The sequence below is a fragment of the Micromonospora sp. NPDC048894 genome (assembly GCF_040649765.1).
Taxonomy (GTDB): domain Bacteria; phylum Actinomycetota; class Actinomycetes; order Mycobacteriales; family Micromonosporaceae; genus Micromonospora; species Micromonospora antibiotica.
Window position 1 is genome coordinate 128840 of sequence record NZ_JBEZFY010000011.1, and the last position, 107334, is coordinate 236173.

Genomic DNA, 107334 nt, shown 5'->3' on the forward strand with positions numbered 1-107334 from the left:
ACGACTCGGCCACCGCCCGCTCGCCCCCGCGCACCCCCGGGATCTTGCTGACCAGGCCCGGTCGCCCCCCTCGTTGAGCCCCGACGCGCCGAGCGCCGCACGCCGGGCGGGCCCGGGGGCGGGCGGGCCCGGGGCCCGGGTCGGCTCGGGGCAGGGTGGCGGTGGGTCAGCCGCCGGGGGTGATCTCGTTGCCGGGGTCGGTCGGGCGCAGCGCCCGCTGGGCCTCGTCGAACAGCTTCGCCGCGTCGGTACGACCGTTGACCTGGATCTCCACCTCGGAGTCGCCCACCTGGAGCCGGATGCTCACCTCGGTCCGCTGCTGGTCCACCCAGCTCTGCACCAGGTTGAACAGGCCGGGCAGCAACCCCTGGGCCACCACCGCGATGATCACCGCGTCGCTGAAACCGGCCCGGCCACCGGCCCCGCCCCCCGGGCCTGCGTCGCGGACCAGGGCCCGGTAGCGCGGGTCGCGGTGCAGCCAGGCCAGCAGCGGCACCCGGTGCGGCCCGGCGGCACGCGGGGCCAGCACCAGCCGGGCCGGGGCGGTGGAACGGGGGGCGGTCATCTCGATCTCCCTATCAGTCGTCGCCACGGTGCGACCCGGCACCGGACGGCACCGTCGACACCGGGTGGCTCAGTCGGCACACGCCGGCTCAGTCGTCACCGGGTTGGAAGGTCAGCTTGCCGTCGACCACCGACAGCACACCGCTGACCCCGACCGTCTGGGTGTCGCTGAACGGGGTGGTCCCGAAGTAGCCGACGGTGCTGCCGGTGGCCCGCGCCGACCCCTGCGACTCGTACGCGGTGGAGACCCGCGCGGTGGTCGGGCCGGTCAGGGTCAGCTCGATCCTCGGGTATTCGGTGATCTTCCAGGCGATCTTCTTCACCGTCGAACCGCCGCTGTAGTAGCGCAGCGGGCAGCCCGGTGGCGCGGCCACCGCCTGCGCCGCGCAGCCGTCCAGGTAGGACCGCACGCTCTGTTCCGCCGCCGCCAGCGCCTCGGGTCGCAGGGTGGGCGTCAGCTCCGCGCCGCTCACGCTCTGCTGCCCGGGTACGACGTAGACCACCCGGGGCGCCGTCTCGCTGAGCGCGTTGCTCTCCCCCGCGACCGTGTACGCCCCGGGCAGCAGCGGTACCGCGACCCCCTCCTCACCGGTGGGTGCGGGCACCCCATTGACGGTCAGCGGGGCCGGGCCGCCGGGCAGGGTCAGGGTCGCCGGGGCGGCGTCGAGGTGCCAGCGGTGGAACAGCCCGAGCACGGCGGAGTCGTCGCGGCGCAACGGCAGCTCGGCGGTCAGCTTCCGCCCGGCGAGGGTGTAGGCGACCGTCGCGACCGCCTCGTCGCCGTCGCGTTCCACCCCCGTCACGGAGACGTCGGTGGGCGGGCGGTAGTCCTTCGCCGCCACCATCCGGGCGAGCTGCCCGCTGTCGCCCAGCGCCGCCCGCACGTCGGGGGTGAGCTGGTCGAGCGCCTCGGGGGCGTCGTGGTCGTCCAGGGCCGCGAAGTAGTCGCTGACGGCCGCCTGGGGACGGAAGAACGCCCACTGGGTCGCCGTCAACCCCCCGCCGAGGCAGCTCACCAGCACCAACGCGCCGACCAGCAGTAGCGCCCGGCGGGAACCGACCGTCGCACCCGTCGTACCGCCGAACAGCTCGTCGAGGCCGCGTGCGGTGGCCGCGCGGTCGGTGGCCGGGTCGGGGACGGGGTGGTCCAGCCGGTCCAGGCGCAGCTCGGACGGCGGGTGGGTGGCGCAGACCGCCTCGTCCCAGCCGCTGCGCCCGGTCTCGAAGGAGCGCCGCCGCTCCAGCATGGCGCGCATCCCCTCCCGGTGCCCGGCGAGCACCGCGCCGGTGTCGGCCCGGTACTCGGCGGCCCGGACGTCCCGGCGGTGGCAGGGCAGGACCAGGTAGCGCATGGTGAGCAGCACCGGCCAGAAGAACAGGAACACCACGAAGTCGGTGGCCGGGTGCGGGAACCGGCGCATCAGCCAGGCCGGCAGCGCATGCACCAGCACCAGCGGCAGGCCGACACCGCGGATGAACGCGCTGGTCACCTCGTCGCCGGTGCGCCAGTGCACCAGTTCGTGGCTGAGTAGCGCGGCGATCTCCTCGTCGGTGCAGTCGAGTACGGCGGTGCTCACCACCACGTGCCGGGCGTACGCGCGGGCGTTGGTCAGCACCGGGTCGTCCTCGATCAGCAGCCGGGGTTCACCGGGCAGGCCGAGCCGGGCCGCGCAGTCGCTCAGCAGCGGACGCAGCCGTTCGGCCTCGCGACGGCTGAGCAGACGCGCGCCGGAGACCCCCAGCAGCCACGGTTCCAGCAGCACCCGCCCGACGGTATAGAGCAGCCCGACGAGGCCTGCGGCGACCACCATCCCGGCCAGGCCGGTGAAGAGGTTCGCCGGCTCGTCGAAGGCGTTGCGCCAGGGCAGCACCAGCACGGCCAGGAAACCGACCAGCGCGCCGAGCGCGAACCCGGCGAACCCGCCGACCACCCCGCCGGAACGTGCCACGAAGGCTTCCAGCAGCGGCCCGACCAGCGGGGCGTCCCGCAGCAGCGCCGGCACCGCCTCCTCGGACTGGGTGCCCCCGGCGATCAGCCCGTAGAGGCCGAGGGCGAGGCCGCCCCAGACGGCCGCCACCAGTGCCAACGGCACGTAGAACCAGGTGGCCAGGAACGAGCCGAGCACGCCCCGCCAGTCCCGCAGGATGCCGGCGCGCAACCAGACCAGGGCACTCGGGTAGCCGGGCGGGCGGTGGGCGAACCGGTCCCCGGATTCGTCGGCGGGCGACCCGGCCACCGCCCCGGCGGGCGGCGCGGTCGGCGACCCGGCGGGCGGCGCGGTCGGCGACCCGGCGGGCGGCGCGGTCGGCGACCCGGCGGGCGGCGCGGTCGGCGACCCGGCCGGTGGCACGTTCCGGGCCGGGGCGGGGTCGACTTCGGGTCCGGGCTGCGGGGCGCTGTCCATGTCGGACACGTCAGGGCTCCTCGACTACAGCGTCACCTGCCGAAACGGCGGGACGATTCCATGGGCACGGCCGAACCACCCACGAGCAGAGTGGGACGATTCCACGAACACGGCGGTTCGTACGGGCCGTGGGAGGCAGCACATTACTCGCCGCGAATGCGCTCGGCGATTCATATTCACCGGCAGAAACGTCGGGACCGTCCATTGTCGGATATCCGTCGGAGTGCGCCCGGGTTCGTCGAGCAATGGCGGCGAAACTGCGCCGGCGAACGGGTCCACACCCCCGCAGGATCCGACGCCACGACGACGCCTGACGGATCAGCAGGTGGCGAGCAGGGCGACGAGCCGACGGACGGCCGGGTCGGTGGTGCCGGTCCGCCAGGCCAGGGCCACGTCGACGGTCGGCACCGGGGCGGCGAAGCGCCGCAGGCGTACCCCCGGAACCTTCAGGGCACGGGCCCGGCCGGCCGGGACGGCCGCGACCACGTCGCCGCCGGCCACCGCGCGCAGCAACTGTTCGTCGTCGGGTTCCTGGCGGACCAGGTGGAAACCGCCGTCGGGCCACACCTGGGCGATGGTGCGGTCGAACATGCCGGGGCCGTTCGCCCGGGGCCACATCACCGCGGGCAGCCCGACCACCTCGGCCCGGCGCACCCGGGCCCGGCCGGCCGCGAGCGGATGCCCCACCGGCACCGCCAGCAGCAACTCCTCCCGGTCGACGGGGTGGCAGGTCAGCCCCGCCTCCGGTAGCGGCGGACGGACGAAGGCGACGTCGAGTCGACCGGTGAGCAGCCCGGTCACGTTGGGTGCGGTCCAGCCGGTCTCGGGGACGACCTCCACCTCGGGGTGCGCCGCCCGGAACCGGGCCACCAGCGCGTCCACCCGACCACCCCGGGCCGAGCGGGTGTACGCCAACCGCAGGCGACCGCCGCGCCCACCGACCAGGTCCCGGATGCGGGCGGTGGCGGCATCCACCTCGGCGAGCAGCCGACGGGCCTCACCTGCCACCTGCGCGCCCACCCCGGTCAGCGTGCAGCCGTGACTGTCCCGGTGCAGCAGGGTCACCCCGAGCTGCCGTTCGAGGGCGCGGATCTGCTGGCTGAGCGCCGGTTGGGCGATCCGCAGCCGGGCGGCGGCCCGGGTGAAGTGCAGCTCGTCGGCGAGCACCACGAAGTACCGCCACCGGCGCAGGTCCCACCCGTCCCGGCCTGGGTCCGGCCGGTCCCGGTCGTGGTCCGGTCGGGTCGGACCGGTGGTCGGTGGTGCCCCCATCCAGGGAGCATAAGCGGCACTTATCGCCGGCCGCCGATTCTGTCTTGGACCGGTCCGTCGGGTCGGGGAGACGATCCAGGTCCGGTCGTCCGAACTGCGGGCGGCACCGACGGGAAGGTCGACGATGGACACGGACGTGCTGGTGGTCGGGGGCGGGATCATCGGGTTGACGGCGGCGGTGCGGCTGCGGGAGCGGGGCGTACGGGTGACGCTGCTGACCGCCGACCCGCCCGCCGACACGGTGTCGGCGGTGGCCGCCGCCGTCTGGTATCCCAGCCACACCGACGCCGACCCCCGGGTGCTGCGCTGGGCCACCGACACGCATACGGAGCTGGGCCGGCAGGCCACCGCCGGGGTGCCCGGGGTGGTGGCCCGGCCGACCCGGATGCTGCTGCGCCGGCCGGGGGTGGGCCCGCCGTGGTGGGCGGCGGCGACCGGCGACCTGGTGACCGGGCCGGGCTTCGGCCCGTACGCGGCGCAGCTGCGGTTCACCGCCCCGACGGTGGAGATGTCGCCCTATCTGGACTGGCTGCGGGACCGGTTCACGGCCGCCGGTGGGGTGCTCCGGGCCGGTCGGCTCGACCGCCTCGACGACGGCTTCGCCCTCGCCCCGACCGTGGTCAACGCCACCGGCCTGGCCGCCGGCCGACTCGCCGACGACCCGGCGGTGCACCCGGTACGCGGGCACCTGGTGCTGGTGGCGAATCCGGGCCTGACCACCTCGGTCCGGGACGAGGAGAACCCGGCCGGGATCACCTACGTGCACCCGCGCCGGCACGACGTGGTGCTCGGCGGCACCTTCGAGCCGGACGAGTGGGACACCGGCCCGGACCCGGCCACCTCGGCGGCGATCCGGGCCCGGTGCGTGGCGCTGGTGCCGGAACTGGCCGACGCCCCCGTGCTGGGGGTGCGGGTCGGGTTGCGGCCGGCCCGGCACGGTGGGCCGAGGGTGGCGGTGCGGGCCGCGCCGGGGCGGCGGCTGGTGCACGCGTACGGCCACGGGGGTGCCGGGGTGACGCTGTCCTGGGGGTGCGCCGACGAGGTGGCCCGGTTGGCGCTGGACACCTGAGCGGTGCCACCCGGCCCCGCCCCACCAGGGGGACCGTGGGACGGGGCCGGGCGTCGGGGCGGAGGGGCGGGCACCCTCCCCCGCGCTAGCGGCGTTCGTAGAAGGTGATGCTCACGCCGCCCGGGGCGGAACCCGGGTCGGAGCTGAGCCAGGTGTTGGCGTTGAGGAAGGCGTACGGGCCGGCGGCGCGGGCCTCGAACGTCGGCACCAGCCGGCCGAACGCCCCGCAGTTGCGGACCAGGATCAGCTCCCGGTCGTTGGTGGACAGCACGTACCGGGCGTCGAGCGTGCTGGTCGCGCCGATGAGCTGGTAGTCCGCCCCGCCGGGCAGGACGGCCCCGGTCACCCGGCCGGTCATGGTGCCGCCGGTGATGGGGATGATGTTGCGGGTGCCGCGCTTGCTGGCCCCGACCGAGACGCTGGCCCCGAGCGTGACGGTCTCGGTGAACACCGCCGAGCCCCGGGTGCCGCTGCCGGTCAGGCAGTCCCACGACTGGTTGGCCGTCCCGGCCGGGTCGCGTAGCTGCACGCGCGGGTCGGCCGGGGACACCCCGGCGACGTCGTACACGGCCAGGGTGAGGGTGTTCGTCGCGGTGTCGACGGTCCGGGTGCCGACGTACGTCCCGGTGTTCAACCAGGCGTACGCGCTGGAGTTCGGGGCCTCGAAGTCGGGCACGATCCGCACGGTGGACTCGCCGGCCGGTGCGACACCGCAGGTGCGCAGGTAGATGGGGGTGCCGTCGCCGGTGCGCAGGATGGCGACCTGTTCCAGCTCGGTCGCGCCGGTGCCGAGGGTGAGTTCGAGGTCGAGGCCGCCGGTGAGGATGGTGCCGTTGATCCGGTCCCCGGTGATCGTGCCGCCCCTGATGTCGAGGATGCGGCGGTGGCCGTACTGGGTGACGCCGACGTCGCGGATCGCGCCGAGTTGGGCGGTGGCGCGGAAGACCAGCCGTCCACGGGTCGGGGGCACGAGGCCTGCGGACCGGCCGCAGGTCCAGGACGGGTCGGGCACGATGGTCGCCTCCGCGCCGCTCGGGGTGGTGCTGGGGGTGGGTGGCGGGGTGCTCGGCGGCGGTGTGGTGGGTGGTGGCGTGGTCGGGGTGGGCGGCGGCGTGGTGGTGGGTGGCGGGGTGCCCGGGGTGGGTGTGTTCGGCGTGGTGGGCGGGGTGGTGCTACCGGTGCAGGGGGTGCCGTTGAGCGCGAAGTCGGTCGGTGCCGGGTTGCTGGCGTTGTTCCACGAGCCGTTGAAGCCGAACGACGTGCTCGCCCCGGTGCCGAGTGCGGCGTTCCAGGTGGTGTTGCCGACGGTGACCCGGCCGCCGTTCTGGGTGACGGTGCCGTTCCAGTACTGGGTGATCTGCTGCCCGGCGGTGAACGACCAGGTGAGCTGCCAACCGTTGAGCGGGTCACCGAGGTTGGTGACGGCGACGTTGGCCCCGAACCCGCCGTTCCACTGGCTGGAGACCGTGTAGGTCACCCGGCAGCCGGTGGCGGCGGAGGCCGAGGTGGCGACCCCGACGACGCCGACCAGGGTGGCGGCGGCAAGCGCTCCCGCGAGCAGGGGCCGCCGGTGTACGAGCCTCATCTGGTCCTCCCGCATCGACGGCACGACGCCGCGCACGCACGGTTATGTTTCAACCAGTGTCTCGATCGGACAAACTTCTGTCAATCGACGTATCTCGATTAGGTTGCCGTGGTCGACTCCTCCGGACACCGGGCGGCGCGGGTCGCGGCGAAGGAACGATCCGGGAGGTGGGGACCGGCCCGGGGCGACTCTGAGCCGGGCTCGGGAGCTGGAGTTCGGCCGGCTGGACGTAGATCGAGCGGCGGGCCACCGCGTCACCCTTGGCGTCGATCTGGTAGCCGTCGAGCCAGGCCCAACCGTCGTACGTGATCCACTCGGTGCGGACCCGGATCAGGCGGAACAGGATCGGCCTGACGAACTGCGGGCTCGCCTTCCGCGTCACCTGCACCAGCACCCCGGCCCGCAGCGCGATCATCGCGGCCCCTCCTGGCCCGGCCAGTGCCGCTGGTTGATCGGGATGCGGTGCCGGTAACGGCAGGGCAGTTCGTTGCCGCACCGGCAGACGAACCGCCACCGCCGCCACGACCACGCCGGCCGGTGCCGCCGCGCCAACGTCATCGCCGTGGCGAGCAGATACTCGTGGTAGGACACTCGTCGTGACATACCGACACGGTCCCTGGTGGAGGTTTAGTCAGATGGCAATAGCCGATCGCAAAGTAGGCGACTCGCTACCGTCAGCCACATGAGTCGTGACCCGGTGCTGCTGATGGGTCCGTACGAGATCGCCCAGCGGATGGGTGTCTCGCGGCAGCGGTTCCAGCAGCTCACCCGGCATCCCACCTTCCCGCGGCCCTACCAGGAGCTACGCGGCATGAAGGTGTGGCTGGCCGAGGACGTCGAAGAGTGGATCACGAAGCACCGGCCGCCGCGCCCCACCGAGGACGACACCCCGGAGTGACCGGCCGCACCTCGGCGCACGACCGTTCGTCGCCGGCACTCACGACGTACGCGACACAGTCGGATCTTGGCGGGAGTGGGTCGGACGCCCACGGCAACGTCCCCGCCGTCGGAGGTCAACAGTGATTGTGGAGAGTTCTTGTCGCCCTGGCGACAAGAACTCTCCACGAAGAAGACCGAGGGCCGGCCTTCGCCAGCGACGAGACGAACAGCGCGCGTACGGCGGAACGGCGCGTCGCGGGGTGGCCCGTCTCGGCAGGACGGTGTCGGAGCTGGGCGTTGCGCAGCTCCTGTTTGCCGGCTCCGACTCCCCTGTTCCCCGCCGGCCCGTTCGACGTGCTCGACGCGGATGTCTTCCATCGCACGTGGCAGGTGGTCGCCCTTCGTTCCCCCAGGCATGTCCCGTACCGCCGACCCGGAACGGCGTACCCCCGGATTGTTAAATCTTGGGGCCGGCACATAGCTGATCTTGTTTGCCGGATTGGCCTCCCCTACGCTCCCTTCTGCCGGCCACGCCAACCGCGTCCATGGCCCACGCAAAGCCTGCCCGAGGAGCACAATGCTGCCCAGATCCACCTTCTTCGCAGGCAGGCGCCTTGCCGCCGTGGCCGTGACGCTGACAACCACGCTGCTTGCCGTCATGGTCGGGCAACCGGCGAGCGCAATCATCGACGGCACCACCAGTGGCAACCTGACGGGCCAGGTGAACATCTGGATCAACAACGGCGCGTCGTTCCAGTGCACGGGTTCCCTGATCGGCGAAAGATACGTGCTGACCGCAGAACACTGCCTGGTCAGTCCGATTACCAGCATGCGCATCTGGACCGGGAACCGAGCCCCGAAACAGGGTCAGCAGATCGCTGTCGACGGTTACGCGGCGGCGGAGAAGGGCTACGACATCGCCATCCTGCACCTTGCCGGGCCGGTCAAGCAGACACAGAACATCGTCAAATACAGTGCCGGCCCTGGGATCATCAAAGCCGGCGTGAACGTGGCCGTGCGCGGCTGGGGCCGCGAAAGCCGGACCGGCACCGGCCCCAGCCCGTCACTGAAGGTCTGCTCGATGAAGGTCGAGTCCTCCGTTGCCGACGTCTTCCAGATCAAGAGGATCAACGGAGTAACCGCAAAGGGCGATTCCGGCGCGGGGGTCTGGGACGGAAGTCTGATCCGAGGTGTCGTCTCCACCGGGGACGAGCAGGCCTACACGAACGCGGTGCCGACCGCGCTCGTCGCTGACTGGATCTATGCGAAGACCAACGTCCGGGGCGTCACCTCCTGAGCGGCGACTGATCAGGTCACGACCACTGCGGCGGGCCGATCCTGGGATTCCCGGGATCGGCCCGCCCGGCGTTTACGCGTCACCACCGGGAGCGCTGCGGAAGCGGCGGCCAGCCGGGCAGCCCCACGCATGTGCATGCCGATGACCGGGTCCGACCGGCTACCCGCGTGCCCGGTGGCGGATCTTGATGTCGTCGAGGTCGGTCGCCACCGACCGGAGGTCACGGTGGTCGACACCGAGTGCCGCGACGGCTGCTGCGGCAAGCGTTTCCGCCCGCCCGATCACGACCGCCTCCCCGTCCTCCTCGGTGGCCGGGATCAGGCAGCGGAAGGTGAACGCGAGCAGGGACCGCTCATAGGTCACCGTGCCCTCTTCGGTGAACTTCGCCCGGAACACCTCATGCTCATCGGCTCTCGCGAGCAGCGCGGCACGCTGCACGTCGCCGAGCGGCGCGAACTTGCCGCGCACGATGACCTGATAGGTCTTACCGGCCATGGTGGGGACCTCCGGCTCTGCTGAGCACGACGACATCGGATGGGCGGCGAGCTGGTGCGCCCGGAAGGAAGACGGACAGGCCACCGGGCAACACGCCACTGACCGGCCGGTACGGTACGCGCTGGCGACCCTACCGGGAGGGCCACCGGAACGCCCGGGCTTTTCCAGCAGGGCGCCCCACCGAGGACGCCACCCCGGAGTAACCGGCGCACCACAGCACACGTTCGATCGTGGCTGACACGAAACGATGTAGCGGAAGCCGGTCGGACCTGCCGAGCGGTACGGGCTATGCGATGGCGGCAATGTCCCCGTCGTCAAAGTAGATCGCCTGATGGAGGCGTCCGCCGAGTGCAGCGGCATAGCGGGCGAGGACGTCCTGTCCGGAGATCTTGCCCTGCTCGATCTGGGACACGCGCCCCTTGGTGACACCCATGCGGTCGGCAACCTGCTGTTGAGTCAGGCTGCGGGCACGACGTACCTCGGCGAGGCGGTGCCCGACCACCTCGGCGAGCAACTCCCGCTTGCCGGCCTCGACAGCTCCTTCACCCCCGGCCCGTTCCACATGCTCGGCACGGATGTCGTTCCATCGCACGTAGTTGCTGCTCACGGCCGGTTACCTCTCTCCTCGGCACGTTCCTTCAGGTAGATCTCGTAGCGGTGCTCGGCCAGCGGAATCGCTTCGACGTACCACTGGTGCCATTGTCCGGCCTTGTCGCCCGCGACCAGGAGGACGCTTGAGCGCCAAGGATCGAAGGCGAACAGGATTCGCACGCTGCCGGGTCGCAACTCCTTGAGGTTCGCAATCGTCGAGCCGTGGATCGTGTCGACCAGTGGCCGCCCAAGCCCCGGGCCGACTGCAGCAAGAAGGTCGATGGCCTGCACGACCCTGAAGTTGTAGTGCTGGTCGTAGTTGGTCGACTCGTCGAGCGCGAGCGTGGGTAGCTGGATCGAGGCTGTCGATCCAGTCGCGCACCTCATCGACGAGGTAGATGTCCCACTCTGCCACCACCAGCACAGTATAGCGGATGGTATACATGCGCAGGTAGCCTCGGTCAGTCGGCTTCGACCCGGGAGCCTGTCGCGCCGAGGGCTTCGGCGATGGCGGCGAACTCGCGCAGGGCCGCCTGGAGGTCCTCGACGATCTCCTGGGCGATCACCTCGGGTGGCAGCAGCGCGTCGGCGTCCTCCAGGGAGGCGTCCTTGAGCCAGGTGATGTCCAGGTTCACCTTGTCGCGCGCGATCAGCTCGTCATAGGAGAACGCGCGGAAGCGCTCGGTCGGCACCCGCTCGGAGCGGTCCTTGCCGGGCAGGTAGCAGTCGACGAAATCCTGGAGGTGTTCCCGGCGCAGCGGGTTCTGCTTGAGCGTAAAGTGCTGGTTGGTGCGGAAGTCGTACACCCAGAGGTTTTGGGTCCAGGGTTCCTCGCGGGCCCGCTTGCGCTCGAAGAACAGCACGTTGGCCTTGACGCCACCGGCATAGAAGATGCCGGTGGGCAAGCGCAGCATGGTGTGCAGGTCGTACTGCTTGAGCAGCCGGCGGCGGATGGTCTCCCCCGCGCCGCCTTCGAACAGCACGTTGTCGGGCAGGACGACCGCCGCCCGGCCGTCGATCTCCAACAGCGCGGCGATGTGCTGGACGAAGTTGAGTTGCTTGTTGGCGGTGGTGGCCCAGAAGTCGGCGCGTTCGATCTCGCGTTCCTCGCGGGAGGACCGGCCGTCCTCCCCCACCATCCGGATCGACGAGCTGCGCCCGAACGGCGGGTTGGCGAGCACCAGGCTGACCCGCTGGTCAGGCTCCCGGCCGAGGGCGTCGCGCACGGCGATCAGCGACGGGCCGTTGGGGGTGCCGATGCCGTGCAGCAGCATGTTCATCGCCGCCAGGCGGGCGGTGCCGTCGACCAGCTCGGTGCCGGTGATCGCGCCGTGGGCGAGCCGCCGCCGCTGGTCGGGGGTGAGGGTGCTGCCGTGGTGACGCTGGATGTGGTCGTAGGCGGCGAGCAGGAAGCCGCCGGTGCCGCAGGCCGGGTCGGTGATCGTGTCGTCGGGGGTGGGCAGCATGCAGTCGACCATCGCGGCGGTCAACGCACGCGGGGTGAAGTATTGCCCCGCGCCGGATTTCGCGTCCTCCGCGCCCTTGGCCAGCAACTCCTCGTAGGCGTCGCCCTTGACGTCGACCCCGGTGCCCGACCATTCCTGCTTGTCGATCAGGTCGACGATCAGCCGCTTGAGCTTCGCCGGGTCCTGGATCTTGTTCTGCGCCTTGCGGAAGATCGTCCCGAGGGTGCCACCCTCCCGGGCCAGCCCGGTGAGGATGTGCCGGTACTGCACCTCCAGGTCGTCACCCTCGGCGTCCAGCAGGGTCTGCCAGCTCAGCTCGTCGGGCACGATCTGCTCCGGCCGGAACGTCCGGTTGGCCCGCTCGTCGGCCATCTTGAGGAACAGCAGATAGGTCAACTGCTCCACATAATCGATGGTCGACACGCCGTCGTCGCGCAGCACGTCACAGTAGTTCCAGAGCTTCTGCACCAGACGGCGCGAATCCACAGTGCTCACAGTGGCAAGGTCTCCTGCTGGTAGTCGTCGCCGGTCACCCTGGTCGGCGGTGCCGCCAACTCCTTCGGGGTACGTCCGGAGCGCGTCCGCTGCTTCGGGATGGCGGCCGAGCACTCGGCCCTGATCCGGGCGAGCAGCTCGGCGGCGGGCTCGTCGTTCGGATCCTGCGGCACAAGCCGCCCCGCGAACGCCTCCGCCAGCAACGATGCCCGCAGCCGGTCCGCCTTTTCGCGGGCCGAGGTGACCGCCCGCTCCATGCCGTCGAGCAAGGAGAGGTACTTTTCGGCCGCCTGGACGAGAGCATCCTGCTCGGCACGAGGCGGAATCGGCACCGGGAACTTCTTCATCTTCCCGAGACTGATTGACGCCAGATTGACGCTCTGGAGGCCGTTCACCTCGAACCACCGACGACCAAAGCCGTTCGCGTGCCAGGCAAGCAGCTTAGGGTGCAGCACCTCATCCTTGATGCGGGCGCGAAACACGTGGTTCTGATGGATGCACCCGGGAATCTGCCCCTCCCAGACCCACCCCCTACCGAGCTTGTCGCGGTCGCCACCCTCATTGAGCAACACGTCACCCGGCTGGAGACGCAACTGTTCGGCCTTCTTCGGCGGCACCTTAATGTGAGCTACCTCCGAGAGATCGAGACGGGCGCGTTGCACGTTCGCCACCCGCAGGTAGGGCACCTCCACGAACTCGGGATCGGACTGCCGCTTGCTGTCCTTGGTGACCCCACCGACGACCTCCGCGAACTCCTCCAACCGCCTCCAACGCCAGGTGTCCGGAACGGCAGGCAACTCGCCGTCCTGCACCCCCGCAGGCTCGGGGGGCAGCGCTCGGGCTCGGGGCTCGTCACGACCCAACGCGCCCACCCCGGCGAGCATCATCACCTGGTCCCGAAAGCGACTGATCCTTCGTTGCGTGCCGCCAAGCTGGGAGGAACCCACTTCCCAGCACGAAAGGAGATTTTCGAGGGCAGCGACGATACGACGCTGCTCTGTAAGCGGTGGGAGCGGCAGGACGATTGACTTCAAACTCGCGCCCGACACACCCGCTTGTCCGGCGGTCGTGCGCGCAACAGCGCGCACAAGCGACCGCACCCGTGAAGCCTCAAAAGAATATTGAATATAGCGGGAATCAGCGAAGGCTGGATTCACCCTGACTCGGATCAGCTTGTCGGGATAAGTTAGGTTGCCAGCTCCCTCAGGAACCATCGCGCACGCGCCGACGAAGTCGATGTTTCCGTTGTAACGGGTAAAGAGTAGATCGCCAGGCAGGAGAAGCGCATCCGAGTCCCTTAGCTCGTGCACATCTCTGGCACTGTAACGAATATCGCCCAGATTCAGCACCCCTGGCCGCACAGAGCTGATACGGAGAATCGGGACCCCGTTCGGCTCAAGCCCTGGGCGAGAGACGAAGATGCCATTCTTGACGGATTCGGCGATTTCTCCAAGAGTTACTTCGGTCCAACCGGGTGGCAGGTCGGTCACGCGGTTAGCTCCTGGTTGAGTTCGGTGAGGAGGGGTTCGGCACGGTTGCCGAAGGCACCCGCGTACCCGTCGATGCCGCCGCGTTCGGTGAAGGGTGCCCCTTCCAGGTCGTCGGGGGTGATCTCCACGCTGACCGCTATCACGTCCTTGATCCTCTCCAGCCACCACACCTGATCGGCAGTGAAGGTAGCGCCCGCCTGCTGTTGCCGCAGCAGCCACCCACGGAAACGCTCCTCTGTGGCCGTACGAAATGGACGCAATTCCTGGTCGTGGCCCAGTTCGTAGCGGATCAGGGCGACCAGGTCGGTCACCCCGCGCGACCCGGACTGCTCGGCGGTGCGGCCGAGCAGCACGTACGCCTGCCACAGCGACTCCGGGGTCCACGCCTGCGGGGGCCGGGCGATCCGGGCCGCGAGCTCCTTGAGCTGTTCGTAGCTGACCCGGCCCTTGCCCTCGTAGAACACCTGCAACGCGGTGATCTCGTCGCGGTGCTGTTCCAGGTAGTCGTGCCAGCTCCGCACGGTCACCTGGGCGCGTTCGGCGGCGGGCACCCCGGCGGCCGACACCAGCTTGTCGACGTTGACCTCGTCGATGGTGATGTCGTGGGCGCGGCGGATCTCCAGGATGCGGTCGCGGAGCTGCGGGTTCGCAGCCAGCGGGCGCAGCGCCCCGGCCAGCAGGTCACGGACGGCGTCCGGCCCGGCCTGGGTCGCCGGGTTGAGCTGTTCGGGGGCGACGGCGTCGACCAGGCCCCGGACGATGCCGGTGAGCGGCTGCCCGCCCAGCTCCGCCAACTCGGCGCGTTCGTCGTCGGTGAGTTGCCGGTCGAGGCGGGACAACCGGGACGCCAGGGTGGCCACCTCGTTGGCGTCGGCGGTGAGGGTGCCGGCCTTGCGCAGCAGGTCACGCAGCGAGATCTGCTGTTCGGTGTGCCGTTGCAGCGGCACCGCCTCGTCCAGGTCGGCCTCGGTGACGCCTACCGCGTCGACGATGACGAACCGGTCCTTCACCTGGGCGTCCGGGGTGACGGACTGGAAGTCGGCCGGGTCGATGGTGCGTGCCCCACGCCCCTTCATCTGCTCGAAGTAGGTGGCGCTGCGCACCGGCCGGAGGAAGAACACACACTCCAGCGGGCGTACGTCGGTGCCGGTGGCGATCATGTCGACGGTGACCGCGACCCGCATCTCCGGGCTGTTGCGGAACGCCTGGATGAGGGTGTCGGGGTTGTCGCCGTCCCGCCGGGAGGAATAGGTGATCTTCCTGGCGAACTCGTTGCCGCGCCCGAACACCTCCCGGACCATGGCGACGATCTCCTCGGCGTGGTTGTCGTCACACGCGAAGATCAGCGTCTTGGGCACCGTGGAACGGCCGGGGAAGATCTCGGTGAACAGCCGCTCGCGGAAGGTCTCCAGCACCAGCCGCAACTGCCCCTTCGAGATCACCGACCGGCCGACCTGGCGGCCCGCGTACGTGAAGTCGTCCTCCAGCTCCTGGTAGCGCTCGGCGCGGGTGCGGCGGTCGCGCAGCGGCACGACCGTGCCGGCCTCGATCTTCTGCCCGCCCTCGGTGATCTCGGTCTTGATCCGGTAGACGTCGAAGTTGACGTTCACCCCATCGGCGACCGCCTGCTCGTAGGTGTATTCGGACACCAGGTTCTGCTGGAAGAAGCCGAGGGTCTGCTTCACCGGCGTCGCGGTCAGCCCCACCACGAAGGCGTCGAAATACTCGATCACGGCACGCCACTTGCCATAGATCGAGCGGTGACACTCGTCCACCACGATCAGGTCGAACGTCTCCGGCGGCAACTGCGGGTTGTAACCCACCTCGGCCGGGGAGTCCAGGTCGTAGCTGTCGTACGCCCGGTCGTCCAGGTCGACGTCGGGTAGTTCGACGCCGCGCAGCGCCCCGTGGAGGCGCTGGATCGTGGAGATCACCACGTTCGACGAGTCCAGCAGGCCGACCCCGGAGAGCCGGTCCACCGTGTACAGCTCGGTGAACTTCCGCCCGTCGTCGGGGGTCTGGTAGCCGGCGTACTCGCGCAGGGTCTGCTTGCCGAGGTTGTTCCGGTCGACCAGGAACAGGATGCGGCGGGCACGGGCGTGCTTGAGCAGCCGGTAGCTGCTGGTGACCGCGGTGAAGGTCTTGCCCGCCCCGGTCGCCATCTGGATCAACGCCCGGGGTCGGGCGTCGGCCAGCGAGCGTTCCAGGCCGTCGACCGCGTCGATCTGCGCCGGGCGCAGACCCAGCCGGTCCAGCGCCGGCATCCGGCGCAGCCGGGCACGCAGCGTCGGGGCCTCCGGCTCGTCGTCCGCCTCCCGCATCCACCGGGCGAGCGTCTCCGGCCGATGGAACGCGAACACCTCCCGGGTACGCGGAAACGGGTCGAGCTGGTTGACGAAAGCGGTCTCCGTGCCGGTGGCGACGTATCCGAACGGCAGTGCCGCCTCCCGCCGCCACGCGCTGAGCCGCTGCTCGGCGGTCAACCCGTTGAGGTAGCGGTCGAGCTGCGCCTCCACCCCACGCGGGGCGGTGCCCTCCCGCTTGGCCTCGATCACCCCGACCAGCCGCTGGTTGACATAGAGCAGATAGTCGGCGCGGCCCGTCGCCAGGGTCACCTCGCGCACCGCGACACCGACGCCCGCGTACAGGTTGAGCTGGTTCTCGTCCTGGACCTGCCAACCGGCGGCGGTGAGCTGACGGTCGATCTCGACCCGGGTCTGCGCCTCGTTCAGCGGCTCCTGGGAGGCGCGGCGGGCGCGGGCGATGAAATCCTCCCGCTTGGCGGCGGACACCGTCACCGGCTGCGCACTGTCGAATGCCTGCTGCGCCGCCTCGGCGGCCGGTTCGAGACTGGCGACCAACGCGGCGGCCTGCGGGCGTCGGGCGTCGGCGTCCCGCACCGCCTGCTCGGCGGCATCCGTCGCGGCGGCCTGGGCCAGCGCCAGCGACGGTTGCCCGTCCAGCAACAGCTTCGTCTGGGCAAGCTCCTGCTTGTACCGTTCGATCTCGGCGCGCAGCCCCTCGGCAATCGACACCGGGACCTGCGCCGGAGGCGGGGTCGGGGGCACGAAGCCACGCGGGGAACGGTCGTCGGTCAACGCCCGGTGGTACCAGACGCCCAGCTCGAAACAGGTCCGTAGCAGCGCCAGTGCCTCACGGACCTCGCCGAGGTGGTCGTGGACCGCCCGGTTGCCGGTGTCCCGCAGGCGGTCGAAGGCGGCGTAGACCTTCGCGGTGACGGCACCCGAGGTGTGCAACGCCTGCACCTGGTGAAAGAAGGTGTCCTTGGCCGGGGTGACCTGGGTACGCCGTACCAGGTCCCGGGCGAGGACGTCACCGAACGCGCGGGCCTTGAACATCGCCGACTGCGCGTCGACGTAGACGAGCAGTTCCGCCCCGGCGCCGTACCAGACCAGCAGCGGATGGTCCGCCAAGAACCCGAAGTTGGCAGACTGCTCCGCCAGGCGGCGTACCTCTCGATGATCCACGACTCTCCACGTCCATAGCCGACGGTGAACACGTCAGAATATGAACGGGTGTACATTTTCGGAACCTGGTGCGTTATCGGAAACCCGACAACGTCGGGGCACGGGCGACGCCGGGACACGGGCGGCGTCGGGACGCGGGGCGACGCCGGGACAGACTATGCGGGGAAGGCCTTATGCCACAGCGTCATGAATATGCCTGACAGGCATAACCCTCCCCCAGGAATCATCCCCGCCCGGGGTCAGCCGTGGGGTAGCTCCCTGATGGAGCTGGCGACCTCGATCGACGCCTCCGCATCGAACCGGTCGACATCCACCAGCACGTCGACCGCGAGCCCCGGTCGGACCAGCCAGAACGCCTCGCCCCCGCCGGTCAACCCGACGCCGTCACCGCGCCCGAACTCGGCAAGCGGCCACTCAGCGGAATCCCGCTCGTGGTACCCGGCCAGGAAATCGCGCACCTGCAACAGCGTGGTCAGCCGTTCCCCCCGCAACACGTGCACCCGCAGGTCGACCCGGTAGCCGTCCTCCACCGCACGTTCCCAGACCCGGCTGGCGAAGCTGACGTCCTCCCACTCGGAGGCGAAGTCCGACACCAGTTCCCCGGCCCCCTCCGGCACCCACCCGACGTGGAACCCGTCCAGATCGCCACCGTCACGCCCACCCAACTCCGCCATCCCCATCAACTTGCGGCCTCCAGCCCCGTACCACCGACACGAGCGGTGATCACTCCATCACAACGGAGCAGCCGTGTCACTACCGCTTGGCGACGAGCACTCCGAGCCGTGGACGCCCTGCGCCTCACCCGGCGTCCATTGCCAGTTGCTGCGTCCTGTCGTCCACATGCGACGATCACAGCATGGCCCTGGTCTCTGCCGATGCCCTCGCCGGATATCTTCTCGAGGAGGCGATCGCCTTCCTGCTCAGCTCGAACGGATACCGGCTCCTGCAGGACTCGGATGCCGACGAGCAAGCCCTGCGGCAAGCAGGGCACGGCCTGCTTGTTCGCGGCCGGGGTGCTGACCACCAGGCTGACGTGTTGGGCGATCTGCTGATGCCGACACCGTTCTCTCTGCCTGTTCGATTGTTCGTCGAGGCGAAGAACCGCAAGTCGAAGGTCGGCCTGACGGAGGTGCGGAACGCCCACGGCGTCATCGATGACGTGAACCAGCATTATTCGACCGAACTGTCGAGGTCCTACCGGCATCCGTTACGCCGGTACCAGTACCGCTACGCGCTGTTCTCAGCCGCTGGTTTCAAAAAGGAGGCGCAGAGCTACGCGCTCGCGCAGCAGATCTCGCTCGTCGACCTGTCCGGGCCGGCGTTCTCGCCCCTCATCACCTCGGTGGAACGGGCCGCGAGGCTGATCCTCGCCGAAGCGGTAAGCGCGGATCTCACGACTTTCCCAGTCCGGCAGGTACGACTGGCACTCCGGAGTGCGTTCAGCAGCGCGGGCGCCGAGGTGCCTGCGGCCGAGGCGCCCTATCAGGGTACGGACGGCGGCCTGCCCGGGAACATCCTGGCATCCTGGGCGGCCCGGATGACCGCCGAACTGCAGGATTCGGCAACCGGTGAAGGTCTCATCCTGGGCTTCCCCGCAGCGCCGTTCATTCTGGCCATGCACCCCGACAGCATGGAGGACTTCGAGGCTTTCATCGCAACGCACGGCCCGAACATCGATGTGGACATTCGTTTCGGGCGGGAAGGGGTAAGCGGGGATTGGACCATCACCCCTGTGGCAGACCCTGACGCCTTCCGGCTGTCATTCGGTCTCCCCGGCGCGCTCGAGGCCTGGTTGTTGTCCGTACCTGGGCAGGACCGTCGGCGTGCGGCCGAGTCGAGGCAACTCCTATTGCCGACGATCAGCCTGTTTCTGGAGGACCGGCTGATCCGGTTGCGGTATGAGCCGGTCCAAGCGCCTGCCTGGCCTCCCCCCGACGAGGAGCAGGTCGAGGGCGACGCGGGGACGGATGCAGCCGACACCTCGTTCCTGCGCCGTAGCCTCCCGGCACGGCCCCGGCAACGGGAACGTCCCGAGGTGCGGATCGCGGCCGACAACCAGGCCGAGCGGCTGCCACGCGGGCTCCGAGGCTGGTCGGCGCGGTCAGCGGAAGAGCTGATGACCGTGCTCGACGACTCCTACCCGCTGCACGCCAACCTGATCCGTATGGCGGCGCTCCATCAGGGTCGGTTGGAGCGGGCTCAGGTGTACGACATCGCCGAGTTCCCACCCGCTCGTACGCTGCGCGGACTGACCCGCCCCACGAACCGCATCACGGCCTCGCTCATCGAGCAGGGCCGCCTTCCCGAGGAAGTGGAGTATCCGCTCCAGACGGGCTACGACCACGGCGTCCAGGCGACTCACTTCACCGTGCCGCCCGACCTCGTGGCAGCGCTGCGAGCACTCGGACCGCTACACGGCATTTGAACGAGCGATTGTTGCTAGTACGACCAGGCATTCCCCGACCAGACCGGGATGCTGACCACGCTGGTGGGCTGTGGCTACTACCACCAGAGATCAGTTTCCCAACGCGCGTACCTTGGAGATCGTCTCCTGGAGCTGCTGGTAGGCCGGCTGACCGCCCTGCGTGGCTTGGGCGAGCGCCTGCCGGTAGCTGTCGATCACGCCGATCAGCGGGCCGGCGGCGACGCCCTGCAACGCCCCGGCGACCAGGGAACGCGCCTCGGCGGCGTCCTGTGCGGCCGCTGCCGTCTTCGCCCGCGCCTCGTCCAGCTTCTGCGAGGCCGCCGCCAGCTTCGCGATCATCTCCGCCGCGCTCACACACGCTCCCCCTGGCCTGTCGACACACCACAGTCACGCCGCCGCACCGACGATGACCACAGAGAGCCTACGAGGTGAACACCGAACGCAGCCACCCCCCACCGGGACCACCCCCACGCGGTACGGGTGACCACCGCCAATGCCCGGCCCATGCAAAGCCCCCACTGGCCGCCCCCGCCCGGCTAACCCCGCTGGGCTACCCCCGCTCGGCTAACCCCGCTCGGTTAGGCCGCCACCTGCGGCCAAGATCGTGCTCGATCCACGATGTAGTGGCCTCGTAACGCCCGCGGGGATGCCACTACAACCAGGAAGTAGCACGATCTTGGCGTCGGCGTCGGAATGGGGCGTTGGCGTCGGCGTCGACATGGGGCGTCGCCGTGGGGCGTCGGCGTGGCAGGGCACGGGGTGTGGGGCATCCCGGTCACTCCCGCTCGGCGACAAACACCCCAAGCCCGTGGACACCCTGCACCCATCCCTGCGTCTGCAAGACGAGAATGGCTTGCCGCACGACGGTCGTCGAGACGCCGTGCTCAGTCTTGAGCTGCATGGTGGAGGGCAACTGGTCCCCTGGCGCAAGCTCTCCTGATTCGATCTGCCCACGGATCTGGTCCGCGAGTTGTTGCCACTTGGGCTTGACGGGCATGTGTGTACTCCCAGGTCTGCCCCGCCATTCGATCACGTGCCACTACTCGTGACAAGTAACGTGTTGTCGTGCTTGCCTTGCGTGACTAGATGTGTAAAGCTCCCATCGATCGGCTCCCAGGTCTGCAAACCCGGAGCTGGTCGGTTCCGCACCCGCACAGAGCGCCCGGTCGGGTCATCCCCCCGACCCGACCGGGCGTGCCACCACCTGCCCACACGCCCCGACTACTTGTGCACCACCCTCACCAAGATCAGATTGCGATTTTGTACACGACACGCCGAGGGGAGTACGCAAAATCGCAATCTGATCTTGAGCGCCAGTCGCTCAAGCAACTGGACCAGCACCGTGCAGCTGACCGTCGCCCCCGACGGCGCGCTCCAGCCACCAGACCCCGCCAAGACTCACCGGATCCGGCTCAACACCCACCAGCCCTCGTCCGAGGAGACCGACCTGGAGGTACCCCGATGAACGACCGACCCGACCACCGCCCCAGCCGACGACAGCACGACAACCAGCGACCACACGACAACGAGCGAGCACAGGGCGACCAGCGAGCACAGGACAGCCAGCGAGCGCACGACAACCGCCGTCCGTACGACAGCAACGCGTCGGACGCCGACCTGCCCTCGGAGTCCGGCGGCGACCTCGGCCTGCTCGTCTCCGACCAGGACGTCGAGGACGCCGACGACATCCTGTTCGCCCATCCCCCGCGCGTGGTGACCCGCCGGGTCTGCGGCTGTGGCGCGGACTACCCCTGCGAGCAGGTGAGGTACGCCCGACTGATCAAGGCCGCCGCGCCGAGGGGACGCCGGTGAACGCCGCCGAGCTGCGCCGGTACGCCGCCGGGCGGGCCGCCGAGGCGCGGCGGACGTTGGCCGACCACGGCATCGAGACGTACACCGGGATCTGTCGGGGGTGCGGCCGGGGCTGCTCCCCGCCGAGGTGGGCGACCGGCACCAACTCGATCCCGACCCGGCGCAGGCGAAACAGGTACCGACCGTGCGGCCCGGCGGTGACCACGTCGGCAACAGCAGCCACGGAGGGCTTACCGCCCGACCTCTCCGGTGGTCGTCCCCGTACGAAAGACCACCGGGAAAGCGGAGGCACCGAATTCGGGAGATCAGAAGAGGCGGAGGTCAGCAGACGTTCGCCGTATTCCAACTCACCTTCGTCACGCCCATTGGTACATAGAAGAATCCGTCGCCGGGGGTAGCACAGTCCGTGCCGGTCATAATCGTTCCGGCAGAGTTGAAGCGCCAGCTGATCGCGGCGTTTCGGTTCGTGTAGTTGTAGTAGTTGAAACCCGTGATGTTGCCGGTCCACTCGGTGGTGGTCACCAGGGACGGAGTCTCCGTAGGGACCCCGTTCGGGTGATCCCAGTGGGGCCAGACGCAGAATGTGCCCGGCTGGCAGTTCCCGGGCGGATAGACGCCGGCCCCCAGCTGGGGTGCCGCCGAGGCAGGAGGGGCCACAGCCAGCACACCGGCGACGACCCCGGCGATGGCGAAGGATTTCAACAGCACGGCTACCTACTCCCATTGATGCTGGTGGATCGAAATCTCAAGCTACCGCCGGAAAGTTGCACGGTCAAGTACCTGACGCTCGCGGGGTGCCGGCAGGAAACTCGGGCCACCCGGCGGCAGCAATCAGTGACGAGGTTGTTGACACGGGGAATACAATCGATCCAGATCAATTCATTGCGGGGTGAACGAGCTCCGGCCCCGTTCCTGGACACCGTGAGGAAGGGAAGCTCATGCGCAGTTTCACCAGCCGAATCGCTGCGGGTCTCGCCGCCGCATTGATCACCACACTGGCCGTAACGATACCGGCGTCGCCCGCAGCCGCTGTCGAGACGCTCAAGGTCCCCGACGTCGGCCTCGTCTTCTACCAGGCCACCACGCAGATCATCGTCGGCAGACAGGCCACGCCCGACGGCATCTGCCGCCCGGTCCCGGCAGAGGCGATCTGGGCGATCGGCTGGAACGGCTTCGGTTCCGTCTCCGGCTACCGGACCTCCGACTGCACCGGTACCGCGTCCGAGCTGAACAACTTCCACAGCTGGCCGTACGAGGGCTACTACCTCTCCTACCGGGCCGGCTGACCAGCGTTCCCGGTGGTCGTTCGCACACGAGCACCGGGACGAGGTCCCTTCTTCACCGCCGCCGCAACGACCACCACCGCCGCAGCAACCGCCACCGGCCCCGCCAGGCACCTCACCGCACGACGCGGAACAGCAGCAGGGTCACGCAGTACGCCAGCGGCACCAGCAGGACGCAGACGACGAAGCCGAGCGGGGCGTACCGGGGCGGATCGGTGCTGGCCAGTGCCGGCCGTCCCCACCGCCCGAGGATCAACCAGCCGGCGACGAAGGAGATCAGCGGCAGCCCGGCGCAGGTCAGCGCGCCCAGGGTGAAGCCGTCGACCACGCCGATGCCGTTGGCGACCACCAGCACCAGCATGACCAGTGCCCCGACGGCGGCACAGCCGGCGTAGACGGCGACCGCACGGGCGGTCGGTGACCAGGTGGGCAGCAGAGCGGGTCGCCGGGCCAACGCCTCGGCCTGCTGCCCCAGCCGGTCCGCCTCGTCGACCAGCCGCCCGGTCTCCGCCAGCACCACCGCCGGATCGCCGTCCACCCCGGACCCGCCGGGAGCCGTGCCCGCCCCGGGGGCGGGCCCCGGGGCCGAACCGGAGCCGACGGCGGGACCCGCGCCGGCCCCGGGGACCGGCCCCGGACCGGGGGTCGGGTCGGCCACGGCAGGTAGGCCGGCGGCGGTGGCGAGCTGGGTGAGGCGCTGTTCCTGGGCGGCCAGCCGCTGACCGAGCTGGGTCACCCCGGCGTGCAGGCTGCGGCGGCGTTCCGCCTCGGCGGCGGCACCCCGCTCACCCTCGCGGATCCGGGCGGAGAGCTGCCGGACGGCCGCCGCGTAGTCGTCGTAGCCGGCCACTCAGCGTTCCTCCTCGTCGGGCTGGTGTCCGGGGCGGACGAACGGCACGATCACCGTGCGCCGCTGGGCGTGCCGGTCGACCAGCAGGGCCCGGTTGGGGCGAGGGGTCCACACCAGATCGGTCACCCCGAGATACAGCCCGAGATCGTCGGCGGGCACGTTCAACGCCACCAGGCAGGCCACGTCGTCGCGGTTCTGGCTACCACCGAGGTCGTCGGCGAGCCGACGCAGCCCCCGCCACCAGCCGAGCAGGTGCACCCCACGCCCCGGCCCCTCCCCCAGCAGCGCCCGCAGGTCGTCGTGGCCGGTGCGGTAGGTGTCGGGGTCGGCGGCGGCGAGCACCGCGCCGGCCGCGTCCACCCCGAAGACCACCAGGTACGTCCGGCCGCGCTCGCCGGGGCCGGCGGTCAGCGCACCGATGCGGGCCCGCAGGCCGGCCGCGTCGACCTGGGTCACCTGGTGTCCGGCGGCCTTCAACCCGGCAGCCGTGTCGTCGGCGAGTTCGTCGGCGGCCGACACCAGCGGGACCAGCACGAACTCGGCCTCGCCGGGGCGGTGCTGGCCGGCCAGACTCAACGCGGCGGCCCGCAGCACGTGCCCGCCGGTCGCCGAGGTGCCCACCACGGCCAGGTGCCGGCCGGGGGAGGCGTCCAGGTCGAACCGGGCGGTGCTGCCGGCCACGTCGACCGTCCGGCCCACCAGCACCGCCGGGCGGCGGGTCACGGCGGCGGCCGGCATCGGCTCGTCCTCCAGGTGGGCGGTGGCGTAGCCCCGGAAGACCGCAGGCGGGCCGGTGTCGTCGGGACGGGCGTCCCACAGTTCGTAGCGCAGCCGGGCGAGCTGGCGGGCGTCGGCGTGCGCGTCGGGGAACCGCAGCAGGGTGTCCGCGCCGGCCGCCCCGGCGGCGGTGTTGACCAGCGCCGTGCCGATCCGGGTCGGGCCGGTCACGGTGGCCCGGGGGCCGAGCACCGGCTCACCGCCGGGCAGCGCCACCCGCAGCGCGAACTGCCCGAACAGCGACTCGGCCCGGCCGTACAGGGCCTCCACGCCGCTGGTGCTCTGACTGGCCAGCACCAGGTGCACCCCGTACGAGCGGCCCTTGCGGGCCAGCTCCTCCAGCAGGTCGACGGCTTCCCGGGCCAGCCGGTCGTTGCCGGCGAACAGCACGTGGAACTCGTCGATCACGGCCACCGTGCGGGGCACCGGTTCGGTGTCCGGCAGGTCGGCGAGCTTGGTCACCCCGTGCCGCTTGAACAGCCCGGCCCGCCGGCCCAGCTCCCGGCGCAGCTCCCGCAGCACGGCCAGGCCGTACTCCCGGTCGGATTCGACGCCGACGGCCCGCGCGTGCGGCAGGAACGACGGGTCCCGTTCGGTGGGGACGAACTCGGTGAAGCTGACCCCCTCCTTGAAGTCGAGCAGCCACAGCTGAAGCTCGGCCGGGGAGTAGCGGGCCGCCAGGCCGTAGAGCACGTCGAGCAGGAAGACCGTCTTGCCCGCGCCGGTGCGGCCACCGACCAGCCAGTGCGGCGTCGCGTCGTCGAAGGCCAGCACCACCGGGGTACGACCCGAGCGGCCGACCACGGTCCGCAGGCCGGCGCGGGCGGACTCGGTCCAGCGCCGCTCGGGCAGCAGGTCGGCCAGGTGCAGGGCGGTGTCCCGGCGCACCTGCGCGCCCAACTGGTCGGCCAACGCCTGGACCGCCCCGGCGGGCGGATCGCCGTCGAGCAGCACCGGCACGGGCAGGCCGGTGCCGTCGGCGCTGAACGGTTGCCCCGGCGGGTCGCCGATGCGGGCGTAGCGTTCGTCGAGGCGTACCTCGGTGGTGCCGCCCAGCGCGGGTGGGACCTGCCCGGGCGTGGTCACCGCGCGCCCGGCGAACAGCACGCACACCCCGGCGGTCGGGCCGGCGTGGGTCAGCGCGGCGAGCCGGGCCAGCTCCCGCGGACCGGGCGCGGACGCGGCCACCACCAGCAGCAGTTCCGGTTCTCCCGCACCGGCCTGGGCGGCGCGGGCGTGCGCCTCGGCGGTGTCCAGCAACGCGCCGATCTCCGCCTCGGTGGTGGCGACCCCACCGAGCACCCCGGCGTCGCGCAGCGGGCGCAGCGGAATGAAGGTGGCACCCCACGCGGCCGGGTCGATACCGACCACCCGCACGCTGCCCGGCGTGGCCGTGCTGAGCAGCCGCAGCACCAGCACCCGCAGCAGCACCGCCACCCGGGGATCGCGGGCGTCCCGGTCGACCGCCAGGTGCCGGCCGGCACCCAACGGCAGCAGCAGCGGGAACCGTCCGTCCGCCGTGGACGCCTCCCCGATGCGCACCGGGGCGGGGCCGCCGTCCGCCGGTGGGGCGGCCAGCGTGTCGGCGAGCCGGGCCAGTCGGGCGACCAGGTCGGCGGTGCGTTCCGGGACGGGCTCCCCGGTCAGCCGGTCCAGCAGCGCACGGGCCGCCGTCCACCGCTGCCGGGCCTGCCGGTGCGCGGCGACCGCCTGCCCGTACGCCGATGCGAGCCTGCCCACCCACTGCTCCCCACCGCCGCGCTGACGAATCGAGGGAACCCTAGCGCCCCGGCCGGTCGGCACGCACGACCCGCCCACCGATCAACTCGTCGGCGTCCCGACTGCGGCCCGCCGTCGGCGCCCCGGCTGCGGCCCGCTGTCGGCGGTGTCGCCCGGCGCTCCGGTGGGGCGCCGGAGACGACCGACGCCCGACGCCGACGGTCGGCGACCCGGGGGCCGCCGACCGTCGGCGTGGGTCAGCGCAGCGCGGCGGTGAGCGCCGGCAGGTAGCCGGACCGGTAACCGTCGGCGTTCGGGTGGTATGCCTCGATGACGCCGCTGACGTCGCGGATCCACGGGGCGGCGGCGCAGACACCGTGCCCGGTGAAGAACGGCCGGGTGTCGGCGAAGGTGGCCCCGACCGCCCCGGCCCGCGCGGCGGTGACCGTGGCGAGCACGTCGGCGGCCTCGTTGAGGATGGTCCGCTTGTAGCTGCTCATCGCCAGCACTCCACAGGAGCCGGTTTCGAAGAGCCGGGGGTAGCCGAGCACCACCAGTCGGGCGTTCGGGGCCCGGTCACGGATCGCGGCGTAGGTGGCGTCGAGCCGGCCGGGCAGCGTCGAGGTGGCGAAGCTCTTGGCCTTGTCGACCGCCGCGGTGCAGGTCGCCGTGCTGCCGAACCGGCAACTGGTGATCACGTCGGCGAAGCCTGCGTCGTTGCCACCGATGGTGATGGTGACCAACGTGGTGGTGGCGCTCAGCGATCCGACCTGCTTGCTGATCACGTCGGAGGTGACCGCGCCACCGCAGGCGGGGAAGGCGAAGCTGGTCACCGCGTTGGCGGCGGCCCAGAGCGGGGCGTACGACTTCTGGCTGCGCAGGCAGGTGGACAGGTCGTACGGGCCGGCGCCGACGCCGGAGGAGTACGAGTCGCCGAGCGCCACGTAGTGGACGGTGGCGGCCTGGGCGGGGGTGGGGACGAGTACGACACCGACGGCGGTGGCGAGCAGGGCGGCGAGTGCGGTGGCCGCACGGGCCAGGGCACGACGGGGTAGGGCGCGGTGGGGCATGACGGTCCTCCGGGGGCAGGAAGGGTGGAGCCTCTGGACCGCGCGCGTGGCCAAGGGGGGTGAGGCGTTGTTACTAGTCGGTAATGCTAGCGAAACATCGACACAAAGAGAACAGCCGATCCCCATCGATCCGACGCACACGTTTCCACCGCCGTCGATTAGGTTGTCGGTGCGAACACCCCGATGGAGGGAGTCCACCCCGTGCGACGTGTTTTCACGGCGGCCATCGCCGCCCTGACCGTCACCACCGCCGGCACCCTGGTGACCGGCACCCCCGGCCAGGCCGACGCCCGACCGGGCAAGAGCCGGTCGGTCGCGGTCTCGGCCGCCCCGAAACCCGGCAGCCCCGGCCTCGGCGACCCCTACTTCCCCGACTACGGCAACGGTGGCTACGACGTCGACCACTACGACGTGCGGCTGCGCTACGAGCCGGCCACCGACCGGCTCAGCGGCACCACCACCATCCTGGCCACCGCCACCCAGGACCTCTCCCGGTTCAACCTCGACTTCCTGCTCGACGTGGAGTCGGTGCGGGTCAACGGGTGGACCGCCCGATTCGCCCGGGAGGGCGACCACGAGCTGGTGGTGACCGCGCCGCGCGGCCTCACCACCGGCCAGGCGATGACCGTCGTGGTCACCTACTCCGGCGTGCCGTCCGAGACCCTGGTGAACGGCTACTCCGGCTGGACCCGCACCGTCGACGGCGCGCTCGCCGTCAACGAGCCCGAGTCGGCCTGGTGGTGGTTCCCGTCCAACGACCACCCGCTGGACAAGGCCACCTGGGACGTCTCGGTGTCGGTGCCCGACGGCGTCGAGGTGATCAGCAACGGCGTGCAGCCCCGGCCCCCGCTGGCCGAGGCCGGCAACCGGATGCGGTGGGGCTGGCGCAGCACCAAACCCGGCGCCACCTACCTGGCGTTCCTCGCGATCGGCCAGTACGACATCGTCACCGACACCGCCCCGAACGGGCAGCCGGTGATCAACGCCTACAGCACCACGCTGGGCGACCGGGGTCCCGCCGCCCGGGCCAGCATCGAACGCACCGCCGAGGTCGTCGACTGGGCCAGTGGCGTCTTCGGGCCGTACCCGTTCGAGGCGCAGGGGGGCGTGGCCGCGCCGATCGACAGCCTCGGCTTCGCCCTGGAGACGCAGACCCGCCCGGTGTACGGGCCCGGCTTCTGGCGACGCGGCAGCAACCCGTACGTGGTGGTGCACGAGAACGCCCACCAGTGGTTCGGCGACTCGGTCTCGGTGGCGAACTGGAGCAACATCTGGCTCAACGAGGGCTTCGCCTCGTACGCCGAGTGGCTCTGGTCGGAGGCGCAGGGTGAGGGCACCGCGCAGGAGCTGTTCGACTTCACCTACGCCAACTACCCCGCCGGCGACGGCTTCTGGCAGGTGCTGCCGGGCAACCCGGGTGCCGGCGCGGTCTTCGACGACGCGGTCTACGACCGGGGCGCGATGGCCCTGCACCAGCTCCGGCTGACCGTCGGCGACGACGCGTTCTTCCGGATCCTGCCCGCCTGGACCGCCGAGCACCGGTACGGCAACGGCACCATCGCCCAGTTCCAGGCCCTCGCCGAGCGGATCTCCGGCCTCGACCTGGACCCGGTCTTCACGACCTGGCTGTTCACCCCCGGCCGGCCCACCCCGGCCACCGCCACCCGCAGCACGACCGCCCCGGCGCAGCCGAAGTCGTGGACCCAGATCCGGGCGGCGCACCAACTGCTGGCGCGCTGACCGACCCCGGTTCGGGCTGCCCGCCCCCGGCACCGGCGCGGGCAGCCCGAACCGGCCCGCAACCGTGACCTTCCGGCACCCGGGCCGGTCCCGGCGGAACTCGGTCCCGGCTCGGCACGGTTTCGGCCCGAGGTCGGGTCTGGTCTGGTCTGGGGCTGGTCGGGGCCGGGGTCGGCCCCGGGCTGGTCGGGGCCGGGGTCGGCCCCGGGCTGGTCGGGGCCGGGGTCGGCCCCGGGCGACGCCGATCGGGGCAGCGTCGGACCAAGCCGGAACGATGGTTCCGGAGAGCGATATGCCTGACGGGCATAATTATGACTGTCAGGCATATCGCTCTCCGTGGTGATACGTGCTCTCGGGAGGGCTGGCTCCGACACCCCCGTGACACCACAACGGCAGGGCCGGGACAGGTGGTGCCGCAGAAGCGGCTGTGAGCCGGCAGGGCGCGGCGGGCGAAACGGTGGCCGTGCCACAAGGTCGGGCCGTCAGCCGACCCGGAGACCAGGTCGGCTGACGGCCACCGTTCGACGGGCGGGGGTCAGCGGGCGGCGAGGGGCTGGCGGGCCGGGTCGACCGGGGCCGGCAGGTCACCCACCCCACCCAGGTAGGAGTGGATCGCCGCGGCGGCGGCCCGCCCCTCGGCGATCGCCCAGACGATCAGCGACGCCCCCCGGTGCATGTCCCCGGCGACGAACACCCCGTCGGCGTCGGTCTGCCAGTCGGGGCGGGCGTCGACCGCACCCCGGGCGTTGCGGACCACCCCGAACTGGGCCAGCAGCGGCTGCTCCTCGGTGCCTTCGAAGCCGATGGCCAGCAGCACCAGGTCCGCCGGGAGTTCCCGCTCGGAGCCGGGCAGCGCGGTGACCACCCGTCGGCCGTCGCGCCGCTCCACCGTCACCTCGGCGATCCGGACGCCCTTGACCTGACCGGTGCCGTCGTCCACGAACTCCTGTACGGCCACCGCGAAGACCCGCTCCCCGCCCTCCTCGTGCGCCGGGTAGTTGCGCAGCACCCACGGCCAGGTCGGCCACGGGTCCCGTTCGGCGTCGCGGCCGTGCGGCGGCTCCGGGTAGAGGTCGAGCTGGTGGACGCCGGCCGCGCCCTGCCGGTGGGCCACGCCCAGGCAGTCGGCGGCGGTGTCGCCACCACCGATGATCACCACGTGCTTGCCGGCCGCGTCGATCGGCGTGCCGTCGGGCAGCACCGCCGGCGCGGGTCGACCGTCCCCGGCCGCCGCGACCACCCGGTTGGCGGCGACCAGGTGGGTCATCGCCTGGTGTACGCCGCGCAGCGGCCGACCGGGCGTCTCCGGGGTGTCCCGGCCCTGGAGCGCGCCACAGGCCAGCAGCACCGCGTCGTGCCGGGCCCGCAGCTCCTCGGCGGTCACGTCGACCCCGACGTTCACCCCGGTGCGGAACTGCACGCCCTCGGCGGCGAGCTGGGCCAGCCGCCGGTCGATGTGCTGCTTCTCCAGCTTGAAATCGGGGATGCCGTAACGCAGCAGACCGCCGATCGCGTCGTCCCGCTCGTACACCGTGACGGCGTGACCGGCGCGGGCCAGTTGCTGGGCGGCGGCGAGCCCGGCGGGCCCGGAACCGACCACGGCGACCGACCGCCCGGTCGACGCCGGCACCGGGCGGGGGTTCAGCCCGCCCTGGGCCACCGCCGCGTCGGCGATCTCCACCTCCACCTGCTTGATGGTGACCGGCTGCTGGCCGCCCAGACCCAGCACGCAGGCCGCCTCGCAGGGCGCCGGGCAGAGCCGGCCGGTGAACTCGGGGAAGTTGTTGGTGGCGTGCAGCGACTCGACCGCGGCGTCCCAGGTGCCGGTGCGGACCAGGTCGTTCCAGTCCGGGATGCGGTTGCCCAGCGGGCAGCCATCGTGGCAGAACGGGATGCCGCAGTCCATGCACCGGGTGGCCTGCTCCCGGATCAGCTCGGCCCCGGCGGGCGGGTACACCTCGCGCCAGTCGGTGATCCGCACCGCCACCGGGCGACGGGCCGGCAACTGCCGCTCGTAACGCAGGAAACCATTCGGGTCAGGCACGAGCCACCTCCTGGGCGACCACCCGCGCGGCGGGCGGCACCGACGCGGTCAGCGCAGACATGACCGCGTCGTCGACGTCGCGGCCGGCGGCTTCGGCGGCCTTCATGATCTCCATAACCCGGCGGTAGTCCCGGGGGACCACGGCGGTGAACTCCTCCACCGCCTCCGGCCAGTTCTTGAGCAACTCCGCGCCGACCGCCGAGTCGGTCTCCGCGACGTGCCGCTGCACCAGGTCGTGCAGCAACTCCCGCTCGGCGTCGCGCAGTGGGGACAGGTCGACCAGTTCCGCGTTGACCCGGCCGGTGTCCAACCGGTGCACGTACGCCGTCCCACCGGACATGCCGGCGGCGAAGTTACGGCCCGTCTCGCCGAGCACCACCACCGTGCCACCGGTCATGTACTCGCAACCGTGGTCGCCGACGCCCTCGACGACGGCCACCGCACCGGAGTTACGCACCGCGAAGCGCTCCCCCACCCGGCCGCGCAGGAACAGCTCACCGCCGGTGGCCCCGTACAGGATGGTGTTGCCGGCGATGATCTGGTCCTCGGCGCGCTGCCCGGCGGTGGCCTCGGGGTCGACGAACGGCGCGGCGGCGTCCGGGCGGATCACGATCCGGCCCCCGGAGAGCCCCTTGCCGACGTAGTCGTTGGCGTCGCCGTGCAGCCGCAGGGTCACCCCGCGCGGCAGGAACGCGCCGAAGGACTGCCCGGCGGTGCCGCGCAGCACGAACTCGACGGTGTCGTCCGGCAGGCCGGCGCCGCCGTGCCGGCGGGTCACCTCGCCGCCGAGCATCGCGCCGACGCTGCGGTGCTCGTTGCGCACCGCCACCTCCACCCGGACCGGGCTGCCGTCGCGCAGCGCCGGTTGGGCCAGCGCGATCAGCTCGTTGTCCAGGGCCAGCTCCAGGCCGTGGTCCTGGGCGCGGACACCGCGCCGGGCGGCACCCTCGGGCAGCTGCGGGGTGTGCAGCACCCGGGCCAGGTCGAGGCCGTGGCCCTTCCAGTGGTCGATCGCCGGTACGATGTCGAGCACCTCGGTCTGCCCGATCGCCTCTTCGATGCTGCGGAAGCCCAGCTCGGCCAGGTAGCCGCGGACCTCCTCGGCGAGGAAGAGGAAGAAGTTCTCCACGAACTCCGGCCGGCCGGTGAAGCGTTCCCGCAGCACCGGGTTCTGGGTGGCGATGCCGACCGGGCAGGTGTCGAGGTGGCAGACCCGCATCATCACGCAGCCCTCGACGATCAGCGGGGCGGTGGCGAAACCGAACTCCTCCGCGCCGAGCAGCATCGCCACCACCACGTCCCGGCCGGTCTTGAGCTGGCCGTCGACCTGCACGGTGACCCGGTCACGCAGCTTGTTGAGCAGCAGCGTCTGCTGCGCCTCGGCCAGGCCCAACTCCCAGGGGGTGCCGGCGTGCTTGAGCGAGTTGAGCGGGGACGCGCCGGTGCCGCCGTCGTGCCCGGAGATCAGGATGACGTCGGCCTTGAGCTTGGCGACCCCGGCCGCGACGGTGCCCACACCGACCTCGCTGACCAGCTTGACGTGCACCCGGGCGGCCGGGTTGACGCACTTGAGGTCGTGCACGAGCTGGGCGAGGTCCTCGATGGAGTAGATGTCGTGGTGCGGCGGCGGGGAGATCAGGCCGACGCCGGGGGTGGCGTGCCGGGTGCGGGCGATCCACGGCCACACCTTGTTGCCGGGCAGCTGCCCACCCTCGCCGGGCTTCGCGCCCTGCGCCATCTTGATCTGGAGATCGTCGGCGTTGACCAGGTATTCGCTGGTCACCCCGAAGCGTCCGCTGGCGATCTGCTTGACCGCCGAGCGGCGTGCCGGGTCGTGCAGCCGGTCGACGTCCTCGCCGCCCTCGCCGGTGTTGGACTTGCCGCCGAGCCGGTTCATCGCGATGGCCAGCGTCTCGTGCGCCTCCGCCGAGATCGACCCGTACGACATGGCGCCGGTGGCGAACCGCTTGACGATCTCGGTGGCCGGCTCGACCTCCTCGATCGGCACCGCCGGACGCAGCCCGGTCCGCAGGGTGAACAGCCCGCGCAGCGAACCGGCCTGGGCGGCCAGCTCGTCGACCTTGGCGGTGTACTGGCGGAACACGTCGTACTGGCGGCTGCGGGTGGCGTGCTGGAGCAGGAAGACCGTCTCCGGGTTGAACAGGTGCAGTTCACCCTCGCGCCGCCACTGGTACTCGCCGCCCACCTCCAGCCGGGTGGAGCCGACGGTGCCGGGCGTCGGCCAGGCCTGCCCGTGCCGGGCGGCGACCTCGGTGTGGATCCCGGCCAGCCCGATCCCGCCGATGGTGCTGGGGGTGCCCCGGAAATAGCGGTCGACCAGCCGGGTGTCCAGGCCGACGGCCTCGAAGACCTGCGCGCCGCAGTACGACGACACCGTCGAGATGCCCATCTTGGACATGATCTTGAGGACGCCCTTGCCGAGCGCCTTGACGTAGTTGCGGACCGCCTTCGCCGGCTCCACCCCGACCAGGGCCCCGGTGGCGATCATGTCCTCCACCGACTCGAAGGCCAGGTAGGGGTTGACCGCCGCCGCGCCGTACCCGATGAGCACCGCCGCGTGGTGCACCTCGCGGCAGTCACCGGACTCCACGATCAGCGCCACCTGGGTCCGGGTCTGCTCCCGCACCAGGTGCTGGTGCACCGCCGCGGTCAGCAGCAGCGACGGGATCGGCGCCAGGTCGGCGTTGGAGTCCCGGTCGGACAGCACCAGGATGCGCACGCCGTCCTCGATCGCCTCGGACACGTGCCGGCAGATCTCGGTCAGCCGGGCCTTGATGCCGGCCCCGCCGTCGCGGATGCGGTAGAGCCCGGACACCCGGACCGCCTTGAAGCCGGGCAGGTCACCGTCCTCGTCGACGTCGAGTAGCTTCGCCAGCTCGTCGTTGTCGATCACCGGGTAGGGCAGCACGATCTGCCGGCAGCTCGCCGCACCCGGGTCCAGCAGGTTGCCCTCCGGGCCGATGGTCGACGCCAGGCTGGTCACCAACTCCTCCCGGATCGCGTCCAACGGCGGGTTGGTGACCTGCGCGAAGAGCTGGTGGAAGTAGTCGTAGAGCAGCCGGGGCCGGGTCGACAGCGGCGCGATCGGGGTGTCGGTGCCCATCGAGCCCAGCGGCTCCGCCCCGGTACGGGCCATCGGGGCGAGCAGGATCTTCAGCTCCTCCTCGGTGTAACCGAAGGTCTGCTGCCGCCGGCGCACCGAGTCGTGGGTGTAGACCACGTGCTCCCGGGCTGGCAGGTCACCGAGGTCGATCAGGCCGGCGTGCAGCCACTCGTCGTACGGCTGGGCGGCGGCCAACTCGGTCTTGATCTCGTCGTCCGAGACGATCCGGCCGTTGACCGTGTCCACCAGGAACATCCGGCCCGGCTGGAGGCGGCCCTTGGCGACCACCGAGGCCGGGTCGAGGTCGAGCACGCCCGCCTCGCTGCCCAGCACCACCAGCCCGTCGGCGGTCCGCCACCAGCGCCCCGGCCGCAGGCCGTTGCGGTCCAGCACCGCCCCGACGATCTCACCGTCGGTGAAGGCGACCGAGGCCGGCCCGTCCCACGGCTCCATCAGGCTGGCGTGGAACCGGTAGAACGCGCGCTTGTCCGGGCGCATCGCCGGGTCGTTCTCCCACGCCTCCGGGATCATCATCAGCACCGCGTGCGGCAGGCTCCGGCCGGCCAGGTGCAGCAACTCCAGCACCTCGTCGAAGTTGGCCGAGTCGGAAGCGGCCGGAGTGCAGACCGGGAACACCCGACGGATGTTGCCGGGCAGGTGCGGGCTACGCAGCAGCGCCTCGCGGGCCTGCATCCAGTTCCGGTTGCCGCGGATCGTGTTGATCTCGCCGTTGTGCGCGATGAACCGGTACGGGTGGGCCAGCGGCCAGGACGGAAAGGTGTTGGTGGAGAACCGGGAGTGCACCAGCGCGATCGCGCTGTCGACCCGCTCGTCGGTCAGCTCCGGGAAATACTCCGGCAGCTGGTCGGGGGTGAGCATGCCCTTCCAGGTCATCGTCCGCGCCGACAGCGACGGGAAGTAGGCGGTCACCCCCCGCTCGGCGGTCTCCCGCTCGGCCTGCTTACGCACGCAGAACGCCACCCGGTCCAGGTCGATGCCGGACAGCGGGGAACCGGCCGGACCCGCCGGGGTGTCGGTGAGCCGGTGCGCGGCCAGGAAGAGCTGCCGGATCCGGGGCATCGCCGCCAACGCCGTCTCACCGAGCCCGCTCGGGTCGGTCGGCACGTCGCGCCAGCCGAGCACCTCGGCCCCCTCGACGAGGGCGTACTTCTCCACCACCTGACGGGCGCGGGCCTCACCGCCGTCGTCGTCGGGGAGAAAGACCAGACCGGTGGCGTACTGGCCGGCGGGGGGCAGGGGGAAGTCCACCACCGCACGCAGGAACGCGTCCGGCACCTGGATCATGATGCCCGCGCCGTCGCCGGTGTTCTGCTCGGCGCCCCGGGCGCCACGATGGTCGAGCCGGCAGAGCGCACCGAGGCCGTTCGCCACCACCGCATGGGAGCGCCGCCCGTGGAGGTCGGCCACGAAGGCCACCCCGCACGCGTCGTGCTCGTGCGCCGGGTCGTACAGACCGGTCGCGGAAGGGACCGGCTGCGGGCTGTGCGGGTACGGAAGGGCCACCGGGTCTCCTGTCGTCACTCAGGTTGTTTCATGGTCGGGACGACGTCGGCCCTGGGCGGTCTGTTGAGTCTACGTTAGGGCGACCCGGGCAGGGCCAGTGCGGATTGATCACACCTTCCAGACTCTGGGACGTGTAGTCTCGCGCGGTGGATCCTGCGCACCGCGACCTGTTCGACCGGTTGGAACGCTTCTATGACGCGGTGCCCCGGGACGCCGCCCGCGCCGAGGAACACGGCGGCCTGGTGCTGTTCGCCCGGGACGGGGTCGGTTGGCCGTTCTATGCCCGCCCCCGCCTGGACGCCACCGCGCCACCGTCGCTGGCCGACCTGCACACCGTCCGGGAACGGCAGCGTGAGCTGGGCCTGCCCGAGGCGTTCGAGTGGGTGCACGAGACCACCCCGGACCTGCTCGCCACCGCCCGGGCCGCCGGCCTGAGCGTGCTGGAGGCCCCGCTGATGGTGCTCGACCCGCAGGTGATCCCGGCCGACCCGGCGACGCTCACCGACGTACCGGTGCGGGTGCTGGACCCGGACGCGCCCGGCTTCGCGCTCGACGTGGCGGCCCGCCGCGCGGTCGCCGCGGTCGGTTTCTCCGCCGCCGGCACCGCCCCCGGCGCCGCCGGCCCGGCCGAACGGGACGCCGCGATGACCGAGCTGGACGTGGCCGCCCTCGACGAGGAGCGGGCCGCGATCGCCGCCGGCCGGCGACTGTCGGCGGTCGCCTGGACGCCTGACGACGGCGCGTTGGCCAGCGGGATGGCGATGCGGGTCGACGACGTCGCCGAGGTCGCCGGGGTCGCCACCCTGCCGGCCGCCCGCCGCCGGGGCCTCGCCGCCGCGGTCACCGCCACTCTGGCCCGCACCCTGCGCGCCGCCGGCACCGACCTGGTCTTCCTCTCCGCCGGCAGCGAGGACGTCGCCCGCATCTACCTGCGCGTCGGCTTCCGCCGCATCGGCACCGCCTGCATAGCCGAACCCACCGCCCTCCTCTAACAGCCCCTGTCCCTCCCCCGCCCCGCCCCAGCTCGTCCCGGCTCGGCTCGGCTCGGCTCGCCCCGCCCCGGCTCGGTGATCAAGAAGTTTGCGTCAGGAAATGGGCCGCGCATGACGTAAACCTCTTGATCACCGGCCCGGGGACGGCCGCGCAGGCGGGGCGGGGCGGGCGAGCCGGGGGCAGCGGGTCAGGGGGTGGGTGGGGGGCGCCAGGCGGCGGCTGCGGCGGCGGCACCGGAGAGCAGGCGGGGGCTGATCGTGCCGAGCGCCGCGTCGCGGGCGCGCAGGGCCAGCCGGCCCCGGGTCTGGAGCACCGCCGACATCCGGCGGGTCTGCCGGACCACGGTGGCCGCCCGGGGACGGCGCAACCGGTCGTACGCCAGCACGGCGTCGGGCAACCGGGACTCGCGCAGCAGCGACGACAGGGTGGCCGCGTCCTCGAAGGCCAGGCAGGCGCCCTGTCCCAGGTGCGGTGGCATGGCGTGGGCGGCGTCGCCGAGCAGCACCACCCCGCCCGGCCCGGCGGGAAAGCCGTACGCCCGGGGCAGCGGACGCAACTCACGCACCTCCTGCTGCACCAGGTCGGCGGGTTCGGTGGCCGCCAGGAGGTCACCGATCGGGGCGGGCCAGCCCGCGTACCACCGCTTGAGCAGGGCGAGCTGGGTCTGCGGGGACTCCGGGCGGGGCGCACCGGCGGCGGTGGCCACCCAGTAGACGCCACCTCGACGGGACGCGCCGGAGGACCCCCGCTCGCCGAGCGAGGCCGCCACGAACCGGTAACCGGCGCCCAGCACCTCACCACCGACCGGCTGGTCGGCCGGCACCGGCACCCGGTACCAGGGGATCACCGCCCGCCAGGCGGCGCAGCCGGAACTGACCACGCTGGCCTCGGGGGCGAGCTGACGGCGCAGCACGCTGTCCGTGCCGTCGGCGGCGACCACCAGGTCCGCCTCGACGAACTGCCCGTTCAGCCCGACCCCGGGCCGCTCGTCGGGGTTCGCCCGGACGCTGTCCACCACGACCCCGGTCCGCAGCTCGACCCGGTCCCCGAGGCCGGCGATCAGGGCGTCGTGCAGATCCTCCCGGTGCACCACCACCGGCATCCGGTCGGCCGGGGTGGGCCGGGGCTGCGCCAGCCAGTGACCGTCGGGGCGGCGGATACCGCCGTCGGGCAGCGGGGTGGCGATGGCGTCCAGGCCGGCGCCGAGGCCGAGTACCCGCAGCGCGCGTACCCCGTTGGGCCAGAGCACCACGGCGGTGGGTTCCGGGCGGACCCGGTCGGCCCGTTCCAGCAGGGTGACCTGCCAGCCGGAGCGGGCCAGCGCGCCGGCCACCGACAGTCCGCCGAGCCCGGCGCCGACCACCACCGCGCTGCGCATGCCGGGCCCGCTCAGTTGTCCCGGTCGGCGGGCCGGCCACCCGCGCCGCCGGCCCCCGCTGACGCGTCGACGTCGTCACCCGCGCCGGTCCCGGCGGCCCGGTCGCCGCCGGCCCCCGCCTCCGCACCGCCGCTGAGCCGGTCGGGCTCCGCCGGCTGGTCGTCGTGGCCCGCCGGCTGGTCGTCGTGGCCTTCAGGCTGGTCGTCGTGGCCCGCAGGCTGGTCGTCGGTCGCCGCCGCGTCGTCGGCGGCGGGTCCGTCGGGCCGTACCCCGGTCTCCCGGTACGCGGTGAACTGTTCCTCGTCGACCACCTGGTAGCCCACCGGCGCGACCGTCGCGGCGGACCCCTTGCCGGTCTGGGACAGGTCGACCTGGGAGACGTCGCCGCCGGTCACCGGAGCCGGCGCGGGGGCGTCGATCGGGATCAGGTAACCCCGGGGGCCCCGCACCCGCAGGAAGTAGATCAGCGCGCCGAGGAAGACCAGCCCGGCGGTCCACACGTTGAGCCGGACCCCGAGGATCCGGTTCGCCTCGTCGCTGCGCATCAGCTCGATCCAGAACCGGCCGGCGGTGTAACCCATCACGTAGAGCGCGAAGGCCCGGCCGCGCCCCAGCTTGAACCGCCGGTCCAGGGCGAACACCAGGCCGGCGACGCCGAGGTTCCACAGCGCCTCGTAGGCGAACGTCGGATGGTAGAGGCCGGGCTCCAGGATGGGCTGGTTGGCGTCGTCGCGCAGCGCGTGCCCGGGATTGTCCGGGTCCATCCGGTGGATCTCCAGGCCCCACGGCAGGCTGGTCCGCCCGCCGTACAGCTCGTTGTTGAACCAGTTGCCGAGCCGGCCCACCGCCTGGGCCAGCGGCAGGCCCGGGGCGAGGGCGTCGGCCACCACCGTCAGCGGGATGCCGAGCTGCCGGGCGGCGATCCAGGCACCGACCGCGCCACCGGCGACGGCACCCCAGATGCCGAGACCGCCCTCCCAGATGGCGAACGCCTTCCAGGGGTCACCGCCGGTGCCGAAGTATTTCTCGGGTGAGGTGATCACGTGGTAGATCCGGGCGCCGATGATGCCGGTCGGGACCGCCCAGACCGCGATGTCGAGCACCGCGCCGGGGGCGACGCCACGCTGGCGCAGCCGATGCTCGGTCACCAGACAGGCGATCACGATGCCGGCGACGATGCAGAGGGCGTACGCCCGCAGCGGGACCGGCCCGAGCTGCCAGACGGCGGTCGTCGGGCTGGGCAGCGCCGCCAGGGGCGTCATCGAGACGTGGGTCACGGGTGCACAGGCTACCGCTGCGGAGCCCCACCGTGGCACCCGGTCCGGTCAGACCTGCCACCCGACCATGCAACCCCGTCGTCCGGTCGCCCGACGGACGCCACCCGTGGGGCGAAATGGCAGCATTCCGCCGCAGCGGACACCGCCGTCGCGCCCCCACTGAGTTGATCAATCCGAGCCGTACCGCACCTCGGCGACGGACGGCAGGGTGGGACGGGCCGGCCGGGTGCGGGCTCAGCGGGTCGGGTTGCGGACGCCCTCGGCCAGCTCGGCGGAGAGGGTACGCAGGGCGGCCAACCCCGCGTCGAGGTCCGGGGCGTCCAGCAGCCGGCGGATCAGCGCGCTACCCACGATCACCCCGTCGGCGTACCCGGCGACGGTGGCCGCCTGCGCGCCGGTGCCGACGCCGAGACCCACCCCGACGGGCAGCTCGGTGACCTCCCGCAGCCGGGAGACCAGCACCGGGGCGGCGTCCGAGGTCTGGGAGCGGGCCCCGGTCACCCCCATGATGGCGGTGGCGTAGACGAAGCCCCGGCAGTGCTCGACGGTCATCCGCAGCCGGGCGTCCGTGGACGACGGGGAGACCAGGAACGTCCGGTCCAGCCCGTACGCGTCCGAGGCGGCCAGCCACTCGCCGGCCTCGTCGGGAATGAGGTCGGGGGTGATCAGGCCGGTGCCCCCGGCGGCGGCCAGGTCCCGGGCGAACGCGTCCACCCCGTACTGCTCGATCGGGTTCCAGTAGGTCATGGTGACCACGGGTGCCCCGGTGGCCGCGACCGCCTCGATGATGCGCAGCGTGTCGGCGGTACGGACGCCACCGGCCAGGGCGATGTCGCTGGCCTTCTGGATCACCGGGCCGTCCATCACCGGGTCGGAGTAGGGGATCTCCACCTCGATGACGTCCACCCCGGCCTCGACCATCGCGGTCATCGCGGCGATGCTGCCCTCGACGGTGGGGAACCCGGCCGGCATGCAGCCGACCAGGACGGCCCGCCCGTCGGCCCGGGCCTTGTCGAAGGCCACCCCGATCCGGCTCACGGTCTCACTGCTCCTTGTCGAGGATGCCGAAGTATTCACCGGCGGTGTGCACGTCCTTGTCGCCCCGGCCGGAGAGGTTGACCACGAGGAGCGGTTCCCGGCCCAGCTCGGCGGCGAGCTGCGGGGCGATCTGCACCGCGCCGGCGAGGGCGTGCGCGCTCTCGATCGCCGGGATGATCCCCTCGGTGCGGCAGAGCAGCTCGAACGCGGCCATCGCCTCCCGGTCGGTCACCGGCTGGTAGCGGGCCCGGCCGCTGTCGTGCAGCCACGCGTGCTCCGGGCCGACGCCGGGATAGTCCAGGCCGGCGGAGATCGAGTGCGACTCGACGGTCTGGCCGTCGGCGTTCTGCAGCACGTACGTGCGGGCGCCGTGCAGCACCCCGGGGGTGCCGCCGGTGATGCTGGCGGCGTGCCGGTCGGTGTCCACGCCGTCGCCGCCGGCCTCGAAGCCGTACAGCCGCACGTCGGTGTCGGGCACGAAGGCGTGGAAGATGCCCAGCGCGTTGGAGCCGCCGCCGACGCAGGCGAGCACCGCGTCGGGCAGCCCACCGGTCAGGTCGAGGCACTGCTGGCGGGCCTCGTCGCCGATGCCGCGCACGAAGTCGCGGACCATCTCCGGGAACGGGTGCGGGCCGGCGGCGGTGCCGATCAGGTAGTGGGTGTCGTCGACGTTGGCGACCCAGTCCCGCATCGCCTCGTTCATCGCGTCCTTGAGGGTGCGCGAGCCGGTGGTCACCGGGATCACGGTGGCCCCCAGCATCCGCATCCGGGCCACGTTGAGCGCCTGCCGCTCGGTGTCCACCTCGCCCATGTAGACCACACAGTCGAGGTCGAACAGGGCGGCGGCGGTGGCGGTGGCCACCCCGTGCTGACCGGCGCCGGTCTCGGCGATCACCCGCCGCTTGCCCATCCGCCGGGTGAGCAGCGCCTGGCCCAGCACGTTGCGCACCTTGTGCGCGCCGGTGTGGTTGAGGTCCTCCCGCTTGAGCAGGACCCGGGCACCGATCTTGGCGGAGAACCGCTCGGCGGAGTAGAGCAGGGAGGGGGTGCCGGCGTAGTCGCGCAGCAGGGCCGCGAACTCGGCGAGGAACTCCTCGTCGGTCATCGCCTTGCGGTACGCGGCGTCCAGCTCGTCGAGCGCAGCGACCAGCGCCTCGGGGACGAACCGGCCGCCGAACCGGCCGAAGTGACCGGCGGAGTCGGGAAATTGGCCGGCCGGGGTCGTCACGTCGGCGCTCATGCCGTCGCTCCCCGGCCGTCCGCGCGCCGACGCCCCGTCGCGTCGCCGGTGACGAATCGCTCGCGCTCGCTCATCGCGATGTCCTCTCGCTGCGCAGATCTGCCCGTCGGGTCAGCGCGCCGGGCGGGGCGTGGCCGGGTGGTTCCCGGCGTTGACCAGCTCGGCGACCGCCTCACGGGGGCTCTTCTGGGTGACCAGCCCCTCGCCCACCAGGACGGCGTCGGCGCCGGCCGAGGCGTACCGGATTAGGTCGTGCGGACCGCGCACGCCGGACTCGGCGATCTTGACGACGCTGCTCGGCAGGCCGGGGGCGATCCGTTCGAACACCGACCGGTCGACCTCCAGGGTACGCAGGTCACGGGCGTTGACCCCGATCACCTGCGCGCCGGCCTCCAGGGCCCGGTCGGCCTCCTCCTCGGTGTGCACCTCGACCAGCGCGCACATGCCGAGCGACTCGATCCGCTCCAGCAACCCGACCAGGGCGTTCTGCTCCAGCGCGGCGACGATCAGCAGCACCAGGTCGGCACCGTGCGCCCGGGCCTCGTGCACCTGGTAGCTGGAGACCACGAAGTCCTTACGCAGGACCGGCACCTGCACCGCAGCCCGCACCGCCGCCAGGTCGTCGAGTGAGCCACCGAACCAGCGCCCCTCGGTCAGCACACTGATCGCCCGGGCACCACCCGAGGCGTACTCGCCGGCCAGCTCGGCCGGGTCGGCGATCTCGGCCAGTCGGCCCCGGCTCGGTGAGGAACGCTTCACCTCGGCGATCACGGCCACGCCGGGCTTGCGCAGGGCCGCGTACGCGTCCAGCGGCGGCGGCGCGGCGGCGGCCAGTTCGCGCAACCGCTCCAGCGGAAGCTGCTCCTGCCGTCGCGCCACATCCTCGCGGACGCCGGCCAGGATCTCGTCGAGCACGCTTGCGGACGCCGCCGAACCGGCCCCGTCCCCCTCTGCGTGCGCATGCTCAGCAGTCACCAACGGACTCCCCTCTCCGGGTGTCATGGGCCGATGCTAGGGGGCGCCACCTGGCGACAAGTGCCGGGGGTATGGCGCTCCTCACGAGATGGGCTGTGGCATGATGCCGGACCTCCGGTGAACGGAATGTCACACAGCGCCACCGTACCCGTCGGCGGGTGTCATCGACATCCGTCGTCCGGAGCCGCCCGGACCATCGATAGACGCCCATATGCGTTATGAGATCACGTTCCGGCGCACCGCGCAGCTCGGCCCGGTCGAGGCGGCTGTGACGAAACTCAAGGATCTCCGCCCGGTGCAGGTGGGGGCCGTTGACCGGCCCGTCACCAGGGCGAAACGTGAACCGGGCAGCATCGGTTTCGGGCAGACTCGACCATGCGCCTGCCCACCATCGGATCTCATCGTGCGGGGTGACCTATGAGCACTGCGGGGCCGAACGCCGGCATCGGACTCACCACCATCTCCCGAACCGTCGCCTCGCTGGCCGTCGAGGTGGTGCACACCCTGGAACGGGTCGTCGCGGGCGAGGGGCGGGTACGCACCGCCCGGGGCAACGCCTGGGAGGCGGTCTGCGCCGACCGGGCGCGCGCCGACCAGCGCGCCGAGCTGGACCGCCTGGTCGCCGAGCTGGCCGCCACCCGGGCCGCGGCCCGGGACCGGCACCCGGGTCAGGACCGGCGGGCCGTTCGGGACCAGCGCGCCACCTGCGCGCCGCAGCCGGTCAGCTGACCGTCGGGTCCTCACCCCGGTCGAGCGCGTCCCACGCCGCCCGGTTGCCCCCCTCGGCGATCGGCCGACCGTCGGGCCGGTCCGGCCCGGTGGCGCGCGCCGTCCGCTCGTAGCGGGCACCCATCGTCGGCCAACCCGCGCCGCGCAGCGCGGTGAGCAACCCGCCTCCGGCCGCCACCAGGCCGCCGAGCAGGCAGAGCGCCGGCCACTGCCGGTGCGCCTCAGCCCCCGGGTCGACGGCCAGCCCGTAACCGCCACCGGCCGCCACCGCCAGGCCGAGCAGGGCGACGAAACCACCCAGCAGCCGCCGCAGCCGCCCCCGGGTGGCCAGCACCGCACCGCCACCGGCCAACGCGACCAGCGCCAACGCGGACAGCCAGGGCAGCAGGTCCGCCCCGGAGCGGTCCTGCCGGGCCGGCGGCAACGCCCCCCGGGCGAGCACCTCCACCGACCAGGTGCGGGTCGCCGTCCAGGTGGCCAGGCCCGCCCCCGCCAGGCAGAGCAGCACGGCGTACGTCAGCTCACGCCGCCCGGAGGTGGCCGAACCGCCGGATTCCGCCGAACCGTCGGGGACAGCCGGACCGTCGGAGGCGGTGCCGCTCACCGGGCCGGTCGCAGGGTCTCGGCGGCGGCGATGGCAGCCAGCACGGCGGCGGCCTTGTTCCGGGTCTCCTGGTCCTCGGCGGCCGGATCAGAATCGGCCACCACCCCCGCCCCGGCCTGCACGTACGCCCGGCCGTCGCGGATCAGCGCGGTCCGGATCGCGATCGCCATGTCGAGGTCGCCGCCGAACCCGAAGTAGCCCACGGTGCCGCCGTAGAGCCCTCGGCGCACCGGCTCCAGCCCTTCGATGATCTCCATGGCGCGGACCTTCGGGGCCCCGGACAGGGTGCCGGCCGGGAAGGTCGCGGCCAGCGCGTCGAAGGCCGTCCGGTCCTCGCGCAGGGTGCCCACCACCGTGGAGACGATGTGCATCACGTGGCTGTACCGCTCGATGGTGGCGAACTCCGGCACCTGCACGGTGCCCGGCTGGCAGACTCGGCCCAGGTCGTTGCGGCCCAGGTCGACAAGCATCACGTGCTCGGCGCGTTCCTTCGGGTCGGCCAGCAGCTCGGTGGCGAGCCGGGCGTCGGCGACCGGGGTGGACCCGCGCGGCCGGGTGCCGGCGATCGGGTGCAACATCGCCCGCCGCTGCCCGTCGGTGTCGGCGTTGACCTTGAGGTGCGCCTCCGGGGACGAGCCGACGATGTCGAACCCGTCGAAGCGCAGCAGGTACATGTACGGGCTCGGGTTGGTCGTCCGCAGCACCCGGTAGACGTCCAGCGGGTCGGCGTCGGTGGCCCGCTCGAAGCGTTGGGCCAGCACGATCTGGAAGCACTCGCCGGCCCGGATCGCCTCCTTCGCCGCCTCGACCGCCTTCGGGTAGCCGCCGTCCGGGGTGCGGCTGACCACGTCGCCGGCCGGTGGCCGACCCACCGTCGAGATCATGGGCGGAATCGGTCGGGACAACGCGGTGGTCATCGCGTCGAGCCGCCCCACCGCGTGGTGGTAGGCGGCGGTGACCCGGTCGGCCCGGTCCGGGTCGGTAAGCGGTGGCAGCACCGCGTTGGCGACCAGGATCGCCGACCCGTCGTAGTGGTCCAGCACCACCAGGTCGGTGGCGAGCATCATGCCCAACTCCGGCACCCCGAGGTCGTCCTCGGTCAGCTCGGGCAACCGCTCGAACCGGCGGATCAGGTCGTACCCCAGGTAGCCGACCATGCCACCGGTCAGCGGCGGCAGGCCCGCCGCCGGGTCCGGGGTGCCACCGGCGAGCGCCTCGACGGTCTCCCGCAGCACGTGCACCGGGTCGCCGGAGACCGGAACGCCGGCCGGCGGGGTGCCGGTCCACTGCGCGACGCCGTCCCGTTCGACCAGGGTGGCGCTGCTGCGCACCCCGATGAACGAGTACCGCGACCAGGCCATGCCGGCCGAACCGACACCCTGCTCGGCGGACTCCAGCAGGAACGTTCCCGGCCCGCCGGCCAGCTTGCGGTAGACCCCCACCGGGGTCTCCGCGTCGGCCAGCAGCCGGCGGGTCACCGGCACCACCCGCCACCGGGCCGCCGCCGCCACGAACCCCGCGAGATCCGGGCTGAGCGCACCGTCGGTCATCGCTGGACCCCCTGACCGGTGACCGGGAGTTCGGTGAAGAAGCAGGTGTGTTCGCCGGTGTGGCAGGCAGCGCCGACCTGGTCCACGCCGACCAGCAGCGCGTCGCCGTCGCAGTCCAACGCCACCGAACGGACGTACTGGTGGTGGCCGGAGGTGGCGCCCTTGACCCAGTACTCCTGCCGGCTGCGCGACCAGTAGGTGGCCCGGCCGGTGGTGAGGGTGCGGTGCAGCGCCTCGTCGTCCATCCAGGCGACCATCAGCACCTCGCCGGTGTCGTGCTGGCGCACGACTGCGGCCACCAGGCCGTCCGGGGTGCGGCGCAGCCGGGCGGCGATGGCCGGGTCGAGACGGGACGGGCGGGCCGCGTCGGCGGGTCCGCCGTCGCTGGGGGCAGAGTCAGGTACGGGCACAGTTCCCGATTGTCCCGCACGCGGTGCGGGCACCTGCGCCCCGTCCCCGACCGCCCGGGACAACTGGGCGACGTAGCGGTCCAGCCGGCCATCGTGCAGCGCCAGGGCGAGGTCCGGGCCGGCCGTCTCGGCGATCCGATCGGCGTACGGGCGGACCAGCGGGAGCACCCCGGCCACCAGGCGGGCCGCGGCGACGCCGACCTCGGCGGCGGCAGCGGGGCGTACCCCCAGGCAGCGCAGCATGTCGTCGCGGTAGCCCGGCGGCGCGACCGGCAGGTCCAGGGCGGCGGCGAAGGCGGCCCGGCGGGACACCACCCGCACCCCCGGGTTGGCCGGGCGAAGCACGCACGGGCAGAGCCGGGCCAGGTCGGCGGCGGCCAGCCGGACGCCGAGCGGGTCGTCGGCGGCCAGCGCCCCGGCCACCTTGCCGAGGGTGGCGACCAGCTCCTCCAGCCGGGGCTGGTCGGCGGGCTGGCAGAGCACGGGCAGGTCGATCCGGCGACGCCAGGTCGGGTCGGCCCAGAGCAGCCGGGTGGGGGTGGTCACCGGCAGCCCGAACGCCCAGTCGGCGGGTTCGCCCAGCCGGTCGACCCAGGTGCGGACGTCCCGCGCGGCCACCGAGACGTGCACGATCCGCCCGTCGACCTCGGTCAGGTAGGCGCGACGGGTGTCGTACGGCGTCTCGGCCGGCCGGCCCGTGCCACCCGGACCGGCGCGGTCGGCGTCGACCGGGGTCGTCTGCCGGGCCGGACCGGTCGGGCCCGGTGCGGACGGCGGACCGGCCCGGCGCGGGCCCGGCGCGGGACCGACCCGCTCGGGCGGCCCCGGCGCAGCGGCCCGGCGCGACAGGGCCGACGGCCCCGCACCGGGCGGGGACGCCGGGTCCGAGGGCGGTGACGGGTCCGACAGCGGTGACAGGTGCCACGGATCCGCCGGGACGGGCCGGCCGGTCGCGGTGACCAGGACGTCGAGGTCGACGTCACTGTAGGCGGTGGCGGCTGACCGGGCGTGGCTGCCGCGCAGCAGAATCCCGACCACCGGACGCTCGGCGGAGGCCCGTAACCGGTCGGTCCAGTCGGCCAGGAAGGCGGCCTCCGGCAACGGAGCGTGATCCACCGCGCCATCGTGCCGTACGTCCGATCAGGTCCGCAATGCCCGAAGGCGGACATCCTGTCCGGTCAGAAGGCTAGCGCCCGGTCCGAAGGCTGAAGCCCGGGTCGGGGCTAAAGACCGGTAAGAAGGCTAGCGCCCGATCCGAGGGTAGGGCCGCAGGTGCTGACGGTCGCCTGAGCACGCGGCCCGATCCGGACACCGGCCGAGGTGACCGGATCGGGCCGTTCGTGGCGAGAGAGGCGACCGGCGCAGGTCAGTGGCCGACCGTCCGCATCCCGGCTGCCGCGTACCGCTCGCCGGCCACCGCGTCGGCGGGGACCGCCTCCCGCAACCGGGCCTGTTGGGCGGCGGTGAGCCGCAGATCGGCGGCGGCGGTGTTCTCCTCCAGGTAGCGGACCCGCTTGGTGCCCGGGATCGGGAGCACGTCCGGGCCCTGGGCGAGCAGCCAGGCCAGGGCGGCCTGGGCCGGCGTGCAGCCGATCTCGTCGGCCACCGCCCGGACGGCGGCCACCAGGCGCAGGTTGGCGTCGAGGCTCTCCGCCGCGAAGCGGGGAGCCGCCGCCCGCCAGTCACCCTCGGCGAGCTGGTCCCGCCCGGTGATCGCCCCGGTGAGCAGCCCCCGCCCGACCGGTGAGTACGCCACCAGGGCCACCCCCAACTCCCGGCAGGTGTCCAGCATCTCCCCCTCGACGTCCCGGGTGAACAGGGAGTACTCCATCTGCACGGCCGAGATCGGGTGCACCGCGTGGGCCGTACGCAGGGTCGCCGGGCTGACCTCGGACAGGCCGAGCCGGCGCACCTTGCCCGCCTCGACCAGCTCGGCCATCGCCGTGACGGTCTCCTCGATCGGGGTGCCCGGGTCACGGCGGTGCAGGTAGTACAGGTCGATGGTGTCGACCCCGAGCCGCCCGAGGGAGGCGTCACAGGCCTCCCGGGCCCAGGCCGCGCTGCTGTCGACGCGGACCCCGGTGCCGTCGGGGGTGCGTCGGTTGCCGAACTTGGTGGCCAGGAAGACCTCGTCGCGGCGGGCCCGCACCACCGGGGCGAGCAGCCGCTCGTTGGCGCCGAAGCCGTACATGTCGGCGGTGTCGAGGTGGTTCACCCCCAGGTCGAGGGCGCGGTGCAGGGTGCGCGTCGACTCCGCGTCGTCCGGCCCGCCGTAGGCGAAGCTCATCCCCATGCAGCCCAGGCCGATCGCGGAGACCTCCGGACCGTCGGCCCCCAGCTGTCGACGGATCATCGCCCCTCCTCCGCGCAACGGTAGATTTCGATCTTGTAGTTGAGCACCTTGAGGTCCTCCTCCAGTTCGGCCATCCGGGTCAGTACCCGGACCCGGTGGGCTTCGAACAGCGCCCGTCGGGCGGCCCGCGTCCGGTCGCCCTGGCGGGCCAGCTCGGCGTACCGGCGCATGTCACGCACGGGCATGCCGGTGCGGCGCAGCCGGGTGAGCAGCATCAGCCAGTTCAGGTCGGCCTCGGTGTAGCGGCGGCGGCCGGCCGAGTCGCGGCCGACCGGGGCGACCAGCCCTTCCTGTTCGTACCAGCGCAGTGTGTAGGTGGTCAGGCCGACCCGGGCCGCCGCCTCGCCGACCGACAGGACTCTCTCCCGCGTGCTGATGTCCACGTGCCCCAGGTTCTCAGTTCGAGCGTGCTCGAAGTCAACCGTTGCGCGACACCGGGTAATTCATCTAGCGTTGATTTCAACACACGATGAGTTTTGAGGAGGCGCGATGGACGACGCCATCGCCGTCCGCGACCTGGTCGTCGACCGGGGTCGACGACGGGTGCTGGACGGCATCGGCTGCACGGTGCCGCGCGGCGCGGTCACCGGGCTGCTCGGCCCGAGCGGCAGCGGCAAGACCACCCTGATGCGGGCCGTGGTCGGGGTGCAGACGATCAACTCGGGCACGGTCACCGTGCTGGGTCGACCGGCCGGCGCGGCCGAGCTACGCCGCCGGGTCGGCTACCTGACCCAGGCACCCAGCGTCTACGTCGACCTGACGGTCCGGGAGAACGCCCGCTACTTCGCCGCCCTCCAGGGGCGTACCGCCGCCGACGCCGACGCGGCGGTCACCGACGTCGGCCTGGCCGCCGCCGCCGGCCAACTGGTCGGCACCCTCTCCGGCGGGCAACGCAGCCGGGCCTCACTGGCCTGCGCGCTGGTCGGCGAACCGGAACTGGTCGTCCTCGACGAGCCCACCGTCGGGCAGGACCCGGTGCTACGGGCCGACCTGTGGGCCCGGTTCCACGCCCTGGCCGCCGCCGGGACCACCCTGCTGGTGTCCAGCCACGTGATGGACGAGGCGGCCCGCTGCGACCGGCTGCTGCTGATCCGCCACGGCCGGCTGATCGCCGACGACACCCCCGACGCGGTCCGCGCCGCGACCGGGGTGGACGACCTGGAAGAGGCGTTCCTGCGCCTCATCCGGGCCGGCGAGGCCGGCCCGGCGGACATCGGGGAGGCGGCGTGAACCCGACGATCCTGGCCGCCACCACCGGGCGCATCCTGCGTCAACTGCGACACGACCGGCGTACGGTGGCGCTGCTGGTGGTGGTGCCGACGGTGCTGCTCACCCTGGTCTACTACATGTACGCCGACCAGCCCGCCCCACCCGGGCGACCGTCCCCCTTCGACCGGGTGGCCCTGGTGATGCTGGGCTTCTTCCCGTTCATCATCATGTTCCTGGTGACCAGCATCGCGATGCTCCGGGAACGCACCAGCGGGACGCTGGAACGGCTGCTCACCACCCCGCTGGGCAAGCTCGACCTGCTCTTCGGCTACGGCATCGCGTTCGGGCTGGCCGGGGTGGTCCAGTCGACCGTCGCCGCCGCCGCGGCGTACCGGCTGCTCGGGCTGACCACCGCCGGGTCCGCCGCGCTGGTCGTGCTGATCGCCGCGGTCAACGCGGTGCTGGCCGTCGCGCTGGGGCTGCTGTGCAGCGCCTTCGCCCGCACCGAGTTCCAGGCGGTGCAGTTCATGCCGGTCGTGGTCGCCCCGCAACTGCTCCTGTGCGGGCTGTTCGTGCCGCGCGACCAGATGGCCGGCTGGCTCCAGGCCGTCAGCGACGCGCTGCCCCTGTCGTACGCGGTGGAGGCGCTCCAGGAGGTCGGCGCGCACCCCACACCGACCGGCCTGATGTGGCGCGACGTGTCGATCGTGGCCGGCGCGGCGGTGGTGGCCCTGGTGCTGGCGGCGGCGACCCTGCGCCGGCGCAGCGGGTGAGCCCGGTGACCCGACGCACCGGCCGCCGCCCCGGCAACCAGGACACCCGGGAGGCGATCCTCGCCGCCGCCCGGTCGGCGTTCGCCGAACGCGGTTTCGACGCGACCTCGATCCGGCAGGTCGCCACCGCCGCCGGGGTCGATCCGGCCCTGGTCCACCACTACTTCGGCAGCAAGGAGGAGCTGTTCCGGGCCACCGTCGACATCCCGGTCGACCCGGCCGCGCTGCTGCCCGCCGTGCTGGCCGGCGACCCGGACGGGATCGGGGAACGGCTGGTCCGCACGTTCCTCGGGGTGTGGGACTCGCCGGCCGGCGGGGCGGCGGTGGCGCTGCTCCGCTCGGCGAGCAACAACGAGTGGACGGCCCGGCTGATGCGCGAGTTCCTGACCACCCAGGTGCTGCGCCGGGTGCTCGACCAGCTCGACCTCGACCCGGCGGAACGGCCGCTGCGCGGCGCCCTGGTCGCCACCCAGATGATCGGCCTGGCCATGATGCGCTACGTCATCCGCCTCGAACCGGTCGCCTCCGCCACCCCCGACACCCTGGCCACAACCCTCGGCCCCACCATCCACCGCTACCTCACCGCCCCCCTCCCCTAACCCCGCCCCGGCGACGCCCTGCCCCGGCGACGCCCCGCCCCGGTGATGCCCTGCCCCGGTGATGCCCCGTCCCGGTGATCAAGAGGTTTACGTCACGAAAGCCGCCCGGCATGACGCAAACCTCTTGATCACCGGGGCAGGGGGCGGGGGTGGGAGCGGGGGTGGGGGTCAGGGGTGGGGGTGGGCGGGGGTGGGGAGGTGGAGCAGGGGGTGCAGGAGGTGGGGCAGGTCCGCCGGGTCGGTGACCGGGTGGGGGAACGGCAGGCGGGTGCGGCGGCGGTCGCCGGGTCGGCCGTACGCCACGACCAGGCCGTAGCGGTCCAGGCGTACCACCCGGGGCTCGTCGCCGGTCAGCCGGAGCCGACCGCGCAGGTACGCGACCGTCTCCGGCCCGTGGCGGTTGGCGAGATCGGCCAGCAGCGCGGCCTCGTCGGCGTGCAGCGGGTCCGGCTCGGCGGCGGCGTACTCGCCGGGATCGACCCGGTGCACCACACCGGCGGTCTCCAGCCTGGCCTCGACCACCTCGAAGCGGTGCAGCCGGAAGCGGCTCCCGACGTCGAGCAGGTCGCCGGTCGGGTCCACGGCGGCGAAGTCGACGGCGGCGCGACGGGCCGACTCTCCGTCCAGTGGCACCGCCCAGCCGGAGACCCAGGCCCGGCCGGCCGAGGGCGCCCCGGCGGCCGGAGGCAGATCGAGCACGTCGAGCACCACGGCGACGTCCCGGGCGACCCCCGGGTCGAGCTCGGCGGCCAGGTCGCTGAAGACCGGGACGAGCAGCAGCACCCGCCCCTCCACGTCGGTGGCGTGCCGGACGTGGAACGGCCCGGGTCGGTGGGCGAGATGCACCAGGCCGGGCAGCCGACCGGCCACCAGGGTACGGATCAGCTCAGCAGGGGTCGGGGCCACCGGGCACCTCCGATAAAGGTTAGCCTTACCTAACCCGCAGCGTAGAGCACCCGGGCGACCACGTCCACCGACCGCCGATTCCGCAGGGACACGCTGCTCGGCGGCACGGACCCGGCGGCCGGTCGCCCGTCACCGGCACCGCGCCGGACGTCAGCGGGCCTGCGCCAACCAGCCAGCCGAAGCGTCCACAGCAGGTGGCAGGGCGGTGTCCGGTGCCGGCCGGTCAGCGGGTCTGTTCCAACCAGGAGGCGTGGAGCAGGCCGTAGACCGAGTCGGGGTCACGGAGGAGTTCCTCGTGCGGGCCGCGCTGCACGATCCGACCCCGGTCCACCACCACCACCTCGTCGGCGGCCTGCGCGGTGGAGAGGCGATGCGCGATGGCCAGCGTGGTACGACCCCGGGTCACCGCGTCCAGGGTGCGTTGCAGGCGTACCTCGGTGGCCGGGTCGACGGCGCTCGTCGCCTCGTCCAGCACCAGCAGATCCGGATCCGCCACGTACGCCCGGGCCAGCGCCACCAGCTGCCGCTCCCCGACGCTCAACGCCTCCCCCCGCTCCCCCACCGCAGTGGCCAGACCCGCCGGCAGACCGTCCAACCAGTCGGCCAGCCCCAGCTCGGTGAACGCGGCGGTGAGCTGCGCGTCGGTCAGCTCGGGGCGGGCGAAGCGGACGTTCTCCCCGACCGTGGCGTCGAACAGGAACCCGTCCTGCGGCACCATCACCACCCGGGACCGCAACGAGTCGAACCGCACCTCGTCCAGCGGCACCCCGGACAGCAGCACCCGCCCCTGCGTCGGGTCCATCAGCCGGGTGAGCAGCTTGGCGAAGGTGGTCTTGCCGCTGCCGGTCTCGCCGACCACCGCCACCCGGCTCTTCGCCGCGATGTCCAGGGTGACGCCGTGCAGCACCGGCGGCCCACCCGGATAGGCGAACGTCACCCCGGCGAAGCGGATGTCCAACGGCCCGGCCGGCAGCTCCCGACCCTGCTCGCCCGGGTCGGCCACGTCCGGCGCGATGTCGAGCACGTCGAGCACCCGCCGCCAGCCGGCAATGGCGTTCTGCGCCTCGTTGAGCACCTCGGTGGCGATCTGCACCGGCTGGATGAAGAGGGTGACCAGGAAGAGGAAGGCGGTGAGCTGGCCGACGGACAGCGTCCGGTCCACCCCGAGCGACACCCCGACCACCACCACCCCGGCCAGTGCCACCCCGGCCGCCAACTCCCCCACCGAGCTGCCCATGATGCTGATCCGGATCGCCCGCTGCTGGGCCACCCGCTGCCCGTCGATCGCCTCGTCCAGCCGGCGGGCCGTCCGCCCGGACACCCCGTACGCCCGGATCACCGGCGCACCCACCACGCTCTCGGCGATCGTGCCGAGCAGGGTGCCCATCCGCTGCCGGACCACCCCGTACGCCCCGGCCAACCGGCGCTGCAGCAGCCGGATCATCAGCACCGCCGGGGTGAACGCGACGAGCACCACCAGCGTCAACTGCCAGGAGTACGCCAGCATCACCGCCGTGGTGACCACGAGCTGGCCCAGGTTGACCAGGAGGATGACCCCGCCCCACTGGAGGAAATGGGTGATCTGGTCGACGTCGCTGGTCACCCGGGAGACCAGCGAACCGCGCCGCTCGGACTGCTGGTGCAGCATCGACAGGTCGTGCACGTGCCGGAACGCCCTGGTCCGGACGTTGGCCAGTGCGGTCTCGCTGACCGTGAACAGCCGCCGCATCATCAGGTACCCACAGGCGGTGGTGACCACCAGCACCGCCGTGGTGGCGGTGACCACCGTGACGATCACCCCGAGGTCCGGACCACCGGGTACGGCGATCCCCTGGTCGATGCCGCGTTGCACGGCGACCGGGACCGCCACCCGGCCGACCATGTAGACCAGCGCCAGGGCGATCGTGCCGGCCAGTCCGGTACGCAGCTCGGGCGAGAGCGCCAGCCCCCGGCGCAACGTCTGCCAGGTCCCCTCGACCCGTTCGTCCCCGCCACCCACATTCGCGCTCACCGGCGTCGACCCTTCGTTCGCGACTGCGGGGCTCCGCTGCGCTGCACTCCTCGCGCTCACCGAACCAACCCTTCGTTCGCGACTGCGGGGCTCCGCTGCGCTGCACTCCTCGCGCTCACCGGTCCACCTCGATTTCCAGGCCCGACGGCAGCGGGGCGACCTCGTCGTACGTCCGGTTCTGTTCGCGTTCCTGCTCGGCCTGCTCGTAGGCGGTGACCAGGTCGACGTAGCCGGGCACGCTGGCCAGCAGCTCGGTGTGGGTGCCCCGGGCCAGCACCCGGCCCTGCTCCAGGTAGATCACCTCGTCGGCGAGCGCGATGGTGGCCCGCCGGTAGGCCACCACCAGGATCGACGCGGCTGCCGGCTGGCCGGGTGCCGGGGCGCGCAGCCCGGCCAGGATGGCCGCCTCGACCCGCGGGTCGACCGCACTGGTGGCGTCGTCGAGCACCAGCAGCCGGGGCCGGCCGGCCAGCGCGCGGGCCAGGGTGAGACGTTGTCGTTGGCCGCCGGAGAGCGAGGTGCCCCGCTCCCCGACCATGGTGTCCAGCCCGTCGGGGAGGGCGGCGACGAAACCGTCGGCCTCGGCCAGCCGCAGCGCCGCCCAGACGTCCTCGTCGTCGATGCCCGGCCGGTCCAGGCTGATGTTGGCCCGGACGGTGTCGTCGAAGACGAACGGCACCTGGGCGACCAGGGCGACGGTCGAGGCGAGTGACGCGGCGGTGAGCCGGCGCACGTCCACCCCGTCGAGGGTGACCGTGCCGGCGTCCGGGTCGACCAGTCGGACCGCCAGCGAGGCGATGGTGGACTTGCCGGCGCCGGTCGGCCCGACCAGCGCCACCGTCCGCCCGGCGGGCACGGTGAAGGCGACCTCGCCGAGCACAGACGTCCCGGGCAGGTGCGCCTCGGCGGGCTCGTAGCCGAAGTGGACGCCGTCGAAGGCGAGGGTGGCGGGCGTGGCGTCGTCGGCGAGGGTGACGTCCCCGTAGGGCATCTCGCCGGTGGCGTCGAGTACCCGGCTGACCCGGTCCCACCCGGCCACGCTGCGGGGCAGCTCGGCCAGCACCCAGCCGATGGCCCGCACCGGGAAGGCCAGCACGGTGAAGAGGAAGGCGACGCTGACCAGTTCGGTGACGGTGATCGCACCCTGCCGCAGCCGGATCGTGCCGACCACGAGCACGGCCAGGGTGCCGAGGCTGGGCAGCGTCTCCAGCAGCGGATCGAAGACCCCCCGCAGCCGGCCGACGGAGATCAGCGAGTCGCGTAGCTCGTGGGCCCGGCCGGCGAACCGGGCGGTCTCCTGAGCCTCCCGGCCCATGGTCTTGACCACCAGCGCGCCGTCGAAGCTCTCGTGGGCGATCCCGCTGACCTCGGCCCGCAGCCGTTGCGCCCGGGCCTGGCGGGGGGCCATCCGGCGGGAGTAGACCACGTTGAGCGCGAACAGGGCGGGGAACACGGCCAGCCCGACCAGGGCGAGCGCCCAGTCGGTGACGAAGAGTGAGCCGACCGCGCCGACCAGCATCACCAGCGTGCCCACCGCGAACGGCAGCGGCGCGATCGGATACCAGGCGGCCTCGACGTCGGAGTTGGCGTTGGACAGCAACGTGCCGGTGGAGTTGCGGTGGTGCCAGGACAGCGGCAGCTCCAGGTAACGGCGCGTCACCCGGCGGCGGTAGGCGGCCTGGAGGCGGAACTGCATGTAACCGGCGCCGAGCCGACGGCCGAAGATGCCCACCACCCGCAGCACGCTGATCCCGAACAACGCCACGGCGGCCAGGGCCAGCGTGCTCGTGCCGACCTCACCGGACTCGATCGCCGGCACCACCACGTCGCCGACGACCGCGCCGACCACGTACGCGCTGACGATCACCAGCCCGCCGAAGAGCACGCTACCGGCGACCGCCACCGCGAAGATCCGCGGTTGTTCCCGGATCGCCCGGCCGAGGACCCACAACCCCCGGTGGATCACGTCCCGACTCGTCCCGCTCGCCACGCTCTCCCCCGCCGTAAGCCGCAATTATCTCCCTTATCCTTACCGCTCGCCGCCACCTACGCCGCCCGGCGCGGTATGTCCACCATCACGTCGAAGACCGCGCCACCACACCGCGCCCGGGCCGCCGGCCCGCCGGACGGCGCTGCCGGACCGCGCGGGGCAGGTGGGAAGGGTCGCTCGCCGCGCCGACTGCGGCCGACCGTCCTACGATCGCTGCATGCCGCGGTACGCCCGAGCGGAGCGCGAGGCGCTCGCCGACCTGATGCTGGAAGTGGGCCCGGACGCCCCGACGATCAACGAGGGGTGGACCGCCCGGGACCTCGCCGCCCACCTGGTGGTGCGGGAGCGCCGCCCCGACGCCGCCGGTGGCATCCTGCTGCCACCCCTGCACGGGTACGCCGAGCGGGTGCGGCTGCGCACGGCCGCCCGGCCCTGGCCGGAGCTGGTCGACCAGGTGCGCCGGCCGCCGGTGTGGAGCCCGGTCAGCAACCCGCTCACCGACGAGTTGGCCAACACGATGGAGTTCTTCATCCACCACGAGGACGTCCGGCGGGCCCGGTCGGGGTGGCACCCCCGGGACCTCCCGGCGGGGCTGGCCGCCCGGTTGTGGAAGCCGGTCGCCCTGCTCGCCCGGACCCGGGCCCGCCGGTTCCCGGCCAGTCTGCTGGTGCAGGCGCCGGGGCACGGCGAGGTGGCCACCGGCCGGGGTGGTGACCGGGTACGCCTGGTCGGCTCCCCCGGTGAGCTGGTGCTGTTCCTCTCCGGCCGGCAACGGGTGGCCCGGGTCCAGCTCGACGGCCCGCCCGCGTTGACCGAACGGCTGCGTACCGCCCAGCTGGGGATGTAGGCGCCCCGGCCCGCACCCGCGTGCCGTCCGGGCACCGGACCGCACGGCCGGCGAGCACCCGCGCGCCGGCAGGTCACCCGTTGTGCCGTTCCCGTCACCTTCTGCCGTGGCGGTCGACTCGACCGCCCCGACCGCCACCGGCAATGATCTGTGTCGATTCCCCAGGCGTACTCTCCGGCAACGCCACCGGTGGGGTGGCCGACTGGGGAAACCATGCGAAGCTTCGACGTCTCGGCGCTGCTCGAACCACCCTTCGTCAGCCGACGGCACGCCGCCACCGACGCGGTGGCGGCGGCGAGCCTGGAGTGGGCCCACCGGCAGGGCCTGGTCGGGGCGGGTCGTTCGGCGGGCCGGCTGCACCGGGCCGGGGCCGCCGAGCTGGCCGGCCGCGCCTGCCCGCAGGCGTCGGTGGCGCACCTGCGGCTGCTCACCGACCTGTTCTCCTGGCTGTTCGTGGTGGACGACGTCTGCGACGACGACGGGCTGGGCAGCACGCCGGCCACCCTCGCGCCGACCGTCGCCGCGCTGCTGGACGTCCTCGACCGGCACGGGGCCCCGACCGGCCGGGGCGCACCGGGCGGGGCGCTCGGTGCCGCCCTGGCCGACCTGTGCCGCCGGGTCGGCCACCAGCGCCGCCCCGCGCTGCTGCTGCGGCTGGTCAGCCAGTTGCGGGCGTACCTGCTCGCGCTGCTGTGGGAGGCGGCGAACCGGGAGCACCGGCGGGTGCCGGGGGTGGCGGAGTACCGCCAGATGCGCCGGCACACCGGTGGGGTACGCCCCAGCCTGGCCCTCACCGATCTGGCGTACGGTCGACTGCCCGGCGCCCGGAGGCGGGTCGACCCCGCGGTGGTCGCGCTGGACGACCTCGCCGTCGACCTGGTCTGCTGGTGCAACGACCTGTTCTCCTACCGCAAGGAGCAGGGTCCGGTGGCCGACCCGCACAACCTGGTGACCGTCCTCGCCGCGCAGACCGGACGGGGTGAGGCGGCCGCCTTCCGCCTGGCTGCCGGGTGGTTCAACGACGGGCTGGCCGACTACCTGGTCCGCGAGGCGGCGCTGGTCGCGCACGGCGGGCCCGCGTTGACGCCCTACCTGGCGGCCCGCCGCTCGTGGCTGCGCGCCACCTACGACTGGTCGGCACGGGCGGACCGGTACGCCTGACCCGGCCGCCGCACCCGCGGGGCCCGGGGAGCGGTCACCGGCCACCTCTGCGGGGATTCAGCCGCCTCACAGGTACGGGGGCTAGCCGATGCCCCGGCGCAGGCAATACCCTTCGGTAACCGCAGCGCGACGTGACCCCCGTCACGTCACCCACCCCTGAAGGCGGCTTCCACGATGGCTCTCGATATCCCGTACCGCTCCATTCCCGACATGTTCCGTAAGCGGGTGGCCGCGACCCCCGACCAGCACGCCTTCGCCCATCCGGCACCCGACGACTCCGGCCCGGTCTGGTTGACCTGGGCCCAGGTAGGCCGGCGGGCCGACGCGGTCGCTGCGGGCCTGCACGGGCTCGGGGTCGGGCTGGAGGATCCGGTGGCGATCCTGGCGAACACCCGACTGGAGTGGATCATCGCCGATTTCGGCATCATGTGCGCGGGCGGGGCGACCACCACCGTCTACCCCACCACCGAGCCGCAGGACGCGGCGTACATCATCGCCGACTCCGGTTCCCGGGTGCTGTTCGCGGAGAACCCGGCCCAGGCGGCGAAGGTCGCGGGCACGCAACTGCCCGCGCTGACCCACGTGGTGCTCTTCGACGGCACCCCCGACCCGGCCGCCGCCGTGCCCCAGTTGACCCTGGCCGAGCTGGAGGAGCAGGGCGCGCAGGCGCTCGCCGCCGACCCGGGCCTGGTCGACCGGCTGATCGCCCCGGTCGGCCCCGATCACCTGGCGACGCTGATCTACACCTCGGGCACCACCGGCCGGCCCAAGGGCGTCGAGCTGCTGCACGGCGGCTGGTGCTGGGAGGGGGTGGTGCAGGCCGAGACGGGTCTGCTGCGCGACGACGACGTGCAGTACCTCTGGCTGCCGCTGTCGCACTCGTTCGGCAAGACGCTGCTCTGCGGCTCGACACACGTCGGACTGCCGACCTACGTCGATGGGCGGGTGGACAAGCTGGTCGAGTTGCTGTCGGTGATCCGGCCGACGCTGATGTGCGGGGCGCCCCGGGTCTACGAGAAGGTCTACAACAAGGCGGTCACCACCGCGCAGGACGCCGGCGGCGCGAAGGCGAAGATCTTCGCCTGGGCCGTCGCGGTCGGCAAGGAGAAGATCGCCCTGGAGCAGGCCGGCCGGCCGGTGCCGGGTGGCCTGAAGCTCAGGTACGCGGTGGCCGAGAAGCTGGTGTTCAGTAAGCTCCAGGCCCGGCTCGGCGGCCGGATCCGGGTGCTCGTCTCCGGGGCGGCCCCGCTGAGCGCGGAGATCGCCACCTTCTTCGCCGCGGCGAACCTGCCCATCTCCGAGGGGTACGGCCTGACCGAGACCAGCGCCGGCAACTTCGTCAACCCGCCCGACGGGTTGCGGATCGGCACGGTCGGCCGGGCGATGGGCGACCTGGAGTGCCGGATCGACACCGACGGGGAGATCCTGGTCCGGGGCCGGCCGGTGATGCGCGGCTACCACAACCTGCCCGAGGAGACGGCCGCCGCGTTCACCGAGGACGGCTTCTTCCGTACCGGGGACATCGGCAGCCTCGACGACGACGGTTACCTGCGCATCACCGACCGCAAGAAGGACCTGGTCAAGACCTCCGGCGGCAAGTACGTCGCGCCGTCGCACATCGAGGGGATGTTCAAGGCGATCTGCCCGTACACCTCGCAGGCGATCGTGATCGGTCAGGCCCGCAACTACTGCACCATGCTGGTCAGCCTGGACCCGGATGCGATCCGGGGTTGGGCGGCGGGCGGCCCGCTCGACGGGCGCGACTACGCCGAGATCGTCGCCTCGCCCGAGGCCCGGGCGATGGTCGAGGAGCACGTCGCCCAGCTCAACACCAAGCTCAACCGCTGGGAGACGATCAAGAAGGTGACCGTCCTGCCCCGCGACCTGACCATCGAGGACGGCGAGATGACCCCGTCGTTGAAGATCAAACGACGCGGGGTGGAGAGCAACTTCGCCGCCGAGATCGACCGGATGTACGCGGGCAGCCTGGCCGAGATCTGAGCGGTCCGGGCCGGTCGACGTCCGTGTCCCCCCGTCCCGGGACACGGCCGTCGACCGGTCACAGGTGCTCGCGACGCCACCGGCTCTGCTCGGCCTCGGCGGCTTCCTGTTCCGCCAGGGCCAGCTGGCGTACCCGGTGCCGACGCCGGCCCTGCCCCCGGGTCTCCACCACCACCAGGGCGACGCAGACCAGCGCCAGCAGGGCCAACGCGCCCACCTCGGACACCCGGGCCCCCACCGGGGCGAGCGCGGCCAGCGCCAGCACCGCCAGCACCGGCGGCCAGCGCAGCACCCGCAGCGCCCGCAGCCCGCAGGCGACGAGGCTGAGCAGGTAGAGACTCACCCCGCCGTAGAGCACCAGCACCCAGTAACCACCCAGCGGCACCCCCCAGTCCGGGTTGTCCGGGTCGGCCACCTCGGTCAGCAGGTCCTTGAGCCCGAGGGCGAAGAAGATGACCCCGGCGACGATCGGCAGGTGCAGGTAGGTGTAGGCGTCCCGGGCCAACCGGGCCCGGTGTGCCGGGTCCCGGCTGCGGTGCAGGGCCTGTTCCAGGGCGAGCGCCAGGGTGTCGAAGTAGGCCCACCAGAGCACCGACGCCACGGCGATGCCGAGCACCGCGGCGATCACCACCGGCCAGGTCAGCGGCAGGCCGGTGACGAACTTCGGGCCGACCCCCAGCGCGATGATCGACTCGCCGAGCGCGATCAGCACCATCAGGGCGTGCCGTTCCGCCCAGTGCCCGGCGGAGACCACCACCCAGTACGTCCCGCCCAGCCGCACCCCGGCCGCGTACTCCAGCAGCAGCGCGGCCGTCCACAGGGTGAGTTGCAGGGCGGTGGCGGCCCCGTCCCCGGAGATCCGGCGCGGCAGCAGCGCGGAGGCGACCAGCAGGGCGGCGGCGACCACCGGCAGCACCGCGAGCCGCCGCCACTGCCGCCACCGGGCCGCCTCGCCCCGGGCGAGCAGCCCGAAGACGGCCAACTGGCAGGCCCGGACCAGGAGGTAGCAGCCGACGAAGACCAACGGGCCGTTCAGCCCACCGGGCCGGTCGTTGAACGCCCCCGGCATGCTCAACGCCAGCAGGAAGGTGGCGGCGATGGTGACGAAGCCGACCACCGGCAACAGCCCCTGGTCGGCGCGGACCACGTTGCCGACGCCCGCGAACCCGGTCCAGCACCACCAGAGCAGCCCCAGCACCAGCAGGCAGCGCAGCAGGTTGGTGCCGGTGGGCTGCTGGGAGGTCAGCGCGGTGACGTTGAAGAAGGCGAAGACGAAGACCAGGTCGTAGAAGAGTTCCAGCCGGGTGGTCCGGGAGCCGGGCGCACCGAGCCGGACCCCGCGCGACCACTGCGGGCTGCCCACTCCGGCAGTCTCCCAGCCGACGCCCGCCGATCAGGCCGGTTCGTCCCGACCGGGACCGCCGTCAGTCCCCGGGGCGGGCCGTCAGGCGATCACTGCCGGTTCCCGCCAGCGCGCCCGGCCGGCACCCCGGTCGAGGTCGTAGCGGATCGCGGCCAGCCGCCCGACCGCCTCCACCAGGTCGGCGGCGGGCAGGGTGAAGGGCAGTCGCAGGAAGCGCTCCAGGGTGCCGTCGAGGCCGAACCGGGGACCGGGGGCCAGCCGTACGCCGACCTCCTCGGCTGCCCGGGCCAGGGCGCTGGAGATCGGGCCGTCCAGCTCCACCCAGAGCGTGACGCCCCCACGGGGCACCCCGACCCGCCAGTCCGGGAGCCGCTCGGCGAGCACGTCGAGCAGGGCGTCCCGCTGGGTGACGAGCTGCGCACGGCGGGCCGCGACGATCGCCGGTGCCTGGGCGAGCAGGTGCACCGCCACCAACTGGTCGAGCACCGGGCTGGCCATGTCCACCCCGACCCGGGCGGCGGCCAGCCGCTGCACCTGCGGCGCGGAGGCGCGTACCCAGCCGATCCGCAGACCGCCCCAGTAGGGCTTGCTCATCCCCCCGATGGAGATCACCCGGGAGTGCCGGTCGAAGACGGCGACCGGCGGGGGCAGCGGTGTGCCGTCCAACGGCAAATCCACGAACGACTCGTCGACGACCAGGTCGGTGCCGGCGGCGTGGGCGGTGGCGACCAGCCGCTCCCGCAGCTCGGCGGGCATCAGGTGGCCGGTGGGGTTCTGGAACTCGGGGATCAGGTAGGCCAGTTTGGGCCGGGTCTGCCGCACGCTGCCCAGCAGCAGGTCGGCGTCCCAGCCGGCGTCGACGGCGAGGCCGTGGGTGCTGATCCGGGCCCGCCGGGCCGCCAACGCGGCGAGCGCGTTCGGGTAGGTGGGCGATTCGACCAGCACGTTCCCACCGGGCGCGAGGGCCAGCCGCAGCACCAGATCCAGCGCGTGCTGGGTGCCGCTGGTCACCATGATCTGCTCGGCGCTGGTCGGCAACCCCCGCTCGGTGTACGCCCGGGCGACCGCCTCGCGCAGCTCGATGATGCCGGTCGGGTGGTAGCCCGCGCCGGACAGGTAACGCGGCAGGTCCTCCACGGCGGCTCGGGCGGCCGGCACCAGCTCGGGTGGGGCGGCCAACGCGGCCACCCCGAGATCGATCATGTCGCGGTCGTCCAGCGGGGTCCACAGGCCGGTGCTGGCGACCCGGTGGGTGCCGGGCAGCATGGTCCAGCTCCCCGCGCCGCGCCGGCTGGCCAGGTGGCCGCTCTCCCGCAACTGCCGGTACGCGGCGGTGACCGTGGTACGGCTGATCCGCAGCGCCTCGGCCAGCTCCCGCTCGGCCGGCAGGCGTACCCCCAGGGGGAGCCGGCCGTCGGCGAGCAGGCCCCGGACGGCGGCGGCGAGCGCGGCGTAGTCGGGGCTGCGGCGACGGCCCGGCAGCGCGTGCCACTGTCCGAGCAACCGGGCCAATTGGACCCCTCGCACCTGGCTGGTCACGGCCACCCCTTCGGAATTGGCTCTTCTGTGGGTGATATTGGACTCTAGAGTGGCATGCATGGCTCTGATTGACAATCTCCGGCACCGCCCCGCCCGGCGGCTCACCCAGCTCTATGCCGGGCTGGTCCTCTACGGGGTCAGCATGGCCATGATGATCCGCTCCGGGCTCGGGCTGGACCCGTGGGACGTCTTCCACCAGGGGCTGGCCCGGCAGACCGGCCTGTCGTTCGGCACCGTGACCATCGCCGTCGGCGCGGTGGTGCTGCTGCTCTGGATCCCGCTGCGGCAACGGCCGGGCCTCGGCACGATCAGCAACGTACTGGTGATCGGACTGGTGGTGGACGCCACGGTGGCCCTGCTGCCGGCCGGGTGGCCGCTGCCCGCCCGGATCGGCCTGCTGCTCGGCGGCATCGTCGCCAACGGCGCCGCCACCGGCCTCTACCTCGGCGCGCGGCTCGGCCCCGGCCCCCGCGACGGCCTGATGACCGGGTACGTCGCCCGCCGGCCGGGCCGCTCGGTCCGGCTGGTCCGCACCGTCATCGAGATCACCGTGCTGGCCCTGGGCTGGCTGCTCGGCGGCACGGTCGGCGTCGGCACCGTCGCGTACGCGCTGGGCATCGGCCCGTTGGCCCAGTTCTTCATCCCCCGCTTCGCCGTCCCCGCCAAACCGGTCCACCCGGAACCGGACCCCGGGCCGCAGGTCCCCGGACCGCAGCTCTCCGGGCCGCAGGTCCCCGGACCGCAGGTCCCCAGGCCGCAGGTCTCCGGGCCGCCGCCTGCGGAGCCCGGCCGACGGGACCATCCGGAACCGACCCTCGGGCCACCCGTCGCCGGGCCACCCGTGTCGGCTTCCCCGCCGCCCCCGAGCCCAGCCACCGGGTCACCGGTGTCCGCCGTTCCGGCGTCCCCGGGGGCACCGGTTTTCCGGCCCCGGACAACGGTTCCCGGCGAAACCGCCTGCCGAGGGTCCGGGGGTGACCACGCTGAGCTGCGCTGACAGAACAGGGGGGAAGTAGGTGTTTCCTCAACGGACACCTACAGGCATCATTCGTGCATGGGGGAGAATGCGTGGCGCTGGACGGACGCCTGGATCTTCGTGTCACTGGTGATCGCCAGCGGCGCCGGACGGCACCGCCGCGCGGCTGATTCGCGCCGCCCGGAAGGGGTCCGGCTCACTGACGTGCTGTCCACCGCCGACCACCTCAACCAGGCGATACCCGAACGGCACGACGTGGAGACAGCGGTCCAGCGGCTGGTCGGCGCGGGGCTGGTCACCGTCTCCGACGGCTGGTTCCGGATCACCCCCGACGGCGAGCAGCTCTGGCGTACCCGGCCCCGGGCCGGAGTGGGCGGCACGGTCGACAGCATGCAGGGGGTGCTCACCCGGCGACACGCCCCGGGCAGCGCGCAGTGGCACCTGCCCGAGGAGGACCACGCCGCCGCCGTGCAGGAGTACGTGGTCCGGTCGATCCCGGCCCCGCGCCGCTCCCCGGAGGGCCAGACCGGCCGCTGAGCCACCCGACCCGCAGGAGCAGTGCGCCGACCGGATGCACGGGGCGACCCGGCGGCGGTGCGCTCAGCGGACAGGGTGCCCGGCGGCGGTGCGCTCAGCGCACGGGGTGCCCGGCGGCGGTGCGCTCAGCCGACACAGTGCCCGGCGCTGCGTTCAGCGGACGGGGTGCCCGGCGGTGCGCAGGGCGTCCTTGACCTCGCCGACGGTCAGCTCGCCGAAGTGGAAGACGCTGGCGGCGAGCACCGCGTCGGCCCCCGCGCCGATCGCGGGCGGGAAGTGCGCCACCCGGCCGGCGCCGCCGCTGGCGATCACCGGCACGTCGACCACCGCGCGGACCGCCTCGATCAGGGTGAGGTCGAAGCCGGCCTTGGTGCCGTCGGCATCCATCGAGTTGAGCAGGATCTCCCCCGCGCCCAGCTCGGCCCCGCGCGCCGCCCACTCGACCGCGTCGAGCCCGGTGCCGCGGCGGCCACCGTGGGTGGTCACCTCGAAACCGCTGGGGGTGGTGCCGGCTGGTGCCCGCCGGACGTCCAACGAGAGCACCAGCACCTGCCGGCCGAAGCGGTCGGCGATCTCGGCGATCAGCTCGGGTCGGGCGATGGCGGCGGTGTTCACCCCGACCTTGTCGGCCCCGGCGCGCAGCAGGGTGTCCACGTCGGCGACCTGCCGGACCCCACCGCCGACGGTGAGCGGGATGAAGACCGACTCGGCGGTCCGGCGCACCACGTCGAGCATGGTGCCCCGGTCGCTCGAGGACGCGGTGACGTCCAGGAAGGTCAACTCGTCCGCACCGGCCCGGTCGTACGCCGCCGCCAGCTCCACCGGGTCACCGGCGTCGCGCAGGTCGAGGAAGTTGACCCCCTTGACCACCCGACCGGCGTCCACGTCCAGACACGGAATCACCCGTACCGCCACCGTCATGCGCCGAGCCTATCCAACGCCCCCGCCCCACCCCCCTGCCCCGCCCACCCAACCCCACCTCCCCACCAACCCCGCCACCTCCCCGGTGATCAAGAGGTTTACGTCAGTTCGATCTCCAAAGGTGACGCAAACCTCTTGATCACCGATGCCGGGGCGGGGGGCGGGGGGCGGGGAGGAGGGGGCGGAGAGGAGGGGGAGGGAGGGTTAGAGGCGGACGAGCATTTTGCCGAGGTTTTCGCCGCGGAGGAGGCCGAGGAACGCTTCAGGGGCGTTGTCGAGGCCGTCGACGATCGTCTCGTCGTAGGAGAGGCGGCCCTCGCGCAGCCAGCCGGCGACCTCGGTGACGAACTGCTCGCGCAGGTCGCCGTGGTCGCCGACCAGGAAGCCGCGCAGGGTGAGCCGCTTGCCGATGACCAGCGCCAGGTTGCGGGGCGCGGCCGGTGGCTCGGCCGAGTTGTACTGCGCGATCATGCCGCAGATCGCGGCCCGACCGTGCAGGTTCATCGCCCCGATGGCGGCCTCCAGGTGCTCGCCGCCGACGTTGTCGAAGTAGACGTCGACCCCGTCCGGAGCGGCGGCCTTCAGCGCGTCGCGGACCGGACCGTCGTGGTAGTCGAACGCGGCGTCGAAGCCGAGCTCCGTCAACCGGGCCACCTTGGCCGGCGAGCCGGCGCTGCCGACCACCCGGCCGGCGCCCCGCAGCTTGGCGATCTGGCCGACCATGCTGCCCACCGCGCCGGCCGCGCCGGAGACGAACACGGTCTCCCCGGGCCGCATCGCCGCCACGTCGAGCAGCCCGGCGTACGCGGTCAGCCCGGTCATCCCGAGCACGCTCAGGTAGGCGCTGACCGGGCCGACGTCCGGATCGACCCGGCGGGCGGACCGGCCGTCGAGCACGGCGTACTCCCGCCAGCCCAGCCCGTGCAGCACGGTGTCGCCGACGCTGATCCCGTCGGCCCCGCCGGCCACCACCTCGCCGACCGCCCCACCGTCGAGGGGCGCGTCCAGGGCGAACGGCGGCACGTAGGACTTGACGTCGTTCATCCGGCCACGCATGTACGGGTCGACCGACATGAACTGGTTACGGACCACGATCTGCCCCGGGCCCGGGGTGGGCACCTCGGTCTCGACGAGGCGGAAGTTGTCGGCCGTCGGCCACCCCTGGGGGCGGGAGGCCAGGTGGATCTCACGGTTGCTGGTCATCCGGTGTCGTCCTCTCGTACGCGATGGTGGTGGTCTGCTGCGGCGCTCAGGCCGCAGCGGCCTCGCGCACGGTGAGCGCCACCTCGATGTTGCCCCGGGTGGCGTTCGAGTAGGGGCAGACCTGGTGGGCGGCCTCGACCAGCTGCTGGGCGGCGGCGCGCTCGACGGCCGGCAGGTCCACCACCAGGGTGACGGCAAGACCGAAGCCGCCGCTGCCGTTCGCTCCGATGCCGACCTCGGCCTCGACGACCGAGCCGGTCACGTCGGCCTTGGCCCGGCGGGCCACCACGCGCAGCGCGGAGTGGAAGCAGGCCGCGTAGCCGGCGGCGAAGAGCTGCTCAGGGTTGGCCGCGCCACCTGCGCCGCCCATCTCCTTCGGAATCGCCAGGTCCAGGTCGAGGGTGGAGTCGGAGGTCCGGACGTGGCCGTCCCGGCCGTCGCCGGTGGCGGTCGCGGACGCGGTGTAGAGAACCTGCATGGGAATCACTGCTCCTTCTGTCGGTGGATCGTCTCGGTGACCCGGGTGAGGGTGTCGCGCAACGCGACCAGCTCGGCCTCGTCGAGCCCGGTGGAACAGGCCACCCGCAACGGCACGTCGGTCATCCGTTGGCGCAGGGCCGCGCCGTCGGCGGTCAGCCCCACCTCCACCCGTCGCTCGTCGAGCGCGGAGCGGGTGCGGACCACCAGGCCCGCCGCCGCCAGCCGTTTGAGCAGCGGGGAGAGGGTGCCGGAGTCGAGCCGCAGCGCGGTCCCCAGCTCGGAGACCGTGGGCGGGTCGTCGCGCTCCCACAGCACCAGCAGCACCAGGTACTGCGGGTAGGTGAGCCCGAACTCGTCGAGGATGGGGCGGTAGACGTCGGTGAGCGCGCGGGAGGCCGCATAGAGCGCGAAGCAGACCTGATCACGCAACACCAGATGGTCACTCACCGGGAAAACGTAGCTCGCAATTCAATTGCGTACAACTTATCTGGCCGGAAGTGACCCGGGTCTCCCCCCGGCGGCGGGCCGGCACGGGGAGCGCCACGGGCCGGGACGGGTCAGCGCCACGGCCCGGGACGGCGGGTCAGGGCGACAGGCCGGGACGGCGGGTCAGGACGGCGGCAGGTAGGCCTCCAGCTCGACCTCCACCAGATGGTCCGGATCGACCAGCCCGGCGACGACGACAAGCGTCGCAGCCGGCCGGACCGGGCCGAAAACGGCATTATGGGCCCGGCCGACCTCGTCGAGGAAGAGCCGGTCGGTCACGTACAGCCGGGTCCGCACCACGTCGGCGGCCCCCGCACCCACCTCGGCCAGGGCGGCCAGGGCGATCCGCAGCGCCTGGGCGGTCTGCGCGGCGGCGTCGCCGACGTGCGTCACCACCCCGTCGACGGTCGACGTGCAGCCGGCCGTCCAAGCCGACCGACCGGCCCGGACCACCCGGGAGTAGCCGTACACCGTCTCCCACGGGCCGCCCGAGCCGAGCCGGGTGACGGTCGCGTCGTCCGGCCCGGCCACGTCGGTCACCCGGCCACCCGCAACGTGGCAAGCGCCTCGGCCACCGTGAACGCACCGGCGTAGAGCGCCTTGCCGGCGATCACGCCCTCCACACCCGCCGGCTCCAGGGTCGCCAGGGCACGCAGGTCGTCCAGGGTCGACACGCCGCCCGAGGCGATCACCGGGGCGTCGGTACGGGCGCAGACCTCACGCAACAGGTCCAGGTTCGGCCCGCGCATCGTGCCGTCCTTGGTGATGTCGGTCACCACGTACCGGGACGCACCTGCCGCGTCCAGCCGGGCCAGCACCTCCCACAGGTCACCGCCGTCGCGGGTCCAGCCCCGCGCCGAGAGGGTACGACCCCGCACGTCCAGACCGATCGCCACCCGGTCGCCGTACTCGGCGCAGATCCGGTCACACCACTGCGGGTCCTCCAGCGCGGCGGTGCCGATGTTCACCCGGGCCGCCCCGGTGCCGAGCGCCGCGCGCAGCGACGCGTCGTCGCGGATGCCCCCGGACAACTCCACCCGCACGTCCAGCTTGCCGACCACCTCGGCCAGCAGGGCGGCGTTGGAGCCTCGGCCGAAGGCCGCGTCCAGATCGACCAGGTGGATCCACTCCGCCCCGTCGTTCTGCCAGGCCAGCGCCGCGTCGAGCGGGTCGCCGTAGGCGGTCTCGCTGCCGGCGGCGCCCTGCACGAGCCGGACGGCTTGGCCGTCGGCGACGTCCACAGCGGGCAACAGGGTCAGGCTCACGTTTCCTACTCCTCGGTCAGATCCGACGGTCCAGGGCGATCACCACGATCGCCGGCAGGACCAGCAGCAACAGCACGACCAGCGCCACCCGCAGCGCGAGATCGTCGACGAACACCCAGATCAGCACCAGCGCCGCGCCGGTCAACCCGACGATGGCGGCCCGTTCCCCCCGGCTGCGCCGGGCCAACCGGCCCGTCCGGCCCCGCCGCCACTGCGGGGTGACCCGACGGACCAGGGCGCGGCGACGCTGCCGACGGGCCAACTTGCGCTGGCGTACGACACGGTCGCGGGCCGCCTCCGCCTCCCGGACGGCCCGCCGACGGGCCCGCTCCTTACTCACCGCACACCCGACCCGGTGCCGCCGCGCGTCTCAGTCAACCGTGGCCAGCCAGTTGCGCAGCAGTACGGCACCCGTCTCGGCCGACTTCTCCGGGTGGAACTGGGCCGCCGACAGCGGGCCCCACTCCACCGCGGCGACGAACTCCGTGCCGTGGTGGGCGGTGGTGACCCGGGCGCCCGCCTCGCGCAACGACGCCTGGTCGAGCACCCCGTAGGAGTGCACGAAATAGAACCGGCTGTCGGCGGGCAACCCGGCGAAGAGCACCGACCCGTCCGGCGGGGTCACCGTGTTCCAGCCCATGTGGGGCAACCGGTCGGCGGGCAGCCGGGTCACCCCACCGGGCAGCAGCCCCAGCCCCTTGGTCACCACCCCGTGCTCGTCACCGTGCGCGAAGAGCACCTGCATGCCGACGCAGATGCCGAGCACCGGGCGGCCGGCGGCGACCCGTTCGGCGATCACCGGGCCGGCACCCGACGCCTCGATCCCGGCCATGCAGGCCGCGTACGCGCCGACACCCGGCACGACCAGGCCGTCGGCATCGGCGGCGGCGGTCAGGTCGGCGGTGACGGTCACGTCCGCCCCGGCGTGGGCCAGCGCCCGCTCGGCCGACCGCAGGTTGCCCGAGCCGTAGTCGAGCACCACGATCCGCTTGCCGGTGCCGTGCGCGCCCATCAGCCCTCCCCGGGTAGCAGCCAGAGCACCCCGCCGACGGTGGCCAGCACGGCGAGCAGCCCGGTGACCACGATCGCACCGCGTGGCGCGTCCTGCCGGTACAACGACCAGGCCCCACCGACGAGGATGCCGGCGAGGATCAGCAGCAGGGTCGGCAGCACCGGGCCCATCAGCGCCACCCCCCTGGTCGGCCGACCCGCGACGGGCAGTGCCGGGCGGAACCGGAGGCGACCGCGCCGGTCACAGCGCGCCCTTGGTGCTGGGCACCACACCGGCGTTGCGCGGGTCGAGCGCGGTGGCCTCCCGCAGCGCCCGGGAAACCGCCTTGAACTGGGCCTCCACCACGTGGTGGGCGTCCGGGTGGCCGCCCGGCCGGGCCGCCCGCAGCACGTCGACGTGCAGGGTGACCCGGGCCGACTGGCCGAAGGACTCCCAGATGTGCCGGGTCATGCTGGTCGGATAGACCGGCCCGATGTACGGCGACAGCGCCGGCTCGTCGTGCACCACGTACGGGCGGCCGGACAGGTCGACGGCGGCCCGGACGAGCACCTCGTCCATCGGGACGGTCGCCGAGCCGTACCGCCGGATGCCGGCCTTGTCGCCCAGCGCCTGGTCGAACGCGGCGCCCAGGGCCAGCGCGGTGTCCTCCATCGTGTGGTGGGCGTCGATCTCCAGGTCACCGACGGTGCGGACGGTCAGGTCGAAGCCGCCGTGCCGGGCGATCTGGTGGAGCATGTGGTCGTAGAAGCCGACCCCGGTGCTGATCTCGGCCTGGCCGGTGCCGTCGAGGTCGATCTCGACGAGGACCTTGGTCTCCTTGGTGATCCGCTCCACCCGGGCGGTGCGACTCATGACAGTTTCTCCATCGCGGTGAGGAAGGCGTCGGTCTCGGCGGGGGTGCCGGCGGTGACCCGCAACCAGCCGGGCAGGCCCACGTCCCGGACGAGCACCCCGGCGTCGAGCAGGGTCCGCCACGCGGTGGCCTGGTCGCCGCCGACGGCGAAGAGCACGAAGTTGGCGTCGCTGTCGGCCACCCGGAAACCCCGGCCCCGCAGCGTGTCGACGATCCGGTCCCGTTGCACCTTGATCGCGTCGACGGTGCCGAGCAGGGCGTCACGGTGGGCCAGCGCCGCGCGGGCGGCGGCCTGGGTGAGCGACGAGAGGTGGTACGGCAGCCGGACCAGCTGCACCGCCGACACCACCGCCGGGTCGGCGACCAGGTAGCCCAACCGGCCACCGGCGAAGCCGAACGCCTTGCTCATGGTCCGGGTCACCACCAGCCTCGGGTGGCCGGGCAGCAGCGCCAGGGCGTCGCTCGTGCCCGGTCGGGCGAACTCGGCGTACGCCTCGTCGACGACCACCATGCCGGGCGCGGCGTCGAGCACGGCGGTGACCACCGCCGGGTCCAGCGCGGTGCCGGTCGGGTTGTTCGGCGAGCAGAGGAAGACCACGTCGGGGCGGTGCTCCCGGACCTCGGCGACCGCCTCGTCGGCGGTCAGCCCGAAGTCGACCCCCCGCTGGGCCGGGACCCACCGGGTGCCGGTGCCCAGGGCCAGCAACGGGTGCATCGAGTACGCCGGCACGAAGCCCAACGCGCTGCGCCCCGGCCCGCCGAACGCCTGCAGCAGCTGCTGCTGGATCTCGTTGGAGCCGTTGGCCGCCCAGACCTGCTCGGCGGTGATCCCGTGCCCGAGGTAGCCGGCCAGGTCGGCGCGCAGCGCCACCGCCTCGCGGTCCGGGTAGCGGTTGAGGTCACGCAGCTCGGCGGCGAGGGCCTTGCCGATCGCCTCCACCACCGGCTCGGGCACCGCGTAGGAGTTCTCGTTGGTGTTCAGCCGGACCGCCACGTCGAGCTGCGGCGCCCCGTACGGCGAGCGGCCCCGCAGGTCGTCGCGGATCGGCAGGTCGTCGAGGGTGGTCACGACGCCTCCCCGGCGAACCGCACCGCGACCGCCTGCCCGTGCGCCGGCAGGTCCTCCACGGTGGCCAGGGTCACCACGTGCGGTGCGACGTCACGCAGCGCCTCCCGGGTGTATTCCACCAGGTGCACCCCGCGCAGGAAGGACTGCACGGACAGCCCCGACGAGTGCCGGGCGCAGCCGCCGGTGGGCAGCACGTGGTTGGAGCCGGCGCAGTAGTCGCCGAGCGACACCGGCGCCCAGGGGCCCACGAAGATCGCCCCGGCGTTGCGTACCCGCAGCGCCCAGTCGCGGGCGTCGCGGGTCTGGATCTCCAGGTGCTCGGCGGCGTACGCGTCGACCACCCGCAACCCGTCGGCCAGGTCGTCGACCAGCACGATGCCGCTCTGCTGCCCGCCCAGCGCGGTGCCGACCCGCTCGGCGTGCTTGGTGGCCGGCACCTGCCGGGCCAGCTCCCGGTCGACCGCGTCGGCCAGCTCGACCGACGGGGTGACCAGCACGCTGGCCGCCAACGGGTCGTGCTCGGCCTGGCTGATCAGGTCGGCGGCGACGTGCGCCGGGTCGGCCGTGTCGTCGGCCAGCACGGCGATCTCGGTCGGGCCGGCCTCGGCGTCGATGCCGACCACCCCGCGCAGCAACCGCTTGGCGGCGGTGACCCAGATGTTGCCCGGCCCGGTGATCATGTCGACCGGCGCGCAGTGCAGGGTGCCCCCCGCGTCGACCGCCGACCCGTACGCCAGCATGGCGACCGCCTGGGCACCGCCGACGGCGTACACCTCGTCGACGCCGAGCAGCGCGCAGGCGGCGAGGACCCGGGCGTCCGGGAGCCCCCCGTTGTCCAGCTGCGGCGGGCTGACCACCACCAGCGAGCGGACCCCGGCCACCTGGGCCGGCACCACGTTCATCACCACGGTCGACGGGTACATCGCCAGCCCGCCGGGGACGTAGAGGCCGACCCGGTCGACCGGCACCCAGCGCTCGGTGACCGTGCCGCCCGGCACCACCTGGGTGGTGTGGTCGGTGCGCCGCTGGTCGGCGTGCACCCGACGGGCCCGGCTGATCGACTCCAGCAGCGCGGCCCGTACGTCGGGGTCGAGCGTCCCCTCCGCCTCGGTGATCGCCTCGGCCGGGACCCGCAGCACCGGCGGGCAGACACCGTCGAACCGCTCGCTGGCCTCCCGGATCGCCGGGTACCCATGGTCACGGACGGCCTCGACGAGCGGGCGGATCCGCTCGACGGCCACGGACACGTCGAGCTGGGCACGGGGCAGCAGTCGGCGCGGGTCACGGACCCCGCCGCGCAGGTCGATCCGATTCAACACGCTCCCGAGTCTAGGCGGCGGCCCGGAGGGCGACCCGCGCCGCCCGTACCGCGAGACGGTGAGCCGGGACACGCCGACGTCGCGGGATCGGGCTACGCTCGGACGCGTGACCGCACGGCTGCCGGTGTTCCCCCTCGCCACGGTGCTCTTTCCAGGTCTGGTGCTGCCGTTGCACATCTTCGAGGAGCGTTACCGCCACCTGGTGCGGGACCTGGTCGGGCAGCCCGAGGGGGCGCCCCGCGAGTTCGGTGTGCTGGCGATCCGCTCCGGCTGGGAGGTCGCCCCGGGCGCGGGTCGGGCCACCCCGGGCGGCGGCGACGTGACCCTGCACGAGGTGGGCTGCACCGCCGAGCTACGCCAGGTCAACGAGCTGGACGACGGCGGCTTCGACATCGTCACGGTGGGCCGGCGACGGTTCCGGGTCACCGGGATCGACCGGGAGTCCGCCCCCTACCTGACCGCCGACGTCGAGTGGCTGCCCGAGCCGACCGGCCCGGACGAGGCCGCCGAGGTGCTGGCGGCCCGGGTGATCGCGGTCTTCCGGCAGTACCTGGGCCTGATCCGGGCCGACCCGCAGGAGCTGTCCGAGCAGCTCCCGGAGGACCCGACGGTGCTGTCGCACCTGGTGGCGGCCACCGCCGTGCTGACCGTGGCCGACCGGCAGCGGCTGCTCGCCATCGACGACACCACCGCCCGGCTCCGCGCCGAGCTGCGGCTGCTCAATCGCGAGTCGGCCCTGCTGCGTCAGGTGCGGGCGGTTCCGGTGCCGCTGTCGGAGCTGGCGTCCCCGCCGGCCCCCAACTGACCCCGGCCACCCCGTCGTCCCCCGGCTGGTCGGGGGCGGCGGGCATCCCGGGTCCGGGCGGCGGGCCGGTGACGCCGGCGCCCGACCACCCGGTGGCACCGGGGTCGACCGGCCATCCGGGCCCGCCGGGCTCCGGCTCCGGGCGCAGCGAGGGCCAGCGGGACCAGCCGGCCAGCAGGGTGTACGTGACGGCGGCGGCGAACGCCGGCAGCAGCAGGTTGCCGTACGGCAGCGGCAGCACACCGAGGACCCGTTCGATGCCCCCGGCCCGCAGGTCGGCCGGTTTGTCGAACGGCGTACCGGCGGGGGCGGTGGCGAGCAGCCGCTGGTAGCCGTCCAGCCCGATCCGGCGGCCCAGCTGCCAGGCGACCAGGGCGGTGCCGAGCGCCCCCACGGTCAGCGCGACCAGGTTCACCGGCCCGCGTCGGCGGCGCAGCAGCGTCCACACCGCGATCGCGGCGAGCACCCCGAACCCGAGGCCGAGCAGGCTGAACCAGCCGTCGGCGGCGATCGGCTGCTCCGGTTGGGGTTGGGCGTAGACGGCACCCTCGGCGGTCTTGAGCACCGGGGTGTCCGGGGCCAGCGCCGCCCAGAGCAGCCCCAGCGGCGCCCCGAGCAGGGTCAGGCCCAGCACGAGGCCGGCCGCCACCGCGCGGGTGTGCCGGGGGCGTTGCTCCCCCGGCTGCGTCGGCCCGCCCGACGGCGGCGGCCACGGCAGGTACGACCCGCCCGGGTCGTTTCCGGCCACGGTCGGTGGCCCGTCGGCCGGTGCCCCGGTGGGGACGGTGTGCGGGGTGGGCGCGACACCCGCCGGGGCGTCGGCGGGGCGGTACGGATCGGGGGTGTCCGGGCTCACCCGATGATCCTCTCAGGCGGGGCGGTACGGCGGGGCGGCGGAGCCCGTACCGCCCCTCAGCGGGCGAACGGCTCCACCATCACCGAGGCGGCCCGCAGCCACGCGGCCCGGGTCTCGGCCTGGAGCTGGTGGTACTCGATCGACGACCCGGTCTCCAGCACCGGGTCGTACGGCACCACCGCGACGGCCCGGGTCCGGGTGGCGAAGTGCCGCTCCAGGTCGTCCTGGAGCGTCGACCGGCCCGGGGTGGGGCAGGAGATCAGGGTGACCGCGTTGTCGGCCAGCTCACCCATGCCCTCCTCGTGCAGCAGGTCGAGCATCCAGTCGGCGCTGAACGCGGCGTCCTCCCGGGGCACGGTGGTCACCACGAGCTGGTCGGCGGCGTGCATGACGGTGCGCCAGTTGGGGCTCTCCACGTTGTTGCCGGTGTCCACGCAGACCACGTCGTGGGTGCGCCGCAGCAGTTCCAGCACCCGTTTGACGGTGAACTGGTCGAGGCGCTGGGCGAACCGGGGGCTCTCCTCCCCGGCCAGCACGTCGTACGAGCCGTCGGAGGCGTGCCGCAGGTAGTCGTCGAGGGACTCCAGCAGCTCGGCGCCGTCGCGGATCTCGATGTGCGCCAGGTCGCTGATCAGGTGCCGGATCGTGCGGGCGTGCCGGGCGCTGCCGGCGCGCAGGCCGAGGGTGCCGCGCAGCTCGTTGTCGTCCCAGGCGAGCACGCCCCGGCCCCGGACGCTGCCGACGGTGGCGGCGGCGAGCACCGTGGCGGTGGTCTTGTGCACCCCGCCCTTGGGGTTGGCGAACGCGAGCACCCGGGGGGTGCCCAGGTCACGGCGGAGGATGCCGGCGGCGCGTTCCTGCTCGTCCTGGGGGCCCTGCTGACGCCACTCGATGCGGGCCGGCTCGATCCGGGCCGGGTAGCTCCGGTCGGCGGTCACCGCCGGCGGGTAGGTCGGCGGCTCCGGCTGGTAGGTGGGCGCGGCCGGGTAGCCGGGCTCCGGGTAGGCCGGCTCCGGGTAGGCGGGTTGCGGCGGCTGGTACGTCGGCTCCGGCGGCGCGTAGCCGGGCGCGCGGTATCCGTTGTCCAACAGGGCGTACCGGGACTCGGGGGGTGGCGGTTCGGACCGGTAGCCGTTGTCCAGCAGGGCGTAGCGGGACGGGACGACAGGCGGCTCCGGCGGCCGGGCCGGCTCCGGTGGGTAGCCGGGGTCGGCCGGGTAGCCGGGAGCGGCTGCGTAGCCGGGGTCGGCCGGGTAACCGGGGGCGGAGCCGGCCGGATAACCGGGATCGGCCGGGTAGGCCGGGTCGGCGCGGTAGCCCGGGTCGGCGCGGTAGCCGGGAGCGGGCTCGACCGGATAGTCCGGCGCGGCGCGGCGCGGCGGGTCGACCCGGTAGCCGGCCCCGGCGCGGTAGCCCGGGTCCGGTTCGTAGCCGGGCTGCGCACCGTAGCCCGGGTCGGCGGGTGGTGGCACGGAAGCCGATCCCCGCCCGGACCAGCCGCCGGCGGGCCCCCGGCCGGGCAACGGGTCCCGGACCGGCTGCTCGTCGCGGCGGTCCGGCTCCGCCTGGTCGGCGGCGCGTCCGCCGAGGCGGGCACGCTCGAAGAGCGCCCGCCATCGCGGTGCCGGTTCGGCCGACCGACCCCAGCCGGTCTCGCTGCCGTCCAAGGCTCGCCCTCCCGCGCCGTCGATCTCCGCCTGACAGGCTACGAACGAAACCCTATTCGGACCACACCGGTCTGCACACATCCCCCGGGAACAATACTTACGGCGACCGGTCGGACGACCCACCGCTACGGGAGTCCGGGGAGGTGGGGGCGGGGGTCGGGGCGGACCCCGGCCCGACCCCGCTCGACGACGGTGCCGGGGCGATCACAGCGGGTGCCCCTTCCGACGAATCGCCCATCGCCCCACCCGGCGTCGGGACCGGGCCGGTGGACGTCGGGTGCGCCGGTGTTGCGGCGGTGTCGGCGGGTGGCCGGGCCACGTCCCGCTGTTCCGGCAGCGGCGGCAGGAACACCGTCCGGTCCAGCCGGGCCACTTCGGGGGCGGGATCGAGCGCCCGGACCCCGTCGCGTCCGGCCACGGCACGCAGCGCGGTCGGGTCGGCCCGGATCACCGCCGCGTAGACGCAGGCGCAGGCCGCCCGGTAGCCGGCCGCCTCCCGCCCGGCGACCTGCGCCCCGGTCTCGTACCCCTGACGGGCCGTGGGGTCGGTGGTGTCGGCGGCCCGCCGCCGCTGGTCGGCGGCCTCCCGGTCCTTGCGGTCCGCGAGGCCGGCCATGCCGGCGGTGACGTCCTGCGGCAGCAGTTGCGCCGGCAGCCGGACCACCTCGGTCTGCCGACCGGGCAGCGGCACCCGCACCACCACCGCAGCGACCTCGACGTCGGCGAGCAGCGCCGGCAACCGGTCCGGTACGAGGTAGCGGTCGAAGCTGACCAGCGCGTACGCCCCGGCGGTCAGCCCGGCGAGTTCGGCCCGGGCCGCGGCGGCGTACCCGGGCAGCGAGTCACCCGGCAGCACCCCGACCCGGGTCACCTGCCCGACCGTGCGGTCACCCACCGGCGCGGGTCGGCGGGCCACCCAGCCGACGGTGAGCAGCACCGCGCCGACGGCCAGCACCGCTGCGGTGACCAGCCCCCGGCGCGGCCGGGACGCGACGGCGGGCGGCCCGACGCCCGGGCGACTACCCGGCACCGGTCAGTCGCGCAGGATCGTCAGCGCGCGGGCCAGATCGTCCGGGTACTCGCTGACGAAGGTGACGTCGTCACCGGTACGCGGATGGGCGAAGGTCAACGACCGGGCGTGCAGCCACTGCCGGCGCAGTTCGAGCCGCGCCGACAGGGTCGGGTCGGCCCCGTAGGTGAGGTCGCCGACGCACGGGTGCCGCAGGGACGAGAAGTGCACCCGGATCTGGTGGGTACGCCCCGTCTCCAGCCGGACGTCGAGCAGGCTCGCCGCCGGGAACGCCTCGATGGTGTCGTAGTGGGTGATGCTCGGCTTGCCGTCGGAGACCACCGCCCAGCGGTAGTCGTGGTGCGGGTGCCTGTCGATCGGGGCGTCGATGGTGCCGCGCGACGGGTCGGGGTGACCCTGGACGACCGCGTGGTAGCGCTTCTCCACCTCGCGGTACTTGAACGCCCGCTTGAGCGCGGTGTACGCCTGCTCGCTCTTGGCCACCGCCATGATCCCGGTGGTGCCCACGTCGAGGCGGTGCACCACACCCTGCCGTTCGGCGGCCCCGCTGGTGGAGATCCGGTGGCCGATCGCGGCGAGGCCACCGATGACGGTCGGGCCGGTCCAGCCGGGGCTGGGGTGCGCGGCCACCCCGACCGGCTTGTCCACCACCACGATGTCGTCGTCGGCGTAGACCACGGTCAACCCGGGGACCGCCTGCGGCACCACGGTCGGCGGCGCGACCGGCGCGGGCAGCGTCACCTCCAGCCAGGAACCGGCCTTGACCTTGTGCGAGTTCTGCCGGATCACGCCGTCGACAAGCGCGTCCCCGGCGTCGACGAGCGCGGCGGCGGCGGTGCGGGAGAGCCCGAAGAGGCGTGCCACCGCCTGGTCCAGCCGCATGCCGTCGAGGCCGTCCGGCACGGGCAGGGAACGGTGGTCGCCACCGGCGGCGGTCACGCCCGCTCCCGCGGCTCGGCGTCGGTCGCCGTCGGCGCGGCGGCGGCCGGTCCGGTGGGGGCGGCGGCGGTCCGGGTCGCGTCGGTGGGGGCGGTGTCGGTGTCGCCCTTGGCACCGACCCGTCGCCCGTCGCGCTGGCGGCCGGTCAACTCCAGCAGCACGGCCAGCAGCACCCCGGAGACCAGGCAGCTGTCGGCCAGGTTGAACACCGGCCACACCTGGCCGTACGGGTCGAAGAGGCTGACCATGTCGACCACGTGACCGACGAAGTGACCGGGGGCCCGGAAGATCCGGTCGGCGAGGTTGCCCAGCGCCCCGCCCAGCACCAGCCCCAGGGAGACCGCCCACGGCAACGACCGCAGCCGGACCGCCATCCAGCTGATCCAGCCGACCACCCCGATGGTGATCAGCGGGAACACCCAGGTGTGGTCGGCGCCGATGCTCCACGCCGCACCGCTGTTGCGGGTCAGGGTGAGATAGACGGCCCCGCCGAGCAGGCGCACCGGCGCCCGGTCGTCGAGCAGTTGCAGGGCGAGATGCTTGGTGAGCAGATCCGTCAGCAACGCGAGCGTCGCGATGCCGACGAGGACCACGACCGCCCTGCGTCGGGGGGTGCGGCCGGCCGGCCCGGTGGTGCCGGGTCCGGCGGTCGGTGCTGTGGTCATCGACTCCCCATCGACTGTCCCGACGACGCGGGTCCGCCGTCTCTCGAGGTCACCGGGGAGTGGACGTCAGCGCCGCTCCTCCAGCTGCTTGCAGGTCACGCAGAGGGTCGCCGACGGGAAGGCGGCGAGCCGCTCCACCGGGATCGGGTTCCCGCACCGCTCGCACCATCCGTAGCCACCCTCGTCGAGCCGCTCCAGCGCGCGCTCGACCTGGGTGATCCGTTCCCGGATGCTGTTGGCGAGGGAGATCTCCTGCTCGCGCTCGAACGTCTTGGTGCCGGTGTCGGCCTGGTCGTCCCCGGCCGAATCGGTCAACCGGTCGCGCTGCAGCTCGGTGATCTCGCTCAGGGTCTGATCGTACTCGGCGCGCAGCTCGTCCCGTCGGGCCGCCAGGGCCGCCCGGATCTTCTCGGTCTCCGCCGCGCTGCGGGTGGCCTGCGCGGTGGCCTTCGCCGCCGGTTTGCGACCGGCCGTCCTGGTGTCGGCTGGCTTCGCCATCGTCAGCTCCCTCAGCCGCGGGACGCGGCGGTCGGCGGTGCCCGGACAGGGTGCGCCGACATGGCGTCCCCAGGTAACAAAACGGGCGCACGGCAACGGTGGCCGCGCACTCCGGAGGTTGGCAAGAATACGGAACGTACAGGTTTCCGACAACGTGCCGGACCGTTGCGCCGCTATTCAGCCACTAATAACCCCTAATTGGGGCAAAAAGAAGACTAGCAGATCATCCGTCCCGATCCTCGCCGTACTCGCCGAACCACCTCGCCAGGCGACCCCGCCGGCTGACCGCCCGCAGCCGGCGCTCCGCCTCGTCCCGCACCCCGGCGGTCGCCACGATCAACAGGCTGTCCCCGGTCTTGAGCCGGGTGTCCGCCCCCGGCACGAAGCCCACCCCGTCGCGCAGCACCAGGGTCACCGACGCGCCCACCGGCAGCCGCAACTCGTCGACGTGCACCCCGGCCAGCCGGGACCCCGCCGGCACCTCCAACTGGAGCAGGTCCGCCCGCATCCGCTCCAACGGCGCGGTCTCCACCCGGATCTCCGCCGGCTCGGCCGGGGCGGTCACCCGCAGCCGGCGGGCCGCCGGCGCGAGCGTGCCCGCCTGGAGCACCGTGAAGATCACCACCAGCACGAAGACCGCGTCGAACAACCGGTCCGCCCCGGGCACCCGGGCCGACAGCGGAATGGTGGCCAGCACGATCGGCACCGCACCCCGCAGCCCCGCCCAGGACAGGAAGAGCTGCTCACGCAGGCTCACCCGGAACGGCAGCGCCGACACCAGCACCGACAGCGGCCGGGCCAGCAGCAGCAGAGCCAGCCCGGTGACCACCGCCGGCAGCAGCGCGGTGTGCAGCCGCTGCGGCGTGGCCAGCAGCCCGAGCAGCACGAACAACCCGATCTGGGCCAGCCAGGCCAGCCCGTCGGCGAATCCCAGGATGGCCTGCCGGTGCGGCAGCCGGGCGTTGCCGAGCAGCACCCCGGCGACGTAGACGGCGAGGAAGCCGGAGGCGTGCAGCACCGCCCCGGCGGCGTACGCCAGCACGGTGAAACCGACGGCGGCGATGGGGTACAACCCGGAGGAGGGCAGCGCCGCCCGCCGCAACGCGAACCGGCCGGCCAGCCCGGCGGCCAACCCGACCGCCGCGCCCACCCCCAGCTCGTAGCCGACCAGGAGGACCTCGAACCACCACGGGTGCTCCACCGGCCCGGTGCGCGACAGCAGCACCACCAGGATCACCACCGGGGCGTCGTTCATGCCCGACTCGGCCTCCAGCGCGGCCACCAGCCGGGGCGGCAGCCGCAACCGGCGTAGCGTGGCGAAGACCGCCGCCGCGTCGGTGGAGGAGAGCACCGCGCCGTAGAGCAGGGCCAACCGCCAGTCCAGCCCGAGCAGCAGGTGCACCACCAGGCCCACGACGACGATGCTGACCAGCACCCCGACGGTGGACAACGCGCCGGCCAGCCCGAGCACCGGGCGCAGGGTGCTCCACCGGGCGGTGAGCCCGCCCTCCGCGATGATCACGATCAGCGCGCAGAAACCCAGCATCCGGGTCAGCTCGGCGTCGTCGAACCGGATGCCCAGCCCGGCCTCACCGATCGCCACCCCGAGCGCCAGATAGACGAGCAGACTCGGCACGCCCAACCGGGTGGAGAACCGCACCGCACCGATCGCCACCAGCAACACGGCCGCGCCGAGGAGCAGGGCCAGATCCAGTCCCGGCGTCACGGGCGCCCCACCCGGGGCGCCGTCACCCGGCCGATCCGTCGCGCAGCCGCCGCAGCAGCCCGCTCAGACCGGGCACCGGTCGGTCGACCAGGAAGAGCTTGTCCCGGCTGGCCGCACCGGTGCGCAGCGCCACCGCCGACGGGCGGACGCCCAGGGCACCGGCCAGCGCCCGCCGGGCCGCCTCGGTGGCCCGGCCGTCCACCGCCGGGGCGGTCACGGCGATCACCAGGGCGGGTCCGTGCGGGCCGGCGAAGCAGCCGCCGACGCGGGCCCGGGACGCGCCGGGCTTCACCCGCACCGCGACGGTCAGCGTGTCGTCCGTGGGCATCGACGCCGGCCTCAGCGGGGGTAGGTGTCGGCGAGCAGGGCGGTGTCCGGGTTGCAGAGACCGCACGGGGTGAACCCGAGGGAGATCGCCTCGTCCACCGGCAGCGGCTCGTGTTCCCGTTCGATCAGGTGGGCGCAGGAGGGCAGGTGGTAGCGGGGATGCCCGTCGACCACCAGCACCTCGGCGTCGAGTCGGGCCACCCGGGCGGCGTCGGCGGGTGGGACCCGCTGGGCCGGTGGATCCCACGGCGACGCGTCGTCCTCCGGCGGATCCCAGGGTGGCCCGGGGTCGTCCCCGGCCGCCCAGGCCGGGTCGTCCGCCGGGTCCCAGCGGGGGTCGTCCGGGTCGGGTCGGGCGGGGTCGGTCGGGGCACGGTCGGCCGGCGGGGCGGCGTGGTCCGGCCCCGACGCGGAGGGCACGACGACGGGGTCCCACGGGGCCTCCGCGTCGGGCTCCCAGGCACCGGCGTCGGGGCGGGTGGCCGCGCCGACGGGGTCGCCGGCCACCGGCTGGCCGGGTGGTTGCCGCCACCCGGCGCCACCGGTGCCGAACGTCGTCGGGGGGTACGTCGTCGGTTCGTCCGACGGCGCGGTCGTGGGCGGCGGGGCGGTCGGACGGGACTCCGTCGCGCTCCGACCGCGTGCCTCGGCCCGTTCCGCCGCCCTCGCCCTGGTCACGGCTGCCTGGCGGGCACCGGCCACCAGGGCGACGGCGGCCAGCAGACTGGCCGCGATGGAGCTGGTCAACAGGGTGCTGGAGCCGCCGACGAGACCGAACACCAGCAGGACCACGGCGACGAGGATGAGCAGGAGACTGGCGACTAGCACGGGCTCACCCCCGCAGCGTCGTGGGTCGTGGTGGGTCGGCGACCGTCGGGGGACGGTCGCCGACCGTGGATCAGCGGCCCGCTTCGAGGGCGCCGGAGCGACCGCCACCGTACGAGCCGGCGAGGCCCGCTGCGGCCAGACCGTTGCCACCGACGGCACGGGTGCCCTCGGCGCGGGTCATCTCGGCTTCGAGGCCCTGGCCCCGACCGTCGAGGTCCCGCAGCTGGCTCTCCAGGTAGGCCTTGAGCCGGGTGCGGTACTCGCGCTCGAACTGCTTGAGCTCCTCGATGTGCTTCTGCAACGCGGTCCGCTTGGCGTCCAGGCCCCCCATGGCCTCCTGGTGCCGCTGACGGGCGTCGCGCTCCAGCGCGTCGGCCTTGGCCCGCGCCTCGCGGGTGACCTCCTCGGCCTTGGAGCGGGCCTCGGAGAGCAGCTGGTCGGCCTCCCGACGGGCGTCGGAGACGTGGTCGTCGGCGGTGCGCTGGGCCATCATCAGCACCCGCAGCGCCTGCTGCTCGCCGTCGCCGCCGACGGCCGGACCGCCGGTCGTGCGGACCTGCTCCAGCTCCGCCTGCATCGCGCGGGCGGCCTGCTCGGCGGCGGCCTTGTCGCGCTGCACCCGGTCGAGCTGGGCCTTGACGTCGTTGAGCTCCGCCGCGAGCCGGGCGTCGCCACCGGGGCCGGCAGGGGCCCCGCCCCGACCGCCGCGCTCCACCTGCGCGCGCAGCTCGTTGTTCTCCTCGATCAGACGGGCCAGCTCACGCTCGACCTCGTCCAGGAAGGCGTCGACCTCCTCCTCGTCGTACCCCCGCTTGCCGATCGGCGGCTTTTTGAAGGCGACGTTGTGCACGTCGGCCGGTGTCAGCGGCATCGAAACTCCTCGGGTCAGTTGCGGCCGCGAAAGCGCGCGCTGGTCAGGAGAAGTTCCTGATCAGCGGATCTAACACAAACCTCATCAGCACGAACAGGATAACCAGGAGCACAAGGGAGGCCAGGTCGATGCTCACGGTACCAATTCGCAGTGGGGGGATCACCCGCCTCAACGCCTTGAGAGGCGGATCAGTGACGCTCCACACGGACTCAAGTCCGGCGGACGCGCCACGCCCCGGTTGCCACCGACGACCGTACTGGAGGACTGCACCGAGAACGAATCGGGCCAACAGCACAATAAGAAAGAGGTACACAATCAGGTACAAGAGTTGGAACATGATCGACAACACAGCAGACGACGTCCCTCGGTCGGGTGGACTTAGCTCAGGGAGAAGAAGCCACCCTCAGCGATCTTGGCCTTGTCCTCCGCGGTGACCTGGACGTTGGCCGGTGAGAGCAGGAACACCCGGTTGGTCACGCGCTCGATCGTACCGCGCAGCCCGAACGCCAGCCCGGCGGCGAAGTCCACCAGCCGGCGGGCGTCGGCCTCGTCCATCTCGGTGAGGTTGATGATCACCGGAACGCCGTCGCGGAAGTGCTCGCCGATGGTCCGCGCCTCGCGGTAGGTCGTCGGGTGCAGGGTGGTGATCTGGTAACGCTGCTCCTCCTCGGCCACCACCGGCCGCTCCCGCGGCGACGCCTGCGGCGCCAGGGCGAGATTGTCCCGGGTGTGATAGCTCAGCGCGCCCGAGGACTCCGACCCACCGGACCTGGTGATCGACCGGACGCTCGCCCGCTCCGACCGTTCGGCCCGCTCCGAGCGCTCGGCCCGCTCCGACCGTTCGGCCCGCTCGTCGTCGGCGCGGTCGGCCTCGGCCAGCCGGCTGGACCGGTCCGTCAGCCGACCCCGGTCACCGAGGCGCGGACGCGGTGCCGGCGGCTCCTCCGCGTCGTCCTCGTCGTCGTCGGCGAACTCCTCGGCGTACCGGCTCGACCGGTACCGCGACTCGCGGTAGCCGGGCTTGTCGTAGCCCTCGTCGTAGCCCCGCTCGTCATCCTCCTCGACGAGACCGAGCCAGACCCCCGCCTTGCGCAGTGCACCCATCCCGCGCCCTTCCGTCCGCCGTGCGGCACGCACCCCCGTGCCGTGTCGCCATGATCGCGAATGGGCTTCCATGCCCACCGGATCGAAGTGGCAATCCCTCGACGCGCGATTCGCGGCTCGCCCGTCGTGGCCCCCGACCTGGGGACGCCGCTCCTGAACAACACTGATGTAATTTGCTTCTATCGCGGTCAGGCTACCGCAGCGTGGAACGCATTCCGAGCAACGCGCTGCCGACGCGGACATGTGTCGCGCCGTGTCCGATGGCCACCTCCAGGTCACCGCTCATCCCGGCGGAGAGCGCCGTCGCCCCCGGATGGTCGGCCCGGAACCCCGCCGCCACCTCGGCCAACCGGGCGAACGCCCGCTCCGGTTCCCAGCCCAGCGGCGCCACCGCCATCAGCCCGGCCAGTCGCAGCGCCCCCGCCCCGGCCAACGCCCCGGCCACCGCACCGAGCCCCCGGTCGGCGTCCGCGGCACCCGGCAGGGCACCCCCTCGGGCCGGGTCGCCGTCGATGCTGACCTGGACCAACGTCTCCAACGGACGGTCCCGGCCGGACTCCGCGGCGGTGGCCAGTGCGCGGGCCAACCGGACACTGTCCACGGAGTGGACCACATCGGCGTACCGGACCACCGAACGGGCCTTGTTGCGTTGCAGTTGGCCGATGAAGTGCCACCGGGCGGCCACCCCCGCCGCCGCCACCTCGGCCGCCTTCGGTGCCGCCTCCTGGTCCCGGTTCTCCCCCAGGTCGGTGACCCCGAGCCCGGCCAGCGCGACCGCGTCGCCGGCCGGGTACGTCTTGGTCACGGCGATCATGGTCACCCCGGCCGGATCCCGGCCGGCGGCGGCGCAGGCGTCGGCGATCCGGGCCCGCACCACGGCCAGGCCGGCCGCGAGCGCGGCCCGGCGGTCCGCACCCACCGGATCGGGCGCGGCGGTCATCTGCCGGACCGCCCGGTCACCGACGGGGCGGCCCGGCCGCCCCGGGACCCGTCCGGCGTCGTCGGGGTGGCGTGCCCGTCTGCGGGACTGCCCGTCATCAACGGGCTCAGGAACCGTTCTTGAGGAAGTCGGGCACGTCGACGTCGTCGAAGAGCACCCGGCGCGGCGACTGCTGCGGCGGCATGGTGGCCGGCGCGGTGACCGCCGGAGCCTGCGGCGTCGGCTGGTTCTGGTTGCTCTTGCGCGGCGACTCGGACGCCTTGTACGCGGGCGTGCCACCGTCGAAACCGGCGGCGATCACGGTGACCCGCACCTCGTCGCCGAGCGCGTCGTCGATGACCGCACCGAAGATGATGTTGGCGTCCGGGTGGGCCGCGTCGGTGACCAGCTGCGCGGCGTCGTTGATCTCGAACAGGCCCAGGTCGGAGCCACCGGCGATGGACAGCAGCACGCCCCGCGCACCGTCCATGCTCTGCTCCAGCAGCGGGCTGGAGATGGCCGCCTCGGCCGCCTCCACCGCCCGGTTCTCCCCCCGGGCGCTGCCGATGCCCATCAGCGCGCTGCCCGCCCCGCTCATCACACTCTTGACGTCGGCGAAGTCCAGGTTGATCAGACCCGGGGTGGTGATCAGGTCGGTGATGCCCTGGACACCGGAGAGCAGCACCTGGTCGGCGGTGCGGAAGGCGTCCATCATGCTGATGCCCCGGTCACCCAGGGCCAGCAGCCGGTCGTTGGGGATGACGATCAGCGTGTCGCACTGGTTGCGCAGTTCGTCTATTCCCGCCTCGGCCTGCACCTGGCGCCGCTTGCCCTCGAAGGAGAACGGCCGGGTCACCACGCCGATCGTCAACGCGCCGAGCTTGCGGGCGATGTTGGCCACCACCGGCGCCCCGCCGGTGCCGGTGCCGCCGCCCTCGCCGCAGGTGACGAAGACCATGTCGGCGCCCTTGAGCACCTCCTCGATCTCGTCGCGGTGATCCTCGGCGGCGTTCTTGCCGACGTCCGGGTTGGCGCCCGCGCCGAGTCCCCGGGTCAGCTCCCGGCCGACGTCGAGCTTGACGTCGGCGTCACTCATCAGCAGCGCCTGCGCGTCGGTGTTGATCGCGATGAACTCGACGCCCTTGAGCCCAACCTCGATCATCCGGTTGACGGCGTTGACGCCGCCGCCGCCGATGCCGACGACCTTGATGACCGCCAGGTAGTTGTGCGGAGGTGTCATCTCCGGTCCTTTCCGTTCGAGATTGGCTCGCACCGCCCCGGTACGGCGTGGCTCAGACCGGTGGTCGGCGAGCTGTCACCAGCGAGGATCAGAGGCGAACTCTAACCCTCTACTAGAGGGTTAGAGTTATGTCAACCACTGATCCTCTTCGGGGCAACGTAAGCGCCCCCACGCCGAGAGCCAAGGACCCCACCGGCGTGTCGCCGTCGCGAGAGTAACGACTCACGTTCGACACGGGCCTCACCGGAAGGTCACCACGTCAGGAGCGCTCACGTCGATCGTGTCGGCCTTACGACCCAGCAACGCCGTCGCCACCCGCGCCTTCTCCTCGCCCCGGGTCGCGTCGCCCCAGACCACCGTCCGCTCGTCACGCAGGGTCAGCCCGATCCGGGCCAGCCCCTCGACGGTCACCTCGACCAGAGCGGCCCGCAACGCCGGGGTGAGCACGGTCAGCACCTGCAACGCCGCCCGGGTGCCCGGATCGTCCGGGCCCGGGTCGGCCAGCCGCACCAGCGGCAACCCCGCCGGGGGCCGGGGCACCGTCCGGAACACCACCCCGCTGCGGTCCAGCACCACGAATTGGTCGTCCCGGGGCACCACCGCCACCCCGGTCCGCTCCACCACCGTCACCACCAGGGTGTCCGGCCAGTCCCGGCGTACGGTGGCCCGCTCGACGGGGGCCAACCCGCCGATCCGCCGGGCCGTCGCGGCCAGGTCCACCCGGGCCAGCGGCGCCCCGTCCGGCACCGCCGCCGCGTCGCGCACCTCGACCGGGGTGACCAGCCGGGCCCCCTCCACCCGGACCTCGCGCACCCCGAACAGGCCGGAGCCGAGCATCGCCCAGGCCACCAGGCCGGCCAGCACCAGCACCCCGGCGACCACCGCCCAGGGCAGGGCGGCCCGCATCCGCCGCTGCCGGGCCCGCGCCATGAACCGCCGGGTGGACGGCGGGACCGCATCGCTACCGGCCCGCACGAGCTGCCAACGCCGTGCCGGACCACGCCGGGAACCACCACCGTCCGCGCCCGCGGGACGGCCCCGCGCCGGCCCCGGACTCATCCGGTGGTGGAGACCGTGCCGTCCGGGCCGACGACCGGGCCCGGGGCGACCGGTTCGGCGACCCCGCCGGCCCGGACGGTCAACGCGTCGAGCAGCTGGTCGCCCAGCAGGGAGATCGGCGGGGCACCCATCGTCACCACCACGTCACCGGGACGGGCCCGCCGGGCCACCTCCACCGGCGCGTCGTCGAACGAGTCCACGAAGACCTTGTGCGCGGCGTCCAACGGCACCGCCGCCAGCAACGCCACCGACCCCTCGCCCGGTTGCCGCAGCTCACCGGGGCCGAAGACCTCCAGCAGCACCAGCTCGTCGGCGATGCCCAGGGCGGCGGCGATCTCCGCCTGGAGGTCCCGGGTGCGGTAGAGCCGGTACGGCTGGAACACCACGATCAGCCGGCCGTCACCGGCGACCTCGCGCAGCGTCTGCAGGGCCAGGGTCATCGAGGTCGGGTGGTAGGCGTACTCGTCGTAGACCAGCACACCGTCGGCGACGCCCTTGCGTTCGAAACGGCGGCGTACCCCCGGGAACGCGGCCAGCGCCGCCTCCGCCGCCACCACCGGCAGGCCGAGCAGGTGGGCGGCGAGCACCGCCGCGGCGCTGTTGAGCCCCATGTGCCGCCCCGGCACCGGCAGCCGGATCTCGCCCAACGACCGGCCGTCGAGCGCGGCCAGGTACCGCACCCCCTGGGCGGACGAGGCCATCTCGGACAACCGCAGGTCGGCGTCGGCCGCCTCGCCGTACGTCCAGACCCGCCGCCCCTCGGCGCGCAGCGTCTCGGCCAACCGCCGGCCGCCCGGGTCGTCGGCGCAGGTGATGACGAACCCGGCCGGGTCGGTGAGCCGGGCGAACTCGGCGAACGCCGCCTCCAGGGTGGCCAGGTCGCCGTAGGTGTTCAGGTGGTCGGCCTCGACGTTGGTGATGATCGACACGTACGGGCGGTAGATCAGGAACGACCTGTCGCTCTCGTCCGCCTCGACCACGAAGTGCTCGCCGGTGCCGTGGTGCGCGCCCGAGCCGACCTCGGAGATCTCCCCGCCGATCACGAAGGACGGGTCGACGCCGGCCTGCTGGAGCACCATGGTCACCATCGAGGTGGTGGTGGTCTTGCCGTGGGTGCCGGCCACCGCGACGGTACGCCGGCCGGTCATCGCCGCCGCCAGCGCCTCGGAGCGGTGCAGCACCCGCAGCCCGCGCCGCCGCGCCTCGACCATCTCCAGGTGGTCCTGCGGAATCGCCGAGGAGTAGACCACGGTGTCCACCCCGTCGAGGTTGGCCGCCTCGTGGCTCATGTGGATGGTGCCGCCCAGCGCCCGCATCCCGGCCAGCGACGGCCACTCGCGCAGTTCGCTGCCGGAGACCGGCAGGCCCCGGGTGAGGAAGAGCCGGGCCAGGCCGCTCATGCCGACCCCACCCACCCCGATCAGGTGGATCCGGCCCAGGTCCTCCGCGGTGAGCGTGCCGGCCGGGGTGAACTGCGCGGTGTTCATGCCAGGTACCTTTCCGTCGCGCTGGACCGGCTCACCGGGCCACCGCCTCGTAGACGAAGTTGAGCAGGGCCACGTCGCCGTCGCGGCGGCCGTACGCGGCGGCGGCGTGGCTCATCGCGGACAGCCGCTGCGGGTCGCGCAGCAGGGGCAGCACGGTGCGCTCCAGCCAGTCCGGGGTCAGCTCGGCGTCGTCGACGAGCAGCCCGCCGCCGGCCTCCACCACGGGCAGCGCGTTGCGCTTCTGCTCCTGGTTGGAGTGCGGGTACGGCACGTAGATGGTGGGCAGCCCGATGGCGGCCACCTCGGCGCAGGTCATCGCCCCGCCCCGGGCCAGCATCAGGTCGGCGGCGGCGTAACCCAGCTCCATCTCGGACAGGTAGGGCAGCGCCACGTACGGCACCGGCAGGTCGGTGGGGACCGGCACCGGTTCGTTGCGGGCACCCATCACGTGCAGCACCTGCACGCCGTTGCGGGACAGTTCCTTGGCCGCGCCGGAGACCGCCAGGTTGATCGACCGGGCACCCTGGGAGCCACCGGCGACGAAGAGCACCGGCAGGTCGGGGCGGAGTCCGAAGTGGGCGCGGGCGGCGGCCCGCATGGCGAAGCGGTCCAGCCCGGCGATGCCCCGGCGCAGCGGCACCCCGACCACCCGGGCGTCGCGCAGCGCCTCCGCCTGGGCCGGTTGGTGCGGGAATCCGACGGCGATGTTCTTGGTGAACTTCATGCCGAGCCGGTTGGCCACCCCCGGCGGGACGTTCACCTCGTGGATGACGATCGGCATCTCGCGCCGCCACGCGGCCAGGTAGCCGGGGACGGAGACGTACCCGCCGAAGCCGACGACCACGTCGGCGGCGACCTCGTCGATCACCTTGCCGGCGGCGCGGGCCGCCTTCCACATCCGGTCCGGGGTGCGCACCAGCCCCATGTTGACCGAGCGGGGCAGCTGGTAGGCGGGGATCTGCCGCAGGTCGTAGCCGGCCGGCGGGATCAGCTCGTTCTCCAGGCCCTTGGGGGTGCCGAGGCAGGTGATCCGGACGCCCGGGTCGTGTCGGCGCAGGCAGTCGGCGAAGGCGAGCAGCGGGTAGATGTGCCCACCGGTGCCCCCTCCACAGAGCACCACCGAACGCAGCGGACCCATCAGCGTCTCCTCTCGCTCGCCGGCCCGCCCCGGGTCCGGTCCTGCCGGACGCCGCGCGGTACGGCCTGATCGTCGGGTCGCCGCCCGCGCGCCCGGGGTACGGACCCCGGGGCAGCCGGTGGCGACGCCGGTCGGCTCCGCGCACCGGGAAGCGGCGGCAACGGGGCCCAGACTAGTCGGACCCATCGGGCGGGCGGACGGGCGTGCAGGGCTCGGGCGGCGTCGGGTTCGGCGCGGGCGAAGGAGGCGAGCATGCCGACCGCGGCCAGGGTGACGACCAGGGCGCTGCCGCCGTCGGAGATGAACGGCAGCGGCACCCCGGTCAGCGGCAGCAGCTTGGTCACCCCACCGATGTTGATCACGGCCTGGCCGGTCAGCCAGGCGGTGACGGCGGTGGCGGCGAGCCGGCGGAACGGGTCGGCGACCCGGCGGGCGATCCGCAGCCCGGTGTAGGCCAGCACGGCGAAGAGCACCAGGATGACGGTGCAGCCGACCACGCCCAGCTCCTCGGCGATGACGGCGAAGATGAAGTCGTTGTGGGCGGCCGGCAGCCAACCGAACTTGAGGCTGCTCTTGCCCAGCCCGACGCCGAACCAGCCGCCGTGTTCGATGGCGTTGCGGGCCTGGACCATCTGCCAGCAGGCGTCCTCGACGCACTTGGCCGGGTCGGGCGTGTCGAGGAACGAGGTGAGCCGGGCCAGCCGGTAGTTCTCCTGGCCGCGTGCCCCGGAGCCGGCGCCGAGGGAGGCCACCGCGACCAGCAGGCCGACGCCGGCCAGGCCGACGGCGGAGAGGGCGGCGAAGACCCGCAGCCGCACCCCGGCCGCCCAGAGCAGCCCGACCACGATGGCCAGCAGGCAGAGCATGCTGCCCAGGTCGTTGTAGCCGACCAGCACGAAGAGCAGGCCGACCACCGGGAACAGCGGGGTGGCCAACTCCTTCCACCAGCCCAGCGCGGCGCCCTTGCGGGCCACCACGTGCGCGCCCCACAGCACCAGCGCCAGCTTGGCCAGCTCGGCGGGCTGCACCTGGATCGGCCCGAGATAGAGCCAGAGCAGGTTGGCCTGCAGCGGCCCCAGCGACTTCAGCCCGAACAGCGCGTTGAGCGCCACCAGCAGGTTGAGCACCAGCAGCAGCACCACGGCCCCGCCGAGCAGCGGCCGGCCCAGCGAGCGGAAGGTGCTGGCCGGCAGCCGTTGGCAGGCCCAGAACGCGACGATGCCGATCACCGCGAAGATGGCCTGCTTGGTCACCGAGGCGGCGGCGTCGCCGGCCTCGGCGTAGTCGCGCACGCTGGTCGCCGAGAAGACCATGGTCAGGCCGATCAGCAGCAGCAGGCCGGCGCTGGACAGCAGCAGGTAGTAGGAGGCCAGCGGGCGGGCCAGCAGGCCGCGCAGCGCCGCCAGGCCGCCGGCCGGCCCCAGCCCGGACAGCACCGGGGGCGGATCGGCGGTACGCCCCGCGCCCGCGACCCGCCGTGGCTGGGTCTGCGCCGTCGTGCCGGTGCTGGTGCCTCGGTCCTCCCCCACCCGCCCATCATCGCCGCTGCGGGCGGCCGGTTCCGGCCGTTCCCCCCGGTCGGCGTGTCGAAATGCGCGAAGGGGGCCCCTCCGGTAGGAGGAACCCCCGTCCGCCGGTGGTCCGGTGGCGTCCCGGCGCGGACGGAACCGGCGCGCGGGGCAGGTACCGGCCCGGAACGCGATCAGCCCATGCTGGCGAGGAAGTCGCTGTAGAACAGGCCCAGCGCGATGGCCACCCCGATGCCCGCGATGATCCAGAACCGGACCACGATGTTGACCTCGCTCCAGCCGGCCAACTCGAAGTGGTGCTGCAGCGGGGACATCCGGAACACCCGCTTGCCGGTGGTCCGGAACGAGATGATCTGGATCACCACGGACATCGTGATGATCACGAACAGCCCGCCGAGGATCGGCAGCAGCAGCACGGTACGGGTGGACATCGCCATCCCGGCGATCAGCCCGCCCAGGCCCAGCGCGCCGGTGTCGCCCATGAAGATCCGGGCCGGCGAGGTGTTCCACCACAGGAAGCCCACGCACGCCCCGGCCGCCGCCCCGGCGATCAGCGCGATCTCCAACGGGTCCCGGACGGCGTAGCAGTAGTTGTCCGGGTTGGCGGTGTACGTCGGGTCGGCGCACCAGTGCCGGTACTGCCAGAACGCGATCAGCGCGTACGCGGCCAGCACCATCACCGAGGCGCCGGTGGCCAGCCCGTCCAGCCCGTCGGTGAGGTTGACCCCGTTGGTCGCCGCCATCACCACCATGATGATCACGATCACCGAGGCGACCTTGCCGATCTCCAGGGCCGGGATGTCCCGGATGAAGCTCAGCGTGGTGCTGCCCACGGTCTCGGTGTTGGTCGTCGCGCCACTGGCGTCGGTCATGCTGCTCGGGAAGTAGAGCGCGACCACCCCGAAGACCGCGCCGACCAGGATCTGCCCGAACAGCTTGCCGCGCTTGTTGAGCCCGCCGCTGTGCCGCTTGCGCACCTTGAGGAAGTCGTCGATGAAGCCGACCGCGCCGGAGAAGACCATCAGCCCCAGCAGCACCAGGGCGGTGATGGTCGGCTCGACCTGGGCGATCTGCGCGTCCGGCAGGGTGGTCAGGGCGAGGTGGCCGGCGACGTAGGCGATGACCGTGGCCAGGATGAACACCACGCCGCCCATCGTCGGCGTGCCCTTCTTGCCCTCGTTGCTGGCCAGCCCGAGGTTCGATCGGATCGGCTGGCCGGCCTTGAGCCGGGCGAACACCTTGATCGCCAGCGGGGTGGCCAGCAGCGACACCAGGAACGCCACGCCGATGGCGACGATGACCGCCCTCACGCGGCACCCCCCGCGCCGGCCCCGTCAGCCTGGGCGTCGGCCCGCAGGGCGTCGACGACCTCCCAGGTGCGGTACCGGGAGCCCTTCACCAGGACGACGTCGCCCGGTCGTAGCTCGCTGCGCAGCACCTCGACGGCCGCCGCCTGATCGGTGAGCAGCACCGACTCTCCTCCCCAGTCACTTACCGCTGTCGCGCCCTCGTGGATCGGCGCGGCCGGCTCACCCACCACGAGCAGCCGGTCGACACCGAGTTCGGCCGCGAGCCGGCCGACCTCCCGGTGCCCCTCGTCCTCGTACGCGCCCAGCTCGGCCATGTAGCCCAGCGCGGCGAACGTCCGCCCGCCCCGGTGCATCCCGGCCAGCGCCCGCAGCGCCACCGCCATCGAGGCCGGGTTGGCGTTGTACGAGTCGTCGATCACGGTCACCCCGTCGGGACGGGTGAAGACGTCCATCCGGCGGCTGGAGACCAGCCCCAGGTCGCCCAGGGCCGCCGCCAGCTCGGCCAGCGGCATGCCCAGCTCGCGGGCCACCGCCGCCGCGGCGAGCGAGTTGGAGACCTGGTGCCGGCCGGTCAGGCCGAGCCGCACCGGGGCCGTCCCCTCCGGGGTGACCAGGGTGTACGCCGGCCGGCCCCGCTCGTCCAGGGTGACGTCGACCGCGCGGACGTCGGCGTCGGCGGACTCGCCGTAGCGGACCACCCGGGCGGCGGTGCGGGACGCCATCGCGGCGACCAGCGGGTCGTCGGCGTTGAGCACGGCCAGCCCGTCGGCCGGCAGCGCCTCCACCAGCTCCCCCTTGGCCAGGGCGATGTTCTCCACCGAACCGAACTCGCCCAGGTGCGCCACCCCGACGTTGAGCACCACCGAGACCTGCGGCGGCACCACGTCACAGAGGTAGCGGACGTGTCCGACGCCCCGGGCGCCCTTCTCCATCACCAGGTACCGGGTCTGCGCGGTGGCCTGCAACGCGGTGTACGGGTGCCCCAGCTCGTTGTTGAACGACCCGGGCGGGGCGACCGTCGGGCCGAGCCGCACGGCGAGCTGCGCGATCAGGTCCTTGGTGGTGGTCTTGCCCGAGGAACCGGTCAGCCCGATCACGGTGAGCCCGGGCAGCCGGTCCACCACCGTGCGGGCCAGCCGGCCCAGCGCGGCCAGCGCGTCGTCCACCAGCACCATCGGCACCCCGGGCAGCTCCCGGGTGCCGAGCACCGCCACCGCACCGGCGGCGACCGCACCGGCGGCGTAGTCGTGCCCGTCGACCCGCTCGCCGGGGAAGGCGACGAAGAGCGCCCCGGCGGCGACCTTGCGGGAGTCGAACTCGACCGGACCGGTGACCACGGTGGCCGGGTCGGCGGCGTGCAGCCGGCCACCGACCGCCGTGGCGACCTCGGCCAGGCTCAGCGGGATCACCGGCGACCCGCCAGGTCGCCGAAGCGGACGCGCAGCGCCTGCGCCAGCTCGGTGCGGTCGTCGAACGGGTGCACCTCGCCGGCGATCTCCTGACCGCGTTCGTGTCCCTTGCCGAGCAGCGCCACCACGTCGCCCGGTGCGGCCAGCCGCACCGCCTCGGCGATCGCCTCCCGTCGGCCCGGCACCTCGACGATCCGGGCGGCGGCGTCGGCGGCGTACGCCCCGGCCAGCACCTCGGCCCGGATCGTCGCCGGGTCCTCGGTGCGCGGGTTGTCGTCGGTCACCAGCACCACGTCGGCACCCCGGGCGGCGGCGGCACCCATCACCGGCCGCTTGCCCCGGTCCCGGTCACCACCGGCGCCGATGACGCAGATCAACCGGCCGGTGCCGGTGTCGCGCAACGCGGCCAGGGCCGCCACCACGGCGTCGGTCTTGTGCGCGTAGTCGACCACGCCGCGCACCGGCGCGTCCCCGCTGACCAGTTCCAGCCGGCCGGGCACCCCGCCGCAGGCGGCCACCCCGGCGACGGCGGTCGCCGGGTCGACCCCGGCGGCGACCAGGCAGGCGACGGCGAGCAGCGCGTTGGCCACGTTGTGCCGGCCGGGCAGCGCCACCCCGGCGGGCAGGGCCAGGTCGTCCGGGCCGTGGGCGGTGAACCGCTGGGCGTAGCCCTCGCCGCCGACCCGGTCGGCCCACCAGGTGGCGGTCGGGTCGCCGGCCGCCGAGTAGCTGACCGTGGCCGGGCGGAACAGCGGACGCAGGGCCGGGTCGTCGTGGTTGAGCACCTCGACCCGGCAGCGCCCGTCGAACAGTTTCGCCTTGGCGGCGAAGTAGTCGGCCGAGTCGGCGTGGAAGTCGAGGTGGTCGGAGCCGAAGTTGGTGTAGCCGCCGACGGTGAACCGGACCCCGCCGACCCGGCCCATCGCCAGCGCGTGACTGGACACCTCCATGACCACCGCGGTCACCCCGCGCTCCCGCGCGGCGGCGAGCAGCGCGTGCAGGTCGGTGGCTTCCGGGGTGGTCCGGACGCTGTCGATCACCAGGTCACCCAACCGGGTCTCCACCGTGCCGATCAGGCCGGTGACGTGACCGGCGGCGCGCAGCCCCGACTCGATCAGGTAGGCGGTGGAGGTCTTGCCGGCGGTGCCGGTCACCCCGATCACGGTCAGCCCGTCGGTCGGGTCGCCGTAGACCGCGGCGGCCAGCTCACCCAGCACCGCCCGGGGGTCGGGCGTCACCAGCACGGGCAGCCCGGTCGCGCCGGCCGCCGCCGCACCGGACGGGTCGGTCAGCACGGCCACCGCGCCGGCCGTGGCGGCGGCGGCGGCGAACTCCGCGCCGTGCCGACGGGCACCGGGCAGCGCGGCGTACAGGTCGCCGGGGCGGACCTCCTGGCTGGCGTGGGTCACCCCGGTCACGACCAGCGCGGCGGCGTCGGCCGGCGGCGTCACGGCGAGCCGGTCGGCGAGGTCGCCGAGCCGGACTCCGGGCACGGTACGGGGGCGTGGATTGCCGGGCACGGCGTCAGACCCTACCCGGTCGTCCGGTTCCGGCCGCACAGCCGCCCCGGTGGTTCGTCGGCACTCACCGATGATGTCCCGCCGTTCCCGGTCAGCGCGGAAAGACCTCGAAGTTGGGAGACTTCCCGCGCGACGGCGGGACCCGGTAGTGACGCAGCGTGAAGCCCATCATCTCGCGGAACGCCGGGGCGACGACCGCGCCGCCACCGCCCTCGGGGTTCCACACGAAGACCGCCACCACGTACCGGGGTGCTTCGGCGGGGGCCATCCCGATGAACGAGCCGACCTCGCCGGGTTGCTGCTTGCCGTTGACGTAGCGCAGCCCGGTGCCGGTCTTGCCGGCGATCCGGTAGCCGGGCACCGCGGCGGCCAGGCCGGTCGCGCCGTCGACGGTGGTGACCGCCTCCAGCAGGGTACGCAGCGCGGCGGCGTTGCTCGGGCTCAGCACCGAACGGGTGACCGGGGCGGCGGCCGGGGTGCGTTTGCCGTCCGCCCCGACCACCTCCTTGATCAGGTGCGGCTGGACGTAGGTGCCGTCGTTGGCGATCGTGGCGTACGCGGCGGCCATCTGCAGCGGGGTCGCGTCGACGCTGTGCCCGATCGGCACCGAGCCGTAGGACGAGCCGCTCCACTGGTCGGCCGGGAGCAGCCGCCCGGACGCCTCGCCGGGCATCCCCTCGCCGGTGGGCTGCCCCAACCCGAACCGCTTCTGGTAGTCGATCAGCCGGTCCGGGCCGAGCCGGTCGCCGATCTCGATGGTGCCGACGTTGGACGAGTAGGCGAGCATCCCGGCCACGCTCAACTTCTTACCCTCGGCCGGGTGGGTGTCGCGGAAGGTCACCCCGCCCCGGGTGATGGTGTTGGCGACCGGCCAGGCGCTGTCGGGGGTGATGACGCCCTCCTGCAACGCCGCGCCGTAGGTGATCGCCTTGTGCACCGAACCCGGGTCGACCACGAAACTGGTGGCCGCGTCCTCCCGGTCGGTGGGCCGGCTCTGATCCGGTGACGCCGCGTTGTAGGTCGGGTTGCTCGCCTGGGCCAGCACCTCACCGGTCTTGACGTCGAGCACCACGGCCGCGCCGATCGCGCCCCGGGTCTGCGCCATCTGCCGGCTGAGGATCTGCTGCACCTGGAACTGGAGGTCCCGGTCGGTGGTGAGCACCAGCGAGCTGCCCGGCCTGGGGGCGGTGGTCTGGCTGTAGCCGCCGGGGATGGGCGCGTCCAGGTCGCCCGCGCCGGCCTCGTAGACCCACCGGCCGTCCTGCCCGCGCAGCACGTCGTCGTAGCGGGCCTCCAGCCCCTCCAGACCGTCCATGTCCGGGCTGGTGAAGCCGACCAGGTTGGCGGCCAGGTCACCGCCGGGCACCTCGCGGCGCTCGTCACGGTGGGTGCCGATGCCGGCCAGTTCGAGCGCCTCGATCTGCTTGGCCTGGGCGATGTCGACGCCCCGGGCCAGATAACGGAACTGGAGCCCGCCCTGGCGCTTCATCTTCTCGGCCAGCTCGGAGACGGGAATGCCGAGCAGCGGGGAGAGCAGCTTCGCGGTCTCCGTCCGGTCCTTGACCAGGGTGGGGTCGACGAAGACGTACCGCGCCTCGACGCTGCGGGCCAGCGGAGCGCCGTTGCGGTCCTCGATCGACCCGCGCGGGGCCGGCAGTTCGACCCGGCTGAGCCGGTTGCCGACGCCACCGCCGGCGTACGCCGGGGTGTCCACGGCCTGCAGGACGACCAGCCGGATACCGATCACGGCGAAGACCGCCAGCACGAGCGCGGTGCCCAGCCGCAGCCGGCGTCGCGGTTCGGCCAGCTTCGGCGGGCGACGCGGCTTGCGGACCGGTCGCCGGCCGGCGGGCCGGTCGGTGCGCCGGGGTGCCTCGGTCCGGCGGGGGGCACCCCGGCCGGGTGCGTCGGTGCGGCGCGGGGTGGTGCGGCCGGGGCGGCGGCGCGGCGCGGGCGGATCGGCGAACTCGTCGTCGTCGGGGGCGGCCGTGGCCGGCACGGTCCGGATGACGCCGGTGCGCCCGGTCGGGGCGGCCTCCCGGCGGCCGGCCCGGTTGGCGGCGGCCCGGCCGCCGTCGAGCACCTGGAGGGCGGGCCGGAACGGGTCGCCGGAGCGTCCGGCCCGGGGGGTACGCCGTTGCCCGCCCCGTTCGTCGCTGCTCTCCCGGATGGTCCGCCCCCGGGGGGTGTACGCCCGCGCGTCGGAGATCCCCCCGCCGTCCCCGGCGCGGGGCTGCCCGGTGCGGGCGTCCCCGGCCCGGCCCTGTCCCCGGGGCTCACCGGCCCGGGGTCCGGCGGCCGGGGGTTCGCCGGTGCGCGACTGCGGGGTCCGTGGTTCTGGTGTACGGGGCTCCGGCGGGCGTGGCTCGCCGCCCCGGGCGGTCCCACCACGAACCGATCCGCGCCGGGAGCCCGTGGCGTCCCGGCGCGGTTCGTCGGATCTGGGTGGCACGGGTGTTACCCCCCGTTGCCCTGCTGGCTGGTGATCGCCGGCTGTCCGTCGGCCGGCTGCGGCACGCCGATCAGCCGACCGTCCGGCAGCCGGATGTACGCCGGTTCGCCGGCCTCCACCAGGCCCAGCTTGCGGGCCTCGGCGGTCAGGTTGCCCGGCTCCTTGGCCTCCTCGATCTGCTTCTCCAGCTGCTGCTGGTCGACGTCGAGGCGGGCCTGCTGCTGCTGGAGCTGCTGGAGCCGGAACGCGTTCTCGTTGATCTTGGTGTTGACGGCGAGGATGCCCAGCACCCCACCGACCACCAGCACCACGATCAGTGCCGCGAACGGCGCCCGGGGCACCCGGACCGGCGGCGGCGGCGCCACCCGCAGCCGGGGTGAACCGGTGCCGGTGGTCCGGGTGGCCGGCTGCTCGGCCGGCCGCAGCGCGGCGCTGCCCTGGGTGGGGAACTCGCGCGCCCCCCGGCGAGCCTCCCCCGCTCGACCGGCGAGGTCCGCCGGCATCGTGGTACGGGTCGTGCGCTGCGCCGTGGTCCGGCCCCCCGACCGCGGTGCGCGCTGCCCGACGACCGCGTCGCGGTCGTCACGCTTGTTGACGTTCATGTCCCCTCCCCCTGTTCGTCCGTCCTGCCGTCCCCCGACGTCGCCCCGTCGTCCACTGTGGAACCCGGCGTCGACCCCGTGCCCGGTTGGTGCATCGCCCTGACCCGTCGGCGGGACCGTTCGCGGTCGGTCCGCCCCTGCTGCCCGGTGGTCGGGTCGAGTCGCTCCGCCGCCCGCAACCGCACGGATGCGGCCCGCGGGTTCGCGGTGACCTCGGCCTCCCCGGCGAGTTCGGCACCCCGGCTGAGCAGCCGGAACGTCGGACCCGACCCGGGTAGTTCCACCGGGAGGTCGACCGGGCCCTTACTGCGGACCCGGTCGGCGAGCGCCTGCTTGGTGAGCCGGTCCTCCAACGAGTGGTAGGACAGGACCACCATGCGACCGCCCACGTTGAGCGTGTCGAGGGCAGCCGGCAGCGCCGTCTCCAGCACCACCAGTTCCCTGTTTACCTCGATCCGTAAAGCCTGAAACGTTCTCTTGGCCGGGTGTCCCCCGGTTCGTCGCGCTGGTGCCGGAATGCTCTCCCTGACCAGCTCGGCCAACCGGGCCGACGAGGTGATCCGGCCCCGCTCCCGCTCCCGCAGGATCGCCGAGGCGATCCGGCCGGCGAACTTCTCCTCGCCGTAGACCCGCAACACCCGGGCCAAGTCCGGGTGGGAGTAGCTGTTGACCACCTCCTCGGCGGTCACCCCCCCGGTCTGGTCCATCCGCATGTCCAGGGGCGCGTCCTGGGCGTAGGCGAACCCGCGGTCGGGCGCGTCGAGTTGCAGTGAGGAGACGCCCAGGTCGAACAGCACCGAGTCGATGCCCGGATAGCCCAACCGCGCCACCACCTCGGGCAGCTCGTCGTAGACGGCGTGCTCCAGGTGGATCCGGTCGGCGAACCGGGCCAGCCGGACCCGGGCGTGCGCCAGGGCCTCGGTGTCCCGGTCCAGACCGATCAGCACCGTGTGCGGGTGCCGTTGCAGCACCGCCTCGGCGTGCCCGGCCAGACCCAGCGTGGCATCGACGTGGACCGTACGGCCGCCCCGGTCCAGCGCGGGGGCCAGCAGCTCGAGGCACCGCTCGAGCAGCACCGGCACGTGCGTGCCGCGCAGCTCCCCCATGTCGACCCCCACTGTGGAATAAGTCTCGTCGTGTCGCGCTCTGCTCGTCGGACGACGCCGTACCGTCGTACCGCCAGATCCCCATCCGCTCCCGCTCCGGCTCCGGGTCACCGACCCGGGGTGGAGATCGTGCCCCTGGCACCGGGGAAGGGGCGCCAGGAACTCGAAAGCGGCTGGAGATCTCGCAGTACGTCGGGCGTCGCCACGCCCTACAGACCGCCGGGCAGCACCCCCTCCTCGATGTCGGCGAAGTCGTCTTCGCTGTCGGCGAGGTAGCTCTCCCAGGCCGCCCGGTCCCAGATCTCCACCCGGGTGGACGCCCCGATCACCACCAGATCCCGGTCGAGCGCGGCATAGGACCGTAGGTGGGCCGGGATGGTGACCCGGCCCTGCTTGTCGGGGACCTCGTCGTGCGCGCTGGCGAAGAAGACCCGGCTGTAGGCCCGGGCCGCCTTGTTCGTCATCGGCTGCGCGCGCAACTGCTCGGCGATCCGCTGGAACTCGGGCGTGGGGAAGACGTAGAGACAGCGATCCTGTCCTTTGGTGATCACGACACCCCCCGCCAGTTCGTCCCGGAACTTGGCCGGAAGGATCAACCGACCCTTTTCGTCCAGGCGCGGAGTGTGGGTGCCGAGGAACATCGGCCCAACCCCCTCGCCCTGAGCGGCGTTCGCGGCGCCGCTGACCCCCTGGGCCGGTGGGCCCTCCCGGCCTCACCAATGCGCCCCACTCTACTCCACTTCCCTCCACCTGCAACCAGAATCGCCCGCCCGGCGCGTCGCCGACGGGGATAAAACCGCACGTCAGAGCCGGTGGAGCGAAGTGGAGGGCCGAGCCGCCCCCGCGCCGCGTCCGCTACCCGACATTGATCGACTCCGTCCGGTGGAGCGCTCACCGACCGGACGCCCGGCCCACCCCGACCGAACGGTTCGCCGTCGGCGGCGATCTGGCGGGCGCGGAGGTCCGGTAACCTCGCTCGCGTGACAGACGCGAAGATGCCCCTGCGGGCGAAGGTGGCCAGCTCCGTGTCGAGGACCGCCGCGGCGCTGTCGCGCGCCGCCGGCCGGGGCGACGGCTCGGTGATCGGCGGGTGGATCGGGCTGAAGATCGACCCGGACCTGCTGGCCCACCTCTCGGCCGGTCGCGCCATCGCGCTGATCTCCGGCACCAACGGCAAGACCACCACCACCCGGCTCAGCGCCGCCGCCGTCGGCGTGCTCGGCCGGGTCGCCACCAACTCCTTCGGCGCCAACATGCCCACCGGGCACACCTCGGCGCTGGCCAAGGCCGGCAGCACCCCGTACGCGGTGCTGGAGGTCGACGAGCACTACCTCGCGCAGGTGCTGGAGGCCACCGAACCGCACGTGGTGGCCCTGCTCAACCTCTCCCGCGACCAGCTCGACCGGGCCAAGGAGGTGGCCATGATGGCGCAGCTCTGGCGGGCCGCCCTGATCCGGCACACCGACGTGCGGGTGGTGGCCAACGCCGACGACCCGATGGTGGTCTGGGCGGCGACCCCGCCGGCCGACCCCGCCCGGGGCGTCCGCCCGCCGCACGTCACCTGGTTCAGCGCCGGCCAGCGCTGGCACGACGACTCCTGGGTCTGCCCGGAGTGCGGCTCCACCATCCAGCGCTCCGGCGAGCAGTGGTGGTGCACCGGCTGCCCGCTGCGCCGCCCGGACGCCCAGTGGACGGTGGAGGACGACGGTGTGCTCGACCCCACCGGGGCCTGGCACAAGGTGACCCTCCAGCTCCCCGGCAAGGTCAACCTCGGCAACGCGGCCACCGCCCTCGCCGTCGCCGCCGAGTTCGGGGTACGCCCCGTCGACGCGGTCTCCCGGCTGCACACGGTCAGCTCGGTCGCCGGCCGGTACGCCCAGGTCGACCGGGACGGCCGCAACATCCGGCTGCTGCTGGCGAAGAACCCGGCCAGCTGGCTGGAGGCGTTCGACATGGCCGACGAGGCGCCGACCCTGCTGTCCATCAACGCCCGCGACCCCGACGGGCTGGACACCTCCTGGCTGTTCGACGTCGACTTCGCCCCGCTGCGCGGCCGGCAGGTGCTCATCACCGGCGACCGGGCGTACGACCTGGCGGTCCGGCTCGACGTCAACGGGGTGCCGTTCCAGCACGTCCGGGCGTTCGGCGAGGCGGTCCGGGCGGTGCCGCCGGGCCGGCTGGAGGTCATCGCGAACTACACCGCCTTCCAGGACATCCGAGCGGAGTTGGACCGTGTCAACTGAGAGCCTGCGTATCGTCTGGATCTACCCCGACCTGCTCTCCACCTACGGCGACCGGGGCAACCTGCTGATCCTGGCCCGCCGGGCGCAGCAGCGCGGGATGCCGGTCGAGGTGCTGGAGGTCCGCTCCGACCAGCGGCTGCCCGCCACCGCCGACATCTACCTGATCGGCGGCGGCGAGGACGGCCCGCAGGCACTCGGCGCGCAGCGCCTGCTCGCCGACGGTGGCCTGCACCGGGCCGTCGCCCAGGGGTCGGTGGTCTTCGGCGTCTGCGCCGGCTACCAACTGCTCGGCACCTCCTTCTTCGCCAAGGGCACCAAGTGCGCCGGGCTGGAGCTGCTCGACCTCTCCTCCGACCGGGGTCCCACCCGGGCGGTCGGCGAGCTGGCCGGCGAGATCGACCCGAGGCTGGGGGTGCCGGCGCTGTCCGGGTTCGAGAACCACGGCGGCCGGACCCACCTCGGCCCCGGTGTGTCGCCACTGGCCCGGGTCAGCGCCGGGGTCGGCAACGACGGCGTCACCGAGGGGGCCTGGCGGGGCAGCCTGCTGGGCACCTACTCGCACGGGCCGGCACTGGCCCGTAACCCGGCCCTGGCCGACCTGCTGCTGCGCTGGGCCACCGGCGCGCACCAACTCCCCCCGCTGGACGACACCTGGGCCGACCGGCTCCGCTCCGAACGCCGCACCGCGGTGGCCTCCGCCGCCCGGACATGACCCACCGTCGGGCGGCCGCGGTCGCCGCCGCCCGGCGGTCGCTCGGTCAGCCGTCCGCCCGGCGGTTCGCCCTGCTGCTGGTCATGCTCGTCGGGTTCGCGGCGGTGCTGCTGGTGGCACCCCGGCCGGACGTCGGCGAGCTGCCCCGGCTGGCCGACACCCTCGGCGGGTACGCCCCGGTCGTCGGGATCGTCGTCGGGGCGTTGCTGCTGGTGGCGCTCGTCCCCCGGACCTTCGTCACGCTCGTGGCGGGGGCCGTCTTCGGTGCCTTGGAGGGGGCGGCGTACGCGCTCGGCGCGGCGCTGCTGGCCGCCGCGCTCGGCTTCGCCGTCGGCCGGGTGCTGGGGCGGGAGTTCGTCGCCGAACGGGTACGCGGCCGGCTGGCCCGGCTCGACGGCTGGTTCGCCCGGCAGAGCGTGCTGGGCGTGATCACCGTACGGATGCTGCCGATCGCCGGGTTCGGCCTGGTCAGCTACGGCTACGGCACCACCGGGGCGCGGGTGTTGCCGTTCCTGGTCGGCAGCGTGCTGGCCTCCGCCCCGACCGCCTTCGGCTACGCCGCCGTCGGCGCGGCGGCCAGCTCCCCCGGCAGCATCAACTGGTACGCCGCCGCCCCGGCCGGCCTCGGGCTGATCGCCAGCGCGGTGCTGGCGTACCAGTGGTGGCGGGCGGAGCGCCGACGCCGGCTCGACCCGGGCTGACCCCGACCGGCGTCGGGGACCGGCGCCGACGCCGGACGGGCCGGCCGGTGGCGTGCCGTCGCCCCGGCGGGTCAGGGGCCGCGATCCGCGTCACGGTCGTCACGGTGCGCGGGGTGGACCAGCCCGGCCTCGTAGGCGGCGATGACCAGGTGTACCCGGTCCCGTGCGCCGAGCTTGGTGAACAGCCGGGCCACGTGGGCCTTGGCGGTGGCCGCGCTGATGAACAGGTGGGCGGCGATCTCCGCGTTGGACAGTCCCCGACCGACCAGGGTCAGCACCTCGCGTTCCCGCTCGGTCACCCCGGGCAGGGGGCGCGGGTGGGCAGCCCGGTCGGGGCGGCGGGCGAATTCGGCGATCAGCCGGCGGGTCACCGCCGGAGCGATGAGGGCGTCACCGGCGGCGACCACCCGGACCGCGCCGAGGATGTCGTCCAGGGCCATGTCCTTGACCAGGAATCCGCTCGCCCCGGCACGCAGTGCGCCGTGCACGTGCGCGTCGTCGTCGAACGTGGTCAGCACCAGCACCCGGGTCGGGCCGCCGGCGGCGGTGATCGCCCGGGTGGCGGTGATGCCGTCGGTCCCGGGCATCCGCAGGTCCATCAGCACCACGTCGGGCACCACGTCCCGGGCCAGCCGGACCGCCTCCGTGCCGGTGCCGGCCTCACCGACCACCTCGATGTCGGGCGCGTCGGCGATCAGCACCCGCAGACCCGCGCGGACCAGCGGCTGGTCGTCGACGAGCAGCACCCGGATGCTCACCCCTCGGCCTCGGCGGGCACCTGGACGCCCACCCGTCCGCCGTCGGCCGGCAGGCGGACCGCAACCCGGAAGCCGCCCTCCGGGCGCGGCCCGGCGGCGAACCGGCCCCCGAGCAGAGTCGCCCGTTCCCGCATGCCGAGGATCCCGTGCCCGACGCCCGCACCGCCGGGCGGAGTGCCCCGGCCCGCGTCGACCACCTCGACACGGAGCCCGTCCGGCAGATAGTCGAGGGTGACCCGGCACTGGTCGACGCCCGCGTGCCGCACGACGTTCGTCAGGGCCTCCTGCACGATCCGGTAGGCCGCGAGGTCGACCTCCCCGGGCAGGGGTCGGGGCGGGCCCTCCCGGCGTACCGCCACCCGCACCCCCGCGTCGGCGGCCACGTCGACCAGCCGGTCCAGGTCCGCCAGACCGGGCGGCGGGTCCAGCGACGCCTCCGCCTGCTGCGGGTGACGCAGCGCGCCGACGGTACGCCGCAGCCCGGCCAGCGTGTCCCGGCTGGTCTGCTCGATGGCGGCGAGCGCAGCCCGGGCCTCCCCCGGCTGGGTCTCGATGACCCGGGCGCCGACACCCGCCTGGATGGCGATGACACCGATGCTGTGCGCCACCATGTCGTGCACTTCCCGGGCGATCCGCAGCCGCTCCGCGGTGACCGCCTCGACGGCGGCGTGCGCGCGTGACTCCTCGGCCTGCCGACCGCGGGCCCGCGCCGCGCCGCCGGCCACCACGGCGGCGACCACCAGCAGCACCGAGCTGGCGGCCCGGTCGACCGGGCCGGTGGCTGAGTTGACGAAACCCGCCGTGACCTGCAGCACGAGCACCACGGCGGCGGCGGGGACCGCGATCCGGCCCGGGAAGCGTGCCGCGACCAGCCCCACCATCGCATCGATGACGAGGAACTGCAGGTACCAGACGGCGGACAGGTAGCCGTTCTCCCAGGCGTTCGTCGCCACGGTCACCGTGCAGGCCCCGACGAGGGCCAGCCCCAACGCGAGCAGCGGACGACGTCCCAGCAGCGCGGCGGGCAGCAGCACCACCAGCGCCGGCGCGAGGTAGCGCAGCGGAATCCCCGGCACGCTCCCGTCGGGGGTGGGGACCGGCAGGAGTGGACCACCCGTGCCGACGGTCGACGCGAACAGCACCACGACCGGGAACAGGCCCACCCCGGCCCAGATGAGGACCGTCCGCACCCGGTGGGCGACAGGGTACGGACGGGCGGCGACGGCACGCATGGGCACACCGTAGCCAGCGGGCGGCCGGGTGGTCATCAGCCGGCGGGCGTACGCCCCCGGGCCCGTCCCACAGTGCCCGAAGTGGCCGGCGGTACGACGCCCGCTCGGCCACCGTCCGGCAACGTCGAAGCCGTGATCGAGATACGTGACCTCACCAAGCGGTACGGCCGGACCACGGCCGTCGACCGGCTCACCCTCACCGTCCGACCCGGACACGTGACCGGATTCCTCGGGCCCAACGGCGCCGGCAAGTCCACCACCCTCCGGTTGCTGCTCGGCCTGCACCGCCCGACCAGCGGCAGTGCCCTGGTGGACGGGCAGCCGTTCGCCGCGCGTCGGCGCGGGTTACGGCACGTCGGCGCGCTGCTCGACGCGGGCGACGTGCACGGCGGGCGGAGTGCCCGGTCGCACCTGCGGGCGCTCGCCGCCAGCAACGCCATCGGCCGGTCGCGGGTCGACGAGGTGCTGGGCGAGGTGGGCCTGAGCGGCGTCGCCGGACGCCGGATCGGTGGCTTCTCGCTCGGCATGAAGCAACGACTCGGTATCGCCGCCGCGCTGCTCGGCGATCCGCCGACGCTGCTGTTCGACGAGCCGTTCAACGGGCTCGACCCGGCAGGGGTGCGGTGGGTGCGCGAACTGTTCCGGCGGCTCGCCGCCGAGGGCCGGACCGTCCTCGTCTCCAGCCATCTGATGAGCGAGATGGAACAGACCGCCCAGCACCTGGTGGTGATCGGCCGGGGCGAGTTGATCGCCGACGAGAGCCTGGCCGAGTTCGCCGCCCGCAGCGTCCGGGCGCAGGTCGTGGTCCGTACGCCGGACCCGACGGCGCTGACCGTCGCGGTGCGCGAGGCGGGCGCGGACGTCGGGACGGCCCCGGACGGGGCGCTCACGGTGACCGGCCTGAGCCCGACGGCGCTCGGCGACCTGGCCTTCAGCCGGGGCATCCCGGTGCACGAGTTGATCACCCGGTCCACCTCGTTGGAGGAAGCGTTCATGAACCTCACCGCCGACCGCGTCGACTACCGGGCGGGAGAACACCGGTGACCGCCCCGACCGAGGCCACCCGGGGCGCCGGGCGCCGGGCCGTCGAGCCCGCCGCCCGCTTCCGTGACCTGCTCGCCGCCGAGTGGCTCAAGCTGTTCTCGCTGCGGTCCACCTACGGGTCGCTGGCGCTGATCGCGGTGTCGGCCGTGCTGTTCAGCGTGCGGGCGGCGCTGGCCGACCACCACAACTGGCCGGGCTACTCGGCGGAGCGGCAGGCCGCGTTCGACCCGATCCACGACGCCTTCCCCGAGGAGGGTTGGCTGTTCGTCATCCTCGCCGCCGGGGCGGTCGGCGCGGTGGCGATCGCCGGTGAGTACGCCAGCGGCCAGATCCGTACGACGTTCGCCGCCGTACCGGCCCGATCCGCCGTGGCCGCCGCCAAGGTGCTGGTGTTGGCGACGGTCATGCTGGCCGTCGGGGTGCTGACCGCAGCTGTGTCGTTCGGGCTGTCGCAGGCCATCCTCGCCGACCGGGGGGCCGGCGCGTCGCTCGGCGACCCCGGGGCGTTGCGGGCGGTCGTCGCCTCGGCGCTGCTGCTGCCGGTCTGCGCGCTCATCGGCCTGGGCTTCGGCGCGCTGCTGCGGCACACCGCCCCGGCGATCGTCGCGACCACGGGACTGCTGCTGCTGTTGCCGCTGGCCTTCGACCTGGAGAACCGGTGGACGGCCGCGCTCCACAACGCCCTGCCGGTGCCGGCCTGGGAGCGGCTCGTCGCGAACCCGTACATCCAGTTCAACGAGCATCTCGCCACGATCCCGGGTTCCTGGGTGGCCCTCGCCGTCTGGCCGGTCGTCGCCACCCTGGTGGCCGCGCTGGTCGTGCACCGCCGCGAACCCTGACCCGCCCCACGGTCCGCAGCGGCACGCCGGGCGGGCCGGCGGGAAGGGCCCCTCGCGCCGCATGAAGCGTCGACGAGGGGCACTTCCCGACAGGACGCTCCTATGGCGTGTCAAGTGGGTGGGGTGGGTTTTCGAGGCGTCGGTAGAGGTCTCGGGCGATGTAGCGCTTGAGGCAGCGTTTGATCTC

The 107334-nt window shown here is 73.2% G+C and carries 97 protein-coding genes and 4 pseudogenes; 24 read left to right on the forward strand and 77 right to left on the reverse strand.

Features of this window, described 5'->3' with window-relative positions; translation table 11 throughout:
• Positions 1 to 166 precede the first annotated feature (166 nt).
• The 3 genes from AB0C22_RS23080 to AB0C22_RS23090 all read right to left on the reverse strand — a co-directional run bounded on the left by AB0C22_RS23080 (position 167) and on the right by AB0C22_RS23090 (position 4241).
• Entirely contained in the window at positions 167 to 565 is a 399-nt protein-coding gene (locus AB0C22_RS23080) for a hypothetical protein (protein ID WP_357536914.1), read from the reverse strand.
• Positions 566 to 653: 88 nt separating this feature from the next.
• The gene (locus tag AB0C22_RS23085) at positions 654 to 2969 is read right to left on the reverse strand and encodes a M48 family metalloprotease (protein ID WP_357536987.1); all 2316 of its coding nucleotides are present in this window, start codon (positions 2967 to 2969) and stop codon (positions 654 to 656) included.
• A 318-nt stretch (positions 2970 to 3287) separates the two neighbouring features.
• Positions 3288 to 4241: a LysR substrate-binding domain-containing protein gene (locus AB0C22_RS23090; protein WP_255597665.1), complete on the reverse strand. Its 954-nt coding sequence runs from the start codon at positions 4239 to 4241 to the stop codon at positions 3288 to 3290.
• A gap of 124 nt (positions 4242 to 4365) precedes the next feature.
• Between AB0C22_RS23090 and AB0C22_RS23095 the strand changes: the two genes are divergently transcribed.
• Positions 4366 to 5310, forward strand: a complete 945-nt coding sequence (locus AB0C22_RS23095) for an FAD-dependent oxidoreductase (RefSeq protein WP_357536917.1) — start codon at positions 4366 to 4368, stop codon at positions 5308 to 5310.
• 85 nt (positions 5311 to 5395) lie between these two features.
• On the opposite strand, the gene AB0C22_RS23100 is transcribed toward AB0C22_RS23095, so the two are convergent.
• The 3 genes from AB0C22_RS23100 to AB0C22_RS23110 are packed head-to-tail and all read right to left on the reverse strand — an operon-like array spanning position 5396 to position 7498.
• Positions 5396 to 6895: a DUF3237 family protein gene (locus AB0C22_RS23100; protein ID WP_357536918.1), complete on the reverse strand. Its 1500-nt coding sequence runs from the start codon at positions 6893 to 6895 to the stop codon at positions 5396 to 5398.
• Between the two features lie 49 nt (positions 6896 to 6944).
• Positions 6945 to 7307 carry a hypothetical protein gene (locus AB0C22_RS23105; protein WP_357536989.1) on the reverse strand — a complete coding sequence of 121 codons (363 nt, stop codon included), beginning with the start codon at positions 7305 to 7307 and terminating at the stop codon, positions 6945 to 6947.
• Positions 7307 to 7498: a hypothetical protein gene (locus tag AB0C22_RS23110; protein WP_219463829.1), complete on the reverse strand. Its 192-nt coding sequence runs from the start codon at positions 7496 to 7498 to the stop codon at positions 7307 to 7309. The genes AB0C22_RS23105 and AB0C22_RS23110 overlap by 1 nt, the downstream gene beginning before the upstream one ends.
• Before the next feature lie 79 nt (positions 7499 to 7577).
• Between AB0C22_RS23110 and AB0C22_RS23115 the strand changes: the two genes are divergently transcribed.
• Positions 7578 to 7793 (forward strand): DNA-binding protein, encoded by a 216-nt coding sequence (locus AB0C22_RS23115; RefSeq protein WP_219463832.1) that lies wholly within the window; start codon positions 7578 to 7580, stop codon positions 7791 to 7793.
• Between the two features lie 558 nt (positions 7794 to 8351).
• Complete coding sequence (locus AB0C22_RS23120) at positions 8352 to 9071, forward strand: trypsin-like serine protease (RefSeq protein WP_357536921.1); 720 nt, start codon at positions 8352 to 8354, stop codon at positions 9069 to 9071.
• Between the two features lie 159 nt (positions 9072 to 9230).
• Here the strand turns inward: AB0C22_RS23120 and AB0C22_RS23125 are convergent, their stop codons facing one another.
• From AB0C22_RS23125 to AB0C22_RS23155, 7 genes and pseudogenes are all read right to left on the reverse strand, one after another.
• A complete protein-coding gene (locus AB0C22_RS23125; RefSeq protein WP_219463836.1) occupies positions 9231 to 9566 on the reverse strand; it encodes a DUF6204 family protein in 336 nt (111 codons plus the stop codon).
• Positions 9567 to 9852: 286 nt separating this feature from the next.
• The gene (locus AB0C22_RS23130; protein ID WP_219463838.1) at positions 9853 to 10173 is read right to left on the reverse strand and encodes a helix-turn-helix transcriptional regulator; all 321 of its coding nucleotides are present in this window, start codon (positions 10171 to 10173) and stop codon (positions 9853 to 9855) included.
• Positions 10170 to 10578: pseudogene (locus tag AB0C22_RS23135) on the reverse strand (type II toxin-antitoxin system RelE/ParE family toxin). Before AB0C22_RS23135 ends, AB0C22_RS23130 begins: the two are co-directional and overlap by 4 nt.
• A gap of 40 nt (positions 10579 to 10618) precedes the next feature.
• Positions 10619 to 12109 (reverse strand): class I SAM-dependent DNA methyltransferase, encoded by a 1491-nt coding sequence (locus AB0C22_RS23140; RefSeq protein WP_357536924.1) that lies wholly within the window; start codon positions 12107 to 12109, stop codon positions 10619 to 10621.
• A gap of 5 nt (positions 12110 to 12114) precedes the next feature.
• Positions 12115 to 13608, reverse strand: coding sequence for a restriction endonuclease subunit S (locus tag AB0C22_RS23145; protein WP_357536926.1), 1494 nt, complete (start codon positions 13606 to 13608; stop codon positions 12115 to 12117).
• Entirely contained in the window at positions 13605 to 17096 is a 3492-nt protein-coding gene (locus AB0C22_RS23150; protein ID WP_308290854.1) for a DEAD/DEAH box helicase family protein, read from the reverse strand. Before AB0C22_RS23150 ends, AB0C22_RS23145 begins: the two co-directional genes overlap by 4 nt.
• Positions 17097 to 17335: 239 nt before the next feature.
• The gene (locus AB0C22_RS23155) at positions 17336 to 17770 is read right to left on the reverse strand and encodes a hypothetical protein (RefSeq protein ID WP_357536928.1); all 435 of its coding nucleotides are present in this window, start codon (positions 17768 to 17770) and stop codon (positions 17336 to 17338) included.
• 182 nt (positions 17771 to 17952) lie between these two features.
• Between AB0C22_RS23155 and AB0C22_RS23160 the strand changes: the two genes are divergently transcribed.
• Positions 17953 to 19521, forward strand: coding sequence for a restriction endonuclease (locus AB0C22_RS23160; protein WP_219463848.1), 1569 nt, complete (start codon positions 17953 to 17955; stop codon positions 19519 to 19521).
• Between the two features lie 90 nt (positions 19522 to 19611).
• Here the strand turns inward: AB0C22_RS23160 and AB0C22_RS23165 are convergent, their stop codons facing one another.
• Entirely contained in the window at positions 19612 to 19875 is a 264-nt protein-coding gene (locus tag AB0C22_RS23165) for a DUF6244 family protein (RefSeq protein WP_357013967.1), read from the reverse strand.
• Between the two features lie 421 nt (positions 19876 to 20296).
• Positions 20297 to 20518, reverse strand: a complete 222-nt coding sequence (locus tag AB0C22_RS23170) for a winged helix-turn-helix domain-containing protein (protein WP_208570915.1) — start codon at positions 20516 to 20518, stop codon at positions 20297 to 20299.
• 309 nt (positions 20519 to 20827) lie between these two features.
• Here AB0C22_RS23170 and AB0C22_RS23175 point away from each other — a divergent pair, with 309 nt between their 5' ends.
• Complete coding sequence (locus AB0C22_RS23175) at positions 20828 to 20986, forward strand: hypothetical protein (protein WP_357536931.1); 159 nt, start codon at positions 20828 to 20830, stop codon at positions 20984 to 20986.
• Entirely contained in the window at positions 20983 to 21333 is a 351-nt protein-coding gene (locus tag AB0C22_RS23180) for a hypothetical protein (RefSeq protein WP_357536933.1), read from the forward strand. The genes AB0C22_RS23175 and AB0C22_RS23180 overlap by 4 nt, the downstream gene beginning before the upstream one ends.
• Here AB0C22_RS23180 and AB0C22_RS23185 read toward each other — a convergent pair.
• Together AB0C22_RS23185 and AB0C22_RS23190 are read right to left on the reverse strand one after the other, a co-directional pair.
• Positions 21302 to 21556: a hypothetical protein gene (locus tag AB0C22_RS23185; RefSeq protein ID WP_357536935.1), complete on the reverse strand. Its 255-nt coding sequence runs from the start codon at positions 21554 to 21556 to the stop codon at positions 21302 to 21304. The two genes, AB0C22_RS23180 and AB0C22_RS23185, sit on opposite strands and share 32 nt — an antisense overlap.
• Positions 21557 to 21654: 98 nt before the next feature.
• Positions 21655 to 21855 (reverse strand): hypothetical protein, encoded by a 201-nt coding sequence (locus tag AB0C22_RS23190; protein ID WP_255597670.1) that lies wholly within the window; start codon positions 21853 to 21855, stop codon positions 21655 to 21657.
• Between the two features lie 416 nt (positions 21856 to 22271).
• Between AB0C22_RS23190 and AB0C22_RS23195 the strand changes: the two genes are divergently transcribed.
• Positions 22272 to 22619, forward strand: coding sequence for a hypothetical protein (locus AB0C22_RS23195; protein WP_208570917.1), 348 nt, complete (start codon positions 22272 to 22274; stop codon positions 22617 to 22619).
• Between the two features lie 112 nt (positions 22620 to 22731).
• Here the strand turns inward: AB0C22_RS23195 and AB0C22_RS23200 are convergent, their stop codons facing one another.
• The 3 genes from AB0C22_RS23200 to AB0C22_RS23210 all read right to left on the reverse strand — a co-directional run bounded on the left by AB0C22_RS23200 (position 22732) and on the right by AB0C22_RS23210 (position 27032).
• Positions 22732 to 23466 carry a hypothetical protein gene (locus AB0C22_RS23200; RefSeq protein WP_357536937.1) on the reverse strand — a complete coding sequence of 245 codons (735 nt, stop codon included), beginning with the start codon at positions 23464 to 23466 and terminating at the stop codon, positions 22732 to 22734.
• Positions 23467 to 25983 (reverse strand): FtsK/SpoIIIE domain-containing protein, encoded by a 2517-nt coding sequence (locus tag AB0C22_RS23205; RefSeq protein WP_357536939.1) that lies wholly within the window; start codon positions 25981 to 25983, stop codon positions 23467 to 23469.
• 236 nt (positions 25984 to 26219) lie between these two features.
• Positions 26220 to 27032: an SGNH/GDSL hydrolase family protein gene (locus AB0C22_RS23210; RefSeq protein WP_219463856.1), complete on the reverse strand. Its 813-nt coding sequence runs from the start codon at positions 27030 to 27032 to the stop codon at positions 26220 to 26222.
• A 201-nt stretch (positions 27033 to 27233) separates the two neighbouring features.
• Between AB0C22_RS23210 and AB0C22_RS23215 the strand changes: the two genes are divergently transcribed.
• Positions 27234 to 28772, forward strand: a complete 1539-nt coding sequence (locus AB0C22_RS23215; protein WP_357536941.1) for a M1 family metallopeptidase — start codon at positions 27234 to 27236, stop codon at positions 28770 to 28772.
• A gap of 535 nt (positions 28773 to 29307) precedes the next feature.
• On the opposite strand, the gene AB0C22_RS23220 is transcribed toward AB0C22_RS23215, so the two are convergent.
• Together AB0C22_RS23220 and gltB are read right to left on the reverse strand one after the other, a co-directional pair.
• Positions 29308 to 30816, reverse strand: a complete 1509-nt coding sequence (locus AB0C22_RS23220) for a glutamate synthase subunit beta (RefSeq protein WP_219463860.1) — start codon at positions 30814 to 30816, stop codon at positions 29308 to 29310.
• On the reverse strand, positions 30809 to 35464 hold the full coding sequence (gene gltB / locus AB0C22_RS23225) for a glutamate synthase large subunit (RefSeq protein WP_357536943.1): 4656 nt from the start codon (positions 35462 to 35464) through the stop codon (positions 30809 to 30811). Before gltB ends, AB0C22_RS23220 begins: the two co-directional genes overlap by 8 nt.
• A gap of 146 nt (positions 35465 to 35610) precedes the next feature.
• Between gltB and AB0C22_RS23230 the strand changes: the two genes are divergently transcribed.
• Positions 35611 to 36456 carry a GNAT family N-acetyltransferase gene (locus tag AB0C22_RS23230; protein ID WP_219463864.1) on the forward strand — a complete coding sequence of 282 codons (846 nt, stop codon included), beginning with the start codon at positions 35611 to 35613 and terminating at the stop codon, positions 36454 to 36456.
• 188 nt (positions 36457 to 36644) lie between these two features.
• Here the strand turns inward: AB0C22_RS23230 and AB0C22_RS23235 are convergent, their stop codons facing one another.
• The 5 genes from AB0C22_RS23235 to trpC all read right to left on the reverse strand — a co-directional run bounded on the left by AB0C22_RS23235 (position 36645) and on the right by trpC (position 42305).
• Positions 36645 to 37835, reverse strand: coding sequence for an NAD(P)/FAD-dependent oxidoreductase (locus tag AB0C22_RS23235; protein ID WP_357536945.1), 1191 nt, complete (start codon positions 37833 to 37835; stop codon positions 36645 to 36647).
• 11 nt (positions 37836 to 37846) lie between these two features.
• The gene (gene lgt, locus AB0C22_RS23240; protein ID WP_357536991.1) at positions 37847 to 39097 is read right to left on the reverse strand and encodes a prolipoprotein diacylglyceryl transferase; all 1251 of its coding nucleotides are present in this window, start codon (positions 39095 to 39097) and stop codon (positions 37847 to 37849) included.
• 249 nt (positions 39098 to 39346) lie between these two features.
• Positions 39347 to 40150, reverse strand: coding sequence for a tryptophan synthase subunit alpha (gene trpA, locus AB0C22_RS23245; RefSeq protein ID WP_208569690.1), 804 nt, complete (start codon positions 40148 to 40150; stop codon positions 39347 to 39349).
• Positions 40151 to 40154: 4 nt separating this feature from the next.
• Entirely contained in the window at positions 40155 to 41390 is a 1236-nt protein-coding gene (gene trpB / locus AB0C22_RS23250; protein ID WP_357536947.1) for a tryptophan synthase subunit beta, read from the reverse strand.
• Positions 41391 to 41501: 111 nt separating this feature from the next.
• Positions 41502 to 42305: an indole-3-glycerol phosphate synthase TrpC gene (gene trpC, locus AB0C22_RS23255; RefSeq protein WP_176738808.1), complete on the reverse strand. Its 804-nt coding sequence runs from the start codon at positions 42303 to 42305 to the stop codon at positions 41502 to 41504.
• Positions 42306 to 42782: 477 nt separating this feature from the next.
• On the opposite strand from trpC, the gene AB0C22_RS23260 reads away from it, so the two are divergent.
• On the forward strand, positions 42783 to 43094 hold the full coding sequence (locus AB0C22_RS23260) for a hypothetical protein (RefSeq protein ID WP_357536949.1): 312 nt from the start codon (positions 42783 to 42785) through the stop codon (positions 43092 to 43094).
• Here the strand turns inward: AB0C22_RS23260 and AB0C22_RS23265 are convergent.
• The 6 genes and pseudogenes from AB0C22_RS23265 to AB0C22_RS23290 all read right to left on the reverse strand — a co-directional run bounded on the left by AB0C22_RS23265 (position 43087) and on the right by AB0C22_RS23290 (position 48394).
• A complete protein-coding gene (locus tag AB0C22_RS23265; RefSeq protein WP_357536993.1) occupies positions 43087 to 43614 on the reverse strand; it encodes a Trp biosynthesis-associated membrane protein in 528 nt (175 codons plus the stop codon). The two genes, AB0C22_RS23260 and AB0C22_RS23265, sit on opposite strands and share 8 nt — an antisense overlap.
• A gap of 80 nt (positions 43615 to 43694) precedes the next feature.
• A complete protein-coding gene (locus AB0C22_RS23270; protein ID WP_357014006.1) occupies positions 43695 to 45248 on the reverse strand; it encodes an anthranilate synthase component I in 1554 nt (517 codons plus the stop codon).
• Complete coding sequence (gene hisI, locus AB0C22_RS23275) at positions 45245 to 45658, reverse strand: phosphoribosyl-AMP cyclohydrolase (RefSeq protein ID WP_308291109.1); 414 nt, start codon at positions 45656 to 45658, stop codon at positions 45245 to 45247. The genes AB0C22_RS23270 and hisI overlap by 4 nt, the downstream gene beginning before the upstream one ends.
• Positions 45659 to 45817: 159 nt before the next feature.
• Positions 45818 to 46774, reverse strand: a pseudogene (locus tag AB0C22_RS23280) (hypothetical protein); the annotation flags it as partial.
• Between the two features lie 250 nt (positions 46775 to 47024).
• Positions 47025 to 48011, reverse strand: a complete 987-nt coding sequence (locus AB0C22_RS23285; protein WP_219463872.1) for an aldo/keto reductase — start codon at positions 48009 to 48011, stop codon at positions 47025 to 47027.
• Entirely contained in the window at positions 48008 to 48394 is a 387-nt protein-coding gene (locus AB0C22_RS23290; RefSeq protein WP_208569696.1) for a MerR family transcriptional regulator, read from the reverse strand. The genes AB0C22_RS23285 and AB0C22_RS23290 overlap by 4 nt, the downstream gene beginning before the upstream one ends.
• Positions 48395 to 48500: 106 nt before the next feature.
• Here AB0C22_RS23290 and AB0C22_RS23295 point away from each other — a divergent pair, with 106 nt between their 5' ends.
• Genes AB0C22_RS23295 through AB0C22_RS23305 form a run of 3 tightly spaced genes read left to right on the forward strand, consistent with a single transcriptional unit; the run spans position 48501 to position 50592 of the window.
• Positions 48501 to 49241: an ABC transporter ATP-binding protein gene (locus tag AB0C22_RS23295; RefSeq protein WP_219463875.1), complete on the forward strand. Its 741-nt coding sequence runs from the start codon at positions 48501 to 48503 to the stop codon at positions 49239 to 49241.
• Positions 49238 to 49993, forward strand: a complete 756-nt coding sequence (locus AB0C22_RS23300) for an ABC transporter permease (RefSeq protein WP_219463877.1) — start codon at positions 49238 to 49240, stop codon at positions 49991 to 49993. The genes AB0C22_RS23295 and AB0C22_RS23300 overlap by 4 nt, the downstream gene beginning before the upstream one ends.
• Positions 49994 to 49998: 5 nt before the next feature.
• Positions 49999 to 50592: a TetR family transcriptional regulator gene (locus AB0C22_RS23305; protein ID WP_219463879.1), complete on the forward strand. Its 594-nt coding sequence runs from the start codon at positions 49999 to 50001 to the stop codon at positions 50590 to 50592.
• A 168-nt stretch (positions 50593 to 50760) separates the two neighbouring features.
• Here AB0C22_RS23305 and AB0C22_RS23310 read toward each other — a convergent pair whose 3' ends face one another.
• From AB0C22_RS23310 to AB0C22_RS23320, 3 genes are all read right to left on the reverse strand, one after another.
• Positions 50761 to 51498 (reverse strand): DUF2470 domain-containing protein, encoded by a 738-nt coding sequence (locus AB0C22_RS23310; RefSeq protein WP_357536952.1) that lies wholly within the window; start codon positions 51496 to 51498, stop codon positions 50761 to 50763.
• Positions 51499 to 51721: 223 nt separating this feature from the next.
• Positions 51722 to 53509, reverse strand: coding sequence for an ABC transporter ATP-binding protein (locus tag AB0C22_RS23315; RefSeq protein ID WP_357536954.1), 1788 nt, complete (start codon positions 53507 to 53509; stop codon positions 51722 to 51724).
• Positions 53510 to 53624: 115 nt separating this feature from the next.
• Entirely contained in the window at positions 53625 to 55499 is a 1875-nt protein-coding gene (locus tag AB0C22_RS23320) for an ABC transporter ATP-binding protein (protein ID WP_219463881.1), read from the reverse strand.
• Positions 55500 to 55716: 217 nt separating this feature from the next.
• Here AB0C22_RS23320 and AB0C22_RS23325 point away from each other — a divergent pair, with 217 nt between their 5' ends.
• From AB0C22_RS23325 to AB0C22_RS23335, 3 genes are all read left to right on the forward strand, one after another.
• Positions 55717 to 56346, forward strand: coding sequence for a TIGR03085 family metal-binding protein (locus AB0C22_RS23325; protein WP_357536956.1), 630 nt, complete (start codon positions 55717 to 55719; stop codon positions 56344 to 56346).
• Between the two features lie 213 nt (positions 56347 to 56559).
• On the forward strand, positions 56560 to 57507 hold the full coding sequence (locus AB0C22_RS23330) for a terpene synthase (protein WP_219463886.1): 948 nt from the start codon (positions 56560 to 56562) through the stop codon (positions 57505 to 57507).
• 174 nt (positions 57508 to 57681) lie between these two features.
• Positions 57682 to 59508, forward strand: a complete 1827-nt coding sequence (locus AB0C22_RS23335; RefSeq protein WP_208569704.1) for a long-chain fatty acid--CoA ligase — start codon at positions 57682 to 57684, stop codon at positions 59506 to 59508.
• Positions 59509 to 59566: 58 nt separating this feature from the next.
• On the opposite strand, the gene AB0C22_RS23340 is transcribed toward AB0C22_RS23335, so the two are convergent.
• On the reverse strand, positions 59567 to 60871 hold the full coding sequence (locus tag AB0C22_RS23340; RefSeq protein WP_219463887.1) for a low temperature requirement protein A: 1305 nt from the start codon (positions 60869 to 60871) through the stop codon (positions 59567 to 59569).
• An 81-nt stretch (positions 60872 to 60952) separates the two neighbouring features.
• Positions 60953 to 62410 (reverse strand): PLP-dependent aminotransferase family protein, encoded by a 1458-nt coding sequence (locus AB0C22_RS23345; RefSeq protein ID WP_219463889.1) that lies wholly within the window; start codon positions 62408 to 62410, stop codon positions 60953 to 60955.
• Between the two features lie 58 nt (positions 62411 to 62468).
• Here AB0C22_RS23345 and AB0C22_RS23350 point away from each other — a divergent pair.
• Together AB0C22_RS23350 and AB0C22_RS23355 are read left to right on the forward strand one after the other, a co-directional pair.
• Positions 62469 to 63095 (forward strand): annotated as a pseudogene (locus tag AB0C22_RS23350) (hypothetical protein); the annotation flags it as partial.
• Between the two features lie 369 nt (positions 63096 to 63464).
• A complete protein-coding gene (locus AB0C22_RS23355; RefSeq protein WP_208569707.1) occupies positions 63465 to 63923 on the forward strand; it encodes a hypothetical protein in 459 nt (152 codons plus the stop codon).
• Positions 63924 to 64076: 153 nt separating this feature from the next.
• Here AB0C22_RS23355 and hisF read toward each other — a convergent pair whose 3' ends face one another.
• From hisF to hisD, 12 genes are all read right to left on the reverse strand, one after another.
• Positions 64077 to 64844 carry an imidazole glycerol phosphate synthase subunit HisF gene (gene hisF / locus AB0C22_RS23360; protein ID WP_208569708.1) on the reverse strand — a complete coding sequence of 256 codons (768 nt, stop codon included), beginning with the start codon at positions 64842 to 64844 and terminating at the stop codon, positions 64077 to 64079.
• 204 nt (positions 64845 to 65048) lie between these two features.
• Positions 65049 to 66047: an NADP-dependent oxidoreductase gene (locus AB0C22_RS23365; RefSeq protein ID WP_357536959.1), complete on the reverse strand. Its 999-nt coding sequence runs from the start codon at positions 66045 to 66047 to the stop codon at positions 65049 to 65051.
• 46 nt (positions 66048 to 66093) lie between these two features.
• Entirely contained in the window at positions 66094 to 66525 is a 432-nt protein-coding gene (locus AB0C22_RS23370; protein WP_244253193.1) for an organic hydroperoxide resistance protein, read from the reverse strand.
• 5 nt (positions 66526 to 66530) lie between these two features.
• A complete protein-coding gene (locus tag AB0C22_RS23375; RefSeq protein WP_219463894.1) occupies positions 66531 to 66974 on the reverse strand; it encodes a MarR family transcriptional regulator in 444 nt (147 codons plus the stop codon).
• A gap of 162 nt (positions 66975 to 67136) precedes the next feature.
• Positions 67137 to 67553: a Rid family hydrolase gene (locus tag AB0C22_RS23380; RefSeq protein WP_208569712.1), complete on the reverse strand. Its 417-nt coding sequence runs from the start codon at positions 67551 to 67553 to the stop codon at positions 67137 to 67139.
• The gene (priA, locus tag AB0C22_RS23385) at positions 67550 to 68278 is read right to left on the reverse strand and encodes a bifunctional 1-(5-phosphoribosyl)-5-((5-phosphoribosylamino)methylideneamino)imidazole-4-carboxamide isomerase/phosphoribosylanthranilate isomerase PriA (RefSeq protein ID WP_219463896.1); all 729 of its coding nucleotides are present in this window, start codon (positions 68276 to 68278) and stop codon (positions 67550 to 67552) included. The genes AB0C22_RS23380 and priA overlap by 4 nt, the downstream gene beginning before the upstream one ends.
• 16 nt (positions 68279 to 68294) lie before the next feature.
• Positions 68295 to 68618, reverse strand: coding sequence for a hypothetical protein (locus AB0C22_RS23390; RefSeq protein WP_091237477.1), 324 nt, complete (start codon positions 68616 to 68618; stop codon positions 68295 to 68297).
• 30 nt (positions 68619 to 68648) lie between these two features.
• Positions 68649 to 69290, reverse strand: coding sequence for an imidazole glycerol phosphate synthase subunit HisH (hisH, locus tag AB0C22_RS23395; RefSeq protein ID WP_357536962.1), 642 nt, complete (start codon positions 69288 to 69290; stop codon positions 68649 to 68651).
• Complete coding sequence (locus AB0C22_RS23400) at positions 69290 to 69460, reverse strand: hypothetical protein (RefSeq protein ID WP_168222542.1); 171 nt, start codon at positions 69458 to 69460, stop codon at positions 69290 to 69292. Before AB0C22_RS23400 ends, hisH begins: the two co-directional genes overlap by 1 nt.
• Before the next feature lie 70 nt (positions 69461 to 69530).
• Positions 69531 to 70142, reverse strand: a complete 612-nt coding sequence (gene hisB, locus AB0C22_RS23405; protein ID WP_219463902.1) for an imidazoleglycerol-phosphate dehydratase HisB — start codon at positions 70140 to 70142, stop codon at positions 69531 to 69533.
• The gene (locus AB0C22_RS23410) at positions 70139 to 71212 is read right to left on the reverse strand and encodes a histidinol-phosphate transaminase (protein ID WP_219463904.1); all 1074 of its coding nucleotides are present in this window, start codon (positions 71210 to 71212) and stop codon (positions 70139 to 70141) included. The genes hisB and AB0C22_RS23410 overlap by 4 nt, the downstream gene beginning before the upstream one ends.
• Positions 71209 to 72531: a histidinol dehydrogenase gene (gene hisD / locus AB0C22_RS23415; RefSeq protein ID WP_208569717.1), complete on the reverse strand. Its 1323-nt coding sequence runs from the start codon at positions 72529 to 72531 to the stop codon at positions 71209 to 71211. Before hisD ends, AB0C22_RS23410 begins: the two co-directional genes overlap by 4 nt.
• A gap of 106 nt (positions 72532 to 72637) precedes the next feature.
• On the opposite strand from hisD, the gene AB0C22_RS23420 reads away from it, so the two are divergent.
• Complete coding sequence (locus tag AB0C22_RS23420; protein WP_219463906.1) at positions 72638 to 73336, forward strand: LON peptidase substrate-binding domain-containing protein; 699 nt, start codon at positions 72638 to 72640, stop codon at positions 73334 to 73336.
• Here AB0C22_RS23420 and AB0C22_RS23425 read toward each other — a convergent pair.
• The 25 genes and pseudogenes from AB0C22_RS23425 to mraZ all read right to left on the reverse strand — a co-directional run bounded on the left by AB0C22_RS23425 (position 73251) and on the right by mraZ (position 100259).
• On the reverse strand, positions 73251 to 74192 hold the full coding sequence (locus AB0C22_RS23425; RefSeq protein WP_357536965.1) for a DUF2567 domain-containing protein: 942 nt from the start codon (positions 74190 to 74192) through the stop codon (positions 73251 to 73253). The two genes, AB0C22_RS23420 and AB0C22_RS23425, sit on opposite strands and share 86 nt — an antisense overlap.
• 56 nt (positions 74193 to 74248) lie before the next feature.
• Positions 74249 to 75859: an AAA family ATPase gene (locus AB0C22_RS23430; RefSeq protein WP_219463909.1), complete on the reverse strand. Its 1611-nt coding sequence runs from the start codon at positions 75857 to 75859 to the stop codon at positions 74249 to 74251.
• Between the two features lie 97 nt (positions 75860 to 75956).
• Positions 75957 to 76889, reverse strand: coding sequence for a hypothetical protein (locus AB0C22_RS23435; RefSeq protein WP_357536967.1), 933 nt, complete (start codon positions 76887 to 76889; stop codon positions 75957 to 75959).
• 3 nt (positions 76890 to 76892) lie between these two features.
• Positions 76893 to 77771, reverse strand: a complete 879-nt coding sequence (locus AB0C22_RS23440; protein ID WP_255598443.1) for an RluA family pseudouridine synthase — start codon at positions 77769 to 77771, stop codon at positions 76893 to 76895.
• A gap of 53 nt (positions 77772 to 77824) precedes the next feature.
• Positions 77825 to 78493 carry a signal peptidase II gene (gene lspA, locus AB0C22_RS23445; protein ID WP_219463913.1) on the reverse strand — a complete coding sequence of 223 codons (669 nt, stop codon included), beginning with the start codon at positions 78491 to 78493 and terminating at the stop codon, positions 77825 to 77827.
• A gap of 66 nt (positions 78494 to 78559) precedes the next feature.
• Positions 78560 to 78991: a TraR/DksA C4-type zinc finger protein gene (locus tag AB0C22_RS23450; protein WP_204959263.1), complete on the reverse strand. Its 432-nt coding sequence runs from the start codon at positions 78989 to 78991 to the stop codon at positions 78560 to 78562.
• Between the two features lie 223 nt (positions 78992 to 79214).
• A complete protein-coding gene (locus AB0C22_RS23455) occupies positions 79215 to 80717 on the reverse strand; it encodes a potassium/proton antiporter (RefSeq protein WP_208569723.1) in 1503 nt (500 codons plus the stop codon).
• 22 nt (positions 80718 to 80739) lie between these two features.
• Positions 80740 to 81045: a DUF167 domain-containing protein gene (locus AB0C22_RS23460; protein WP_208569724.1), complete on the reverse strand. Its 306-nt coding sequence runs from the start codon at positions 81043 to 81045 to the stop codon at positions 80740 to 80742.
• Positions 81046 to 81056: 11 nt separating this feature from the next.
• Positions 81057 to 81287 (reverse strand): annotated as a pseudogene (locus AB0C22_RS23465) (hypothetical protein); the annotation flags it as partial.
• Positions 81288 to 81942: 655 nt separating this feature from the next.
• Entirely contained in the window at positions 81943 to 82743 is an 801-nt protein-coding gene (locus AB0C22_RS23470) for a DivIVA domain-containing protein (RefSeq protein ID WP_088643047.1), read from the reverse strand.
• A gap of 43 nt (positions 82744 to 82786) precedes the next feature.
• Positions 82787 to 83092, reverse strand: coding sequence for a YggT family protein (locus tag AB0C22_RS23475; protein ID WP_091237509.1), 306 nt, complete (start codon positions 83090 to 83092; stop codon positions 82787 to 82789).
• 29 nt (positions 83093 to 83121) lie between these two features.
• Positions 83122 to 83847: a cell division protein SepF gene (locus AB0C22_RS23480; RefSeq protein WP_219463919.1), complete on the reverse strand. Its 726-nt coding sequence runs from the start codon at positions 83845 to 83847 to the stop codon at positions 83122 to 83124.
• A 193-nt stretch (positions 83848 to 84040) separates the two neighbouring features.
• On the reverse strand, positions 84041 to 84787 hold the full coding sequence (locus AB0C22_RS23485; RefSeq protein WP_357536970.1) for a YggS family pyridoxal phosphate-dependent enzyme: 747 nt from the start codon (positions 84785 to 84787) through the stop codon (positions 84041 to 84043).
• 106 nt (positions 84788 to 84893) lie between these two features.
• Positions 84894 to 86006 carry a cell division protein FtsZ gene (ftsZ, locus tag AB0C22_RS23490; protein WP_219463928.1) on the reverse strand — a complete coding sequence of 371 codons (1113 nt, stop codon included), beginning with the start codon at positions 86004 to 86006 and terminating at the stop codon, positions 84894 to 84896.
• 240 nt (positions 86007 to 86246) lie between these two features.
• A complete protein-coding gene (locus AB0C22_RS23495) occupies positions 86247 to 87065 on the reverse strand; it encodes an FtsQ-type POTRA domain-containing protein (protein ID WP_208569729.1) in 819 nt (272 codons plus the stop codon).
• A complete protein-coding gene (gene murC, locus AB0C22_RS23500; protein WP_357536973.1) occupies positions 87062 to 88552 on the reverse strand; it encodes a UDP-N-acetylmuramate--L-alanine ligase in 1491 nt (496 codons plus the stop codon). Before murC ends, AB0C22_RS23495 begins: the two co-directional genes overlap by 4 nt.
• A gap of 31 nt (positions 88553 to 88583) precedes the next feature.
• Complete coding sequence (gene murG, locus AB0C22_RS23505; protein ID WP_208569730.1) at positions 88584 to 89690, reverse strand: undecaprenyldiphospho-muramoylpentapeptide beta-N-acetylglucosaminyltransferase; 1107 nt, start codon at positions 89688 to 89690, stop codon at positions 88584 to 88586.
• Positions 89690 to 91096 (reverse strand): putative peptidoglycan glycosyltransferase FtsW, encoded by a 1407-nt coding sequence (locus AB0C22_RS23510; RefSeq protein WP_208569766.1) that lies wholly within the window; start codon positions 91094 to 91096, stop codon positions 89690 to 89692. The genes murG and AB0C22_RS23510 overlap by 1 nt, the downstream gene beginning before the upstream one ends.
• Before the next feature lie 296 nt (positions 91097 to 91392).
• Complete coding sequence (gene mraY / locus AB0C22_RS23515; protein WP_208569731.1) at positions 91393 to 92529, reverse strand: phospho-N-acetylmuramoyl-pentapeptide-transferase; 1137 nt, start codon at positions 92527 to 92529, stop codon at positions 91393 to 91395.
• Positions 92526 to 93938 (reverse strand): UDP-N-acetylmuramoyl-tripeptide--D-alanyl-D-alanine ligase, encoded by a 1413-nt coding sequence (gene murF / locus AB0C22_RS23520; RefSeq protein ID WP_357536975.1) that lies wholly within the window; start codon positions 93936 to 93938, stop codon positions 92526 to 92528. The genes mraY and murF overlap by 4 nt, the downstream gene beginning before the upstream one ends.
• On the reverse strand, positions 93935 to 95497 hold the full coding sequence (locus tag AB0C22_RS23525) for a UDP-N-acetylmuramoyl-L-alanyl-D-glutamate--2,6-diaminopimelate ligase (protein ID WP_219463937.1): 1563 nt from the start codon (positions 95495 to 95497) through the stop codon (positions 93935 to 93937). Before AB0C22_RS23525 ends, murF begins: the two co-directional genes overlap by 4 nt.
• Positions 95498 to 95549: 52 nt before the next feature.
• The gene (locus AB0C22_RS23530; RefSeq protein ID WP_357536977.1) at positions 95550 to 97910 is read right to left on the reverse strand and encodes a penicillin-binding transpeptidase domain-containing protein; all 2361 of its coding nucleotides are present in this window, start codon (positions 97908 to 97910) and stop codon (positions 95550 to 95552) included.
• 5 nt (positions 97911 to 97915) lie between these two features.
• Positions 97916 to 98512: a hypothetical protein gene (locus AB0C22_RS23535; RefSeq protein ID WP_219463939.1), complete on the reverse strand. Its 597-nt coding sequence runs from the start codon at positions 98510 to 98512 to the stop codon at positions 97916 to 97918.
• The gene (gene rsmH / locus AB0C22_RS23540; RefSeq protein WP_219470227.1) at positions 98509 to 99618 is read right to left on the reverse strand and encodes a 16S rRNA (cytosine(1402)-N(4))-methyltransferase RsmH; all 1110 of its coding nucleotides are present in this window, start codon (positions 99616 to 99618) and stop codon (positions 98509 to 98511) included. The genes AB0C22_RS23535 and rsmH overlap by 4 nt, the downstream gene beginning before the upstream one ends.
• A gap of 209 nt (positions 99619 to 99827) precedes the next feature.
• Entirely contained in the window at positions 99828 to 100259 is a 432-nt protein-coding gene (mraZ, locus tag AB0C22_RS23545) for a division/cell wall cluster transcriptional repressor MraZ (RefSeq protein ID WP_208569736.1), read from the reverse strand.
• 354 nt (positions 100260 to 100613) lie between these two features.
• On the opposite strand from mraZ, the gene AB0C22_RS23550 reads away from it, so the two are divergent.
• The 3 genes from AB0C22_RS23550 to AB0C22_RS23560 are packed head-to-tail and all read left to right on the forward strand — an operon-like array spanning position 100614 to position 103274.
• Positions 100614 to 101861 carry a MurT ligase domain-containing protein gene (locus AB0C22_RS23550; RefSeq protein ID WP_208569768.1) on the forward strand — a complete coding sequence of 416 codons (1248 nt, stop codon included), beginning with the start codon at positions 100614 to 100616 and terminating at the stop codon, positions 101859 to 101861.
• A complete protein-coding gene (locus tag AB0C22_RS23555; protein WP_219463941.1) occupies positions 101851 to 102573 on the forward strand; it encodes a glutamine amidotransferase in 723 nt (240 codons plus the stop codon). The genes AB0C22_RS23550 and AB0C22_RS23555 overlap by 11 nt, the downstream gene beginning before the upstream one ends.
• Positions 102570 to 103274 carry a VTT domain-containing protein gene (locus AB0C22_RS23560; RefSeq protein WP_219463943.1) on the forward strand — a complete coding sequence of 235 codons (705 nt, stop codon included), beginning with the start codon at positions 102570 to 102572 and terminating at the stop codon, positions 103272 to 103274. The genes AB0C22_RS23555 and AB0C22_RS23560 overlap by 4 nt, the downstream gene beginning before the upstream one ends.
• A gap of 71 nt (positions 103275 to 103345) precedes the next feature.
• Here AB0C22_RS23560 and AB0C22_RS23565 read toward each other — a convergent pair whose 3' ends face one another.
• Together AB0C22_RS23565 and AB0C22_RS23570 are read right to left on the reverse strand one after the other, a co-directional pair.
• Positions 103346 to 104032, reverse strand: a complete 687-nt coding sequence (locus AB0C22_RS23565; protein WP_219463945.1) for a response regulator transcription factor — start codon at positions 104030 to 104032, stop codon at positions 103346 to 103348.
• The gene (locus AB0C22_RS23570; RefSeq protein WP_329012290.1) at positions 104029 to 105264 is read right to left on the reverse strand and encodes a sensor histidine kinase; all 1236 of its coding nucleotides are present in this window, start codon (positions 105262 to 105264) and stop codon (positions 104029 to 104031) included. Before AB0C22_RS23570 ends, AB0C22_RS23565 begins: the two co-directional genes overlap by 4 nt.
• A gap of 132 nt (positions 105265 to 105396) precedes the next feature.
• Between AB0C22_RS23570 and AB0C22_RS23575 the strand changes: the two genes are divergently transcribed.
• Positions 105397 to 106308: an ATP-binding cassette domain-containing protein gene (locus tag AB0C22_RS23575; RefSeq protein WP_219463955.1), complete on the forward strand. Its 912-nt coding sequence runs from the start codon at positions 105397 to 105399 to the stop codon at positions 106306 to 106308.
• On the forward strand, positions 106305 to 107147 hold the full coding sequence (locus AB0C22_RS23580) for a hypothetical protein (protein WP_329012294.1): 843 nt from the start codon (positions 106305 to 106307) through the stop codon (positions 107145 to 107147). Before AB0C22_RS23575 ends, AB0C22_RS23580 begins: the two co-directional genes overlap by 4 nt.
• The last annotated feature ends 187 nt before the right edge of the window (positions 107148 to 107334 follow it).

What these genes read in the sequence shown, in the direction of transcription:
- AB0C22_RS23080 (WP_357536914.1), bottom strand. Translation starts at nt 565, where the DNA reads ATGACCGCCCCCCGTTCCACCGCCCCGGCCCGGCTGGTGCTGGCCCCG.
- AB0C22_RS23085 (WP_357536987.1), bottom strand. Translation starts at nt 2,969, where the DNA reads ATGGACAGCGCCCCGCAGCCCGGACCCGAAGTCGACCCCGCCCCGGCC.
- AB0C22_RS23090 (WP_255597665.1), bottom strand. Translation starts at nt 4,241, where the DNA reads ATGGGGGCACCACCGACCACCGGTCCGACCCGACCGGACCACGACCGG.
- AB0C22_RS23095 (WP_357536917.1), top strand. Translation starts at nt 4,366, where the DNA reads ATGGACACGGACGTGCTGGTGGTCGGGGGCGGGATCATCGGGTTGACG.
- AB0C22_RS23100 (WP_357536918.1), bottom strand. Translation starts at nt 6,895, where the DNA reads ATGAGGCTCGTACACCGGCGGCCCCTGCTCGCGGGAGCGCTTGCCGCC.
- AB0C22_RS23110 (WP_219463829.1), bottom strand. Translation starts at nt 7,498, where the DNA reads ATGTCACGACGAGTGTCCTACCACGAGTATCTGCTCGCCACGGCGATG.
- AB0C22_RS23115 (WP_219463832.1), top strand. Translation starts at nt 7,578, where the DNA reads ATGAGTCGTGACCCGGTGCTGCTGATGGGTCCGTACGAGATCGCCCAG.
- AB0C22_RS23120 (WP_357536921.1), top strand. Translation starts at nt 8,352, where the DNA reads ATGCTGCCCAGATCCACCTTCTTCGCAGGCAGGCGCCTTGCCGCCGTG.
- AB0C22_RS23125 (WP_219463836.1), bottom strand. Translation starts at nt 9,566, where the DNA reads ATGGCCGGTAAGACCTATCAGGTCATCGTGCGCGGCAAGTTCGCGCCG.
- AB0C22_RS23155 (WP_357536928.1), bottom strand. Translation starts at nt 17,770, where the DNA reads ATGGCGGAGTTGGGTGGGCGTGACGGTGGCGATCTGGACGGGTTCCAC.
- AB0C22_RS23160 (WP_219463848.1), top strand. Translation starts at nt 17,953, where the DNA reads ATGGCCCTGGTCTCTGCCGATGCCCTCGCCGGATATCTTCTCGAGGAG.
- AB0C22_RS23170 (WP_208570915.1), bottom strand. Translation starts at nt 20,518, where the DNA reads ATGCCCGTCAAGCCCAAGTGGCAACAACTCGCGGACCAGATCCGTGGG.
- AB0C22_RS23180 (WP_357536933.1), top strand. Translation starts at nt 20,983, where the DNA reads ATGAACGACCGACCCGACCACCGCCCCAGCCGACGACAGCACGACAAC.
- AB0C22_RS23195 (WP_208570917.1), top strand. Translation starts at nt 22,272, where the DNA reads ATGCGCAGTTTCACCAGCCGAATCGCTGCGGGTCTCGCCGCCGCATTG.
- AB0C22_RS23210 (WP_219463856.1), bottom strand. Translation starts at nt 27,032, where the DNA reads ATGCCCCACCGCGCCCTACCCCGTCGTGCCCTGGCCCGTGCGGCCACC.
- AB0C22_RS23235 (WP_357536945.1), bottom strand. Translation starts at nt 37,835, where the DNA reads ATGCGCAGCGCGGTGGTGGTCGGCGCCGGGCTCGGCGGACTGTCGGTG.
- lgt (WP_357536991.1), bottom strand. Translation starts at nt 39,097, where the DNA reads ATGACGCCCCTGGCGGCGCTGCCCAGCCCGACGACCGCCGTCTGGCAG.
- trpB (WP_357536947.1), bottom strand. Translation starts at nt 41,390, where the DNA reads ATGAGCGCCGACGTGACGACCCCGGCCGGCCAATTTCCCGACTCCGCC.
- AB0C22_RS23260 (WP_357536949.1), top strand. Translation starts at nt 42,783, where the DNA reads ATGAGCACTGCGGGGCCGAACGCCGGCATCGGACTCACCACCATCTCC.
- AB0C22_RS23270 (WP_357014006.1), bottom strand. Translation starts at nt 45,248, where the DNA reads ATGACCGACGGTGCGCTCAGCCCGGATCTCGCGGGGTTCGTGGCGGCG.
- AB0C22_RS23285 (WP_219463872.1), bottom strand. Translation starts at nt 48,011, where the DNA reads ATGATCCGTCGACAGCTGGGGGCCGACGGTCCGGAGGTCTCCGCGATC.
- AB0C22_RS23295 (WP_219463875.1), top strand. Translation starts at nt 48,501, where the DNA reads ATGGACGACGCCATCGCCGTCCGCGACCTGGTCGTCGACCGGGGTCGA.
- AB0C22_RS23325 (WP_357536956.1), top strand. Translation starts at nt 55,717, where the DNA reads ATGCCGCGGTACGCCCGAGCGGAGCGCGAGGCGCTCGCCGACCTGATG.
- AB0C22_RS23330 (WP_219463886.1), top strand. Translation starts at nt 56,560, where the DNA reads ATGCGAAGCTTCGACGTCTCGGCGCTGCTCGAACCACCCTTCGTCAGC.
- AB0C22_RS23335 (WP_208569704.1), top strand. Translation starts at nt 57,682, where the DNA reads ATGGCTCTCGATATCCCGTACCGCTCCATTCCCGACATGTTCCGTAAG.
- AB0C22_RS23355 (WP_208569707.1), top strand. Translation starts at nt 63,465, where the DNA reads ATGGGGGAGAATGCGTGGCGCTGGACGGACGCCTGGATCTTCGTGTCA.
- hisF (WP_208569708.1), bottom strand. Translation starts at nt 64,844, where the DNA reads ATGACGGTGGCGGTACGGGTGATTCCGTGTCTGGACGTGGACGCCGGT.
- AB0C22_RS23365 (WP_357536959.1), bottom strand. Translation starts at nt 66,047, where the DNA reads ATGACCAGCAACCGTGAGATCCACCTGGCCTCCCGCCCCCAGGGGTGG.
- AB0C22_RS23370 (WP_244253193.1), bottom strand. Translation starts at nt 66,525, where the DNA reads ATGCAGGTTCTCTACACCGCGTCCGCGACCGCCACCGGCGACGGCCGG.
- hisH (WP_357536962.1), bottom strand. Translation starts at nt 69,290, where the DNA reads ATGGGCGCGCACGGCACCGGCAAGCGGATCGTGGTGCTCGACTACGGC.
- AB0C22_RS23400 (WP_168222542.1), bottom strand. Translation starts at nt 69,460, where the DNA reads ATGGGCCCGGTGCTGCCGACCCTGCTGCTGATCCTCGCCGGCATCCTC.
- hisB (WP_219463902.1), bottom strand. Translation starts at nt 70,142, where the DNA reads ATGAGTCGCACCGCCCGGGTGGAGCGGATCACCAAGGAGACCAAGGTC.
- AB0C22_RS23440 (WP_255598443.1), bottom strand. Translation starts at nt 77,771, where the DNA reads ATGCGGCTGGACCAGGCGGTGGCACGCCTCTTCGGGCTCTCCCGCACC.
- lspA (WP_219463913.1), bottom strand. Translation starts at nt 78,493, where the DNA reads ATGACCACAGCACCGACCGCCGGACCCGGCACCACCGGGCCGGCCGGC.
- AB0C22_RS23450 (WP_204959263.1), bottom strand. Translation starts at nt 78,991, where the DNA reads ATGGCGAAGCCAGCCGACACCAGGACGGCCGGTCGCAAACCGGCGGCG.
- AB0C22_RS23460 (WP_208569724.1), bottom strand. Translation starts at nt 81,045, where the DNA reads ATGCCCACGGACGACACGCTGACCGTCGCGGTGCGGGTGAAGCCCGGC.
- AB0C22_RS23470 (WP_088643047.1), bottom strand. Translation starts at nt 82,743, where the DNA reads ATGCCGCTGACACCGGCCGACGTGCACAACGTCGCCTTCAAAAAGCCG.
- AB0C22_RS23480 (WP_219463919.1), bottom strand. Translation starts at nt 83,847, where the DNA reads ATGGGTGCACTGCGCAAGGCGGGGGTCTGGCTCGGTCTCGTCGAGGAG.
- AB0C22_RS23485 (WP_357536970.1), bottom strand. Translation starts at nt 84,787, where the DNA reads ATGACCGCCGCGCCCGATCCGGTGGGTGCGGACCGCCGGGCCGCGCTC.
- ftsZ (WP_219463928.1), bottom strand. Translation starts at nt 86,006, where the DNA reads ATGACACCTCCGCACAACTACCTGGCGGTCATCAAGGTCGTCGGCATC.
- AB0C22_RS23495 (WP_208569729.1), bottom strand. Translation starts at nt 87,065, where the DNA reads ATGAGTCCGGGGCCGGCGCGGGGCCGTCCCGCGGGCGCGGACGGTGGT.
- murC (WP_357536973.1), bottom strand. Translation starts at nt 88,552, where the DNA reads ATGAACACCGCGCAGTTCACCCCGGCCGGCACGCTCACCGCGGAGGAC.
- murG (WP_208569730.1), bottom strand. Translation starts at nt 89,690, where the DNA reads ATGGGTCCGCTGCGTTCGGTGGTGCTCTGTGGAGGGGGCACCGGTGGG.
- AB0C22_RS23535 (WP_219463939.1), bottom strand. Translation starts at nt 98,512, where the DNA reads ATGAACGTCAACAAGCGTGACGACCGCGACGCGGTCGTCGGGCAGCGC.
- rsmH (WP_219470227.1), bottom strand. Translation starts at nt 99,618, where the DNA reads ATGGGGGAGCTGCGCGGCACGCACGTGCCGGTGCTGCTCGAGCGGTGC.
- mraZ (WP_208569736.1), bottom strand. Translation starts at nt 100,259, where the DNA reads ATGTTCCTCGGCACCCACACTCCGCGCCTGGACGAAAAGGGTCGGTTG.
- AB0C22_RS23550 (WP_208569768.1), top strand. Translation starts at nt 100,614, where the DNA reads ATGCCCCTGCGGGCGAAGGTGGCCAGCTCCGTGTCGAGGACCGCCGCG.
- AB0C22_RS23560 (WP_219463943.1), top strand. Translation starts at nt 102,570, where the DNA reads ATGACCCACCGTCGGGCGGCCGCGGTCGCCGCCGCCCGGCGGTCGCTC.
- AB0C22_RS23570 (WP_329012290.1), bottom strand. Translation starts at nt 105,264, where the DNA reads ATGCGTGCCGTCGCCGCCCGTCCGTACCCTGTCGCCCACCGGGTGCGG.